This is a genomic window from Streptomyces sp. SID13726, assembly GCF_010548375.1.
Lineage (GTDB): Bacteria > Actinomycetota > Actinomycetes > Streptomycetales > Streptomycetaceae > Streptomyces.
Genome location: NZ_JAAGLY010000010.1, coordinates 1 through 115,343 on the forward strand (window position 1 = coordinate 1; position 115,343 = coordinate 115,343).

Sequence of the window (115,343 nt, forward strand, 5' to 3'; positions counted from 1 at the left end):
TTCGGCCGCCGCGAGGTCGGCGGCCGGGTCCGGGAGCCCGGCGGCGCGCAGCACGGTGAGGCTCGGGCGGGCGGCGGCGCTCGCGGTGAGCAGGGTGCGCAGGGCCGGTTCGGGCAGGGCCCGGGCCGGGTGCAGGAGTTGGGCGCGCAGTCGCGGAGGTATCCCGCCGCCGTGCCGGGCCGCCCGGCCCAACTCCCGCGCGTACAAGGGGTTTCCGGCGGCCGTCTCCTGGACCGTCCGCAGCGCCGCCGGGGGCAGGTCGGTGCCGAGGTCGGCGCGGACGAGGTGGGCCACCTCCTCGTCCGTCAGGGGCGGTACGGGGAGTTCGAGGGTGCCGGGCGGGCAGCAGCGCAGGCGTCGCGGCTGCTCGCCGTCGGGTACGCGCTCGGCGGCCAGCACGCGGATTCCGAGTCCGTCGAGCCGGCGTACCGCGAAGGCGAGCACCTCGGTGGTCGGGTCGTCCAGCCACTGGAGGTCGTCAAGAGCCAGGAGTACAGGGCCTGTTGCCGACAGGGCGCGCAGGGCGTCGAGGACTCCCAGTCGCAGTGCGAGGCGGTCGCGGCCGGCCTCCGGTTCCCGGCCCCGCAGCAGGGCCGCCTCAAGTGCCGCCCGGGGCTCGGGTGTCAGGGACCCCAGGCAGTGCTCCGGCACCCGCGCGAACAGGTCCACCAGCCCGGCGAACGGGAGCCCGGCCTCCTCCTCGGTGGGCGCGCAGCGCAGGACCGTACCGGGCGCGGCGGCGGTGAGGGCGGTGAGGAGCGTGGACCTGCCGATCCCCGCGGGGCCGTGGAGGAGTACTCCGGGCTCCGACCCGACGGCGTCGAGAAGCGCTCGGCGCCCGGTCAGCGGGTGGGTTCCCATGGGGTTCCAGCAGGTCGGAGCATGTGTTCATGACAACTCCGCTGGATCGCGGTTGTCAATGACTCAGGTCACCCCGCCGCGTCGGCCTCCGCCCTGCGCGTCGGCGCCCCCAACGCCCAGAACAGGACGCCGAGAAGCATGAACCCGGCGAGCGGGACGGCCTCGGTCAGCAGGTACTTCCAGCGTTCGGCGTGGGTCCAGCCGTCGGGGGCGTAGTCCGCGCCGAACCAGTGGTCGCCGAGGCCGGGGGCGATCAGCTGGACGCCGGCGAAGAGGACCAGCAGGGTGAGGACCGTGCTGATCGTGCGGGGGAGCGGTGCTCGGTAAGGGCGGGGCGTCTGCGGGGACGGTACGGGTGGGATCCGGCCATGATCTGCACCACCGCGGGAGGCCACAAGCGGTCCTGTACAAGTCTTGACCATCACTTTTCCGCACACTTGTCCGACCGGGCGGGCGCCGGAGGCAGGACCGGGCGCCGGAGGCGGGACCGGGCGCCGGGCCCTATGCGGGACGTCAGGCGCAGGTGCCGGTGAAGACGTCCACCTCGTCGGCGCTGCTGCTCGCCACCACGAGGTCCTGGACGCCGTCGGAGGTCAGGTCGGCGGCGTCGGCCTCGTAGGCGCCCGCGGCGGTGAGTTCGGTGACCTCGGCGCCGTCCTGGTAGACGGTGACCGAGCTGCCGCTCAGGGAGGAGACGAGCAGGTCGTCGGTGCCGTCGCCGTCCAGGTCGGCCGAGTTGACCGAGACCGGCAGGGCGGGGGTGGTGAGGTCGGTGGGGTCGCCGAAGGTGCCGTCGCCGTTCCCGGCGTAGATCTCCAGGGTGTTGGAGCCGTTGCTGACGGCCGCCAGGTCGGTCTCGCCGTCGCCGTCGAAGTCGCCGGAGGTGAGGGAGTAGAGGCGGGAGACGCTGTCGTACTCGGTGACGTTCCCGAAGGTGCCGTCGCCGTCGCCGAGGGCCACGCTGACGCCTCCGGCGCTCGCCACGCTCGCGGTCGCGATGTCCAGGTCGCCGTCGCCGTCGAGGTCGGTCAGGACCAGGCCGTGCGGGCGGGACACGGTCACGGTCTCCAACTCCGTGGTGAACGCGCCCGATCCGTCGCCCAGCAGCAGGCTGACCCCGCCGCCGGACTCCTCGGCCACCGCGATGTCGAGGTCGCCGTCGCCGTCGACGTCACCGGGGACGAGGGAGCGGGCGCCGGCGCCGACGGTGTACTGCGTGGCCGCCGCGAAGGTGCCGTCGCCCGCGCCGAGCAGCACGCTGACCGTGCCGCCGTCGAAGTCCGCGGTGGCCAGGTCGGCGTCGCCGTCGCCGTCGAAGTCGGCGATCACGGTCTGGTACGGCTTGTCCCCGACGGCGTACTGCTTCGCGTCGGCGAAGGTGCCGTCGCCGTTTCCGAGCAGGACGGAGAGGGTGTCGGTGTCGTTGTCCGCCGCTACGACGTCCTCGGCGCCGTCGTTGTCGAGGTCGCCGGTGATCACGTGGCGGGGGTTGTCGCCGACCTGGGGCGCGGTGTCGGAGAGGGCGTAGGAGCAGGTGGCGTCCGCCGTGGACCGGTCGGACTGGGATGCGGAGGCCGCGGCCACCACTCCGGCGGCCAGGGTCAGGGCGCCTGCGGTGGAGAGGGCCAGGACGTGCCGGGTCCGGTGCTTCCTGTGCTTGCTCATGGGCGGGTGGAGGTCCTTCCGTGGACGGTCGGCGGCGGACGGCACCGGGGTGGCACCGGTCGCCGCCGACGGCGGGCGGTTTCCCGTCAGAGCAGGGGAACTTAGGAGCCCGGGCTGTGATTCACGTGTCACGGGACCGTGGTTTCGCACAGGGAATGCGGGTTTCGCGTGGAGAAAGTCGGTCGGGCTCGGTGGGTCATGCCGTGGGGAGTTCGGCGCGCAGGGTGTCGCGCAGGTGGCGCAGGTCGTCCGCGGGGCGGCCCAGGCCGTTGAGGCGCAGTCGGGCCGCCTCCGTGCGGGCGACGGGGTGGACCGTGAAGGCCAGGTTCAGCGAGGTGCGGAGCATCCACAGGTCGTAGGCGAGGAGACAGGCCGCGCGGGTCCGGGCCGCCGCCAGGTCCGGGTCGGGGAGCCGCAGGTCCTGGAGCCGGGTCCGCAGCCGGTGCAGCGCGATGCTCTGCCGCCCGCAGTCCCGGGCGGTGCCGCGCGACACGGGACCGGGTTCACCGCACGCGGCGACCGCCTCGTCGGCGGGGGTCTGCGCGGCTACGGCCTCGTCCAGGACGGCGATCAGGGCTTTCAGCTGGTCGCGGCGGGAGGGGTGGGTGGGGTCGGCGGGGCCGCCGGGGCCGGTGGGGGGTGGTCTGCGGGGTGGACGGAGGCGGCGACGGAGGTGGCGACGGAGGGCGGTCAGCCAGGGGGTGGGGAGGGTGGGCATGGGGGCTCTTCGGGGTCGGCGTTGGAGGGGGCGGGGCGGGGTGCCTGCCGGCGTCCGAGCGGCGCGTTCCTCCAGTGTGCGCCTCGCTCTCCGACCCGGATCCGCCGTGGTGAGGCTTGATCGGGTGTTCCCAGGGGTAGTTCTCCTCCCCCGGGAGTAGCGGGAGAGCGGTCTCTCGTCCTGGGGAGGCAGGGCAGGTGTCTCCGTGGGCACGATGTGCGGCGGACCTGTGCGGGACAGGCTGGTTGGTGTCGGGGAACAGATGTCCAGGCCCGAGGAGGGCGTCATGAACCGTCAGACCCGTGTTCGCGTCATCCGTCGGCCCTCCTCCCGTGACCCGCGGCTGCCGGACATCGACCGCAGGACACCGTCGGGGCGACTCCTGCCGTATTGATGGGGACCGCGACCGGTCAGTGCAGGCACCGGTCGATCGCCGTCCGCAGGGCCGCCCGGAGTTCCGGCGAGGGGCGCGGCCCGCTGTCGCCGACGTCGGCCGTGACCATCGCCGCGACCTTGCGCAGCTTGGTGTTGGAGAGCTGGGAGGCCTCGCGCAGCACGTTCCACGCCTGCTCGGAAGAACAGGTGTGGGTGGCCATCAGAATCCCGCGGGCCTGGTCTATGACCGGCCGGGTGACGATCGCCCGGCGCAGTTGCGCGACCTCCGTGCGCAGCAGGTCCAGCTGCTCCGCGTGCTCCAGGACGGCCACGGAGGGCGCGGGCTCCGGAGGGGAACCGGGAGCCGCGCTGTGCAGCGGGTCGTCCGTGTCGAGGCCCGCCATCTCCAGGACGCGGCGCGGCTGTCCGTTGAAGCGGGTCGCCCGCACCGGCACCCGGTTGCAGTGCCCGTAGCTGTCGAGCAGCTCCAGGAACTGAAGCCCCGCCGTGTCCATGAAGAACACCCCGACCATGTCCACATCGACCCGGCTGGTCCCGTCCGGCAGTTCGGACAGGCTCCTGGCCAGGGTGTCCGCGCAGCCGTGCACCAGCTCCCCGCGCGGGACGAGCACGGCACGGTCCTCGACCGTCCGGCCGTCGATGGTCAGGGTGTTCAGTCGCCCTGCGAGCGATGTGTGTGCCGCTGAGCCCATGTCCGCCTCGCTGCTCCCCACAGTCGTCACGACATCGAGTCACCGGTCCCCCCCGAACCGCGGCGGTGAACGTGACCGCCCGGGATCCGGCGATGCTGGAGTGCGCCTGCCCGCCCCGCCGAGGACTACACCCGGCGCATCGGGGAATGACGCGGGCCCGCCGGGGGTAAACGCGGTCTCGTCGGGACGAGTGCCTGTGTCGGGACGAGTGCCCGCGGCAGGACGGGCGACCGTGTCGGGATGAGTGCCTGTGTCGGCACGGACGACCGCGTCGGGACGAGCGCCCGCGTCGCGCGTCGATCGCACAGTCGGCGCGGGAGACTTTTCGGGAGGGGAGACGTATCGGAACAGAGACCGTCCGAGCAACAGTGGGGAGTCGGTGTGGACCTTCGGCACCAGGCGCCGCGGCGCGGGCCTTCGGCGAACCGCGACGGGGTGAACCCGCCGTGAGCGCCGGACACTTCGCGCACCCCGCCCTGTTCTACCGCGACGAGCGGGAGTACCTCGCCGGCGTCGTGCCCTTCGTGCGCAAGGCGCTCGCCGCCGGGGAACCGGTGACCGTGGCCGTGCCCACCGAGAACCTCCGGCTGCTGCGCGAGGAGATCGGCGCCGACGACGCCGTACGCTTCCTCGACATGCGGGAGGCCGGGCGCAACCCCGGCCGGATCATCCCCGGTGTGCTGCGCGCCTTCGCCGACGTCCAGCCGCCCGGCACCCCGGTGCGGATCGTCGGCGAACCGGTCTGGGCCGGGCGCACCGCCGCCGAGTACCCCGCCTGCGTCCAGCACGAGGCCCTGATCAACGCCGCCTTCCAGGGCCGTACGGCGACGATCCTGTGCCCGTACGACACCCGCCGCCTCGATCCCCGGGCCGTCGCGGACGCCCACGCCACCCATCCCGTGATCGTCGACGCGGGTTCCGGGCGGGAGCGGGACAGCGACGCCTACGACCCCGAGGGCGTGATCGCGCGCTACAACACCCCCTTGCCGCCCGAGACGGACGCCCTTTCCGCCCTCCCCGCCCTCTCCGTCACCTTCGCCGCCGAGGAACTCGGCGAGGTCCGGCACCTCGCCGTCGGCGAGGGCGCGCGGCACGGACTCGGCCGGCCGCGCCTCGACGACCTGGCGCTGGTCGTCGCCGAGCTGACCACCAACAGCGTGGTGCACGGCGGCGGTTCGGGCACGCTGCGGGTGTGGGCGGCGGACGGGCACGTGCTGTGCGAGGTGCGCGACAAGGGGCACCTCACCGACCCGCTGGCCGGGCGCAGACCGCCCGTCCGGGACCGGTGCGGCGGACGCGGCCTGCTGATGGTCAACCTCCTCGCCGACCTCGTCCGCGTCCACACCGGGCCCGAAGGCACCACCGTCCGCTGCTGGTTCGCCCGCTGACCCGGGCGGTGTCAGGGGGGACTCAGGGGCTCCCGGACACCGCCCGGCGCGCCTACGGTCGTGACGTCCCGGCCGCGGCGGAGAACGGGGAGACATGGACGCCGTACGCAACGAGATGGACGCCGTACGCATCGAACAGGCAGCCGCGCGACCCCCCGAGCGGCCGGTCCGGCACCTTGAGCGGCCGGCCGCGGACGCCCCGCACATCACCGGCACCACACGCCTGTACGCCGTGCTCGGCGACCCGGTGCGCCAGGTCCGCGCGCCCGCGCTGCTCAACCCCGTGTTCGCGCGGCTCGGGCAGGACGCGGTTCTGGTGCCCGTCGAGGTGGGGGCGGCCGAACTGCCGTACGTGATGCGCGCCTTGACGGCCGTACGCAATCTGGACGGGCTCCTCGTCACCGTGCCGCACAAGCAGGCGTGCCACCAACTCGCCGACTCCGTCACCGAGTCCGCCGCGCTCAGCGGGTCGGTCAACGCGCTGCGGCGGCGGCCCGACGGCGGCTGGGAGGGCGCCAACTTCGACGGCGAGGGGTTCGTACGGGCCCTGCGCGGCGCCGGACACGAACCGCGCGGCACGACGGTGTGCCTCGCCGGGGCCGGTGGTGCCGGGTCGGCGATCGCGGTGGCCCTGCTGCGGGCCGGCGCGCACCTCACCGTGTGGGACGCCGACGGGCCCCGCGCGAGCGCCCTCGCCGCCCGGCTCGCCCCGCACTTCCCGGACCGGATCACCGCCGCCCCCGGGCACCTCGACGCCCGGCTCGCCGTCAACGCCACCCCGATGGGCCTGCGCCCCGAGGACCCGCTGCCCTTCAACCCGGCCGCGCTCGCGGCGGGTACGACCGTCGCCGACATCATCATGAAACCGCGCGAGACGGCACTGCTGCGGGCCGCCGCCGAGGCCGGCCTTCCGGTGCTGTACGGGGAGCCGATGCTGGCCGAACAGATCGCGCTGTACGAGGAGTTCTTCCAGCTCGGCTGAGGCCCGCCTGCGATGGTGGGCCCCCGGTTACCGTCGAGTGGCCCGGTGCCGGGTCCGCGCTGCCTACCGTCCTGCCCATGCCTCCACTCATACAGACCACCGGACGCACCACCGGCGGCGCCCCGGCCGCCGTACTGCCCGCCGCCGTGGCCGCACGGGTCGACGACGCGCTCGCCAGGCCCGCCGCCCAGCAGCCCGCATACCCGGACCCGGCACGGGTCGACGAGGTGCGCTCCGCCCTGCGGCGGCTGCCCTCGCTGGTCCTGCCCGGCGAGGTCGACCGGCTGCGCCGGCGCCTCGCCGACGTCGCCCACGGACGGGCCTTCCTGCTGCACGGCGGGGACTGCGCCGAGACCTTCGAGAGCAACACCGAGGACCATGTGCGGGCGAACATCCGCACCCTGCTCCAGATGGCCGTCGTCCTGACCTACGGCGCGAGCCTGCCCGTGGTGAAGGTCGCGCGGATCGCCGGGCAGTACGCCAAGCCCCGTTCCAAGCCCGCCGACGAACTCCAACTCCCCGTCTACCGCGGCGACATCGTCAACTCCGCCGAACCGACCCCGGCCGCCCGGGTCGCCGACCCCGGCCGGATGCTGGAGGCGTACGCCCACGCCGGCGCGAGCCTCAACCACGTCCGCGCGATGACCGAGTCCGGCCTCGCCGACCTGAGCCGGGTCCAGGGCTGGAACCAGGACTTCATCCAGGCATCCCCGGCCGGGGAGCGCTACCGCGCGCTGGCCGCCGAGATCGACAGCGGGCTGCGCTTCATGAAGGCCTGCCGCGCCGACCACCGCGCCCTGCACACCACCGAGGTCTACGCCTCCCACGAGGCACTGCTCCTCGACTACGAGCGGGCCCTGCTGCGGGACGTCCCCGACGAGGACGGCGGCTCGGCGCTGTACGGGCTGTCCGGGCACTTCCTGTGGATCGGCGAGCGCACCCGTGACCTCGACGGCGCCCACATCGCGCTCGCCGCGCAGCTCGCCAACCCGGTCGGGCTGAAGATCGGGCCGGGCACCGCGCCCGAACTCGCCGTCGAGTACGTCGAACGCCTCGACCCCGACCGGGTCCCGGGCCGGCTCACGCTGATCTCCCGTATGGGGCGCGAGCGGGTCCGGGACGTCCTGCCGGGGATCGTGGAGAAGGTCACCGCGCTGGGGCACCGGGTGGTGTGGCAGTGCGACCCGATGCACGGCAACACGCATGAGACCGCCAGTGGTTACAAGACCCGGCACTTCGACGACATCGCCGACGAGGTGCGGGGGTTCTTCGAGGTGCACCGGGAGCTGGGGACGCATCCTGGTGGGCTGCACGTGGAGTTGACCGGGGATCCAGTCACCGAGTGCCTCGGCGGGGCGTGCGAGCTGGACGACTCTTCGCTCGTGGCCCGGTACGAGACGTTGTGCGATCCCCGGTTGAATCCTGAGCAGTCCGTGGAACTCGCCTTTCTTGTCGCCGAGTTGATGAGGGGGTGACGTCCCGCCGTGGGGCTAGCGGATCTCTGTCGGCTGAAGCGCCGTCGTGGCTGGTTGCTGCGCAGATCCCCGCGCCTCTGCGGGGCGCTTCTTGCGGCCCCAGTACTTCATTGCCGGCGTCTCCACACAGGCGTACAGGAACCAGCCCGCCAGCAGTGTCGCCGCGAACATGCCCAGCATGACCAGGACCGCCACCGGGGTGCTGTACGTCGCGTTGCCCAGTACCGCCTGGCGGCCCCAGAAGATGACCACTCCCTGGCAGAGGTAGAAGCCGAAGGAGACGTTGCCGAGCCAGACCATGATCTTGCCGGACAGGTGGGTGCGGAGGCCGCGGACGTCCGCGTCGGCGACCGCGGCGATGGTGACGCCGAACGGGACGATGGTCGTGGCGACCATGTTGAAGGGCGCGGGGACATACGTCGCCGCCACATAGCCGGCGACGAGCAGCGCGGCCACCCACACCGCGCGGACCCGCGGCCAGCGGTTCGCGATGACGATCCGGGCGAGCAGCATGCCGAGCACGAACTCGAACATCCGGGTGGGCGGGAACGTGTAGTTGAACCAGTTCTGGGTGGGGGAGAGCGGGATGTAGGCGTTCCGCGGGGTGTCGGGCAGCAGGTACACCGTCACCAGGCCGACGCCGACCGTCGCCGCCACGGTCGCCCCGGCCCACCACCACAGCCGCTCGGCCTTGATGCGCCGTACGCCGAGCAGCAGCAGCGGGAAGGAGAGATAGAACAGCAATTCCGCGCAGAGCGACCAGGACGGCGCGTTCACGCTCATCTGCGTGGTGAAGTCGTTGATCCATGAATTCACCAGGAACAGATTCGGCAGCCAGGTCCGCATCGGCGTATAGGCGGACGCGAAGAGAATCATCGCCGCCGCCCACATCACCACATGGTTGGGGAAGATCTTCACGAGCCGGCGCCGCCAGTAGGCGGTGACCTTCTCCCCGGGCTTCACCGACCAGGTGATGACGAATCCGCTCAGCAGGAAGAAGAAGGAAACCCCGAGATATCCGGCCGGCAGGAAGAACTTCACCAGGCCCTGCGCCAGGTCCTGGTCGGCGAACGGATTGACGGGCCCGCTGGGGTCGACCGGCCCGATGGGCTGGAGCGAGTGGATGAAGAACACGAGGAGCGCGGGGAAGAAGCGCATGCCTGTCAAGGACGGAAGCGGTTTCCGGGTGTGTATGTGCGGGCCGGAATCCACATCCGGCATGGTAGCGGTCACGGTCTTCTCCTGATTCTCCCTGATGGTGAATTCGTCGCTCGGAGCCTAGACCCGGCCGTCGCCGAGGGGCACCCGTACATTCCCGCAGGGGCCGTTGACCCGTGAAATCAGGGGGTGGTTAGGGGAATTCAGTGGAGCCTCGCAGCCCATAGCGTTCTCGCGTATTTAACGCGGAATACCGGAGGAAACATGCTTGATCGAAGGAACCTGCTCCGCGCCGGTGGTGTCCTCGCCGCGTCCGCGGCGACGGGCGCGGCCGCCGCCAAGTCGGCGTCCGCCGCCATCCGTGCCACCGGCTCCGCGCCCGACTGGGCGGGGCTGCGCGCGGCGCTGACCGGTGACGTGGTCCTGCCGGGCGATGCCGCGTACGAGTCCGCGAAGCAGCTGGCGATCGGCGAGTTCGACGCGCTGCTGCCGCAGGGTGTCGTCTACGCCGAGACCGCGCAGGACGTGCAGAAGGCCGTCCGGTTCGCCGCCGACAACGGCGTCCGGCCGCGGGTGCGCAGCGGCGGCCACAACTTCCTCGGCTGGTCCTCCTCCGAGGACGGCTTCATCCTCGACGTGCGCCGGCTCAACCACGTCACCGGCGGCGGCTCGCCGACCGTGCACGTGGGCCCCGGCACCTGGAGCATCGAGGCCACCAACGCCCTCAAGGCCCACAACCAGCAGCTGGTGACCGGGACTTGCCACGACGTGGCGGTCGGCGGCTTCCTCTCCGGCGGCGGACTCGGCTTCCAGAGCCGCGGCTTCGGCATCGGCTCCGACCGGGTCGTCTCCGCCAGGGTGGTGCTCGCCGACGGCCGTCTGGTCACCGCGAGCGACATCTCCAACCCCGACCTGTTCTGGGCGCTGCGCGGCGGTGGCGGCGGCAACTTCGGTGTCGTCGTGGACTTCGAGGTCCGCCCGATCGAGGCCCCGCGCATGGTCTTCTACGAGCAGGTCTGGGACTGGGCCGACGCCGAGAAGTTCCTCACCGCCTGGCAGCAGTGGTACGTGAACACCCCGCGCCGCTCCAACGGCCAGGTCATCGTCATCCAGCCCGACGCCGGCTCCGGCAACCCGCCGATCGTCCTCCAGCAGGGCGCCTACTACGGCACCAGGGACCAGGCCGACACCGGCCTCGCCGAACTCGCCGCGCTCGTGGGGGCGAAGCCGGCCACCAGCCGCGTCCTCGACCTCCCCTTCAGCGACGGCATGCAGTACGTCTACGGCCTCGCCGAGGGCGGCTCCCACCCGCGCACCCAGTGGCAGCGCATGCGGGCCCGCCTGGTCAGCAAGCCGCTCGGCAGCTCCGGAACGGCCGCCGCCCTCAAGGCCTTCGAGGCCGACCCGCGCGCCGGCCAGACCCGCTACCTCAGTTTCATGGGCCTCGGCGGAGCCGTCGGCGACCTCGCCCCCGGCGCCACCGCCTTCGTGCACCGCAGCGCCCTCTTCCACATCGGCTACGGCGTCGCCCTGGCCAGCGCCAAGCCGGCCGCGGAGGACTCCGGTGCCGCCGTCGACTGGGCCACCAAGGGCTTCACCGTCATCGACCCGCTGTCCGACGGCGAGTCGTACATCAACTTCCCCGACAAGTACCTCGGCGGCTGGCAGCACGCCTACTACGGCTCCAACCACGACCGCCTCAAGGCGCTCAAGCGGGCCTACGACCCGTGCCGCCTCTTCGACTTCCCGCGCGCCATCGGCAACTGACGATCCATCAACTCCCCGTCACAGAAAGGGCGACCCTCCCATGACGGTCACCGACGACCACGCGAACACCGAGTCCGGCCAGGCCGCCGTACCCCCGCCCGGCTGCCCCATGCACCAGGTCATGCAGTACCCCTTCGGCGAGCCCGTCGCCACCGACCTGCACGAGCGGTACGCCGAGGTGCGCGAGGAACAGGCCCTCACCCGCGTCGACATGAGCTACGGCGGCGAGGCCTGGCTCGCCACCCGGCACGCCGACATCAAGCTGGTCCTCGCCGACCCGCGCTTCAGCCGGGCCGCCACCGTCGGCAAGGACGTGCCCCGGGTCCGCAAGGCGTTCGAGGAGCAGAACATCGTCTCCATGGACGACCCCGAGCACGCGCGGCTGCGCAAGCTCGTCGCCAAGGCGTTCACCGTGCGCCGGGTCGAGCAGATCCGCCCGCGCGCCCAGGAGATCGCCGACGAACTCCTCGACAAGCTGCTCGCGTCCACGGACAACACCGGTGACCTGGCCGCCCAGTACGCCTGGATGCTGCCCATCACCGTGATCTGCGAGATGCTCGACGTGCCGCTGGAGGACCACTACAAGTTCCGCGGCTGGATCGACACCTGGCTGACCATCGGCGACGAGCACACCCTTGAGGAGATGAACGAGGCACGCTTCGAGAAGCTGCCCGAGTACATGTCCGCGCTGCTCGCCAAGCGCCGCGCCGAGCCCGGCGACGACCTGCTGTCCGCGCTGGTCGCCGCCCGCGACGAGGAGGACCGGCTCAGCGAGGAGGAGCTCATCACGATGTCGATCGCGCTCCTCGCGACCGGCCACCACACCACCGCCAACCAGCTCGCCAACCACCTGTACATCCTGCTCAGCCGCCGCGAGGAGTGGGAGCGCCTGGTCGCCGAGCCGGAGCTGCTGCCGACGGCCATCGAGGAGCTGCTGCGCGTCACCCCGCTCAGCCCCTACTCGGAGAACACCCGCATCGCCCTGGAGGACATCGAGGTCGGCGGGCAGCTGGTCAAGGCCGGCGAGGGCGTCATGGTCTTCCCCGCGGTCGCCAACCGTGACCCGAGGGTCTTCGAGCGCCCCGAGGAGCTCGACCTGACCCGCTCCCACAACCCGCACATCGCCTTCGGCCACGGCATCCACCACTGCCTGGGCGCCCCGCTGGCCCGCCTCGAACTCCAGGTCGCGCTCGGCACGCTGCTGCGCAGGCTGCCCGGTGTGGAGCTCTCGGTGCCGGCCGAGGAGGTGCCGTGGAAGCGGGACCACGTGGTGCGCGGTGTCGCCGCGCTGCCGGTGCGGTGGTGACGCCGTGAGCTGGCTGATCGAGGTCGACCGGCGCGCCTGCATGGGCGCCGGGCTGTGCAACGGCTCGCTGCCCGACCGCTTCACCCTCGTGAGCGGCAAGGCGCAGCCCGTCGAGTCCCGTATCGAGCCCGACGACGACGTGCTCGACGCCGCGGACTACTGCCCCTACCGGGCCATCAACATCATCGACCAGGCGACCGGCCAGTCCCTGGCCGCCACGGACTGACCCGGCCCTCGGGGCTCGGGGCGGACAGGAGTACGGCGTGACGATCACGACGACGGACCGGGGGCGGCCGTCCCCGGGCGGGCCGGGGGAGGACTCGGCCGCCGACGGCCAGGAGGCGGGGCCGCGGTGGTGGCGGCGGCCCTGGGTGGGGCCGTTGGGGCTGGTGGTGGCGGTGTTCCTCGCCATGGGGATTCCGCGCTATCTCACCTTCGATCCGGCGGATTCCAAGATCCCGGCGAACCCGCAGTACCCCTGGCACTACCCGGTGCTGGTGGTGCATGTGCTGTGCGGCACCGTCGCCATCGTGACCTGCTGTCTCCAGGTGTGGCCGGCCCTGCGGCAGCGGTATCCGAAGGTGCACCGGGTGAGCGGGCGGCTGTACGTGGCCGCCGGCGTGCTGCCGGGCGGTGTCGCGGGGCTCGCGGTGGCGTACGCCAGTCCCTCGGGGCTGTCCATGCAGATGAGCACGATGACCACGTCGGTCCTGTGGATCGGTACGGCGGTGGTGGGGCTGCGGATGGCTCGGCAGGGGCGGATCGCGGACCATCGGCGGTGGATGGTGCGGAGCTTCGCGCTGACCATGTCGATCGTGGTGAGCCGGGTGCTGGGGGTGGTGTACGACCACACGATTCTGCCGCCGCCGGGTGCCGGGGCCGATATCCCCTCGTTGATCGCCTGGGGGCAGGAGCGGGCCGGGTTGGCGTCCTGGCCCGGGTGGATTCTGCCGCTGTTGATCGCCGAGTGGTGGCTGGTGGAGCGGGAGGCTTCGGCTCGGCATCGGGCGCGGGTCCGTCGTGGCTTGTCGCGCCCACGCGGCGGAGCCGCACATTAGATACGGCCCCGCGCCCCTGAAAGCCCGAAGAGGCCGTCTCCTCAAGCAGGAGGCGGCCCCTTCGGGTTGCCCGATCAAGGCAGGATCACTCGGCTGCCCGTCTTCGCCGACCTCTTGATCGCGTCCAGCAAGTGATGGGTGCGGGCCGCCGTCGAGAAGTCCGGGCCGGAAGAGGTGCCGGTGCGGATCGACTCGGCCAGGTCCTTGTAGACCTGGGCGACGTTGCTCACCGGGGACGGAGTGCCCAGCAGGGGGCGGTACTCCGCGGGGACCGTCAGCGGGGTCGCCGGTGTGCCGTTCGCCGTCTCGTGGGTCAGGGTGAACCGGGGTCCGACCAGGGAGTCGTCGGAGGAGACCAGGACCAGGCGGCCCTCGCGGCCGTGGACCTCGATGCGGAAGCCGTCGCCGCGGGGGCCGCCCGTCATGAAGTGGGCCGAGCCCGTCGCGCCCGTGTCGAGGAGGCCGTTGAGGGCGATCTGGTCGGGGGAGGTGACGTCGAGCGGGGAGCCGGTCTCCTCCATCGTGATGCGGTCGATCCTCGTCGTCAGGGTCGCCGAGACCTCGGTGAACCGGCCCACCGCGTACTGGAACATGTCCAGGGAGTGGCCGCCCACCACGGCGACGTGGTTGACGCCCTTCGTCTCGTCGAAGAGGGCCGCGTACCGCTGCGACCAGACCTCCGGAGTGGAGAGGGAGTACAGCAGGGTCGCCGACAGGACCTCGCCGATCAGCTGCTGCGCCAACAGGTCGCGCAGCAGCCGTACTTCGGGGTGGTGGCGGCTCTGGAGGCCCACCGCGTGCCGTACGCCCGCCTCCCGCGCCGCGCGGGCGAAGCGCTCGGCGGTCGGTGCGTCCAGGGCCAGCGGCCACTCGCTGTAGACGTGCTTGCCCGCGGCGATCGCCGACTCCACCAGGCCGTCCCGGGAGGGGAGTTGGACGGCGATCGTGACGAGGTCGACGTCCGGGTCTGCCATCAGGGCCGCCGCGTCGTCGTACGCCCGGTCCGCGCCCCAGACCCCGGCCGCCGCCCGCGCCGAGTCCATGGTCCTGCCGGCCACCGCCGTGATCTCGAAGTCGTCCAGCGCCGACAGGGCCGGCAGATGGATGTTGCGGCCCCACCCCCGCTCGGCGTGTGCGCCGACGACTCCCACTCGGATCCTGTCCGCCACGTCAATTCCCCTTGAGTGCTCTGAGTTTGCGTACACAAGTGTCGGAGCGCGACCGGTCGTCCCGGTCACGCTCCGACGGGTTGGTGAGCTGCCGGGTCAGATGTGTCCGACCGTGGGCGCCGCCTCCGGCGCCACCTCGGCCGCCGGTGCCCCGGCCTGCTCCGCCGCCGGCTGCTTGGCGTCCCGCAGCACGAAGAACGTCACCAGCCAGGCCACGAACACGAACCCGGACGCGCACACGAACGCCAGACTGTAGCCGTCGCGCAGCGCCTGGATCTCCGGACGGCCCTCGTCCAGCAGCGAGTTGCTGTGCGAGGTGGCCACCGTGGCGAGGACCGCGAGGCCCACCGCCGCACCGGCCTGCTGGGCGGTGTTGTTGAGACCGGAGGCCAGGCCCGCGTCCTCCGGCTGCGCGCCCGACATGGCCCGCATGATGACGGCCGGGACCGTCAGACCCATGCCGAAGCCCTGGACGACCAGGGTCGGTGCCACATGGACCCAGTAGTCGCCGTCGACCGGGGCCATGCTCAGCCACAGCAGACCGACACCGAGGAACAGCAGACCGGTCAGCAGGACCCGGCGGGTGCCGTAGCGGGCGACCAGCTTCGCCGTGAAGAACAGCGACATCGTGCCGATGACCACCGGAGCCGGCAGGAACGCGAGGCCGGTCTGCATCGAGTCGAAGCCCAGCACCCGCTGGAGGTAGAGGGCGTTGAGGAACTGGAAGCCGAAACCGGCCGAGAACACCAGCACCACCGCGATGTTGGCGCCGACGATCTCCTTGCTGCGGAAGATCCGCAGCGCCAGCAGCGGACGCTCGGCGGTGGCCTGCCGCCACACGAACCCGGCGAGCAGCGCCACCGACACCGCGCCGTACAGCGACAGTTCACCGGCGCTGAACTTGTCCTCGGACACCTGCGAGATGGTGAAGACGCCCAGGGACAGACCGGCCGTCACCAGGACCGCGCCGATCGCGTCCGCGCCCGCCTTCAGACCGAGACCCGGCTGCTCGGCGAGCAGCCTGAGACCGAACAGGAGGGTGACCGCGCCGATCGGCAGGTTGATCAGGAACACCCAGTGCCAGCCGAAGGTGTCGGTGATGACACCGCCCGCGATCAGACCGAGCGCGCCGCCGCCCGCGGACACGAAGCTGTAGATGCCCATGGCCTTGGCCTGCTCGTTCGGCTCCGGGAACAGGCCGACGATCATGCCGAGCACCACCGCGGACGCCAGCGCGGCGCCGACGCCCTGGAGGAAGCGGCCGGCGATCAGCATCTCGGAGCTGCCGGCGACACCGCACACCAGGGAGGCGACGGTGAACACGATCAGACCGGTCAGGAAGACCTTCTTGGTGCCGATCAGGTCGCCGAGCCGGCCGGAGAGCAGCAGCAGTCCGGCGAAGGCGATGAGGTAGGAGTTCACCACCCAGGACAGGCCGCTCTGGGAGAAGCCGAGCCCGTTCTGGATGGTCGGAAGAGCGACCGTGACGATCGTCCCGTCAAGGATGATCATCAGCTGCATCGCGCAGAGGATGGTGAGCGCTAGACCTCGCGGGGTGCGGGCCTGTGCTGTCGGGGGGGTCATCACTCACTTCTTTCGTCGTCACATCGTGTTCGGGTCTCGGACTGTGCGCTCGCTGCCGACGCCAGGTCTTCGCGCCCGCGCGTGGATCAAGTACGCCACGCCGGTGGCCACCGACCGGCAACCGAGCGGTAATCGTGCAGGTGGGAAGGGGTGTGGGGGTGTTCTCGCGGGTCCTCCCCGAGGTCGTTTCACACGGCAGCCAGAGCGGGCCGGAGACAGTCGCGCAGGGCGTCCACCAGGGCGCCGGTCGCGGGGCCGCCGGAGGTCGCGCCGAACACATAGGTGTCGGGCCGCACCAGCACCCCGCGCGCCCCGACGTCCTCCAGATAGCCGCCCAGGGTGCCCTCGGTGTCGACCACCGAACCGGGCGGCACGCTCGCCGGATCGGTGCCCGCCGGCAGCAGCCGTACGAAACGCGTCCCCAGGGAGTCGAGGAACGCCGACTGGCCGGCGTCGAGGTCCTGCCGGGGATCGTCCAGGGAGACGAACACGAACCCGCGGCCCACCGCCTCGTCGAACAGGCCCGACCCGGTCGGTGCCGCGACCCTGGGCTGCGGGGCCTGGTCGCCGGCGCCCGGACGCCTGCGGCCCTTCTCGTCCCGCCACACCAGGCCCTTGGTCAGCGGCTGGAACGGTGACTGCTGCGGGCGGGCCAGCTTCCGCTCGCGGGCCGCGATCATCACCGCGTCCCGGTCGGCGGCGGCCTTCGCGTCGGTCTGGCAGATCACCTTGCCGAGGTTCACCGACATCCCGATGGCGTGCTGCACATGGGCCCGCCGCTCCTCGGCGTAGGAGTCGAGCAGCGCCTCGTCGCACCGCCCGGCCAGCACCAGATCCAGCTTCCAGGCCAGGTTGGCGGCGTCCCGGAACCCCGAGCTCATGCCCTGGCCCGCGAACGGCGGCATCAGATGCGCCGCGTCACCGGCGAGCAGCAGCCGCCCGTCCCGCCAGTGCCGGGCGGTCGCGGCCTGGAAGGTGTACACCGCGTGCCGCTCCATGATCCCGTCGGCCGGCGTGACGCCGTACCACTCGTCGAGCAGCCGCCAGGCGGTCTCCCGGGTGTCCATGTCCGCCTTGCGCTCGCCCGGCAGCAGCATGAACTCCCAGCGCCGGTGCCCTGGCCCGGCCGACACCTGGGTGCGGGGCCGGACCGGGTCGCAGATCTGGAGGTTGTTCGGCACGAACTCGCGCCGGTCGTGCAGCACCAGGTCGCAGATCAGCCACTCGTGGTGGAAGCCCAGGTCGTCGAAGTCCGAGCCGATCGAGCGCCGTACGAAGCTGTTCGCGCCGTCACAGCCCACGACCCACCGGGCCCGCAGCCGCCGCCGTACGCCCTCGCCGTCCTCGACCTCCAGCTCGGCCCCGTCAGCGGTCCGGGTCAGCGCCGTCGCCACGTGGCCGCGCAGCACCGTCAGGTTCGGCAGCCGCTTTCCGTACGCGATCAGCGCCTCCTCCAGGCCCGGCTGGTACATGGAGGTCGACTCCGGCCAGCCGTTGCGCCCGTGCACCTCGGCCGCGTCGATGGAGACCAGGTCCAGGCCCGCGCCGTTGCGCCAGGTGTAGTCGCCGGACGGCTCGCCGAACGACGCCAGATGGTCCGCGACCCCGGCCGCCGCCAGGATCCGGGCCGCCTCGCCGTCGAAGGCCACCGCGCGCGGCATCGTGTACGGCCGCGGGTGCCGCTCCACGACGACCACCCGCCGCCCGCGCCGCGCGAGCAGGTTCGCCAGCACCTGGCCCACCGGCCCGTACCCCACGACCAGCACATCGGCCGTCCCGTCCGGCCACCAGTGCGGCCCGGCCGTCGCCTCGCTCATCGTCCGCCCTCCCTCAGGCGGCCGCGGGCGCCGGGGCCCGCAGCAGGATGTCGTCGAGTACGGCCTCGAAGTCGTCCTTCTTGACCAGCACCCGCACCCGCTCCACGCCGTCCTCGACGATCAGCAGCCGGCGCCCGGTCAGGGTCATCTGGCCGTTCTCCAGGGCCCGTCCGCGGATGAACGTCACATGGGCGGCGAGCATCTCCGCGTACGCGTCCAGCGTCGGGTTGTCCGCCTGGAGCCACTCCGAGAACTCCCGCGGCCGCAGCAGGAACCGGTGGATCACACCCCACTCGCCGCCCCGCGCCCTGCGCTCCAGGTAGTGGAAGCCGTCGTCGCCCGCCAGCACCCGGAACTCGCTCCCGTACTGCTCCTGCGGCTCGGACGACACCCGCACCGGCTCCAGGAGCGAGGGACCCGAGTAGCCGACGTCGGCCAGGTACCAGTCGCCGTCGATCCGCACCCCGTTGAACAGGTGCTCCATCTCCGGCCCGTACGACCCGTCCGGCCCCCGCACCCCGGCCGAGAACACGACGACCTCGAAGCCGAGCCGGGTCAGCAGCGCCCGGAACAGCCCGTTGAGTTCGTAGCAGACGCCACCGCGCCCACCGATCACGACCTCCTTGTAGACGGCGTCCAGGTCGATGTCGACGCCGTCCCAGATCGCCGTACCGCGCGCCTCGTTGAGGAAGTTGTCGAACGGCAGGGCCATCATGTGCCGCTTGTGCAGCACCCTCAGGGTGTCGAGGGTCGGCTCGGGGCGGGGGCCGGTGTGACCGAGCCTCGCCAGGTAGTGGTCGATGTCGAACATCGGTGAAGTCCTGTCTGTGAAAGGGCAGTTGATGGGTGGGCGGCGGCTGGGTCAGGCGGCCACGGTCAGTTCGCCGAGCAGATAGTCGGCGACCATCCCGGCCGTCGGCTGGTCGAACAGGAGCATCACGGGCAGCTCGCGGTCGAGCGCCGCCCCGAGCCGGTTGCGCAGCTCCACCGCCGTCAGCGAGTTGAAGCCGATGTCGAAGAACCCCTCGTCGCTGTCGATCGCGTCCGCCGTGGCGTGCCCGAGCACGGCCGCTGCCTCGGCGAGCACCAGATCGAGCAGCGCCCCGTGCCGCTCACCGGCGTCCAGCGCCGCGAAACGGTCGAGGAACGAGTCCTGGTCCTGGGGGTCGGTCGCCATGTCGCTCTCCTGGTAGAGGGTTTCGAGGTCGTCCCCGTCCGCGGGGCCCGTCGGCCGGAGCTGCTTCAGCCAGTAGTGGCGGTGCTGGAAGGCGTAGGTGGGCAGCCCGGCCACCGGCCGTGCCGGCGCGCCGAGCACCGCGCCCCAGTCGACGCCGACACCGCGGACGTGCAGCTCGGCGAGCGAGGTGAGCAGCCGGGCGGGGGTGTCGTCCCCCCGGCGCAGGGTGCCCACGACGACGGAGGGGGAGCCCGGCCGGGTCTCGGTGGCCTGGGTGAGGGGGGTGGTCAGGACCGGGTGGGCACTGACCTCGACGAAGGCGCGGTAGTCGTCCGCGATGAGCGCTTCGACGGACTCGGCGAAGCGCACCTGGTGGCGGAGGTTGTTGTACCAATAGCCTCCGGTGAGCGGGGTGTTGTCGTCGAGCCAGGCCGCCTGGTACGTGGAGTACATGGGGATGGCGGGAGCCTGCGGGGCCAACCCCTCCAGCAACTCGGCGAGTTGACCCTCGATGCGTTCGACGTGGCTGGTGTGGGAGGCGTAGTCGACGGGGATCTTGCGGGCCCGGACACCGGCTTCGTTGGCCGTCTCGTACAGGTCGTCGAGGGCGTCCGGGTCACCGGCGACGATCGTGGACGCGGGACCGTTCACCGCGGCGATCTCGATACGGCCGTCGTATTCGGAGATACGGTCCTGGGCTTCGGCCAGCGGGATGGGCAGGGACATCATGCCGCCGAGCCCGGCGAGGTGCTGTCCGATGGCCTGGGAGCGGAGGGTGACGATGCGGGCCGCGTCGTCGAGGGTGAGGGCTCCGGCGATGTGGGCTGCGGCGATCTCGCCCTGGGAGTGTCCGATGACGGCGTCGGGGCGGATGCCGTGGTGCTGCCACACCCGGGCGAGGGAGACCATGACGGCGAAGGAGGCGGGCTGTACGACGTCCACGCGGTCCAGGCCGGGGGCGTCTTCGAGTTGTCGTACGACATCGATGAGCGACCAGCCGACGTACTTGCCCAGTGCCTCGGCGCAGGAGCGCATCGACTCGGCGAACACGGGCTCGGTGTCGAGGAGTTGGGCTCCCATCCCGGCCCACTGGTGTCCCTGGCCCGGGAAGACGAACGCCACCTTCCCGTCCACGTCCGCCGTGCCGGTGACGAGGTGGGCCGCCGAGGCGGTCTCCGTCAGGGCCTTGAGACCGGTGGCCAGGTCGCCGGGGTCCGTGCCGATGACGACCGCGCGGCGGTCAAGGTGGGCGCGGTGGAAGGCGAGGTCGCGGGCCACGGGGAGCGGGTTCTCGGTGAACGGGATCAGCTGCTCGGCCTGGGCCCGCAGGGCGGCCTGGTTCTTCGCGGAGAGGAGCCAGGGGACCGTGGTGGGGGTCCGGGCGGGGGTCGGGGTCAAGTCCGGCTGGTCGGGGGCCTGTTCGATGATGACGTGGGCGTTGGTGCCGCTGACGCCGAAGGAGGAGACGGCGGCCCGGCGGGGGCGGTCGGTGGTCGGCCAGTCGCGGGTCTCGGTGAGGAGTTCGACCGCGCCTGCGTTCCAGTCGACCTTGGTGGAGGGCTGGTCGACGTGGAGGGTCTTGGGGAGGATTCCGTGGCGGATGGCTTCGACCATCTTGATGATTCCGGCGACTCCGGCGGCGGACTGGGCGTGGCCGATGTTGGACTTCAACGAGCCGAGCCACAAAGGCTGTTCAGCGGCGCGTCCCTTGCCGTAGGTGGCGAGGAGTGCCTGGGCCTCGATCGGGTCGCCCAGTGTCGTGCCCGTGCCGTGCCCCTCGACCGTGTCGACGTCGGCGGGGGAGAGACCGGCGTTGGTGAGGGCGGCGCGGATCACCCTTTGCTGGGAAGGGCCGTTGGGGGCGGTGAGGCCGTTGGAGGCGCCGTCCTGGTTCACTGCCGAACCGCGGACCACGGCAAGGATCGGGTGGCCCAGGCGTTCGGCGTCCGAGAGGCGTTCCAGGGCGAGGACTCCGACGCCCTCGGCCCAGCCGGTGCCGTCGGCGGCGTCGGCGTACGCCTTGCAGCGGCCGTCCGTCGAGAGGCCGCGCTGGGTGGAGAACTCGACGAAGACACCGGGTGTCCCCATGACGGCCGCTCCGCCCGCGAGGGCCATGTCGATCTCGCCGCCGCGCAGCGCCTGCATGGCCAGATGGACGGCGACCAGGGAGGAGGAGCAGGCCGTGTCGACGGTGACGGCCGGGCCCTCAAGACCGAGGGTGTACGAGACCCGGCCGGAGGCCACGCTGCCCGAGTTGCCCGTGCCGAGGAAGCCCTCCAGGCCCTTCGGGGAGAACTCCAGGCCCGGCGCGTAGTCGTGGTACATCACGCCCGAGTACACGCCGACCCGCTCGCCCTTGAGCCGGGTCGGATCGATGCCGGCCCGCTCGAAGGCCTCCCAGGACGTCTCCAGGAGGAGGCGCTGCTGGGGGTCCATGGCGAGCGCCTCACGGGGCGAGACCCCGAAGAAGGAGGCGTCGAACTCGCCCGCGTCGTGCAGGAATCCACCCTCGCTGACGTACGACGTCCCGGTGCGCTCGGGGTCCGGGTCGAAGAGGCGTTCCAGGTCCCAGCCGCGGTCCTCGGGGAAGCCGGAGACCGCGTCACGGCCCTCGGCGACCAGCCGCCACAGCTGATCAGGGGTGGTGACCCCGCCGGGCAGCCGGCAGGCCATGCCGACGATCGCGATCGGCTCACGGGCGGCCCCCGCGATACGCCGGTTCTCCTGCTTGAGGCGTTCGTTCTCCATGAGCGAGGCGCGCAGCGCCTCGACGAGCTTGTCGCTGGGCGTCGTACCCATCGAATCCTCCACGGTCGCGTGCGGTAGGGGTGGTCAGTTGCCGACGGCGCCGAGGGCGCGGGCGACGAGGTCGTCGGTGTCCATGGCGGCGATGAGGTCCAACGCGCCGTCGTCCGCGGGCTCTTCGGGAACCAGGCCCGCGGGAGCCGTCGCCTCGGACGCCCGCTCGGGCTCGGGAAGCAGCTCGGCCAGCAGATGGCGGGCGAGCACGGCCGGGGACGGGTAGTCGAAGATCAGCGTGGCGGGCAGCCGGACGCCGGTCGCGGTCGCGAGGCGGTTGCGCAGTTCCACCGCGGTGAGCGAGTCGAACCCGACGTCCTTGAAAGGCTGTTCGGGTCGGACCGGCACATCGCCGAGCACGGTCGAGGCGTGCGTGCGCACCAGGTCGAGAACCCGTCGACGACGGTCCTCCTCGGGCAGCGCGGCCAGCCGGTCGGCCAGGGACTCCTGCGACTCGGACACACTGTGCGCGGCCTTTCGGGGCGGGCTGACAAGTCCCTTGAACACCACGGGCAGTTGACCCTCGGCGGCGGCAGCCCGCAGCGCCGGGAAGTTCATCCGGCTGGTCACCAGCGCGGCCTCACCCGACCCGATCCCCGCGTCCAGCAGCGCCATGCCCTCCTCGGCCGACAGCGCCAACGCGCCCTGCCGGCTCATCCGGCTCTGGTCACCGCCGTCCAGGTGCCCGGTCATCCCACTGGCGTCCGCCCACAGTCCCCAGGCGAGGGAGACGGCGGGGACGCCCTGGGCGCGGAGTTGGTGGGCGTAGGCGTCGAGGGCGGCGTTGGCGGCGGCGTAGTTGGCCTGTCCGGGGTTGCCGAAGGTGCCCGCCGCCGACGAGAACAGCACGAAGGCGGCGAGGTCCTGATCCTTCGTCAGCTCGTGCAGGGTGCGGGCGGCGTCCGTCTTCGGGGTGAGGACGGTGTCCAGATGCTCCGGGGTCTGCGCGGTGATCACCGCGTCCTGGAGCACCCCGGCGGTGTGGATCACGGCCGTGAGGGGATGCGCCGGGTCGATCCGGTCCAGTACGGCGGCGAGTTGGGCCGGGTCCGCCACGTCGGCCGCACTCACCGAGACCTGGGCACCGAGCCCGGTCAGCTCCTCGACGAGGCTGTCGGCTCCGGGCGCGGCCGGACCACGGCGGCTGACCAGGTGCAGATGCCGGATGCCGTGGTGGGTGATGAGGTGGTGTGCGGTGAGGGCGCCGAGGGTGCCGGTGCCGCCGGTGATGAGGGCGGTGCCGTGGGGGTTGAGGGGTGTTGTTGTGGTGGTCGGGTTGGCTCGGGTGAGTCGGGGGGTGGTGATGGTGCCGTGGGTGAGGGTGAGTTGGGGTTCGCCGGTGGCGAGGGCGGTGTTGAGGAGGTCGCGGCTTTGGGTGTCGGTGTCGATGAGGATGATGCGGTCGGGGTGTTCGTTCTGGGCCGTACGGATGAGTCCGTGGACGGCTGCGTGGGCGGGGTTGTGCTGGGCGTTGGTGGTGAGGATGACGAGGCGGGTGTTGTCGGGTTCGGTGGTTCCGGCGAGGTGTGTCTGGACGGCGGTGAGTACCTCACCCGTGAGTTCGCGGATGTCGGCGTTGGTGCGGTCGGTGAGGTCGAGGACGGGCCAGTCCTGTGTGGTGACCGTGTCCGGGGTACGGACCGGCTGCCACTCCAGGCGGAAGAGGGCGTCAGCGATACCGCCGCCCGCCAGCGCTGTCGGGTCCACGGCCCGGAAGGAGAGGCTGCCGACCGAGACGACCGGGGCGCCGGTGGTGTCCGCCGCGTGGAGCGAGACGGCGTCGGGGCCGGCCGGGGTGAGACGGACACGCAGGGCGGTGGCGCCGGTGGCGTGGACGGTGACGTCGTTCCAGGCGAAGGGCAGCAGGGTGCGGTCGTCCGGGACCTGCCGCTGCTCTCCGAAGGCGGCCGTGTGCAGGGCCGAGTCGAGCAGTGCTGGGTGCAGGGCGAAGGCCGCCGCGTCCTGAGCCGCCTCCGTGGCGAGGGCCAGCTCGGCGAAGAGCTCCTCGCCCCGGCGCCAGACCTTGCGGAGGCCCTGGAAGACCGGGCCGTACTCGTAGCCCGCCACGTAACGCAGATCGTAGAAGTCCGCGACGGACAGCTCCTCGGCGCCCGGCGGGGGCCAGGCCGTGAGGTCGGCGGTGTCGGGGGCGGCGGGGACGGCCAGGAAGCCGGTGGCGTGACGGGTCCAGCCCTCGGCATCCGTACCGCGCGAGTGCACGGTGACGGACCTGCGGCCCAGCTCGTCCACCGCACCGGCGCTCACCTGGACCCGGACCGTCCCGGCCGACGGCACCACCAGCGGCGCCTCGACGACCAGCTCGTCCACCGCACCCGCGCCCACCCGCTCACCGGCCTGGACCGCCAGCTCGACCAGGGCGGCCCCGGGCACCAGAACCGTGCCGGACACGGCGTGGTCGGCCAGCCACGGGTGCGACTTCAGCGACAGCTGCGCCGTCATCAACACGCCGTCGGAGTCCGGGAGTTCCACGACGGCGCCGAGCAGGGGGTGGTCGGCGGAGTCGAGCCCGGAGGCGCCGAGGTCGCCCCTGGGGGACGGGGTCTCCAGCCAGTAGTGCTTGCGCTGGAAGGGGTAGGTGGGGAGATCGGTGTGGGGCTGCGCGGGGAGGTGCCAGGCGAGCGCGAGGCCACGGGTCTGCACGGTGGCGAGGGAGGTGTGGAGACGGGTGGGGGTGTCGTCACCGCGGCGGAGGGTGCCGGTGGTGACGGTGGGGGTGTCGGCGTGGGTGTCGAGCAGGTCCTGGACGGCGGTGGTCAGCACAGGGTGGGCGCTGATCTCGATGAAGGCGCGGTACTCCTCGCCGATGAGGGCTTCGACGGACTCGGCGAAGCGGACCTGGTGGCGGAGGTTGTTGTACCAGTAGGCGCCGGTGAGGGGGGTGTTCTCGTCCAGCCAGGCGGCCTGGTAGGTGGAGAACATCGGGATCTTCGGAGCCTGAGGACTCAACTCCCAGAGAAGTGTGGCGAGTTGGTCTTCGATGCGTTCGACGTGGCTGGTGTGGGAGGCGTAGTCGACGGGGACCTTGCGGGCGCGGATGCCGGCTGCGTTCGCGTTGTCGTGCAGGTCGTCGAGGGCGTCGGCGTCTCCGGCGACGATGGTGGAGGTGGGTCCGTTGACGGCGGCGATCTCGATACGGCCGTCGTATTCGGAGATACGGTCCTGGGCTTCGGTCAGCGGGATGGGCAGGGACATCATGCCGCCGTGGCCGGCGAGGTGCTGTCCGATGGCCTGGGAGCGGAGGGTGACGATGCGGGCGGCGTCGTCGAGGGTGAGGGCTCCGGCGATGTGGGCTGCGGCGATCTCGCCCTGGGAGTGTCCGATGACGGCGTCGGGGTGGATGCCGTGGTGCTGCCAGACGCGGGCGAGGGAGACCATGACGGCGAAGGAGGCGGGTTGTACGACGTCGACGCGGTCCAGGCCGGGGGCGCCGTCGAGTTGTCGTACGACATCGAGGAGCGACCAGTCGACGTACTTGCCCAGTGCTTCCGCGCAGGAGTGCATCGACTCGGCGAACACGGGCTCGGTGTCGAGGAGTTGGGCTCCCATCCCGGCCCACTGGTGTCCTTGCCCCGGGAAGACGAACGCCACCTTCCCGTCCACGTCCGCCGTCCCCGTCACCAGCTGTGAGGCGGGCTGTCCCGTGGCCAGGGCCCGCAGGCCGCTGTCGTAGCCCTCGGGTGAGTCGGCGATGATCGCGGCCCGTTCGAGGAAGGTGGGGCGGCTGGTGAGGAGGGCGTGGGCGACCTGGCCGGGGTCGGGGGTGGGGTGGGTGAGGAGGCGTTCGGCCTGGTCGCGCAGGGCGCCCGGGGTCTTGGCGGAGAGCAGCCACGGTGCCGTGACCTCGGACGCGGGCGCCGGGTTCTCCTGGTCCGGGGCCTGCTCCAGGATGATGTGGGCGTTGGTGCCGCTGACGCCGAAGGAGGAGACGGCGGCCCGGCGGGGACGTTCGACGGTGGGCCAGTCGCGGGCCTCGGTGAGGAGTTCGACCGCGCCGGCGTTCCAGTCGACCTTGGTGGAGGGCTGGTCGACGTGGAGGGTCTTCGGCAGGACTCCGTGGCGGATGGCCTCGACCATCTTGATGATCCCGGCGACTCCGGCGGCGGACTGGGCGTGGCCGATGTTGGACTTCAACGAGCCCAGCCACAACGGCTGTTCCGCTGAGCGGTTCTTGCCGTAGGTGGCCAGCAGTGCCTGGGCCTCGATCGGGTCGCCCAGTGTCGTCCCCGTGCCGTGACCCTCCACCGCGTCGACATCGGCGGAGGTGAGACCGGAGTTGGCGAGGGCGGCGCGGATCACCCTTTGCTGGGAAGGGCCGTTGGGGGCGGTGAGGCCGTTGGAGGCGCCGTCCTGGTTGATGGCCGAACCCCGTACGACCGCCAGCACCGGGTGGCCCAGGCGCCGTGCGTCCGAGAGGCGCTCGACCAGGATCGTGGCGACGCCCTCGGCCCAGCCGGTGCCGTCGGCCGCGTCGGCGTACGCCTTGCAGCGGCCGTCGGTGGCGAGGGCGCGCTGGCGGGAGAACTCCACGAAGACACCCGGGGTCGCCATGATCGCGGCGCCGCCCGTGAGGGCCATGTCGATCTCGCCGCCGCGCAGGGCCTGTATGGCGAGGTGCAGGGCGACCAGGGAGGAGGAGCAGGCGGTGTCGAGGGTGACGGCCGGGCCCTCCAGGCCGAGGGTGTAGGAGATGCGGCCGGAGGCGACCGCGCCCGCGGTGCCGGTGCTGAGGTAGCCCTCGACCTCGGGCGGGGCGTTCTCCATGTCGGGGGCGTAGTCGTGGTACATCACGCCCGTGTACACGCCGACCCGCTGGCCCTTGAGCCGGGTCGGGTCGATGCCGGCGCGTTCGAAGGACTCCCACGAGGTCTCCAGGAGGAGGCGCTGCTGGGGGTTCATCGAGAGGGCCTCGCGCTGGTTGATGCCGAAGAACCCGGCGTCGAACTCGCCCGCCCCGTGCAGGAATCCGCCCTCCCGGGTGGCGGAGGTACCGGAGCGTTCGGGGTCGGCGTCGAAGAGGCGTTCCAGGTCCCAGCCGCGGTCCTCGGGGAACCCGGAGACCGCGTCACGGCCCTCGGCGACCAGGTTCCACAGTTCGTCGGGGGTGGTGACCCCGCCGGGCAGCCGGCAGGCCATGCCGACGATCGCGATCGGCTCGGCCCGCGCGGCCTCGAACTCGCCGAGCCGTTCCTTGGTCTGCTTCAGGTCGACGAGCGCGCGCTTGAGGTAGTCGCGCAGCTTCTGCTCACCGGCCGAACCGGCGTTGGGTGTCACGTCGTTGGACATGCTGGGTCTGCCCCTTCAAGGCGTCTTCAAGGCGTTGGCGGTGGATGGGCCGGCTGCGGCGGTGGCGTCAGGACAGACCCAGCTCACCGTCCATGAGCTGGAAGATCTCTTCGTCGGTGGCGGCGTCGAGGTCGAGGGAGTCGCCCGTCCCGGTGGTGAGCGTGGTCGTGGCGGCGGGTGCCGCGCCGAGCCGTGCCGCCAGGTCGAGCAGCCGGGCCCCGACCTGGGCGCGGGCGCCCTCGTCGGCCGGGGACAGGGCGGCCAACGCCTGCTCCAGCGAGTCGAGTCCGGCGGTCGCCGCTTCTCGTGCGACCGAATCCTCCTGGCCCGCCTCGCCGGTGATGCCCAGCTCCTCGATCAGCCGGTCCGCCAGTTCGGCGGGGGTCGGGTGGTCGAAGATCAGCGTGGCCGGGAGGCGGACGCCGGTCGCGGTGGCCAGGCGGTTGCGCAGCTCCACGGCGGCGAGCGAGTCGAAGCCGGCGTCCTTGAACGCGGCCTCGGCGCCGATCGCCCGTGCGGTGGCGTGGCCCAGTACGGCCGCTGCCTGGGTGCGCACCAACTCGACGACGGTGTCGAGCCGTTCGGCCGGGCCGAGGGCGGCGAGCCGGTCGGCGAGGGACTGCTCGGCGGTCCCCGAGGCGGCCCGGGTGGCCTTGCGCGGTATCCGCACCAGCGCCCTGAGCAGCGCCGGCACCTCGGCGTCCGAACCGGCCCTGGCGCGCAGTCCGGCCAGGTCGAGACGGGCCGTGACCAGCGCGGCCTCCTCGGAGCGCAGGCCCGCGTCGAGCAGGGTGAGGGCCAGCGCGGTGGGCATGGCGGCGATACCGGTACGGCGGCCACGTTCCAGGTCGGCCGTGCCGAGCTCGCCGGTCATCCCGCTGGCCTCCTCCCACAGCCCCCAGGCCAGCGAGATCGCCGGGGTGCCCTCGGCGCGGTAGCGGTGGGCCAGCGCGTCCAGGGCGGTGTTGGCCGCCGCGTAGTTGGCCTGCCCGGGGTTGCCGAGGGTGCCGGCGGCGGAGGAGAACAGCACGAAGGCCGCCAGGTTCTGATCCTTCGTCAGTTCATGCAGGGTGTGCGCCGCCTCCGTCTTCGGGGCGAGGACCGCGGCCAGGTGTTCGGGGGTCTGGGCGGTGATCACCCCGTCCTTGATGACACCGGCCGTGTGGATGACCGCGGTGAGCGGATGGGCGGAGTCGATCTCACCCAGTACGGCGGCGAGTTGGTCCGGGTCGGCCACGTCCGCCGCGCCGACGGTGACCCGGGCGCCGAGCCCGGTCAGCTCCTCGACGAGGGCGTCCGCTCCGGGCGCGGCCGGGCCGCGGCGGCTGACCAGCAGCAGGTGCCGGATGCCGTGCTCGGTGACCAGGTGCCTCGCGACCAGGGCGCCGAGGGTGCCGGTGCCTCCGGTGACCAGGGCGGTGCCGTCGGCGTCGAGCGGGCCCGGTCCTTCGGGCACCTCGGCACGGACCAGGCGCGGTACCGCGATCGTGCCGTCGGCCAGGGCGAGTTGGGGCTCGCCGGTGGCCAGCGCGGCGCCCAGCAGGGGGCGGCTGACGTCGTCGCAGGCGACCAGGACCAGCCGGTCCGGGTGCTCGTTCTGCGCGGTGCGCACCAGCCCCCACACCGCCGCGTGGGCCGGGTCCAGGCGGGTGTCCCGGGTGAGGACGACCAGCCGGGCGTCCGCGGGGCCGTCCGACAGGTGGGCCTGCACGGCGGCCAGGACCTCGGCCGTGAGGCCGTGCACGTCCGTGTCGCGGGCGAGGAGGGCGCGGCACGAGAGGTCCAGGACCGGCCAGTCGGCGCCGGCCGACTCCTCCGGCGTACGGATCTGCTGCCACTCCGTGCGGAACAGCGAGTCGCGCAGCAGCCCGTCCGCCGTCCCCAACTGCCGTGGGTCCACGGCCCGGAAGGACAGCGAGCCCACCGTCACCACCGGCGCGCCCGTGGCGTCGGCGGCCGTCACGGACACCGCGTCACCGCCGAGCCGGGTGATCCGCACCCGCAGGGCGGCGGCCCCGGTCGCGTGCAGGGTGACCCCGTTCCACGCGAACGGCAGCAGCACCCGGCCGGGTTCGGTCTCGGCGACCGCGCCGAAGCTGGTGGCGTGCAGGGCCGCGTCCAGCAGCGCCGGGTGCAGCCCGTAGGCGCCGGCGTCCGGGGCGGTGCCCTCGGGCAGGGCGACCTCGGCGTACGTCTCCTCGCCGCGCCGCCACACCTCGCGCAGGCCCCGGAAAGCGGGCCCGAAGTCGTGTCCGGCGGCGGCCTGGCGGTCGTAGAAGCCCTCGATGCCGACGCGCTCGGCGTCCCGCGGCGGCCACGCCGTCAGCGGGGCGCCGGTCCCGGTGGCGGGGGAGGGGCTGACGGACCCGGCCGCGTGCCGGACCCAGTCGGCGTCCTCGCCGGTCCGGGAGTGGATGCTCACCGGTCGCCGCCCGGCCGTGCCCTCGGCGGCGCCGACCTGGACGCGCACCTCGACACCACCGCGCGGCGGCAGCACCATCGGCGCCTCCAGGACCAGCTCCTCCAGATGGTCTGCGCCCGCCCGTTCCCCGGCCCGCGCCGCCAGTTCGACCAGCCCGGTCCCCGGCACCAGCACGGTGCCGGACTTGGCGTGGTCGGCGAGCCAGGCGTGCGCGGCCGTCGCGGCGGAGAGCCGGGCGGTGGCCAACACCCCGCCGCCGTCCGGGAGTTCCACCACCGCGCCGAGCAGCGGGTGCCCGGCGTCGGCGAGCCCGAGAGCCGTCACGTCGGAGGCGCCCGCGCTCATCTCGGCCCAGTAGCGCTCCCGTTGGAAGGCGTACGTCGGCAGGTCCACCCGCCGCGCCTCCTCGACCGGGCCGGTCAGACCGTCGGCCGCGCCCCGGACGTACAACCCGGCGACGGCCGCGAGCAGCGTCGCGGGCTCGGGGCGCTGCCGGCGCAGCCCGGGCAGGAAGGCGACGGAGCCGCCCTCGCCGAGCGCGTCCACCGTCTCCCGCGCCATCGCGGTCAGCACGGCGTCCGGCCCGATCTCCAGGAAGTGCCCGGCACCGCGCCCGCGGACATGCCGTACCGCGTCCGCGAAGCGCACCGCCTCGCGCACATGGCGCGACCAGTAGTCGGCGGAGCCCAGCTCGGCCGGGCCCGCGTCCGCGCCGGTCAGCGTCGACACGACGGGGATGCGCGGCTCGTGGAAGTCCAGCGTGGCCGCTACCGCCCGGAACTCCGCCAGCATCGGCTCCATGCGCGCCGAGTGGAACGCGTGGCTCACCCGCAGCCGCTTGGTCTTGCGGCCCTGCGCGGCGAGCGCGTCGACGACCGCGAGGACCGCGTCCTCGTCGCCCGACACCACGACCGCCTCGGGCCCGTTGACCGCCGCGATCCCGGCGCCGCCGTCGGTCGGCAGCAACGGCCGTACGTCCGCCTCGGCGGCCTGTACGGCGACCATCGCGCCGCCCTCCGGCAGGGCCTGCATCAGCCTGCCCCGCGCGGCGACGAGGCGGGCCCCGTCGGCCAGCGAGTACACGCCCGCCACATGAGCGGCGGCCAGCTCGCCGATGGAGTGCCCGGCCACGAAGTCCGGCCGCACGCCCCACGATTCGACCAGCCGGAACAGCGCCACCTGCACGGCGAACAGCGCGGACTGCGTGTACACCGTGCGATGCAGCAGTACGGCCGCCTCGGTGCCGTCGGCCGCGAACACCACCTCCCGCACCGGCAGCGGCACATGGCCCGCCAGCTCCCGGTCCAGCTCCGCGCAGGCGGCGTCGAAGACCTCGGCGTACACCGGGTACGTCTCGTACAACTCACGGCCCATTCCGGCCCGTTGGCTGCCCTGCCCGGTGAACAGGAACGCCGTGCGGCCCGACGCGGGACCGCCCGTGACCACCGCGCCCGGTGTCTCGCCCGCCGCCAACGCGTCGAGTCCGTTGAGGAGTTCGTCCCGGCCGTCCGCGATGACGACGGCCCGCTCGTCGAGCGCCGCCCGCGAGGTCAGCAGGGAGTGCGCGAGGCCGCCGAGGTCCGCCGACCCGTCCCGCACCCACTGGGCGAGCCGTGCCGCCTGTCCGGCCAGCGCCTCGGGGGTCTTCGCCGAGAGGGCGTACGGCAGCACACCGCCCTGCGGCACGGCCTCCGACTCCGGCTGTTCCGGGGCCTGTTCGATGATGACGTGGGCGTTGGTGCCGCTGACGCCGAAGGAGGAGACGGCGGCCCGGCGCGGACGCTCGACGCCCGGCCAGTCACGGGCCTCGGTGAGGAGTTCCACCGCGCCCGAGTCCCAGTCGACCTTGCTGGACGGCCGGTCCACGTGCAGCGTCCTCGGCAGCACCCCGTGCCGGATCGCCTCGACGACCTTGATGATGCTCGCGGCACCGGCCGCACCCTGGGTGTGCCCGATGTTGGACTTCAACGAGCCCAGCCACAAAGGCTGTTCTGCTGAGCGGTCCTTGCCGTAGGTGGCGAGCAGCGCCTGGGCCTCGATCGGGTCGCCCAGCGTCGTCCCCGTGCCGTGCGCCTCCACCAGGTCCACCTCGGACGCGGCGAGACCGGCGTCGGCCAGCGCGGCACGGATCACCCGCTGCTGGGAAGGGCCGTTGGGGGCGGTGAGGCCGTTGGAGGCGCCGTCCTGGTTGACGGCCGAGCCGCGCACCACCGCCAGCACCGGGTGCCCGAGCCGCTCCGCGTCCGACAGCCGCTCGACCAGCAGCAGGGCCACGCCCTCCGCCCAGCCGGTGCCGTCGGCCGCGTCCGCGAACGCCTTGCAGCGCCCGTCCGACGACAGCCCGCGCTGCCGCGAGAACTCCACGAACGCGTCCGGCGTCGTCATCACCGCGACCCCGCCGGCCAGCGCCATCGTCGACTCGCCGCCCCGCACCGACTGCGCGGCCAGATGCAGCGCGACCAGCGAGGACGAGCAGGCCGTGTCGACGGTGAGGGCCGGGCCCTCCAGTCCGAGCGTGTAGGAGATGCGGCCCGAGGCGACGCTGCCGGAGGTGCCGGTCAGCCGGTAGCCCTCCAGTTCGCCCGCGCCGTGCTGCAACCGCAGTGTGTAGTCACGGTCGTTGACCCCGACGAACACCCCGACCCGCTCACCGCGCAGCCCGGTCGGATCGATCCCGGCCCGCTCGAACGTCTCCCACGTCGTCTCCAGCAGCAGCCGCTGCTGCGGGTCCATGGCGACGGCCTCCCGCGGCGAGATCCCGAAGAACCCCGCGTCGAACCGCGTCGCCGTGTCCAGGAAGGCACCGTTGCGGGCGTACGACGTCCCCAGGTGCTCGGGGTCCGGGTCGTAGATCCCCTCCAGGTCCCAGCCGCGGTCCTCGGGGAAGCCGCCGATCACGTCGACACCGTCGGCGACGATCCGCCACAGCTCCTCCGGCCCGTCGGCGCCGCCCGGGAACCGGCAGCCCATCGCGACGATGACGATCGGGTCCTCGTCGTCCCCGGCCGCCCGCGCCACGACAGCCTGCTGTACGGCGCTCTCCTCGCCGCCGACCAGGTCCGCGAGCAGCTTGAGGGCCAGGGCGGACGGCGTCGGGTAGTCGAAGACCAGCGTCGTGGGCAGGGTCAGTCCGGTCCGCTTGCCGATCCGGTTGCGCAGTTCCACGGCCGTCAGCGAGTCGAACCCGGCGTCCTTGAACGCCCGCCGCTCGCCCACCGCGTCCGAGGAGTCGTGCCCCAGGACGGCGGCCGCCTCGCTCCGGACCAGCTCCACGAGGGTCTGCTCCCGCTCGGCGGCCGGCAGCGCGGCCAGCCGCTGGGCGAGGGTGCCGCCCCCGGCCGCCGGCTCGTCGCCGCCGCGCGCCGCGGCCCGCCGCAGCGGACGCACCAGCGACCGCAGCAGCAACGGCACCGGCTCCGTGGCCGACCGGGCCCGCAGCCCCGCGAGATCGAGCCGCGCGGTCACGAACGCCGGCTCGTCCGACCCGATGCCCGCGTCGAGCAGGGCCATACCGGTCTCCGCCGAGAGCCCCAGCATCCCGTCCCGCCGGTGCCGACGCAGCGCCGTCTCGTCCAGGTGCGCGGTCATCCCGCTCACGTCGGACCAGTAACCCCAGGCGAGGGAGACGGCGGGGACGCCTTCGGCGCGGAGTTGGTGGGCGTAGGCGTCGAGGGCGGCGTTGGCGGCGGCGTAGTTGGCCTGTCCGGGGTTGCCGAGGGTGCCTGCCGCCGAGGAGAACAGCACGAAGGCGGCGAGCTCCTGCCCGTTCGTCACCTCCCGCAGATTCCGGGCCGCGTCGATCTTCGCCCGGAACGCGGTGTCCAGGCGCTCGGCGTTCTGCGCGGTGATGATCCCGTCGTCGAGGACACCGGCGGTGTGGATGACCGCGGTGAGCGGGTGCTCGGGGTCGATCTGCCCCACCGCGGCGGTGAGTTGACCGAGATCGGCGGCGTCCGCCGCACTGATCGTCACCTGCGCGCCGAGCCCGGTCAGCTCCTTGCGCAGACTCTCGGCACCCGGCGACTGGAGCCCCCGCCTGCTGAGCAGCAGGAGGTGGCGGATGCCGTGGTGGGTGATGAGGTGGTGTGCGGTGAGGGCGCCGAGGGTGCCGGTGCCGCCGGTGATGAGGGCGGTGCCGTGGGGGTTGAGGGGTGTTGTTGTGGTGGTCGTGTTGGCTCGGGTGAGTCGGGGGGTGGTGATGGTGCCGTGGGTGAGGGTGAGTTGGGGTTCGCCGGTGGCGAGGGCGGTGTTGAGGAGGTCGCGGCTTTGGGTGTCGGTGTCGATGAGGATGATGCGGTCGGGGTGTTCGTTCTGGGCCGTACGGATGAGTCCGTGGACGGCTGCGTGGGCGGGGTTGTGCTGGGCGTTGGTGGTGAGGATGACGAGGCGGGTGTTGTCGGGTTCGGTGGTTCCGGCGAGGTGTGTCTGGACGGCGGTGAGTACCTCACCCGTGAGTTCGCGGATGTCGGCGTCGGTGCGGTCGGTGAGGTCGAGGACGGGCCAGTCCTGTGCGGTGACCGTGTCCGGGGTACGGACCGGCTGCCACTCCACCCGGAACAGCGCGTTGCGCAACTCGTCGGTGTCAGCCCCGAGTTCGGCGGGATCGACCGCCCGGAACGACACCTCGCGGACACACAGCACCGGTGAACCTGAGGGATCGGAGGCCGCCACGGACACGGTCCCGTCGTCCTGCGGCATGATCCGCACCCGCAGGATCCGCGCGCCGGACGCGTAGAGCGAGAAGCGGCGCCAGGTGTGCGGCAGCAGCACCTTGCCGTCCTGCCGGGCCCGGCCCAGCGGCCCGAACGCGGCTGCCTTCAGGACCGTGTCGAGCAGCGTCGGATGCAGCGCGAAGTCCGCCCCGTCGGGCCCGACCTCCGGCAGCACCGCCTCCGCGTACACCTCGTCGCCGTGCCGCCACAGCTTCCGCAGCCCCTCGGGGAGCAGCTCGGCCGCGACCGCGTCGGCGCCGTGCGGCCGCCGTACGGTGAAGTCCCCGACGAAGGCCGGAGGCTGGGCGGAGAAACGGCCCGCAGCGTGCCGCGTCCACTCCTCGGAGCCGTCGGCACACGCGTGCACGCTGACCGCCCGGCCACCGTTGGAGGCCGGCCCGGACTCGGGCGCCCCGACCTGCACGCGGATACGCACCGAGCCGGACACGGGCAGCAGCAACGGCCGCTCCACGACGAACTCGTCCAGCACCCCCGCACCCACCTGGTCCCCGGCGTGCACGGCCATCTCGACCAGCGCCGACCCGGAGACGGCCGACTCCTCCTCGTCCGCCAGCAGCCACGCATGCGTCTTGCGCGAGAGCCGTCCGGTCGCCAACACACCCCCGGTACCAGGGAGTTCGGCCACGGCGGCGAGCAGCGGATGCTCGTCGGCCGCCAGCCCCAGGGCACCGGCGTCGGTACCGCCGGTCGGACCCTCCAGCCAGTAGCGCTTGCGCTGGAAGGGGTAGGTGGGGAGATCGGTGTGGGCCTGTACGGGGAGGTGCCAGGTGGTCGGAACCCCTCGGGTGTGGAGAGTGGCGAGGGAGATCAGCAGACGGGTGGGGGTGTCGTCGCCGCGGCGGAGGGTGCCGGTGGTGACGGTGGGGGTGTCGGCGTGGGTGTCCAGGAGGTCCTGGACGGGGGTGGTCAGGACGGGGTGGGCGCTGACTTCGATGAAGGCGCGGTAGTCGTCCGCGATGAGGGCTTCGACGGATTCCGCGAAGCGGACCTGGTGGCGGAGGTTGTTGTACCAGTAGGCGCCGGTGAGGGGGGTGTTCTCGTTCAGCCAGGCGGCCTGGTAGGTCGAGAACATCGGAATCTGGGGTGTCTGCGGGCTCAACCCGTCGAGCAGTGCGGCGAGTTGGTCCTCGATGCGTTCGACGTGGCTGGTGTGGGAGGCGTAGTCGACGGGGACCTTGCGGGCCCGGATGCCGGCTGAGTTCGCGCTGTCGTGCAGGTCGTCGAGGGCGTCGGCGTCTCCGGCGACGATGGTGGAGGTGGGTCCGTTGACGGCGGCGATCTCGATACGGCCGTCATAGGCGGCGATACGGTCCCGAGCCTCGGCCAGCGGCACAGGCAGGGACATCATCCCGCCGAGCCCGGCGAGGTGCTGTCCGATGGCCTGCGAACGGAGGGTGACGATGCGGGCCGCGTCGTCCAGTGAGAGTGCTCCGGCGATGTGGGCTGCGGCGATCTCGCCCTGGGAGTGGCCGATGACGGCGTCGGGCTGGATGCCGTAGTGCAGCCACACCCGCGCCAGCGACACCATCACGGCGAAGGAGGCGGGCTGTACGACGTCCACGCGGTCCAGGCCGGGGGCGCCGTCGAGTTGTCGTACGACATCGAGGAGCGACCAGTCGACGTACTTGCTCAGTGCCTCCGCGCAGGAGTGCATCGACTCGGCGAACACGGGCTCGGTGTCGAGGAGTTGGGCTCCCATCCCGGCCCACTGGTGTCCCTGCCCCGGGAAGACGAACGCCGTCTTCCCACCGACATCCGCCGTCCCCGTGACGACCTGCGCCGCCGAGGCGCCCTCGGCCAAGGCCTTGAGGCCGGTGGCGAGTTCGTCGTTCGTGGCGCCGATCACGACGGCACGCTCGGTGAAGGAGGCGCGGGTGTGGGCCAGGGCGTGGGCGGCGGGGACCGGGTCGAGGCCGAGGGCGTGGGCGAGGAGGCGTTCGGCCTGGGTGCGCAGGGCGTCGGGGGTCCTGGCGGAGATCAGCCAGGGGACCGTGCGGATGTCCTCCGTGTCGGGGGTCGGGGCCAAGTCCGGCTGGTTGGGGGCCTGTTCGATGATGACGTGGGCGTTGGTGCCGCTGACGCCGAAGGAGGAGACGGCGGCCCGGCGGGGGCGGTCGGTGGTCGGCCAGTCGCGGGCCTCGGTGAGGAGTTCGACGGCTCCCGCGTTCCAGTCGACCTTGGTGGAGGGCTGGTCGACGTGGAGGGTCTTCGGCAGGACTCCGTGGCGGATGGCCTCGACCATCTTGATGATTCCGGCGACTCCGGCGGCGGACTGGGCGTGGCCGATGTTGGACTTCAACGAGCCCAGCCACAACGGCTGTTCCGCTGAGCGGTCCTTGCCGTAGGTGGCCAGCAGTGCCTGGGCCTCGATCGGGTCGCCCAGTGTCGTGCCCGTGCCGTGGCCCTCCACCGCGTCGACGTCGGCCGCCGTCAGGTGGGCGTTGGCCAGCGCCTGGTGTATGACGCGTTGCTGGGAGGGGCCGTTGGGGGCGGTGAGGCCGTTGGAGGCGCCGTCCTGGTTGACGGCGGAGCCGCGGACCACGGCCAGGATCGGGTGGCCCAGGCGTTCGGCGTCCGAGAGGCGTTCCAAGGCGAGGACTCCGACGCCCTCGGCCCAAGCGGTGCCGTCGGCGGCGTCGGCGTACGCCTTGCAGCGGCCGTCGGCGGCCAGGGCGCGCTGGCGGGAGAACTCCACGAAGGAGGTCGGCTGGGCCATCAGGGCGACACCGCCGGCGAGGGCGAGGGTGCACTCGCCGTTCCGCAGGGACTGGGCCGCCAGGTGCAGGGCGACCAGGGAGGAGGAGCAGGCGGTGTCGACGGTGAGGGCGGGGCCCTCCAGGCCGAGGGTGTAGGAGACCCGGCCGGAGGCCACGCTGCCCGCCGTGCCGATACCGCGATAGCCCTCCAACTCCTCGGGGACGCGGGCGATCTGGGCGCCGTAGTCGTGGTACATCACCCCGGAGAACACGCCGACCGGGGCGCCGCGCAGCCCGGAGGGGTTGATGCCGGCGCGCTCCAGGGCCTCCCAGGATGTCTCCAGGAGGAGGCGCTGCTGGGGGTCCATCGCGGTCGCCTCGCGCGGCGAGATCCCGAAGAACTCCGCGTCGAAGTCGGCGAGTTCGTGGACGAAGCCGCCCTCACGGACGTAGGAGCTGCCGGGGCGGGCGCCCTCGGGGTCGTAGAGGTCGTCGAGGTTCCAGCCGCGGTCCTCGGGGAAGCCGGAGACCGCGTCACGGCCCTCGGCGACCAGCCGCCACAGCTCGTCCGGGGTGGTGACCCCGCCGGGCAGCCGGCAGGCCATGCCGACGATCGCGATCGGCTCGTCGGAGCCCGCGACCTCGGGGCGCAGTTCCTCGGCGGGCCGCTCCACGCCGGTGACCAGGGTGTCGAGGAGTTCGGCGACGGCCTGCGGGGTGGGGTGGTCGAAGGCGAGGGTGGCGGGCAGGGACAGGCCGGTGGACTCGGTGAGCCGGTTGCGCAGGGCGACGGCCTCCAGGGAGGTGAAGCCCAGATCCTTGAAGGGCCGGGTGGGGCCGACCCGGGAGACCCCGCCGACGTCACGGACGCGGGCGGTCTCGGTGCGCACGGTCTCCAGCAGGATGCGCAGCCGGTCCGCCTCCGGCAGCGGGGCCAGCCGGTCGCGCAGCGCCTCGGCGACGGACAGGTCGGCGGGGGCGGACGCGGCGGAGACGTCGATCAGGCCGGAGAGCAGCGGGGACAGCGCCGACGGCTTCGAGGAACCCGGCACCCGGGCGGCGCTCGCGGCCAGGGCGGCGGTGTCCAGGGCCAGCGGCAGGCAGTGCACGGCCCCGGTCAGACGGGCCGCGTCGAACATGGCGAGGCCCTCGGCGCGGGTCAGGTCGCGCACACCGGTGACCTGCTCGCCGGTGCCGTCGACGACCGAGGTGGGCTCCCAGGGGCCCCAGCTCAGCGACAGCGCGGGCAGGCCGCGGTCGGCGCGGTGCCGGGCGAGCGCGTCCAGGAAGGCGCCGTAGGCCGCGCGGTCCGGGTCGGTGGGGGAGCCCAGCAGGGCGTCGGCCGGGGAGCAGACGACGAACTCCGTCAACTCCTCGTGTCCGCGCGAGAGTTCGTGCAGGTTCAGCACTGCTGCCACGGCCGCTTCCAGGGCGCGGTCGGGGCGGTGGGCCAGTGCGGTCTGCCAGCCGTGGGCGTGCACGATCGCGGTGAGCGGGTGTTCGGCGCGGTCCAGGGCGGCGGCGAGGGCCTTGCGGTCGGCCGGGTCGCAGGCGGCGGCGGTCACCGTGGCGCCGTGGGCGGCGAGTTCGGCGCGCAGCGCGGCCAGGGGCGCGTCCTCGGTGTCGTAGGCGCCGAGGAGCAGCAGGTGGCGGGCGTGGTGGCCGGTGACCAGGTGCTGGGCGAGGGCGGCGCCCTGCGCGCTGTCGGCACCGGTGACGACGACGGTGTGCTCGGGGTCGATGTCCCGGCCGTCCCGCGCGTCGGTGGTGGCCGCGACCCGGGCGAGCCTGGGCAGCAGCAAGGTGCCCGCGCGCAGGGCGAGTTGGGGCTCACCGGTGGCGAGGGCCGCGGGCAGGGCCTCCCGGGAGGCGGGCGTCTCGTCCAGGTCCACGACGGCGATACGGCCCGGTTGGCGGGCCTGGAGCGAGCGCAGCAGGCCCCACACCGGGGCGTGCGCGATGTTCTGCGCGCTCTCTCCGGCCCGGGCGGTCACGGCCCCGTGGGTCGCCACGGCCACCCGGGTCCCGGCCAGCCGTGCGTCGGCCAGCAGCCCGGCCAGCTCGTCGGCCAGCCCGCGCACGGTCCGCCGTACCCCTGCCGCGAAGTCCGCGGCGGGCGCGGCCCGCGGCACGTCCAGGGCGAGTACGACGGTCCCGGGCGCCGGCTCGCCACGGCTGAGCCGTGTGTCGAGGGCGGCGGTGAGGGCGGCGGGGTCGGGGGCGGTGAGCAGCCAGGTCCCCGCCGGGTCCGGGGCCGTGGGCAGCGTGCCCGGCACCCAGTCCACCCGCAGCAGTGAGTCGAAGTGGGTGCTGTTCGCCGCGCGCAGGCGGAGCGGGCCCTGGAGGAGGCGGTGGCGGACGATCTTCCCGGACGGGGTGCGGGGGATCAGGTCCGTCTCGTACAGCTCTTCGGGGACCTTGTAGTAGGCGAGGCGCTCGCGGCAGGTGTCGTAGACGACTTCGGGGTCCAGGCCCTCGGGGCCGGGGACCAGGAAGGCGACCGGGACCTCGCCGAGGACGTCGTGGGGGCGGGCGACCACGGCGGCGTCGGCGACCCCTGCCACCTGGCGCAGCACCTCCTCGATCTCGCCGGGGTGGATGTTCTCGCCGCCGCGGATGACCAGCTCCTTGAGGCGGCCGGTGACGGTGAAGTGGCCGGACTCGTCGCGGCGGGCCAGGTCCCCGGTGCGGTACCAGCCGTCGCGCAGCGCCTCCTCGGTGGCCTCGGGGTCGTTGTGGTAGCCGGCCATCACGTTCGGCCCGCTGACCCACACCTCGCCGTCCTCGCCGGCCGCCACGTCCGCGCCGGTGTTGGCGTCGACCAGGCGCACCTCGACCCCCGGCACCGGGAGCCCGCACGAACCCTCCACGCGGGGTCCCGACGGGCGGCCCATGGTGATGGAGCCACAGGTCTCGGTGGAGCCGTAGGCGTCCAACAGGTGGGCGCCGTAGGCCTGTTCGAAGGCGGAGTGCAGGGACGCCGTCGTCACCGCGCCGCCGACCAGGCAGACCCGCAGCCGCGGCGCCTCGAAGTCCTCCCGGGCCGCGGCCCGCACCAGCTGGTGGTACATCGTCGGCACGCCCGCCAGGAACGTGGCGTCCTCCGCGCGTACGGCCCGCAGCACGTCGTCCGCGTCGAAGCCGTCGACCAGCCGCACCGAGGCGCCCACGGCGGTGGCCGCGACCACGCACACGATGTGCGACAGGCTGTGGAACAGCGGCAGCGGCCACACCATCCGGTCGTCCTCGGACAGCCCCGGGATCGGTACGTAGCTCGCGGCGACCGACCACAGGGCGTTGCGCTGGGTCGAGCGCACCCCCTTGGGGCGGCCGGTGGTGCCGGAGGTGTAGAGGATCCACGCGACCTCGTCCAGACCGAGGTCGTCCCGGGCCGGGACCGGCGGCTCGGTGGTGGCGAGCTTCTCGAACGACACGGTGCCCGGGGGCTGTTCGGGGCCGGTCACCACGATGCGGACGGGGTCGCCGCCCGTCTGGAGGGTGCCGAGGACGCGCCGCACCTGGTCGAGGTGGACGCGGTCCGTGACGACCAGCCGGGCACCGCTGTCGTCGAGCAGATGGGTCAGTTCCGCGTCCGTGGAACGCGGGTTGAGCGGTACGCCGATCGCCGCCGCCCGGACGATCGCCAGGTAACTCTCCACCGTCTCCACGGAGTTGCCGAGCAGGATCGCCGCCCGGTCGCCCGGCTGGAGTCGCAGCGCCGCCAGATGTCCCGCCAGGTTGGCGGTCCGCCGGGCCAGTTCGGCATGGCTGACCGAGCGCCGCGCGTCGCGGTAGGCCACCTTGTCCCCGAAACGGTACGCGTGGGCTGCGAGCAGCTTCGGCAGCGGTTGGATCAGCTCGGTCCGCAGCATGTCCATACACCTCTCGGTAACACGGCGACAACGAAATGCGGTGGGGCGTCGGTCAATCGGTACCGCCCACATTCCCTCAGCGCACTTCGTTCCGGTAACCCCAGTCAGCCCCCCTAAGAGAGCCCTCATTACGGACGTGGTGCAAATCATTGCGGCTCGGGGCGGGAGTGGGTTATCCGGCGCCTCTAGCATGGGCAGAAGCCCGTTCCGTACGCACCATTCCGTCGTTCACAGAACTGAGGCAATCCACATGAATCTCCAGTTCACCCATGCGCGCGTCGGCGCGCCCGAGATCACCGGGGCGGACGGCGTCACCCGCCCCCGACCTCCTGAAACCCTGCTCGACCTGGTACGCGACCTGCGTGCCGTGGAACCCGCGAGCCGCTGGTTCTTCCACTGGACGGAAGTCGCCGAGCGGCCCGTGATCGACCTGTGGGCCGGTGTTCCGGCAGCGCTTTCCCCTGAGTTCTCCGGGCATTTGGCGAACCTGCTGGAACCGATAGGGGTGCCCCCCGAAAACTCCCCTACGCCCGGCGAATTCCCGTCCATCGAATTCGACGACGACGTCGCCATGGCGTCCAGCGAACTCGCTCTCGCCGTCGCCGGGGAATCAGCCCTGGACTACCGGACCCAGCTCGTTCTCGCCGTCTGGCATCTGCGCCATGTCGTCGCGCTGATCGAGGAGTCCGGGCGGCGCGGATTCCTGTTCCGCTGCTGGCAGCACCACACCGCCCGGCTGACGCCCGCGCAGCGCACCGAGCTGTGCGCCCGCAGCGCCGACGGCGCGGACGTGCTGCGGGAGGGCCTGCCGGCCATGGGGCCCGACACCGAGCGCGGCTGGGACGGCTACCTGCGCACCCTGCGCCGCAACGCCCGCGCCTGGGCGGCGGAGGGCGCACCGGTCAACTACCTGCTCTTCGAGCACGCCCACCTGACCCTGCGCCGGCTGCGTGTCCCGCCGTCCGTCGAGGCCCTCGCGGCTCGCACGGTACGGCTGTCCCTCACCCCGTCCGGCACGGACCCGGGGCCGCTCGCGGTGCCGGGTGCCGTGCTCTCGACGGTATGAGGGGGGAGGCTGTCATGAGCCAGTCCATGGCGGGCCGGTCCACGGCGGGCCGGTCCTTGGAGGGCATGGCCCCCGTGTCCGGCCCTGCGGCGACACACCCCCTGGTGACGGACGCGGCGCAGCACCACCGCGTCGACGTCGACCTCGGTGACCGCACCTACCCCGTGCACATCGGCCCCGGCGTCCGCGCCCTGCTGCCCGAGCTGGTCGCGGCGACCGGTGCCTCGCGTGCCGTCGTCGTGTCGGCGCGGCCGGCCGGGGTGCTGCCCCCGCTCGGGGTGGACACACTGTGGCTGGCGGCGCGGGACGGGGAGGAGGACAAGACGCTCGCCACCGTGGCCGAACTGTGCGAGAGGTTCGCCGAGTTCGGGCTGACCCGCTCCGACGTGGTGATCTCCTGCGGCGGCGGCACCACGACCGACACCGTCGGTCTCGCCGCGGCCCTCTACCACCGGGGCACGCCTGTCATCCATCTGCCGACCTCGCTGCTGGCCCAGGTCGACGCCAGTATCGGCGGCAAGACGGGAGTGAACCTCCCCGAGGGCAAGAACCTCGTCGGCACCTACTGGCAGCCGCGCGCGGTGCTCTGCGACACGGAGTTCCTCGCCACCCTGCCGGAACGCGAACGCATCAACGGATGCGGGGAGTTGGCGCGCTGCCACTTCATCGGCGCACCGGGCCTCGGCAGCCTGCCGCCCGCCGAGCAGATCGCCCGCAGCGTCGGGCTGAAGGCGTCCGTGGTCTCCCGCGACGAACGCGACCAGGGTCTGCGCCACATCCTCAACTACGGCCACACCCTGGGCCATGCCCTGGAACGGGCCACGGCGTACGCGCTGCGGCACGGTGAGGCGGTCGCCGTCGGCACCGTCTTCGCGGGCCGGCTCGCCGGTGCCCTGGGCCGTATCCCGGAGTCCCGGGTCGCCGAACACCAGGAGGTGGTCGCCTCGTTCGGACTACCGACCGCGCTGCCCGCCGACGTGGACCATGACGCCCTGATCGGCTACATGCTCCGCGACAAGAAGGCGGAGGGCCACGGGCTCACGTTCGTCCTGGACGGGCCCGACGGCCCCGAACTGGTCGCGGACGTCCCCGAGGCCGTCGTACGGCGGCAACTGGCGGCCATGGCGCGGTCCGCGGATCCGCTGGGGGCGGAGGCCCCGCGGCCCGCGGCGCCGGTGCCGGGCGCGACCGGCTGAGAAAGGGGCCGTGGGGTGCGAACCCCACGGCCCCGCACGGCCGTTGGGTCCGGCTGCGAACCGCCGCCCCAGCACATGACGGAAGGCCCGGACGGTGAGGCGTCCGGGCCTTCTGGTGTCACCGGGTCCTGCTACGGTGTCGCCGCCACCGGCTCCGCGACCAGTTCGAGCAGCTCGCCGGGGGAGTGGAGCACGACGTCCGGGGACTCGCGCAGGAGAGGGGCCGGGTCGACGCCCGCCCACAGTGCCGCAGCCGCCGCGACCCCCGCCCCGCGGGCGCTGTGCAGGTCGGTGACGGCGTCGCCCACCATCACCGTCTCCCCGGGACGGACCCCGAGCACCGACACCGCCAACTCCACCATGTCCGGCGCCGGTTTGGGCCGGATCACCTCGTCCGAACCGATCACCACCTCGAACAGGTCGAGCAGCCCGAGCCGGCCGAGCAACGCCCGGGCCCGCTCACCGGCCTTGCCCGTGGCGACCGCCAACGGCACCCCGCGCCCGTGCAGTTCACGCAGCAGCTCCGGAATCCCCGGGAACACCTGCACCAGCGGCGCGAGCCGGTAGCTCTCGCGGACGAAGGGGCCTTCCATCTCCAGCGGCAGCCCCATGATCCGCATGATGTCGGGGAAGTACCGGCCCAGATGCCGGTTGTACTCGGCGAAGGGCGCCTCCCCGACGCCCACCACCTCGTCGTAGGCGATGCTGAACGCCTCCCGCATCACCTCGAAACTGTCGACGAGCACCCCGTCGAGATCGAAGACGACAGCCCGCACCCCGTGGTGCGGACGGCCGTAGTCGCCCCCACTGTCAACCATGCCGGAACCTCTCCGAGTCGAGTAGCGTCGATGCCGGCACCACCCGGGCCGCCCTTGTGGAGCGCGCCCCGATCCGTGCCCGCCGGGCCGAGCGGTAGATGCGCTCGATCACCGCGATGGTGCGACGGACCTCGTCCACGGTCCGCCCCTGGGACGCCGGATCCACCAGCAGCCCCGGCAACTCGTCGAGCTGCCGCAGGTATTCGGCGCCGATCTCCTCCTCGGGCAGGGGGATCTCGGTCGTCGTCCCGTCCCGCACCAGCACCAGGGAGGACCCCTTGCGCCGGTTCGGGCTGAAGCCGAACGTGCAGCGCAGCGTCGCGCTGCCCGCGCTGCCGTCCACCCGGATACGGGTCGTGTCGTACGGCTCGTGCGAGGCCCAGCTCGCCCGGATCGCCACCGACACCCCGTCCTCCGTGACCAGGAACCCGCGCGCCGTGTCCTCCACGTCGCCCGCGCTGTCCTCCGGGCGGGGCGCGTCCTTGCGCCAAGCCGCCCCGGAGGACTGGTCGTTGACGAAGTCGTCGGAGACCGTGCCCACCGCCTGGTCGAACCCGACCGGGCCCAGGATCGGCCCGACGGTGTCCAGCAGATGCCAGCCCAGGTCGACCAGCGCGCCACCGCCCGCGAACTGCCGCTGGGTGAACCAGCCGCCCGCGCTCGGCACGCCACGCGCCCGCACCCACGACAACTCCACGTGCCGGATCTCGCCCAGGTCCCGCTCGATGACCTCGCGCAACGCGGTCACGTCGGCGCGGTAGCGGGCCGCGCTGCCCGCGAGCAGCACCGCACCCCCCTCGCGCTCGGCGGCGGAAAGCTGCTCCGCCTCCGCCGAGTTGAGGCAGACCGGCTTCTCCAGGAACACCGGGATGCCCATGCGCAGGATCCGGCAGGCCACCACCGAGTGCAGATGGTTCGGTACGGCGACGACGGCCAGGTCGACCGCGTCCGCGCTCAACTCCGTGACATCCGCGAGGAGTCGGGTACCGGTGCGGTCCTGCGGGATGTCCGCGCGGGCCGCCGGACTGGGGTCCACCACGGACGTCACGGCGAAGGAGGGGTGCTGGCGCAGCCGCGGCAGCCAGATGGACTTCGCCGCCCACCCCAGACCGACCACGCTGGTTCGGACCGGGGGGTCGCCCGATCCCCGTGCGCTCACCCTTGTGTTCATGCCCGCGCGACCTCTTCCGCCACGACCTCGGCCACGGCGTGCATCTGCTCCTCGGTGCCGAGCAGGGTGCGGTGGTGCAGCCAGACGCAGTCCGCGTTGATGGCCTCGGTGACCGGGTTGCGCTCGGCCAGCTCCTCGACGGTGGCGGCGGGCGGCGCGTACTCCCAGAAGCCCTCGGAGCGGTAGATCGCGCGGAACGCGATGAACGCCGGCACGCCCCGCTCCACCAGCCGGTCCACCAGCGCGTTGCGGTCGGCCTCGGCGATGCCCGGGATCCGGAACATCTGCATGTAGTGCGGGTGGTTGGTGATGCGCTCGTCGCGGGCCTGCGGGACCACGCCGGGGATCTTCGCCAGCAGCCCGGCGATCAGCGGGGCGCGCAGCTCGCGGGTGGCGATCTGCTCGTCCAGACGGCCGAGTTGGGCGCGCAGGACGGCCGCCGAGAACTCGTTCATACGGAAGTTGGAGCCCGACGTCTGGTGGTGGTACTTGCGGTCGGTGCGCGGCCGGCCGCAGCTGTGCCGCAGGAAGCCCTCCTGGTACGAGGCCTCGTCCGGGAAGGTCACCAGGCCGCCCTCGCCCGCCGTCATCAGCTTGCCGTTCTGGAAGCTGAAGGCGGCTATGGAGCCCAGCTCACCGGCCTTGCGGCCGAGCCACTCGGCGCCGTGCGCGTGCGCCGCGTCCTGGATCAGCGGCACCCCGCTGTCCGCGGAGACCTTGCCGAGGGCGTCCATGTCGGCGAAGTGGCCCGCCATGTGCACCGGCATGATGGCCGCGGTCCGCGGGGTGAGCGCGGCCCGCACCGCCTCGGGGTCCAGGCAGTAGGTGTCCGGGTCGACGTCGACCGGGATCGCCACGGCGCCGAGCCGCTGGGCGGCCTGCGAGGAGGAGATGAAGGTGAAGGCGGGCACGATGACCTCGCTGCCCTCGCGCACCCCGAGGACCTGGAGGGCGAGTTCCAGGGCGTGGGTGCCGTTCGTCACCGCCAGGGCGTAAGGGGCGCCGTGCCGGTCGGCGAACTCCCGCTCGAACGAGTCGACTTCACTGCCGCCCATGCGCCACCACTGGCCCTGGTCCAGGGCACGGATGAGACCGGTGCGCTCCTCGTCGCCGTAGCGCGGCCACACCGGGAGGTCCGCGAGGAGTTTCTGCGCCTGATCATTCATGACGATCCATTCCTGTTCCACCGAAGATTGAGGGAAGAACCCACCCCGGAAAACCGGCCGGAATACGGAGATCCGGCGACGGGGAATATCACGCTACCGCGCGTATGGCATCTGTTCCCATCCCCTACCGGGACCCCGGAAACCCCCCTATATGAACGGCCTTTCACCCCTCAAGTGGAAACCGATCCCCGGAGCTCCGCCACAACCGTCGAACACGAGAAAGAATGGAATGCGAATGGGCCGCCGAAGAACCGGTCCCCGAACCGCAGTTGTGAGGTGAGTCATGAGCGCGATACTCCTGCTGAACGGCCCCAACCTCGGGATCCTCGGTCAGCGTGAGCCCGAGGTGTACGGCACCGACACGCTGGCCGACATCGAGCGGGCGGTCGGGGAGGAGGTCGCCGGGATGGGCTGGCAGGTCATCTCGTTCCAGAGCGACTCCGAGGGAGACCTGGTCCGTGCCGTGCACGCCAACTACGGCACCGTCGGCGCGATCGTGAACCCCGGCGCGCTCATGGTCGCAGGCTGGAGCCTGCGCGACGCCCTCGCCAACTACCCGCGCCCCTGGATCGAGGTGCACCTCTCCAACGTCTGGGCGCGCGAGCAGTGGCGCCACGAGTCGATCATCGCCCCGCTCGCCTCGGGCGTGGTGGTGGGCCTCGGCTCACTGGGCTACCGACTGGGCGCGCGGGCCCTGTTGGCGACGGCGGCGGGGTCCCGGCCGACGGCGGCGCCGAACGGTGCCGAGACGGCCGTAGGAGCGCAGGCAGCCGTGGCGAACGGTGCCGAGACGGCCAAAGCGAACGGTGTCGAGGCCGCCGTAGGACCGCAGGCGCCCCTGCCGAACGGCGCCGCGCCGGCCGCAGGCCCGCAGCCTGCCGCCCCGACGCTCGCCGCGACCGCCTAGGAGAGCCGATGAACACGACGACCGCGGCCTGCTCCCAGCAGTGGATACGCCGCTACCACCCCAAGCCGGACCGTCGCATCACCCTCGTCGCCCTGCCGCACGCCGGTGGTTCGGCGAGCTACTTCCACCCCCTGTCGGCGGCGCTCGGCGAGGAGGTGGAGGTCCTGTCCGTGCAGTACCCCGGCCGCCAGGACCGCAGGCACGAACCCCTCGTGGCGGACGTGAAGCAGCTCGCCGAGCAGATCACGCGCGCGCTGCTGCCCTGGGCGGGCCCGGTCGCCCTGTTCGGCCACAGCATGGGCGCGACCGTCGCCTACGAGGTGGCCCGGCGCCTTGAGCAGGACGGCTCGCCCGCTGCCGCGCTGATCGTCTCGGCGCGCCGGGCCCCGTCGGTGGTGCGCGCGGACGCCTTCCACCGGCTGACCGACGACCAGCTGCTGTCGGAGGTGCGGGCGCTGGGCGGCAGCGACGCGGCGCTCGCCCTGGACGAGGAGCTGATCCGGCTCACCCTGCCGGTGCTGCGCAACGACTTCGAAGCGGTGGCGAATTACCGCTGCACGCATACGGAACCCCTGCGCAGCCCGATCACCGCGCTGGTCGGATCGAGCGATCCGAGAGTCACGGTGGGGGAGGTGGACGAATGGCGCCGACACACCGAGGACGAATTCTCCCTCCATGTCTTCGAGGGCGGCCATTTCTATCTTGCGGAACACAGTGCGGCCGTGACCGACCTTCTGCGTACGGCGCTCTCCCCGCACCTGGCCAAGGAAATCTAGACGCGAGGAGTGAATTGCCGTGAGCCGTCTGGGAATCGACATCGGCGGCACCAAGGTCGCACTGCGGCTGGAACGCAGCGGTGCGGCGATCGACGCCCGGCCCTGGCAGAAGGTGTTCCCCTGGCCGGAGAGCGGGGGAGTGGCGGCGGACCTGGCGGCGCTGGGCAAGTCCCTTGCGGAGCTGCCCGGTTCGGCGGGCGACCCGGTGACCTCGGTGGGGGTGGCGCTGCCCGCGGCCCTGGACACCGAGGGCCGGGTGCGGGGGTGGCCCAACCGGCCGACCTGGCAAGGCCTGGATCTGTCACGGCAGTTGGAGGCGTTCCTGCCCGGCGCGCGGATCCGGGTGGCGGACGACGGCGACCTGGCCGCGCTCGCGGAGGCGCGGGCGGCCGGCTGCCGTGACCTGGTCCATCTCGGCGTCGGCACGGGCATCGGCGGCGGGGTGGTCCTGGACGGCGTGATGCGCCCGGGCACGGCACGCGGCTCCTGCGAGGTGGGCCACGTCATCGTCGACCACCGCGCGGGCGAACCGTGCGACTGCGGCCGCAGAGGCTGTGTCCAGTCCCTGTCCTCGGGCCGGGCGGTCCTGCGCCGTGCGTCCCGACTCCGCGGCGAACAGGTGGACTTCCCCGCACTCCTGGCCGCCTGTTCGGCGACCACCCCCTGGGCCACGACTCTGATCGACGAGAGCGCCTCCGCCCTGGCGGCAGCCGCGACCTCCCTCGCCGAACTGACCCACCCTGACATCATCACGATCGGCGGCGGCTTCGCGACATCGGTCCCCGGCTACCTCACCCGAGTGACCACCCACTTCACTTCCCTGCACCGCCCCAACGGCCCCACCCCCGAACTCCGCCCCGCAGCCCTGGGCGCCCTGTCCTCACTGGACGGAGCGCTGCTGCTGGCGCGGGGGGTCGGGGTGAGCACACCGGACACAGCAGGGGGCTGACGGCAGGCGTGGGGGTACGGCTACGGGAGGGGGCCGGCGAGACGTCCGACCCACCGGAGCGGGGCGCCGGCTCACCGGCCGTGTCCTGTGCTGTCCCGCCTTGCTGTACGGGCATCCGCTGGTCGGCGCCGGGGACGGGCCGTGGTGATTCCGGGGCCTGCGAGCGCTGGGCGAGGCAGGGTCACGGGCTGGTCCCGAGCCGCCGGAGCGCCCGGCGGCCGACCGGTGCCGAGCCGAGAGGGGCGGGCGATGGAGGACCGAAGACTTCGGAGGGCGCCGGGTACGGCAGGAGCCGTAGGCCGACTCCGAGCCGCCGAAGCCCTCCGGGCAGCACCCTGTACTTGTGCCGCAGCCGGGTCACCACCCGTGCCCCGGCGCCCTCCCGCCCAGCCGCCCGAGCACCCACCAGGCAGGCACTCGCCGGCCGGTGCCGAGGGTGGCGGGTGATGGAGGACCGATGACCCCGGGAGCGCCGGGCACGGCAGGAGCCGTAGGCCGACCCCGAGCCGCCGGAGCCCCCCGGCACCCCCTCCCTGCCTACCCGTGCCGCCGTCGACTCATCGACTGGGCTCCCCTTGCCATCCCACCCCGCCCCGCCGTGATGCGTTCGCAGCGGCGGACTCCCGCCGGGCGGGGGATCGTGCGGCGCCAGCGGGGCTCGGTGTCCTGGGTCAGGGACGGGTCGTGGTTGAGGACGGCCACTTCCAGGGCGCGGAGTTCATGCCCGGGGTCGAGGCCGAAGTTGTCCAGCAGCGCGGCCCGGGTGCGCTGATACGCGGCCAGCGCGTCATGCTGGCGCCCGCAGCGGTACAGCGCCACCATCAGCAGCCCGCACATCCGCTCCCCGGTCGGCTCGGCCGTCGCCATCTGCTCCAGCTCGCCGAGGATCTCCTGGTGCCGCCCCCGGTTGAGGGCCTCCTGCGCGTAGTCCTCGAAGACCGACATCCGCAGCCCCGCCACCGCGCTGAGCTCCGGCCAGGAGATCCCGGCCTCGGTCAGGTCGGCGAGCGCCGGCCCACGCCACAGTCGTAGCGCGGCCCGCAGCTGTTCGAGCCCCGACTCCCGGTCACCCGTGGCGAGTTCGGCCCGGCCGGCCTCCGCCAGCCGGCGGAAGTGCCACAGGTCGACGTTGCCGTCGGTGACGGTCAGCCGGTACCCGGGGGCCGTCGTCGTGAGAGTGACCGTCCCCGCGGGATACGCGTGCCGTTCGATGATCTTGCGCAGCCCGGACACGGCGTTCTGCACCATTTTCCGGGACGTCGCCGGAGTGTCGTATCCCCACAGCGCGTGCATCAATTTGCTGGTGGGCACGACTTCATTGGCGTGCAGCAGAAGAAATCCCGCGGTGGCCCGCTGATTGAATCCCCCGAGGCCCACCGGGTCGTCTTGGGAAAACGCTTCCAACGGGCCGAGCAAATTGAACCGCATGCGGCTCACCCCCAGTCGAAGTCGAGGCGGACAGCCGCCTCCACGAGGTACCCCTACAGTAAACAAACCAATCGACCCGTTTGTCAAACGGTATGGCCATGATCGCCGAAGAAAATTTTCGGAGCTTGGAATCCGCAGGTCAGGAGGGTGTAAGAAGTGATCTTCCGGCGACCCGAGATCTCGCCCCTCATCTCGCTCACTTACGGAACATGCCATTCCGAGCCCGCTTCCCGACCCGCCCACCCCGATGGGCGGACAGTTGCCGTCCGGTGAGCGCGGAGAAACCCGGGTCCCCTGAGGGGTTGCTAGCTTCGGCCCGGTCGAACCCCTCAGGAAATCGTTCGTACGGGAGGTGGCCAGTGAAACTGGTCGAACGTGCCGAGCAGGAAAAAGAACTGGAACGAATACTCACCGAATGCTGCGCGGGAAAGGGCGCCGTCGTACTCCTCGACGGCCCCGGCGGCAGCGGAAAGACGGAACTGCTGCACCGGGCCGCCGAGACGGCCGAGCGACGCGGCGCCCTGGTGCTGCGCGCCAGCTGCTCCCGGGCCGAACGGGCCCTGCCCTTCGGCGTCCTGGGCCAGCTCCTGAACACCGTCCCCACCACCCGGGAACCCGGCGCCCGACTCCACGCCCTCCACCGCCGCCTGACGGAGACGGCCCCCGGAACCACGCCCTCGCCGTCACAGTCGCCCTCACCGTCACCGTCCCCCGCCGGCATAGGCCCCGAACTCGCCCTCCTCCTCAACGAGGTGGCCGCGGCGATCCTCGAACTGGCCGAACCGGCCGAACTCGCCGAACCGGCCGAGACACAGCCGGCCGACGGCAGCCACAGGGCGGCTGCGGGGGCGGCAACGAAGCCGACCGCGGACGCAAGCCAGAACGCCGTCGCAAGCCCGACCGCCGACGCGAGCCAGAACACCGACCCCGCCTCCGCCCCAGCCCCCGAACACGCCCCCCACCCCCCAACCCCCCACCTCCTCCTAGCCATAGACAACCTCCGCCACGCAGACCCCGCCTCCCTCGACTGCCTCCTCTACCTCGCCCGCCGCACCGCCGCCGCCCGCATAGTCCTGCTCCTCGCCGACGACGCCACCGACGACGCCGTCGCCCAGGCAGGCCGCTCGCAGTTCCGGACCGAGTTGCTGGACCAGCCGCACACCCGCCGTATCCCCCTGGCGCCGCTGACCGAGGAACAGGTCGCCGCGCTGCTCGGGATCCATCTGGACGACCCGGCCGCGGCGGAGCGCCTCGCGCCGGAGTTCCACGCGTGCAGCGGCGGCAACCTCCTGCTGCTGCGGGCCCTGCTCGACGACCACGACCTGAGCGGCGGGGTCCGCAAGGAGGGTTACGGCCGTGCCGTGCTGCGGCAGCTCGGGCGGCTGGACGCGCCGGTCGTCGCCGTGGCCCGCGCGCTCACCGTGCTCGGCGGCGCGAGCCACCCGGAGCGGCTGGCCCGGCTCGCCGGTGTCGACACCGGCACGGCCGAGACCGCGCTCGGCATCCTGGAGTCCGTCGGCCTGATGGACGGCCCGGTGCTGCGCCACGACCTCACCCGGCAGGCCGTACTGGACGACCTGGCCCCCGAGGAGCGCGACCGGCTGCGGCGGACCGCGGCCTCGCTGATGTACGAACAGGGCTGCCCCGCACCGGAGATCGCCCTCCAGCTCACCGAACTGGAGCGCCCGGACGGCGACTGGAGCGTGGACGTCCTGCTGGAGGCGGCCGAGCAGGAGCTGTTCGCCGGCCGCACCCACCGTGCCGTCGCCGCCCTGGAGGCCGCGCTGCGCGCCCGGGGCGAGGGGGAGCCCGGGCGGCCCGCCATCGAGGCCCGGCTGGTGCAGGTGCGCCGCCTGTTCGACCCGGCCGCCGCCGAGCACCACCTCGCCGCCCTCACCGCCGCCGCCCACGCCGGTGACCTGGACCCGGCGCACACCATCGACCTCGTACGCCAACTCCTGTGGCAGGGGCGCCCGGTGGAGGCGGCTCCGCTCCTGGAGCGGCTGCGCGAGGCGCGCCCCGAGCCGCACAGCGAGGTCGCCGCGCAGCTGGAGGACACCGAACGCTGGCTGGCGTGGACCCATCCGACCCTGGCCCGCCGCACCCACCGCCCGGCGCCCGGCGACGGACAGCGGCAGCGCCCCGGCACCCCGCCCCGCCCCACCGCCTCCTGGTCCCGGCCCACCGCGCTGCTCGCGGACGCGCTGGTCGGCGGCCGGGCCCACGAGGTCGTCGGCCAGGCCCACCAGGTGCTCAAGGACCGGGGTCCCAGCTACGACCTGACCTGGCCGGAGGAGCCCGCGCTGCTCGCGCTCGGCGTGCTGCTGTGCACCGATTCCCCGGACACCCCGGCCTGGTGCGACCGGCTGCTGCGCGAGGGGCACACGCCGTACTCGCCGACCTGGATGGGCCTGCTGTCGGCCACCCGTGCCGAGGCCGCGCTGCGGCTGGGCGATCTGACCGGCGCCGTCGAACACGCCCACCAGGCCCTCAACCACATCAGCCCGAACGCCTGGGGGGTCGCCGTCGGCGCCCCGCTCGGCAGCCTGGTGCTGGCCACCACCCGCATGGGCCACTACGACGAGGCGGGCGCGTATCTCACCAGGACCGTCCCCAAGCCCGTGTTCGACACCCGCTACGGGCTGCACTACCTGCACGCCCGCGGCCAGTACCACCTGGCCACCGGCCACCACCACGCCGCCCTCGCCGACTTCCTGGCCTGCGGCGACCGGATGCGGGCCTGGGGGATCGACGTCCCCGGTGTCGTGCCGTGGCGTACCAGCGCCGCCGAGGCCTGGCTGGAGCTCGGCAACCGCGAACAGGCCGCGCGCCTGGCCTACGACCAGCTCGGCCGGCCGGGGTCCAACGGCGCCCGCGCCCGGGCCGCCGCGCTGCGGGTGCTCGCCGTCGGCGGTCCCGCGACCAGGCGGCCCCAGATGCTCGCCGAGGCGCTCGACCTGTACGAGCGCTGCGGCGACCGGTACGAGCAGATCCGCGTCCTCGCCGACCTCGGTGCCGCCTACCACGAGCTCGGCGACAACCGCCGGGCCCGCACCCACGTCAGGCGCGCCCGTCATCTGGTCGCGCTCTGCGGGGCGGCCCCGCTCAGCGACGGGCTGCTGTCCTTCCCGGACGACGCGGAGGAGCCGGTCCCGATGCCGGGTGCCCCGGGCGGCGACAACGGTCTGCTGACCGACTCCGAACGCCGGGTGGCCGCGCTGGCCGTCGGCGGCTACACCAACCGGGAGATCGCGGCGAAGCTGTTCATCACGCCGAGCACGGTCGAGCAGCATCTCACCAGGGTCTACCGGAAGTTGGGGGTGCGCTGCCGCAAGGACCTGCCGGTCGAGCTGGCCACGAGCGGCTCCGAGGCGGTCCTGGCGCAGGAAGCGTGACAGGGCGGGGCGGACCCCCTCCGGGTCCGCCCCGCCCTGTGCCCGGCCGTCGCTCAGACCACGCGCGTGTTCGCCAACTGCTTCCGGTACCAAGGCAGTCCGGCCACCAGCCCGGCGCCGAAGCCGGGCCCGGGCTCGATGCCGAGGCGCTCCCAGACCCGACCGCTCTCGTAGTAGTGGTCGTCGGTGAGCAGCGCGTGCTGATGGTGCGTCAGCTCCGGCAGCACACGCGAGCACAGCTCCCAGTGCGCGGACCGCGGCAGATCCGCCGAGGGCGCCGGCAGGCCGAGCCCCCGGCACAGCTGGGTGCTCATCGAACGCGCGGTCACCGGACGCGGATGGTTGACGTGGTAGACGGTGCCCCGGTCGGCGTCCGTCCACCCGGACCGGGTGAACTCCCCGACGATCCGGGCGAGTTCCTGGACGCTGACCAGCGAACTGCGGGACCGCCCGCCCTCCGCCCACACCGGGACCTTGCGCAGCAGCCGCAGCAGCAGCGGAACGAACCAGCGGTCGCCGGGGCCGTAGACCAGGTTGGGCCGCAGCACGATCCCGCCGCGTTCCCGCACCGTCTCCTCGGCCCGCAGCCGGGACGCGCTCGCCGCCGAGGCCGGGGCCGGGGTCAGCCGGCCCTCCGGGACCCCGCGGTGCGGTCCCGTGCCGTAGACCGAGGCGGTCGAGACGTACAGCAGCCGGGAGCCGCGGGCCGCGCGGGCCAGGGCCCGGGTGCCCTCGGCGTTCACGGCCTCGCACAGGGCGGGGTCGCGGCCGACGTAGCTGGCCAGATGGAGCACCGTGTCCGCGCCCTCGGCGCAGTCGCGCAGGCTCTCGGGGTTCATGAGGTCGCCGGGTATCCTCCGCGCACCCGCCGACGTCATCCACCCGGGAAGCTCTCGCCGCGACAGCACCGTCAGGTCGGCGGCCGGGGCTCCCGTCGCGGTCGGTCTCAGCAGCTCCCGTACGACGGCGCCGCCGATGAATCCGGTACCGCCCACGACCAGTACGGCAGGCCGTCCGCTCACCGTGTCAGACAGCAAGGATCTGCACCTCGCAGGTGGCGGCCGTGGCGCCGCCCTGGTTGAAGCTGACGGAGACCGCGCGCGGGCCGGTGCCGGTGGCGGGGCGCGGGGTGGCGGTCACCAGGCAGGCGCTGTCGAACTCGACGTACTTCTGGTAGGCCGAGTCGCAGGCGACGATCAGACCGTCGGCCTCGCCGAGCACGGCGAGCGCGGACTGGCGGGCGGCCTCCATCAGCACCATGCCCGGCACGTGGTCGACCGGGTGGTCGAAGAGGACCGGGTGGTCGTGGTCGTAGCGCAGGGTCCACACGCGGTCCATGTTGGTGACGCCGAGGACCACGTCGAAGGCCGAGGTGCGGCCCACCAGCCGGGGGATGACGGAGTCCGGCACCGGCAGCACGGGCTCGTTGCCGGCCCGCTCGCCGCGCAGTCTGCGGTAGGCGGCCTCGGGCACGCACTGCGCGGAGATCGCGCCGGAGCCCACCAGTTCGCCGTCGCGCACGCAGTCGACCTCAAGGTCCATCGCGCCGATGGTGCGTCCGCGCCGCTTGATGTTGCGGCACCGGATGTCCAGCAGAATGTGCGCGGGACGCTCGGTGAGCCGGGCGCCCCGCGGTTCTATGCGGTAGTCGAGGCTGCTGGAGAGGAACTTGTGCCCCATCGGCACCTCGTACTCCTGGTGGGCGATCACCAGGAGCGCCTGACGGATCGATTCGGCGAGCAGCATCGGGTCGTGCCAGCGGCCGGCGACCCGGCCGTAGTAGGAGTGGCTGCGCGGCCACTGGACGCCGACCTGGAAGTGGTCCTCGCCCACCCGGCGCAGTCCCGTCGCCAGTACTTCGGAGACGGCGGCACGGTGGACGATGGTCCGCGGAACGGACTGGAGAAAGAGCTCGGGAGCGTCGAACGACGCGGAATCCTTCTGGTCAAGGAGCGGGGAAACGCGCATGATTGCCTCCTGAGAACGTGTTTGAGCAGGACAAACGTCGAGCTGGACGAACTAGAGGCCCGGTAGGGCGCCGCGGCAAAACAGTACCAGTTAGTTGGTTTTTTGTGAGGGGGGAAGGCAAACTGGTACGGGTTACGGAGCGAAGGGGTTGAATGCATGGCCAGGCAGGAACGTGCGGAGGTCACTCGGGCGGCCATTCTCGACGGGGCGGCACGCGCCTTCGACGCCGAGGGTTACCACGGGACGACGCTCGGTGACATCGTGAAGGAGGCGGGGGTGACGAAGGGCGCGCTCTACTTCCACTTCGCCTCGAAGGAGGAGCTCGCCCAGGCCCTCATCGACGAGCAGTTCTCGGTCCTCGACCCGTCGTCGGGCGACGAGAAACCCGGGGTGCAGACCGTCATCGACACCCTGCACACCATGGCCAGGCAGCTGGTGGAGGACGTCCGGGTGCGGGCCGGTATCCGGCTGGTCATCGACCAGAGCTCCAAGACGGGCATCGTCAGCGAGCCCTACACCCGCTGGATCGAGCTCTTCCGGGGCTGCCTGGTGCAGGCGCAGGAGCGCGGGGACGTGAAGGCGGACGTCGACCCCGGCCGGGTGGCCCGGCTGATCGTCGGCTCCTGGACCGGGCTCCAGCTCAGCTCCCAGGTGCTCAGCGGACGCGCGGACCTGAGCGAGGAGACCACCCTGATGTGGGAACTGCTCCTGCCCAGCATCGTGCCACCGCGCCGACTGGTCCGCTTCCGCCCGGAGGGCAGCGTGCGCACCGGTACGCGTGAACTGGTGGGTGCGGAGTAGCGGTTGGGGCGGGTGAAGACGGCTTCCGGGACCTTGGGGTTGCCGTCAGGTGTCCCTATGGTGCGGTCGTGGCGCGCCGGTCATCGCGCCGCGCGGGCTGGCGGACTTCCGCCCGGAGGGCGGCGCGCGCACCGGTACGCGTGAACTGGTGGGCGCCGAACAGCAGTCGGGACGGGCGGAGACGGCCCCGGGGGAACCCCGGGGCCGCCGTCACGTGTCACCGCGCTCGGCCATGGCTCGGCGTGCTCGGTCACGTGTCACCGCGCTCGGTCATGGCTCGCTGTGCTTGGTCGCGGCTCAGTCTGCTCGGTTACGGCTCGCCGCGCTCGGTCGCGGCTCACCATGCTCCGTCACCGCTCACCGCTCACCGCTCACCGCTCACCACTCACCGCGCTCTGCCGCAGCTCACCCTGCCCCGTCGCGGCGGGCGGCCCGGTCACCGCACCTCGCAGGGCGCCGGTTCCCGGGTCCGCAGCACCGGCCCCGCCGTCCCCGTGGCGACCGCCGCGAGCAGGACGTCCCACAGGTCGGTGACCTGCTGGGCCGTCTCCGGCCGCCGGATCCCGCGCACGGTCAGCGACTCGACCGAGAACAGGGTCACCATGGCGACCACCCGCTCCGCGCCGCCCGGCACCTCGTCGCTCAGCTCCCCGTGCTTGGCCGCGTCCCCGAGCAACCGCCCGACCGCGCCGTACCAGAGCGCGTAGTGGTCGAACTCCGGCTCCCGGCCCGGCCATTCGCGGTGGAACCGCAGCGCCGTCCGCACCGTCGGCTCGCTGTGCAGCAGCCGGTTGAGCCCGTGCGTGAGGTCGATCAGCCGCTGCAACGCGGGTTCGTCCGGCAGCCCGGACGAGTCGATCAGATCTTCGAGGAGCCCCTGCGAGTGCTCCATGACCGCGTCCGCGACCTGTTTCTTCGACGCGAAGTGGAAATAGAACGCGCCCTTGGAGACGCCCGCGGCGCGCGTGATGTCGTCGAGGCTCGTCCCGCTGTACCCGTTCTCCTCGAACCGGTCGGCGGCGGCCGAGATGATCCGCCGCAGTGTGCGCTCCGCGCGCTCCTGCTTGACCATCCGAGTACTCCCTCGCTCCGTGTCCCCCGTCTGCTTCTGGTCCCACACCGACCATTGTAAAACCGGTCGACTGGTATGAGATCCCCTGGTGGCTCAACTGTATTCACTCCGGGGCGAGTAGGGCCACACGGACGCGCCACGGATTGTCGGGGATCCTGTTCAGGATCCGGCCCCGACAACCGTCCGCACGGCCGACCCGGGTGCCACCGCCGACTTGAGCGCCACCTCCGCGTCCGCCACCAGCGCCGGATCGACCGGGGTCGCCCCGGTGATCAACCGCCTCCCCTGGGCAAGGTCGCGCGGCCGGTCCACCGTCAGTACCGCTGTCACACGATCCCCGCGCAACCAGCACACACTCCACCCGCCGGCCCCGTCCGGCACCCCGCGCCGCACCACCGCGTCCCCCGGCCCGTGCTGCCCGGCGTACTGCACGAAACGGCCGAACTGCTCCGACCAGAAGTAGGGCACGGGATCGTACGGCGCGCCCTCCCCGCCCGCCACGACCTGCGCGGCGACCGCCTGGGCGCCCTGGAGCGCGTTGTCCCAGTGATGCACCATCAGCCGCTGCCCGTAGCGCCCCGACGGGAACGACACACAGTCCCCGACCGCGTACACCCCCGGCACCGACGCCCGCAGGAACGCGTCGGCCAGCACCTCGCCCCGCGCCCCGAGCGCGACCCCGGACCCCGCGAGCCACCCCGTGGCGGGCCGCGCGCCCACCCCCACCACGACCGCGTCCGCCCGCACCAGGCTCCCGTCCGCCAGCGACACCCCGCCGCCCCCGATCCCGGTCACCCGCACCCCGGTCCGCAACTCGGCCCCGGCCTCCGCGTACCACCCGGCCATCGGCGCGGTCACCGCACCGGGCAACGCCCCGGCCAGCGGCCCCTCGCCGGCCTCCACCACGGTCACCCGGCACCCCGCCTCCCGCGCCGCCGTCGCGAACTCGGCCCCGATCCACCCGGCCCCGATCACCACCACGTCCCGCCGCGCCACCAGCACCTCACGCAGCCGCTCGGCGTCGTCCAGGGTCCGCAGCACGTACGCCCCCTCGTCGCCCGGCAGCCGCACCGCGTCGGCGCCCGTCGCGATCACCAGCGTCTCGTACGGCAACTCGCCCGCCGAAGTGACCAGTTGCCGTTCCCCGGTCCGCAGCCCCAGCGCCGTGACCCCGGCCCGCACCTCGATGTCCAGGCCGGCGAAGTCCACGTCGAAGACCACGTCCGCCCGCCGCCCCCGCCCCCGCCGCCGGGCCTTGGACAACGGCGGCCGGTCGTACGGCCGGTGCGGCTCACCCCCGACCAGCGTCAGGCGTCCCGCGTACCCCCGCTCCCGCAGCGCCACCGCGCTCTGCACCCCGGCGGCCCCCGCACCCACGACGACGATTCCCACGGCCCTCGACCTCCCTGCCTCGGCTTCGACTCCCGGGCCATGGTGGGCGATCGACCCCCGCCGAGTCGCGATCGCGGCACGGATTCAAGGGACTGGTAGGGGTTGGTCCGGATCAGGGCCGTTTCTAGCATCGAGGCGCCGGAGCGGCTGGAATGGATCACCGAACCCCGAGGGCGGGCAAGCAGTCATGACACATGACCCTGAGGCCGGGCCGCCCGACGAGCCGACGTGCGCCGGCTTCGGTACGGCGGTGGGGTGGAACGCCCGCTTCAAGCAGCTGATCGCCCACGGCACGACGGCGCTGTCCGTCACCTTCGACCTGCCGACCCGCACGGGCCACGACTCGGACACCCCGGCCGCGCGGGGCGAGGTCGGCAGAGCGGGCGTGGCGGTCGACTCGATCGACGACATGCGGGTGCTGTTCGGCGGGATCCCGCTGGGCGAGGTGTCGACATCGATGACGGCCGACGCCCCGGCCGCGGTCCTGCTGCTCCTGTACCAACTGGTCGCGGAGGAACAGGGAGTTGCCGCCGACCGCCTCACGGGCGCGATCCGCAACGGCGTGCCGTGGGGCCCGTACATCTTCCCGCCCGAACCCTCCCTCCGGCTGAGCGACGACCTCTTCGGCTACTGCCGGGCCGAGATCCCGGGATGGCGCACGATCACGGTCCCGCGGACGGACCCCGGTGGACCGGAGCCGTACGAGCCCTTCCACGTGGACCCCTCCGTCGGGACCCAACAGGCCGAGCGGCTCTGCAAGTTGCGTGCCTGGCGGGAGCAGTCGCAGGTCGACGCGGCGCTCGCGCGGCTGAGGAAGGCGGCGCTGGGCGCGGACAACGTCCTCTACCCGATGAAGGACGCGCTGCTGGCCCGGGCGACGGTCGGTGAGGTGTGCGGCGCGCTGCGCGCGGTGTGGGGGACGTCCGCCCGCAGGTCCGGCCCGACACCGGTCCTCACAGCGGGGACCGCCAGCTGACCGTCGTACCGGAAACGGCCGTGGGGGAGGGGCCGTCGTCGTGCACGGTCAGGCGTACGCCGTCCCGGCCGTCCGGCAGGCGGGCCGTCACGTCGACCGTGACCTCGATGCGGGAGACCCCGGGGCGGCGGGACGCCTCCGCGAGGGCGCGGCGCAGGGCGGTCAGGAGGTGGCCGGCGACCTGGTCGGTGACGAGGGTCTCGACGGCGCCGGTGAAGCGGGCGGACGGCTGGAAGCCGAGGACGGCGGCGGCGCCCGCGGTCTCCTTGAGGACCTTGCCGCGGAAGGTGGTCGGCGCGTCGGCGGGCGGCTGCTGGAGCGTGAAGATCGCTGTGCGGACCTCCTGGATCGTCGACTGGAGCTCGTCCACCGCCCGCCCGAGGGTCCCCTCGACCTCGTCCTCGGCGGCGGGGCAGCGGCGCTGGGTCGACTCCAGCATCATGCCGGTGGCGAAGAGCCGTTGGACGACGAGATCGTGCAGGTCACGGGCGATCCGGTCGCGGTCCTCGTACACCGCGAGCCGCTCCCGGTGGTGCCGGGCGTCGGCGAGGACGAGGGCGAGCGCGGCCTGCGAGGCGAACCGCACCGCCATGTGCCGCTCGACCGAGGTGTACGGCCGGTCGCCGCGCCGCCGGGGGAGCGCGAGGGTGCCGATCAGGGTGCCGTCGGCCTGGAGCGGCAGCATCATGCTGGGCCCGAACCGGTGCCGTACATGCGTGGTCATCCGGGGGTCGGTCGCCGAGTCGTCGATGAACACCGGTTCCCCGCCGAGGAGTTGCTCCAGGACCGCGCTGCCGGGCGCGATGGTCGTGCCGACGATGTCGCCGGGATCGTCGTACGTCGACGCCGTCACGATCTCCATGCCGCCCTCCGGAGTGCGCTGGAGGACGACGCCCGCGGAGGCGTCGGCGAGGATGCGGGCCTGCTCGGCGACCGTCATCAGGGCGTCGGCCGCGCTCTCCCCGGTGAGCAGCGCGGTGGTGACGGCCGCGGCGCCCTCGATCCAGCGCTCGCGCTGCCGGGCGGCCTCGTAGAGCCGGGCGTTGCCGATCGCGATGCCGGCCTGCGCGGCAAGGACGTGCAGCAACTGTTCGTCCGCCGCGGTGAAATCCCGCCCGCCGGAGAGCCGGAGGGTGCCGAAGACGCCGTCGCGCACCGGGATGGGTACGTCGATCCCGCTCGCCGAGCGTGGCGCGGGCCCCGGTGTGCGGATCGCGCTGAGCCCGTCCTGCCCGGGGTCGGTGGTGTCCAGCGCCGCGTACCGGGCGCCGGTCAGCTCGGCGGCGCTGTCCACGATGTGCTGGAGGGTGGTGCGCAGTTCGAGATCGGTGCCGAGGCCGAGGACGGCTTCGAGGAGCGGCGGCAGCGGGGCCTCGGGCATCCCCCGCGGCTTCAGGTGGCCAGCGGGTCGAGCGTGATGGGCTCGATACGGCCCTCCAGCATGTACCCCAGTCCCTGTACGGCGCAGACGTCGGGCCGCTCGGCGATGTGCACCGGCATCCCGGTGGCGTGCCGCAGCATCTGGTCGAGCCCGGGGAGCAGCGCGGAACCGCCGACCATCATGATCCCGCGGTCGGCGAGGTCGGCCACCAGGTCGGGCGGGCAGTTGCGCAGCACCCGGCCGATACCGTCCAGGACGGCGGTCAGCGGGGTCTCGATCGCGTCCCGGACGGCGGCGGTGTCGACCTGCACGGAACGCGCGAGCCCGGTGGCCACGTCCCGGCCGTGGATCTCGGTGGAGGCGGGGCCCTGCGGGGTGAGCCCGTTGCCGGAGAGAGCGAGCTGCAACGGTCGTACGGACTGACTGGGCAGCATCAGCTCGTGCTCGTGGCGCAGGTGCTGCACGATCGCGTGGTCCACGGCCTCGCCGCCCACCGGAATCCGCTCGGCGGTCACGATCGAGCCCAGCGAGAGCACGGCGACCTGGGTCGCGGCGGCCCCGCACACCATGATCATGGTGGCCTCGGGCCGCTCGACCGGCAGTCCGCAGCCGACGGCGGCGGCGATCAGCGTGTCCACCAGCTCCACCCGGCGCGCCCCGAGCCCGACGAGCGTCTCGATGGCCGCGCGCTGGGCCAGCGGGTCGGCGTCGTGCGGGGTGCAGGCGGCGGCCCGCAGCCGCGGCTTGCGCCGCAGTGTCCTGCGGATCTTGTCGCCGAGCAGGTGCCGCAGCATCCGCTGCGCCATCTCGATGTCGACGACGGTCCCACCGGAGACGGGCCGCACGACCCGGATGTAGTCGGGCGTACGCCCCGTCATCTTCTCGGCGAACTCGCCGACCGCGATCAGCGCGCCGGTCTTGGTGTTCACGGCGGCGGCCGACGGCTGGTCGACGACGAGCCCGGCCCCCTTCACGTACACCCGCGTCCTCGCCGCGCCCAGGTCGACGGCGAAGTGGCAGCGGCGCAGCTGCTCCAGACTGGCGGTCATGGCAGGTCCTCCCGAGAGCACAGACCGTGGGCCGCGTCGAGTGACGGGCCTAGTGGCATCGTGCGGGGGTTGGGGGAGGGGGCGCCTTTATTAGGGGGCCGGGTGGGGTGCGGCTGAATGGGGGTTTTTGTCTGTTATGCCCGATATAAGTCTGGCGTAAATGTTCTGACGTGGGGTCACACCTATTCATCGGCCGAGGGACGTGCCACGCTCCGGACCACCCCCAGCTCCACCAGGTCCTGCGGCTGGATCCGCAGCTGGTCCGCCGTCACCTCCACGTCCCGCGGCGGGCGCTTCAGGATCGCGGCGGCGAGTTCCGGTGCGATGACGGAGAAGTAGCTGTCGGGGGTGGCGTACGTGTTCCCGGGGGCCGCCAGGGCGAGCGCCCCGCCGGAACCGCCCTCGCCGATGAGGAGGGTGGTGATCGGAGTGCGGGCGGCGGCCACCGTGACGAAGAGGTCGGCGATCGCGGCACCCGCGCCCTGGCGCTCGGCCTCGGCGTCGTTGGCCGCGCCCGGGGTGTCGACCAGCGTGAGCACCGGGATGCCCAGCCGCTCGGCGAGGCGGATCAGGCGGGTCGCGGTGCGGTAGCCGGCCGGGCGGGTCGCCGTACCGGCCTGCGCCGCGTACGCGACGGTACGACCGTCCCGCTCACCGAAGCCGCAGAGCATGCCCGGGTCGGTGCCGCCGCAACGGTCACCGGAGATCGCGGCGCGGCGGGTGAAACAGGCGTCCAGGTAGGCCTCGGCACGGGGCCGGTCGGGGGAACGGGCGCGGAGGACCGCGTGCCATCCGGTGGTGGGGAGGTCGATGGTGGCCAGGGAGGAGGGGACAGGAGTGGGGACGGGGGCGGGGGCGGTGATGTGCGTAGTCGTATGCGTGGCTCTGGCCGAGCCCGCGCCCGGTGCTTCCCCTCCCGCCGCCCTCGCCCTTTCGCCCACCCCCGAGGACAGCAGCCGCAGCCACAACCCCAGCGTCGTCCGCAGCTCCGCCGCGGGCACCACCGCGTCCGCCGCCCCCGCCGCCACCTGCGCCTCCGCCGTGTACGCCGACGGGTCCGCGTCCGGGGGACGGACCCGGGAGCCGGCGAAGCCCACCTGTGCTCCGGGGAGCGCAAGGATCACGTCCGCGCCGGCGCCCAGCGTGGCCCAGCCGCCGCCCGTGGTCGGGTCGCGGAGCACCGCGATCTGGGGGAGCCCGGCCTCCCGGGTGAGCGCCGACTGGCGGGCCACGCGCTGGAGTTGGGTGAGGGCGAGCATGCCCTCCTGCATCCGGCTGCCGCCGGTGGCGACCAACGGCACGACGGGGAGCCGGTGTTCACGGGCGTACGTGTACGCCGCCTCCAGCCGGTCGCCGGTGCGCTCGCCCAGGGAGCCGCCGAGGTAGCCGAACTCGAAGGCGATCAGGACGGCTTCGGTGCCCTCGACGGTCGCTGTGCCGCAGACGACCGACTCCTCCTCGCCGGTGCGTTCGGCGGCGCGGGCGCGCGAGGCGTCGTAGCCCTGCCAGCCGAGCGGGCCGTCCGGCTTCGACTGCCGTGCCGGGTAGGGGATTTCGGCGAAGTCGTCGGCGACCAGCGCGACCACCTCGCGTGCGGACGGGCGCTCAGGCATGCAGCGCCCGCTTCATGATCTTCCCCATGTCGTTGCGGGGCAGGGCGGTGAGATGGTGGACGACCCGGGGGCGCTTGTGCGGGGCGAGACGCGCGGCCACGTGGTCGGCCAACTCCGCGAGCTGCGGCGGCGATTGGGGGGCCGCCGGGACGATCCACGCCACGATCCGCTCACCCAGGTCCGGGTCCGGCTCCCCGGTCACGGCCGCCTCCCGCACCTCGGGGTGTTCCAGGAGCGCGTTCTCGATCTCGCCCGCCCCGATCTTGTAACCCCCGCTCTTGATCAGGTCGGTGGCCTTCCGGCCGACGATACGGACGTAGCCGTCCGGATCCCGCACGGCCATGTCCCCGGTACGGAACCAGCCGTCCGCCGTGAACGCCGCCTCCGTCGCGTCCGGCCGGTTCAGGTACTCGGTGAACAGGTTGGGTCCGCGCACCTGGATCTCACCCACCGTCTCGCCGTCGTACGACGGGATCGGCGCTCCGTCCTCCTCCACCAGCCGCAGCTCCACCCCCGGCAGCGGCACGCCCACGGTCCCGGCGCGCGGCTCACCGTCCGCGCGCACACTGGTGTTCATCAGGGTCTCCGTCATGCCGTACCGCTCGACGACCCGGCGTCCGGTCGCCGCCGCGATGCGCTCGTGGTCGTGCACCGGAAGCGCCGCCGAACCGGAGACGAGGAGCCGGGCACCGGCCAGCGCCTTCGTCAACTCCGGTTCCTCGGACAGGGATTCGGCGATGCGGTGGTACATCGTCGGCACACCGAAGAGCATGGTCGCGCCGTCGTTCAGCTCCCGGGCCACGCCCTCCGTGCTGAACCGGCCGAGGTGACGGACCGAGCCGCCGCGCCGCAGCGGGCCGAGGATGCCGAGGACCAGGCCGTGCACATGGAACAGGGGAAGGCCGTGCACGAGGACGTCCCGAGAGGTCCACTGCCAGGCGTCGGCGAGGGCGTCCAGCGTGGTGGCGACGGCACGGCGGGGGATCACCGCGCCCTTCGGCGGGCCGGTGGTGCCGGAGGTGTAGACGACGAGGGCGGGGTCGGCGTCCTGCGCCGAGGTCTCGGGCGCGATGCCTCCGGTGCCGTGCACGTCGATGTCGACGCGCTCCAAGTCGGCCACCGCTGCCTGCAGTTCGGCGCCCGGTGCCGCGAGCAGCAGGCCGGGCGCGCTGTCGCCGAGGATGTGCCCGAGCTCCTTCTCCCCGGACTTCGGGTTGAGCGGCACCGCGGCGACACCGGCCTCCAGCGCCGCCACCACGGCCACCGCGGTCTCCAGTTCCGCGGTCGCCCACACGGCCACCCGGTCGTACGGCGCGATACGGGCCGCCAGGGTGCCGGTCGCCGCCGCGAGCTGCGCGTACGTCAGGGAGCGGTCGCCGAACCGCAGGGCGACCCGCCCCGCCGAGTCACCGGTCAGGGCCGGGAAGAGAGAGGACACGCGTCGAACTCCTTAACTGTCGTTGCCGTGCTGCCGCCGAGGGCCACCCGTCGGTCCTACCCGAACCCGGGCACGACCATGACCAGCCACACCACCGCCGGTACCACCGCGACCACGATGCCTCCGTAGATCATCAACTGCCGGAAGAAACGCTCGCGGTCCACGTCCGGTGCCGCGGCCAGCACCAGCGCGCCGTTCGTCGAGAACGGGCTCACGTCCACCACCGTCGCCGACACCGCCAGCGCCGCCACCATCCCGACCGCGCCGATCTCACCCTGCGCCAGGAACGGCACCGCCAGCGGGATCAGCGCGCCCATGATCCCCACGGACGAGGCGAACGCGGAGACGATCGCGCCGATGTAGCACAGCAGCACGGCGGCCAGCAGCGGGACCCCGATGCCGCCGACGCCCTCACCGGCCCACTTGATCGTGCCCATCTCGTCCAGCACGCCCACGTAGGTCAGGACACCGCAGATCAGCAGCACCGTGGACCAGGCGATCTGCCCGACCGCCGTACGGCTGTCCTCCGGCCACGCGGCACTCAGGATCACCGCGAGGGTGATCGAGGTGAGGCCCGCGTCCAGGTCGAAGGCGAGCACGGCGACGACGAGGGCGACCAGGGCGGTGAGGGTGGCGATACGGGCGGGGGTGAGGCGGGGGGGGGCGGGGGAGTCGGGCCGGTCGGCTACGGCGGTGGTTGTGGGGCTGGTGGTGCCGGAGGTGCTGGTGGCCGGGGTGGTTCCGGTGGGCTTGAGGCTCGTACCGGAGGCACTGGAGGCACTGGAGGCACCGGAGGCGCTGGAAGTGCCGGAGTTGCCGGAGCAGCCGGCGTCCTCCGGGCCACCACCGTCCCCATCCACCGGCACCGCCCCCTGAGACCACAGCTTCAGCCCCCCGAACAGCACGAACATCACGCCCGCGATGACCAGGTTGACGATGAGCGAGGCGAGGAACAGGAACACCTCGTTGCCGGGGAGGCCCTCGCGCTCGACGATCCCGTTGACGATCGTGCCGTAGATGCTGATCGGCGAGAAGCCGCCGCCCTGGGCGCCGTGCACCACCATCGCGCCCATCAGCAGCGGGCTGATCCCGTAGCGGACGGCGAAGCTCAGCGCGATCGGCGCGACGATCGCCACCGCCGCCGGGCTGACCGCGCCGATCGCCGTCAGCGCGCCGGTGAGGGCGAACATCACCCACGGGATCAGCGCCACCCGCCCGCGCACCAGCCGGATGGCCGCGTGGACGAGCCAGTCCGTGGTGCCGTTGGCCCGCGCGATGGCGAACAGGTAGGTCACGCCGACCAGGACGACGAACAGGTCGCCGGGGAAGCCGGCGAAGATGCCGTCCGCGTCGAGGTCGGCGACCAGCTCGCCCACGGCGAAGGCGGCGGCGAAGGCGAGGGCGCCCATGTTGACGGAACGGGTGGTGGCGATGACGAACACCACGACGAGGACGAGGATCGAGATGAGTTCGGGGGACATACGGGCTCCCGTCGTTGGGCCCCGGAGCGGTTGAGTGGATGAATGGCTCGGTGGTGAATTGGCTGAGCCACTCAGCCACATGGGGGGATGGCTGGTTAGCGTGCTGGGGACTGTGCGGCGCGTCAAGGGATCGCGCAAAATTGGCTGAGCCACTTAGCCAATTGACCACTCAGCCACTTGTCCACAGGCGCCTCCCCAGCCGCCGCACCGGCCGCCCCACCCGGTGTTACTCTCCCGACGAACGAGAGGGGGACCCGTGACCGACGCCCTGCGTCCCATGACCAAGCCACGCCTCTACGAGCAGGTGCTGGACCGATTGCGCCAGTACGTCGGCGAGGCCGGGCTCCAGGCCGGCGACCGGCTCCCGCCCGAACGCGACCTCGCCACCCGCCTCGGCGTCAGCCGCGCCTCCGTGAAGCAGGCCATCGTCGTGCTGGAGGTGCAGGGACTGGTCGAGGCGCGGCACGGCGGCGGGACGTATCTCGTCCGGGACAGCCTCGACGTCGAACCCGTCGACAGGATGGTCGAGCGGCGCCGGCGCCTGCCCGATGTCCTCGACGCCCGCGAGGCGCTGGAGACCAAGCTCGCCGAACTGGCCGCCGAGCGCCGCACGGACGAGGACCTGACCGAGATGCGGATGGCGCTCGCCCGGATGGCCGGGGAGATCGAGGACGGCGGCCACGGCATCGAGGGCGACCGCCTCTTCCACGCGGCGGTGACGGCCGCCGCGCACAGCGCCCTGCTCGCGGAGTTCATGCGCTCCATCGCCGACCAGATCGCCGAGAGCCGCACGGAGTCGCTGCGCCAGCCGCACCGGCCCGAGCGTTCGCTCGCCCAGCACCGCGCGATCCTCGACGCGATCACCCTGCAACGCCCCGGCCAGGCGGCCTCGGCGATGCGCCGCCATGTCCGCACGGTGGCGAAGGTACGGCTGCTGGACTGGGAGCCGGACGAGGAACAGTAGCGGAGCGGCGCGCGCGGCAAGGAGGCCCAGGCCAGGCCGCTCCAGCCGCCCGCCCCACCCCCGGACCGCCCGCCCCACCCCCGGACCGCCCGCCTCACCCCCGGGTCGCTCGTCTCACCCCCGGGCCGCCGCGAGCACCCCCTCCACCACCGCCCCCACCGACCCCGGGTGCAGGAACAGGAAGAGGTTCGGCTCGACCAGCTCCAGTTCCATCACCCGCGGCTGTCCGTCCTCCCCGTCGACGAGGTCCACGCGCGCGTACAGCAGCTCCGGCGCGTTCGGTACGGCGGCCAGGGCCTGCTCCGCGACGGCGAGTTCGGCCGGGGCCGGGGTCCACTGCTCCAGGCCCGGGTGGGCGACCTTGTCCGCGTCGAAGGCCGTGCCGCGCGCGAGGACGGCCCGCTTGCGGCTGGCGTGCAGCAGTCGGCCGCCGAAGAACTGGAGCGCCCGTTCGCCGCCCGCGTCGATGCCCCGCATGTACGGCTGCACCATCGCGGTCAGCCCCTCGGCGTGCATGCGCTCCAGATGTCGTACGGCACTGTCGTGCTGCTCGGACGTGTAGCGAGCGGCGTACCGCGCGCCCGCGCCCGAGGTGGGCTTCACGACGTACTCCCCGTCCGGCAGCGCGACCGGGTCGCCGGGCGCGAGGTACCGGGTCGGCACCACCGGCACCCCGGCCTCGGCGAGCTCGCCGATGTACCGCTTGTCAGTGTTCCAGCGCACGACGTCCGCGGGGTTTGCGAGCCGGGTGACCTTGCCGCACCGCTCTGCCCACGCCACGAACTCGGCGGCCCGCCAGCTGTAGTCCCAGGTGGAGCGGATGACGGCGAGGTCGTAGCCGGCCCAGTCGACGTCACCGTCGTCCCAGCACACGGCGTCCGCCTCGGCCCCGGCCTCGCGCAGCGCGGCGACCAGCACGGGCAGGTCGGCGTCCTTGCTGGGCTCGGGACGGGGGTCGTAGGTGACGAGGGCGACTCGGGGCACGGCGGTTTCCTTCCGGTACGGCTGCGACCCGCAGGCTAACCGCCGCCGGGGAAACCGTGGCAACCCCCTTTACCTTCCCCCACGGTGAAGCCCCACCATCGGGAACGAGGAACGAAGGAGGCCGCATGGAGTGGCTGACGATCGGCGCCTTCGCGCGCGCGTGCCGCCTGTCACCGAAGGCGCTGCGGCTCTACGACGAGCTGGAGCTGCTGCGTCCGGCACGCGTGGACCCGGAGACCGGCTACCGCTACTACAACCGGGACCAGTTGGAGCGGGCCCGTCTGGTGGCGTGGCTGCGGCGGCTGGGCATGCCGTTGGCCCGTATCCGTACGGTGTCCGCCCTCCCGCCCGCCGGGGCCGCCGCGGAGATCCGCGCGTACTGGGCACAGGTCGAGGCGGAGACGGCCGTACGACGGGATCTGGCCGCGTTCCTCGTCGACGAACTGACGACGGAGCCCAGGAAGGACACCCCCGTGCTCGAACTGCGCCACTTCGCCCACTCGGACCCCGGCCGGGTCCGCCCCGCCAACCAGGACACCGCTTACGCGGGCGCCCGTCTGCTCGCGGTCGCCGACGGCTACGGCCCGGCGGGCGCCCCGGCGAGCCACGCGGCCGTCGCCGCCCTGCGCTTCCTGGACACCGGCGAACTCCCGGCCGGCAACGTCCTCAACCTCCTGGAGGACGCCGTGCGGGACGCGAGCGAGGCGGTACGGGACGTGGCCGCCGGCACCGACGAGAACGGCACGACCCTGACCGCCCTGCTCTGGACGGGCTCCCGCCTCGCCCTGGTCCACATCGGCGACTCACGCGCCTATCTCCTGCGCGACGGCACCCTGTTCCGCATCACCCATGACCACACGGTGGTCCAGTCACTGATCGACGAGGGCAGACTGACAACGACGGAGGCGGCCTCCCACCCGCAACGGACCCTGCTCCTCAAGTCCCTCACGACCGGCACCCCCGACCTGAAACTGCACGACGCGGAACCGGGCGACCGCTACCTCCTGTGCTCCGACGGCCTCAGCACAGTCGTCCCGGACCCCACCATCCACCACCTCCTCACCTCTTCCCCCGCCCCCGCCACAGCCGCCCACCACCTGATCGACACAGCGAACACGGCCGGCGGCCCGGACAACGTCAGCTGCGTGGTGGCGGACGTGGTGGAGACGGCGGCCTGAACCGGGCGCATCCTCCGGCGCCGGTCAGCCGTTGCCGTTGCCGTTGAATGAGCCCAGCCTGCCCATCACGTCGTAGACCTGCTGCTTGGTCGGTGGGGCGGTGGGCAGGGGGCCGTGGGCGGCCTCGGTGCGCAGGCCGTCGAGGAGGAACGCGACGCCGCGGCGCCAGGCGCCCGGGACGGCGTCGGAGGCGGCGCGGACCAGCAGGGCGTTGGCGGCGAGGGTGAACGTCAGGTCCTCGCCGGTGAAGTCGGGGCGCAGCGCGCCGGACTCCCGGGCCCGCTCCAGGATCCGGTGCGAGGCCTCCTGGGCGCGGCCGCACACGGTCATGAGGCGCTCGGTGCCCGGGAAGCGGCCGCTGACGACGTCCGCGAGCGCGGGGTCGGTGGCCTGGAGCTCGCAGAGCTTCTCGATGTAGTACGCGAACCCGTCCCAGGCGTCCTCGCGGGCCAGCGCCTGCTGGGCGACCTCGTCGAGGCGCTCGGCCGCCAGGTCGGTCACCACCTCGTCGATGAGCGCCTCACGGCTGCCGAAGAGGTTGTAGAGCGTGCCGTGGCTCACCCCGGCCCGCCGGGCGATCTCCTTCAGCGGCACATGGAGCCCGCGCTCCTGGAAGAGCTCGGCGGCGGCAGCCCGCAGCTTCTCCGCGTTCCGTTGCGCGTCGGCCCGCATCCGCTCGCTCCTCCCGTTCCTGACGTGGCGTTCCCCATGGTCCCATCCTCCCCGGCGACGCAACTTGACCCATGGGTCAAGTTCCATGTTACGGTCGTCCGTAAGTTGACCCTGCTGTCAAGATAACTGGAGCGCAGCCATGTCCAAAGTCATCGCCGTCTTCGGAGCCGGTACCGGTCTCGGCCTGTCCGTCGCCCGCCGCTTCGCCCGCGAGGGTTTCCGGGTCGCCCTGGTGGCGCGCCGCAAGGAGCGTCTGGACGGGCTCGTCGAGCAGCTCACCGCCGAGGGCGTGGAGGCGGCCGGCTTCACCGCCGACCTGTCCCGGCCCGCCGAGATGCCGGCCCTGGTCGCGGCCGTCCGCGAGCGCTTCGGCCGTATCGACGTGATCGAGTACGGCCCGATCGGCAACGACCAGACCTTCACCCCGGCCGTCGAGGTGGACGCCACCGTCCTGGAGAAGGGCATCCCGCTGTTCCTGCTCACACCGGTGGAGGTCGTCCGCGCCGTACTGCCGGAGTGGACCGAGCGCGGCGACGGCGCCTTCCTGCTGACCACGGGCGCCTCGGCCGCCCACCCCATGCCCCGGCTCAGCGGAGTCGGCCCGGTCATGGCGGCAGCCCGCAACTACCTGTACTCCCTCAACGCCGAACTCGCCGACGCCGGCATCTACGCCGGCAGCCTCTCCATCGCCGCGATGATCTCCCGCAGCGAGATGGCGGACCTGGCCGAGCAGGTCACCGACCCCGAGCTGGCCGCGGCGTTCCCGGTCGTCGACCCCGACGATCTCGCCCAGCTCTACTGGGAGATGTACACAGAGCGGGACCGCGTCGAGCTGGTCCACCCCGGCGTGCCGGCCCTGTAGGGCACGCTCCGGCGGGGTCGTACCCCTGAAAGAGCGGGGGTGCTCAGCGCACCGTCACCCGTTGCAGCAACCCCCAAGTGAACTCCGCCACCACCTCCCGCCCCGCCCCCGTCCCGTCCGGTGCCGTGAACGTCAGGCCCCAGCGGGTCGGGGCCGTGCCCTCCAGGGGGCGGGCCGGGGGGAAGGCCCGGGCCGCTTCGTCCACCGTGCAGGACCACGGGGTGAGGTCTTCCAGGGTGCGTAGTTCGGGGCCCTCGGCGTCCGGGGACCGGACCAGCCATTCGTTCCACACCGTCGAGCCGTTCGGGGCGAGCAGGGCCTCGAAGCGGAGGGTGGGCCAGAGGGGGACCGGCCACAGCCAGGCCTCGCACTCCAGGTCGCCGATCTTGCGGGTGAGGACCGTCTCGGGGGCCCCGAGGATGGAGCGGTAGCGGGATGCGGCGGCCCGGGCTCGCGGGGACCGCACCATCGCCTGCCACCGCTTGTTGGCCTCGCGCATGTCCGCGATCGAGGCACCCAGGGTCTGCCGGGCGTCCGCCACCAGGTCGGGGTTGTGGTCGGCCATGCGGCGCAGCAGGACCAGCTGGAAGTCGTGGACGGTGAAGGGGCTAGCCGGGGGCTTTCCGGAGGACATGCTCCCCATCGTCCCCCACCGCACTGACACCGGGACTGCGCCCGTCGGGCAGGAAGAGCACCGAGTTGATGTACCGGGGACGGCGCAGGAAGGGCAGCACCCGGCGCAACAGCCCCTGCGTGACGACGTACGACGCCCTCTCCTGATGCGCCTCCAACGGGAACGCGGCGAGCGGGACCCAGGTCGTGCGGGGCAGCACCCAGCCCTCGTAGCCGAGGAGGGAGAGATAGGTGACGACCGGGCCGATCGGCTGGATCCGGGACTCCAGTTCGACGAAGAGCGCCGGCCGGTCACGGGCCAGGATGCCGGTCGCCCCGCGCAGCACGGCCAGCTCGCTGCCGTCCACGTCGATCTTGATGAACCCGACGTCCTTCAGGGCGAGTTCGTCCAGCGTGACACAGCGCACGTCCAGCGCCCGGCCGTGGATGTCCCGCCGGACCAGCGAGGACACCCCGCGGTCGCCCTCGTCGCCGGGCGGCAGCCACAGCCGGGCGATGCCGGGGCGGTCCGCGGCGGCGGCCTGCACGACCCGGACGTTCGCCGGGGCCGCCGAGGTCAGCAGCCGCGCCAGATGGGGCACCGGCTCGACGGTCACCACCCGCCGCGCCCGCCCGGCCAGCCGCCGCGTCCACGGCCCGTACCAGCCGCCCACGTCCACCGCCGTCCCGCAGTCCGGCGGACACAGGTCGGCCAGCCGCGCCAACTCCGGTTCGAAGCGCGGATACACGGCCCGCGCCGCCGCCGCGACGAGACGGGTGGGCAGATAGGGGGCCACTCTCGCCGCCCAGGTGCGCGCGGGTCCGGTCATGGAGTCGCCCCGGGAGTGCGGGGAGAACCCCCGGCGCAGCGCTTCAGCAGATCCTCGTGCTCGTCGTCCGTCACCTGCTCACCGGAGGCCGGCAGCAGCTGCGGAATGCCGTCGACGATCGGGTAACGGCGGCGCAGCCGCGGGTTGTAGAGGGCCTCGTCCGGCGGTACGAGGTGCAGGGGGCCCTTGTCGAGCGGACATGCCAGGATCCGCAGCAGCGGGTCGTCGGGGTTCATGGGGGTGTCAACTCCTTGGCACCGAGGGAGGGTTGAGGCGCCGGATCATGCTTGGGCATGCTCAGCAGTACGGCGACGGCGAGCACCGTGCCCGCGAGGCGCAGCGCGAGCCGCAGCGGGTCGTGGGGCAGGGACTCGCCGAACGAGAGCGTGCCGAGCACCGCCGTGTAAAGACAGGTCACCGTCGTGCACACCGGCACGATCAGCGAGGCCCGGCAGCGTTGCAGCGCCGCCTGCGACATCACCAGGCCGAACGCCCCGGTGAACAACAGGAGATACGGATACGGCGACCCCAGCAGCTCAACCACCGCACTGCCCAGGCCACTTGAGGTCAGGTAGCTCGAAACACCCTTGATCGCCAGCGAGCTGACCCCGTACAGCAGACCCACCGCCACGCCGTACTCGACGCCGGTCGTCGGCATGCGGTGCCGGTGCCGGGTGCGCCGCTCGGCGGACCCGTACAGCCACACGCCCGCCACCAGCGACGGCACGCACACCAGCAGGATCAGCGGATACGGGGCGTCCCGGCTGACCCGGTCCGAACCCTCCTTCAGCGACAGCACCACCATCAGCAGCGCGGCGAGGATCGCGCCCAGCGCGTACCGCTCCCGCCCGGTCGTCTCCTCGCCCAGCAGCCGCGCCGACAGCAGCACGAGCAGCACCAGACCGGAGACGAAGATGCCCTGCGCGGCCGCGATCGGCAGCGTCCGGTACACCGCGAGCTGCGCCCCGAACCCGGCCGCCAGCGAGAGCGAACCCCCGATCCAGAGCGGGCTGCGCAGCACCAGCCCCAGCAGCTTCAGGGGTTGACGGATCGTCACCTCCGGCAGGGAGCTCAACGCCCGTTTCTCCAGCACGAATCCGAGGCTGTACAGGGTGTTCGCCAACAGGGCCGCCGCCACTCCCCACCACATGGTCCACGCCCCCTAGGTCTTCCGCGCGTGCAGCAGCAGGATCGACGCGAGCGACGGTCTGGCACACGCCATCCGGTCCAACGCGCGCAGCGGACGCGGCACGCCGTGGAAGGGCGCCCCCTCCAGCCGTACGACCTCGAAGCCGGCCGCCGCGACGAACTCCCGCAGCGCACGCGCCGTGTACAGCCGCAGATGCCCTACGACCTCCCGCCCCGGCCGCCCGTGGACCGCCCGCAGACTCACCTCCGAGAACACCGGCTGGACCCCGGCCAGCAGCAGCCCGCGGTTGTACCAGGCGGCCAGGTTCGGCGTGGACAGCATGAGATGACCTCCGGGACGCAGGACGCGGCGGATCTCGTCCAGCGCCGCATCCGGGTCGACGAGATGCTCGACGACCTCGCTGAACAGCACGGCGTCGACGGAGGCGGCCGCGAACGGCAGCCCGGGGCCGGTGAGTTCACCGCGCACGGTGTACGACAGCCTGGTGCGGGCCCGTCTGAGGGCGTCCTGGGACCAGTCGACGCCGACGATCCGGTGACCGGCCAGCAGCGGGGCGGCGGTGGCGGCCGCGCTGCCGTCGCCGCAGCCGATGTCGAGAACGGTGCACGGGGTGTTCCCGGGGGCGCCGAGCGCTCCGGCCAGCATGCGGGCCTGGCGCAGGGAGCGGGGCGTGCCGGAGGCCACGGGGACCTCGGGGTTCTCGTAGAAGTCTCTGAGGCCGCCGCGGCGCGGGGGCGCGGTCGTGTTCACGGGGCCACCTCCGTGGTGTGCAGATAGTGCTCGAACAGGTCCCTGAGATGGGCGCCGTCGCCATGGCTGAGCAGGGCCCGTGACCAGCGCAGCGCCAGGTGCAGCCGGCCCGCGGTCGAGGCGGTCGTGACCGTGAGGCCGCGGGGCATCCTGGCGGGCGCCGAGAACCACACGGCGTGCGCGCGGCCGGCCTCCTCGCCGAAGTCCAGGGGGTACGGGACGCGGCCGATGTTGCTGAGCAGGGTGGTGGAGGTCCAGGGGGCGGCGGCCCTGCGGAGACCTCGGGTGAGGGCCGCGCGCCAGGCGACCGGGGTGACCGGGGCGGTGAGGAGGCTCGCGCCGTGGCCGAGTTGGGGGCGGGGGAGGGACTTCAGGGCTCGCGTGCGTTGTGCCGTGCGGCGCAGGAGCGGGGGCATGTCGTCCTCGCTGGTGATCAACTCGGCTGGTGTGAAGGGGACTTCCACCAGGCGGGTGCCGTTTCCTATCGGCATCGTGGTGTCCCTGGGGCGGTCGTCCACGGGCATGGTGATGCGGAGGGGGCGGGGGGTCTCTCCGTGTTCCCTGTTCCAGTGGGCGATGGTCAGGGCTGTGGTGACCATGAGTTGGTCGTTGACCGTGTAGGGGGAGCCCTTGGGGCGGTGGGGGAGGGGGAGTTCGGTGACGAGGAGGCCGTTGCCGGGGGAATTCTCCGGGGTGCCGGGCGCTACGCGGGCTGGGCGGGTCCAGTTGGAGGGGGTGTCCTCTGAGAGTGGCGGTGGTTCTGGGGTGCGGGTGGGTGCGGGCGCGGGGGAGTTGTCCCTGCCGCCGTAGATTTCGGCTGCTGTGGCGAGTATGCGTAGGCAGGCTGGGCCGTCCAGGGCTGTGTGGTTGATCGTCAGGAACAGGACGGTCGCATGTCGGGTGCGGGCCGGTGGGGGCTTGTCGCGCAGTTCCCCGCGCCCCTTAAGAGCAGGTGGGTTCAGGCCGACCAGGTCTGTTGCCTCGCTGCCCTCTGCCTTGCCCGCTCCCTCCACCACCTCCAGGCGGATCGGTGGGGACAGCGACAGGGAAGGTGCCTCCGTCAGGGCTCGGGTCCGGGCGGCCCGTAGAGCGTTGCGGCCCGGCTCGGGGAAGCTCACCACCTCCACGTCCGGCTCCGCCGTCAGCTCCCACTCGTAGCGGCGGCGGTACCAGCCGCCCCCGGCCTCCCGCATCAGGATCCGTGGATGGCGGTGCAGGGCCTCCAGGAACGCCTTCCGGAGTCGGGCCTGGTCCAGCCGTCCCGGCAGATGCACCTCGATGTGGACCGTTTCCGGCTCCTCCTCCTGGAGGCAGTGGCGGGAGACCTCGTCCACGACCGGGAACGGGATGCGTTCGGGAACCGTCATGAGGGTTCGCCCCTCCGCTCCGGCAGGCTCACCAATGCCGCGAACAGCCCGATCAGCGCCAGCAGTTGGGCCGCGTGGCCGAAGGCGCCCTCCGACATCCCGACCGGTTCGCCCGCTCCCGTCGCCGCCGCGATTCCCGCTCCGGCCAGTGCCACGAGGGCGATCGGCACCAGCCAGGTGTGGCGGCGGTGGGCGAGCAGGGCCAATGCCGGGACCAGCAAGGCGAACCAGCCCGCGATCACTACGGCCACCAGCGTGAGTGCCACCGCTCCGAGCCACAGTCCCGGTTCCGGCGGTACCCGCTGTGGCTCGTCGGGGTTCGGGGAGCGCCTGCGCCACAGGACCAGGCCCACCAGGACCGCCAGTGCCGCTCCGCTGCCGATCAGTGCGCCGTCGTACGTCGTCGCCGGTCCGTACGACAGCTTCACGGTGCCGCCCGCTCCGGCGGGGACGCGCCAGCCCTGCTGCCAGCCGTCGAGGCGTACCGGGGACAGGGACTTGCCGTCGAGGGTGGCCCGCCAGCCGTCGTTGTAGTTCTCGTAGGTCGTGAGGTAGGAGGCCGCTCCCGAGCCCACGGTCACCGCGCGCTTGTCGCCCAGCCAGTCCTGGACGCGCAACTCGCGGTCGAGCGCGGTGGGTTCGGCGACCGTGCCCCGGGTCAGGGTGAGGTCGGTCAGCGCGAGCGGGCCGGCGTCGCCGCCCTCGACGACGTGCTCGCCGGAGGCGAGGGACAACTCTGGGTCGGGGGAGCCGCCCTGACAGAGTGTCACCTTCAGTTCCCGGCGGTCGGTCAGGTCGCGGATCTGGCCGGAGACGTTCGTCGGGTACAGCTTGCCGTCGACCGCGACCGTCGGGCCCTTCCCGCACGGCAGCGTGAACCTGCGGCTCTCCTTGGGCTGCGGGGTCCGGTACTGGTCGAGGGCCGGGATGTACGCCTCGGTGAGGCCCACCGGGAGTTGGAGGTCCTCGTCGGCGACCGGGTTGTGCAGGGTCAGCGGGGCCGTCCTGGTGATCGTGATGTCGAGGCGGTCGGTGGTGATCGCGGGGAAGCGCACCGCGCCGTTCTCGTCGACCCCGGCGATCGTGGCGCCGTCGGGCGAGCTGATGTCGACCTCGGTGGGGCGGGTGGAGAGGCCGCCGGCGGGCGCCAACACCACTTCCCCGACGGGCTGTTTGCCGTTCCAGCGCAGATGGATGGTCGGGCGGTCGCCCGCGATCCACGCCGTGGTGAGGTCGCCGTCGGTGAGGTTGCGGGCGGACAGGCCGGTGCCGAGGGCCGCGGTGGAGTCGGCGGTCGCCGTGATGCGGTTGCGCTGGTCGGGGGCGACCTCGTACAGCAGCTTGTCCAGTTCCTCGCCGGTCACCGGCACCGCGCTCGCCTGCACCGAGTACGTCCCCGCGCTCGCCGTGTCGAAGCGGCGGTGCAGGCCCGCCTCGGTGCCGGTCGGGGAGATCCCGGCCGGGTCGGGCACCCGGTGCAGGGAGACGATCCCGGCGGGCGCGTCCGAGGCGTCCGCGTCGGTCGGCAGCCGCAGCAGCCGGGTCACCTGGACGTGCGGCAGGCTGATCTCGGAGAACCCGGCCCCGGCGAGCCCGGTCCGCCTGGCCACCGACTCGGTGATCGTCAGCTTCATCCAACCCGTCGCGCCGGGCGGCGACTTGACGCTCTGCGTCGATCCGTCGGCCCGCAGGAAACTGGTCCGCGACCCGCGCTCCGTCTCCACCCGCACCTCGGTCGCCGCCGACCGCACGCTCTCCTGCGGCAACGGCGTCACCTTGAACGACGAGGGCATGTCGTACGCGGGATCCGAGAACCCGATCCGCAGCCACTGGCCGTCCGGCGAGCCCGCCACGCCTTCGGCCCACGCGGTGTCCGGGTTCCCGTCGAAGGCGTTCACCGGGTCGAACTGCGGGAGATGGAACAGCCAGCTCCCGTAGGACGACGCCGTCACCGTGCGGGCGCCGCGCAGTTCGGCGACCGTCTGGTGGTCGAGGCCCTTGGCCGGCAGGATCTGGTGCGGTTTCTCACCGGCGTCCTGGGCGGCCCCGGAGGCGTTGCGCTCGTCGGCGGTGTACGTGTACGAGGTGTTCGCGTTGACGAGCCCGAACCGGGTGTCCGCGCGCCGCAGTCCGTCGCCGACGATCTGGAGCGGCGGGGTGCCGAGCCCGGGATGGTTGTCGCCGGTCAACACCGTGGCCCGGCCCCGCAGTTCGGTCGCCAGCGGCAGCAGGGACTCGGGCCCGCCGGACACCTGGGCGGTGTCGGCGACCGGCATCAGACCGGCCTGTCCGGGCCGGGGCACGTCCTCGTCGGCGGGCCGGAAGATCTCCACTGCCCGCTGCCTCGGGTACAGGCCCTCGATCTGGAGCGGGGTGTCGTGCGCGATCCTCCCGACCGTCATGACCGGCCCGAGCCCGGTGACCCGCTCGTAACCGGACTGCTCCAGGGCCCGCTTGACGACCGAGGACGACACCGTGCCGATCTGGTCCGGGTCGAGGTCGTTGCGGACGACGACGTAGTAGACCCCGGCCCGGCTCAAGTAGTCGGCCAGGCCCGGGATTTCACCGCCGGTCATCAGCGCCTGCTCGACCGCGTCCGTGGCCCGCCGGTTGCCCGGGGTGCCGAAGGGGACGTAGTCCCGTTGCGCCCAGCGGGACTCGGCGAGCACGTCGAGCGGCTGGTCGATGGGGGAGCCCCAGGTGTAGATGCCGTGCGCGGTCGCGGGGACCACGAGGGCGCGTGAGTCGGGGGAGTACTTCTCCAGCCAGTCGGCCGTGGTGTGCCAGTACTTGGGCAGCTCCTGGAAGGAACCGGGGCTGAGGATCGAGCCGTTGAGGTACGGCCACATCAGCCCCGGCAGCACGAGGACCGCCGCGACCAGCGGGGCGTACCGGCGTCCTCTGATCTCCCGTGCCCCGCGCGGCTCGGCGGCCACGCCCACCAGATGGGCGAGGCCAAGGACCAGCGCGAGCGCGAGGCCCGGCTGGAACTTGTAGATGTTGCGGAAGGGGGCGAGACCGCCGTTCAGCCAGTCCTGCACCAGCCCGTGGAAGGGCGCGCCGAACGCGCCGCCGTACCCCGCGAGCAGCACCAGGACGGCTGTCAGCACGGTCAGCACCAGCCAGCGCCGCTCCGGCATGTCCCGCCGGGCGAGGCCCGCGAGGCCGAACCCGGCGGCGAACGCCGAGCAGAGGATCGCGATCACCGAGGAGGCCACGGTCCAGCCGGCCGGCAGCCACGCCTCTCCCAGATGGAGATAGGCCACCCAGTTCCCGGCCCCGCGCAGGGCCTCCGTCGCCGACATCGTCTCGGTCGTGGTGCGTGCGCTCTCGACGTACGGCAGGAAGTTCTCGCCGTAGAACCCGAGCAACAGCAGCGGGATCACCCACCAGGCCGTCGCCAGGATCACCCCCGGCACCCACCAGGCGATCAGCTTGCGCTGCCGTGGTCCGGGCGGCCGGGAGAGCAGATACAGCCCGACGGGCAGCAGACAGGCCAGCGTCGAGGCCGCGTTGACCCCGCCCATGAACGGGATGATCAGCGCCGAGCGCAGGGCGGCGATCCGGGCGCTGTAGCGCTCGTTCGTCAGCGGCAGCAGCACCCAGGGCAGGAACGCGCCGGGCAGCGCGGCGGCCGAGGTCGAGCCGACGACGATCGTGAAGGTCGGCCACAGCGCGTACGCGACGGCGGCGAGCAGCCTTCCCGATCCGTTGCCGACGCGCAGCCGTTCGGCCAGCCTGAGCGCACCCCAGAACGCCACCGACACGACCAGCGACAGCCACAGCCGCTCCACCAGCCACACCGGCAACTGCACGGCGTGGCCCAGCCAGTAGAACGGCAGCATCGGCCACAGATAGCCGACGTACTGGTCCTGGATCCCGCCGAAGGACCCCTGGTCGTGCCACAACTGCCCGAGATCGGCGAGGAATCTGCCCGGATCGACGGTCACGCCGAGCTTGGTGTCGAAGGTCTGCCGGCCCGGGTGCACCGCCAGGATCAGCACGAACACCACGGCCCAGAACCCGAGCAGCCAGCGCCGCGACCGGGGGCCCTCCGGCGGCCCCGACATGATCGCGGTGCCGGCGGCGGCCGCCGGAGGAGGAGCCTGGACCGTGGACGTCGTCATGGTGGACACCGCCGGAGAATGAGGAGGAGGTTCCAGGTGGCCACCTCACGGATGCCGGGAGCCCGTACGACGGTCTCCGCGAGGAAGGGCCAGTAGCGGGAGCGCGCCGAGACGACCGTGACGTCGTCCCGGGCACGCACCTGCCGCAGGGTCGGGCCGATGTGCACGGCGAACAGGTTCTCGCCGAGGGTGTGCTTGGCGGCCTTCCCGGTACGCCGCCGGTACCGGGCCCGCGCCCGCTCGGCCCCCAGGTAGTGCCAGGGCGCCCACTCGTGACCGCCCCACGGGGACAGCCAGTTGGTGAACGACACGTAGATCAGCCCACCGGGCCGGGTCACGCGGATCAGCTCACTGAGAAAGGTCTGCGGATCGGCCACGTGCTCAAGGACGTTGGAGGAGAACGTGACGTCGGCGGACCCGTCCTGGAGGGGCAGCAGATAACCGTCGGCGATCACGGTGGAGTCGGGCGGTTTGTCTCCGAGTTCGGCGGGATCGGGCTCGAAGAGGTACGCGTCCGCCCCTCGCCGCCGGAACTCCTCGGTGAAGTACCCGCTGCCACCACCGACGTCCACGACGGTACGCCCGGCGAGGGGACCGTCGTAGGCCTCGACTTGATTGACGGCATCGCGAGCGAGGAGTGCATAGCAGGACTCCGGATCATCCTGTTCACGGAGAAAGGCCCGGAAGAGCGCAAGGGAACGTCGAAACGAGGGGTCCTTGATTTCTTGGGGGCGCGGGGCAGCGCTGGATATGCGGCTACCGCCGCGCGAGCGCGACAAGCCACGACGCACCCGAGGCCGCCTCACGACCCCCAGCCCCTCACCGCCTCGGAGGCAACCGCCCGAAACTGTCTGACAGTCCGATGCCAGCGATACCGAGCCGCCCGATCCCGAGCAGCCTTGCCCATCAACTCCCGCCGGTGCGAGGACAGAGCCAAGGTGCACCAGGACGCGGCGAAAGAAGACTCCCCCCGCGCCAACACCCCCGTCTCCCCGTCCATGACGGAATCCCGCAGCCCAGGCACGTCGAACGCGATGGTCGGCGTCTGACGGGTCGCGGCTTCGGTCACCACCAGCCCCCACCCCTCCACCGCGGACGGATGCAGCAGCAACCACGCCTCGCAGAGCAGCCGGTGCTTCTCCGCCTCGGACACATGCCCGGCGAACTCCACGCCAGGACCGGCGAGTTGCTCCAGGCGAGCCCTCTCGGGCCCGTCCCCGACGATCACCAGCCGACCTCCGGTCACCGGCCGCACCCGCTCCCAGAGCCTCAGCAGCAGATCGATCCGCTTGTACTCGACGAGCCGGCCCACGGCCACGAACAACGGTTCCGGTGAGCGCCGCGCCAGTGGCCCCGGCTCCTCGACCCCGTTGTGCACGACCCGGATGCGGTCCCGCTCGACACCGATCGCCCGCAGCGCGTGAGCCGTGGACGGAGAGACGGCCACCAGCAGGTTCCGATGCCGGGCGGCGCCCGCCAGTGCCCAGTGTTCGAGTCTTCGGCCGATCCGCGCGGCCGGGGCCAGCGCCCCGCCGAACCGCATCTTCCACAGATCGGTGTGCACATGGTTGACCAGGCACAGGGTGGGCCCGCGGTGCCAGAGGTTCGCGAGGTACGGCATGCCGTTGCACACCTCGACCAGCAGGTCGGTCTCGCCGACCTGGCGGGTGAAGGCCGTACGGGCCCGCAGGTAGTGGCCGAACTCGCCGCCCGCCGACACGACCCGGTAGTCCCGGTAGGCCGCGGGGCCGCCGCACAGCAGGGTCACCTGGTGACCGAGTCCGGTCAGGCCCTCGGCGAGCCGGTCGACGAGCAGCTCGGAGCCGCCGGCGGCCGGGTTGCCCAGGTCACGATGGGCGAGAAAGACGATACGGCGCGGAGGTGGGGGGAGCGCCGGAAGATGGTGCGGTGAACCGTGCTGTGCGGGGTGTCGCTGGGCCGGCTGGGGAAGCCCGGCGTGCAGCGGGTGGTGCACGTGCTGGGGCATGGGTGCTCCAACTCGTCTCAGGGTGCGGAACTCAGCGGTGTCTTTTCGGCTGGTTGTGGGGGGACTGAGCGTTTCCTGGGAGGGGGTTGTGGGCGGGTTGTGCTCGGGTGGGGTGGCACAGTTTTCGCCGACCCGTTCGCCGTGGCTACTCACGCACGTGACAATTTCCGGCGTTATTAGAGCTGACGTCCAGTCACATCGTGAGAACGGGCTGGGGTTTGTCGCCCATATCGGTCGACTCGGGACGCCTGCGCCCCCGCACCACCAAAACGCCCCCTATGACCGCCAGTACGAATCCGGCCACAGCGGTCCCGATCGGCAACGTCTCGCTCACGGCACGCAGTTGTCCGCTGTCCCGCTTCGCCAGCCGTACCGCCTCCTTCTGGGTCGCGGTGGTGAACGCGATCCTCCGGCTGTCCAGGAGGACGACCGCGTCCTTCTTCGCGCCCGGGGCCCGCAGGGTGCGCTTCGGGCCGACCTGCGCGTAGATCACCCGGCCGGTGCGCTGGTCCACGACCAGCTCGATGCCGTGGTTGGAGTACCACTCCTCGGCCAGCACCTGCGGCCGGCCGGGCTCGTCGACGATCGTGCCCGGCACCAGCCGGGTCCCGGTCCTCGCCGGGGGGACCGTGCCGGCGAACCGGTAACCCGTGTACCCCTGAACCTTCTTCGTACCCCGGTAGTGCAGAGTCACCGTCGAACCCAAGGAGTTGTCCCACCACTGGTAGGAGCGTCGCTGCACGTCGAAGGGGAACTTCAGATAGGCCTCGCCCTCGATGTACGGCTTCTCGCCGCAGCAGTGCACCGGCCTGGTGGTCTTCCGGTCCATGACCCAGCGGTGCGGGACGAACTCCAGGGCGTCGTGCGGGTCGGCGGCCGGCAGCGTCTTGTCGGTGTCGACGGTGGTGGTGACGTCCCACACCGCCGCCCGGCCGCTGCGCTCGCTGTCCTCGACGTCACCGCGCACCCGCTGGGTGACGGTGATCCGCTGCCCCGGAACCGTCTCCAGCTCCTCGGTGTCGAAGACGCTGCCCGTGCCGCGGTACACGGCGGTCTGGTCGATGTCGATCGGGTTCACGGCGGCCCGTGGCGTGACGTACCACGCGAGCAGCGGCGCCAGCACCAGCAGAAACGTGCCGAGTCCCAGCAGAATCAGGGAGATTGGAGAGGCTGTACGGCGCATCCGGACACTCCTGTGTCGTGAGGTGACGGAGTTCGGGCCGCTCTATGGGCCGGAGACCGTAGGCGTCTGGGCACGGGGTGTCAATGTCTTGACGGATTGTCAATGTCCTGTCGACACTGGGCCGACAGGCAGGTGGGTACCGGGCCGGGCCCGGGTGGGGACGTACGCCGGATCGAGTCGCTCGAGAGAGGCTGCCCCTGCGATGTCCAGACTGCTCGCCGCCGCACTGACCATGGTCGCCGCCGCTCTGCTCGCCGTCGGTGCCGCGCTCGGCATCGTCGCGCTCCTGGAGGCGACGCCCGAGCAGCCCAACACCCCGTTGATCACGTACGAGCAAGCGGACCAGGGGAGTTGACCGGTGGCCGCCCGTCCGGCAACCGTGAACTCCAGGACCCGCTCGGCCTGGCGCGACGTCCCCCGGGTCCAGGTCCGCCGGTTCGCGGCGATCGCCATGGCCGAGGCACCGGCCCTCGCGGAGGAGATCCTTCAGGAGATCCGCCGCGAGTACCCCCAACTGCCGGTCGTCCTCGACGAGTCGGGCGAGCCGATGGCACTGGTCGGCATCCGCCGGGCGATCGAGGTCTTCGTCCAGCACCTGGAGACCGCGGAGGGCCGGCCGACCGTCCCGCCGGGCGTCTTCCAGGAGTTCGGCCGGGGCGAGGGCCTCAACGGCCGCAGCCTGGACTCCCTCCAGGCGATCTACCGGATGGGCGTACGGCTGGCCTGGCGCCGTTTCGCCGAGATCGGCCAGCGGGTGGAGATCCCGCCGCCGGCGATGTACGAGCTGGTGGACGCGGGGTACGAGTATCTCGACGGCCTGGTCGACCAGTCGGTCCGCGGCTACGCCGAGGCGGCGGCGCGCGAGGCGGGCGAGCGGCTGCGGCTCCAGCGCAGGCTGATGGAGCTGCTGCTCGCCGAACGCCACCACGGCGACCCGGCCGACGCCCTCACCGAACGCGCGGCCCGGATCGGCTGGCCGCTGCCCGGGAAGGTCGCGGTGGGCGTCCTGCTGCGCCCGGCCCGCGAGGCGATGGCCCCGGCGGTCGGCCAGGGCGTCCTCCTCGACATGGACTACGAACAGCCCCGCATGGTCGTACCGGAACCGGACGCGGCCGGCCGCCCCGAACTGCTGCACCGGGCCCTGGCCGGCTGGGCGGGCGCGATCGGACCCCCGGTCCCGCTGCCCGACGCGGCGAAGTCGCTGCGCTGGGCGGAGGCGGCCGTACGCCTGATGGAACGCGACCTGCTCCCCGCCGGCGAGGTCCTGTACTGCACGGAACACACCGAGGCGCTGGTCCTGCTCCAGCCCGAGGAGCTGATCGACGACCTGGCCCTGCGCTGCCTGGCCCCCCTCTCCCACTGCGGCCCCACCCACGCCCGCCGCCTCGCCGAGACCCTCCTGGCCTGGCTGGAGACGAGAGGCGGAGCCCCCGAGGTGGCCACCCGCCTCGGCGTCCACCCCCAGACCGTCCGCTACCGCCTCCGCCAGATCCGGGAACTCTGGGGCACCGGCATCGACGACCCGGACCGCCGGTTCGAGCTGGAGCTGGTGCTGCGGGCACGGCGGTTGCGGGGCGAGCTGGGGGAGCGGTGAGCCGGGTTCAGAGCCGGACGACCACGCCGGTGTAGAAGCGGTGCACCGCGTCGTCGACGCTGCGGATGAAGCTGGTCTCGGCGTTGCCGCGGCTGCTGCCCATGTTCTTGAAGAGGGACAGCCGGAAACCGGTGATCCGGGTGGCGCCGCCCTTCGGCAGCATGTCCGCCGGTTCGGGGCGCAGCCGCTCCAGGGTGCCCCGGGGACCGCCGGTGCCGCCTTCCACCAGGGTCTCCACGTGCAGGTCCGCCGGTGCCTCGGCGAGCTTGCGGACCAGGCGCTTGGCCCAGGTCAGCGGATAGCCCTGCTCGGGCGCGGGGATCTCGATGGAGGTGCGCAGCTTCCCGGTGCGCAGATCGGCGCCGATGGTGAGCAGACCGGGCGCCTGCTCGACGCGGAGTTCCGCCTGGAGCCTGCCTTCCGCGCACAGCCGGTCGGCGAGCCGCACCCGGCGGGTCCCGGGGTCGCTGCCGCGCCGGGCGCGCTGGGCGGGCAGCACCTTCTGCCCGAGTTCGCCGCCGAGCCTGAGGCACACCTGGCGGACGAGGCGCTCCCAGCTCTCCACCACTTCGAGGGCGCGCGGGTCGCCCTGGCACAGGGTCTCGTCGTTGATGCCGTTGCGTACCGGCACCCAGGCCGAGCCCATGTTCTGGAAGCCGTGGCACCCGGAGTTCTCGTGCCGCAGATAGTGCAGCAGTTCCTGGAGCAGCCAGGTGCGCGCCGCGTTGCCGACCCCTTCGTGCTGGATCAGCAGCTGTGCCTGGTGGGCCACCTCCGCCCACGACAGGTGCCAGAGCGCCACCTGGTGCTTGCGCCGCCGGTCGATCTTCACGTCGACCAGGGGGCTGCCCTCCAGCGCCACGTCGTTGGACAGCGTGATCACGGCTTCGTAGCCGCGCCGGGCGGCGATGTCCATATAGGCCTGCACCTGGTCGGCCTTGAGGGCGTTGCCGTTGGTCTTGGTCTCGACGAGCGCCGTCCACAGCTTGCCGGCCCGCTCGATGCGGATCACTCCGTCGGGACGCCGGGGTGTGTCGCCGTGCGGCAGCGAGACCTCGGTGAACGTCTCCATCCGGCCGGACGGCGCCCCGAACGCGGCGGTGAGCCGTCTGCCGAACCGCGGCACCTGGGTCATCACCGACAACAGCACCGAGGTGGCGCGCATCTCCCGGTCCCGGTCGCTCTTGAGCGCGGAGACCGGGAAGAGCCTTGCGGGCTTCCAGGAGTCGTTCTCCGCCAGGGACTTCGGCGGCGCGGCGGGCGGGGCGGCCCGCTTCTTGGCGGTGCGGGGCCGGGCGGCGGGCTTGCGCGGGCCGCCCTCGTCGGCGGACCGGCGGGGCCCCGGCACGGCGTTCAGCGCGGCGTTCAGTGCGGCGGGCGGGGCCGGCTCGGGGGCCGGGTCGAGCGGTGCGCCGGCCGGACCGGCGTCCCCGGCCCGCTCCGGCACGAGGGCGGCCACCGCGCTGTCCACGGCCTCGGCCACGGCTTCCTCGTCGGCCACCGAGCCGTCCACGCTCTCGGCGACGGCTTCCTCGTCGTCGTCGATGTCCACGCCGAAGTCCGTCGCCAGCCCCGCGAGGCCCGAGTCGTACCCCTGGCCCACGGCCCGGAACTTCCAGTCCTCCCCGCGCCGGTACAGCTCGCCGAAGATGATCGCGCTGACGGTGCCGGGGTCGCTGATGGGAAAGCGCAGCAGGTTCTCGCCGACCGCGTCGGAGAGGGTCACCCGGAGGTCGTCCAGTTCCCCGAAGTGCGCCCCGCCGTAGCGGCTCGCGGCGACGACGGCGCGGTCGACCTCGGGCGGGACGGCGGTCAGGTCGAAGCTGATCCGGTCCTCGTCGCCGTCCTCCGTGGGCGTCTTGTCCAGCAGATGCACGCTGCCGTCGGCGGCCACCGGGTTGTTGTAGAAGTAGAAGTCCGCGTCGCTGCGCACCTTGCCGTCCGGGCCCAGCAATAAGACGGACACGTCCGCGTCCCCGTCACCGGCCGTACTGCTCCAGCCCAGGCTCACGATCACGGAGCCGACGTTCTCGCTCAGGGCCGACAGGGCAGAGTTCGACCCCTTGGTCATTTCGTGCACGAGATCCCCCCAGGAACCGCATCCCCCAGGACACGCACGCAGTGTGACGTGTCGCACACGACCACAGTAGTACCGGCGGCGCACACCCGTACCCTTCCTGCGGAAACGGAACGGATACGGAGTTCGTGCCCCGCATGCCCATTGCCCGAGGAAACGGCCTGTCGCTAGCCTGTGTTCGTCATGCCGATCGTCTGTTGAAATTTCGAACGCAGACGCCTTAGACGCAAAGGGAGGGGGCCGGTTGTGGGACGCCTCGTACCTGCCGTGACCCGGGCTCTCGACATTCTCGAGCTCTTCCTCGACGGGGACGGGACGCTCTCCGCCCCCGACATAGTGCGCAGGCTCCAGCTGCCGCGCACCACCGTGCACGAGCTGGTGACCACGCTCGCCGCGCGGTCGTACATCGTGCAGGTGCCCGGCCAGCCGGGACGCTACCGGCTCGGGGTCCGGCCCTACCAGCTCGGGAGCCGGTACGCCGAGCAGCTGGACCTCGCCGCCGAGGGACAGCAGGTGGCCCGGTCCGTCGCGGAGACCTGTGACGAGACCGTGCACGTGGCGATCCTGGAAGGCACCGACGTCATCTACATCGCGAAGGTCGACTCGACGCACGCGGTGCGGATGGTCTCGGCGGCGGGGCGCCGGCTCCCGGCCCACTGCACCTCCGTCGGCAAGATGCTCCTCGCCTCCCTCCCCGAGCCGCAGCTCGCCTCCCGCATCCCGGAGGACGGCCGGCTCGTCGCCATGACCCCCAACAGCATCACCGACCCCGGCGCCCTGCGCGAGGCCCTGGACGAGATCCGCCGGCGCGGTGTCGCCGTCGAGAACCGGGAGTCCAACCCGGACGTCTCCTGCGTGGCCGCCCCGGTCCGCGACCGCACCGGGCAGGTCGTCGCCGCGCTCTCCATCTCCGTGCCGATGATCCGCTGGAGCGACGAGCGCCGCGTCGAGCTGGAGCAGCTGGCCGCCAAGGGCGCCGCCGAACTCTCCGAGCGCCTCGGCCACCGGAGCGTGGCATGACCAGGTTCAGCGGCTACGAGGTCGCCGTACGGGCCGAGGCCACCCTCGGCGAAGGGCCCACCTGGGACGGCGCGGGCCACCGGCTCCTGTGGATCGACATCCTCGGCGCCCGCCTGCACACCTACGACCCCGTCTCGGGCCACCGCACGGTCCGTACCCTCGACCAGCACATCGGTGCCGTCAAGCCGCGCACGGGCGGCGGGCTCGTCCTCAACCTGCGGGACGGCGTGGCCGTACTGGACCCGGACGGCGCCTTCCACTGGCTGCACCACGAGCCGGTCCCCGGCCGCCGCGCCAACGACGCCGCCGTCGCCCCCGACGGCTCGCTGTGGGCCGGCACCATGCGCTACGACGAGGCGCCGGGCGGCGGCACCCTGTCCCGGCTCACCCCCGACGGCACCCACACCACCGTCCTCGACGACGTGGCCGTCAGCAACGGCACCGGCTGGAGCCCGGACGGCCGGCTCATGTACTACGTCGACTCGCCCACCCGCCGGGTCGATGTCTTCGACCACCACGACGGCCACATCGAGAACCGCCGCACCCTCGTGGAGATCGAGGACGGCGCCGGGTTCCCCGACGGGCTCACGGTCGACGCCGACGGCTGTGTCTGGGTCGCGCTGTGGGACGGGGGAGCCGTACGGCGGTACACCCCCGACGGCGAGCTGGACCGGGTGATCACCCTGCCGACCCCGCGCGTCACCGCGTGTGCGTTCGGCGGCCCGGACCTCACCGACCTGTACATCACCACGGCCCGGGTAGGCCTGACCGCACCGCATCCACTGGCAGGCTCCCTGCTGGTGGTACCGGGCGCAGGGAAGGGACCACAGCAGCCGGCATTCACAGGCTGACTGCACCCACCCCCAGGGGCGCGGGGCGGTGCTGAATCTGCGGCTACCGCCGCGTGAGCGCGACCAGCCCCCACCGGCCCGCAGGCGACGTGCTACTGAAGCCCCGCCTTCTTCAACTCCTCGGCAGTCAAAGGAGGTTCGGACAAAGTCGGTTTCAACGGCCCCATCACAGCCGCCAACCCCACCGTCGGCGACAACAGCACCTCCGCCCGCCGCTCCAGCGACGTCACGTCGGTGACGCGGCGGGCGATCCGCCCGTTCCCCGTGGCCGTGTACATCAGCCGGGACACATACGCGGCCACGAGCCGGTCCCGCGAGGTCGGTCCCTCCTGCTCCGACTCCGTGTAGAACACGTCCTGCCCGGTCGCCAGGTCCCACGCCGCCGCGACCGGCCGGGCCACCGCCTTCTGGACCCGCCGGGCCAGCCCGGGCGCACCGAGCCCGTGCCGCCGGGTCAGGTCCCGCAGGATCAGCGCGCTCTGGGCACCCACGGCGAGCCCGTGGCCGTAGACCGGGTTGTAGGCGGCCAGCGCGTCGCCGAGGACCGTGAAGTTCTCGGGCCAGGCCCGCGTCCGCTCGTAGAAGTACCGCCGGTTGACGGTCGTACGGGTGAAGGCGACGTCGGACAGCGGTTCGGCGCGGGCGATCAGGTCGCCGATGAGGGGATGTCTGAGTTCCTTACGGGCGAAGCGGACGAAGTCGTCGCCCGAGGCGTTGGCGGCGGAGGGCTCGCCGCCGCGGGTGCCGTTCAGGGTGACGATCCAGCGGCCGTCCTCGATCGGCAGCAAAAAGCCGGACCGGCCGGGGCCGGGCTCCCGGGCGTCGGGCTGGACGCTGACGACGGGGAAGCCGTCGCGGGCCTGCTCGGGCGCGAGGTACAGGCGGCTCGCGTACGCCAGTCCGGAGTCGACCTCGCGCTGCTCCGGCGCCGGCAGCCCGAGCTCCGCCAGCCAGCGGGGTGCTGCGGAGGCCCGCCCGGTCGCGTCCACGACCGTCCCCGCCTCGATGGTCCTCTCGCGGCCGTCGGCCTCCCGCACCCGGACCCCGGTGACCGTGTCCGCGGTGCCCACCAGCCCTAGTACCTCCGTGCCGCCGAGCACCTCGACCCGTTCGTCCGCGAGGACCCGGGCCCGGACCGTGGCGTCCAGCAGGTCCCGGCCGGCCAGGATCACGTGGTGGGACTCCGGCCAGCGCCGGAACCAGCCGTGGGCCGAGTAGACGACCATGTCGGTGGTGACCGGCGCCCTGCGCGCCCCGGCCGCCAGGAGCGTGCCGGTGATGCCCGGCAGCAGCTCCTCCATCGCCCGTACGCCGCCCGACCAGAGCATGTGGGCGTGCCGGGCCTGGGGCAGCCCCTTGCGCGGTGCGGGACCCTCGGGCAGTGCGTCGCGCTCCACCACGACCACCCGGCCGGCGAGTCCCGTCAGAGCCGCCGCGGCGAGCATGCCGGTGTGGGATCCCCCGAGGACGACGACGGGTCTCGCGGGGGAGGGGCTTTCAGTCATGCGTGGACATGCTCTCTGCCGGGACGGCCGCGCGGGCGCGTACCGCCTTGATCTCGTCGGGGCTGCGCAGGACCTCGGACACGGCCGCGATCTCCTGGAGCAGGTACGTGGTGTCGGGGTCGCCCTCGCCCCCGGTGCCCGGCGCGTGCCGCCCGGCCTCGACGGCGTCCAGGATCGTCACGGCGGCGGCGAGCGCCTGGGCCCGGCCGCGCTCGAAACCGAGGGCGAGCGCGGTGTCGTGGGCGCGGACCCGCAGGTCCTCGTCGATGAACCGGGACAGCTGGAGCAGCGCGTCCCGGATGTACGTCTCGCGGCGGATCAGCCGCATCTCGGCGGTGGCGCGCAGGGCCAGCGGCTCACGGCTGCCCGCGACGGTCCGCAGCAGCCGGGACAGGGCCCTGAGGTCGCGGTGGCGGCGGCGGACCAGCCAGCGCTCGTGGAGGTACTGGCCGGCGTGCGGCACGATGAAGCCGATCGCGACCAGGGTGGCGGCGACACAGGCCGCGGCCGGCGCGATGTTGGTGTTCAGCCAGTCCAGGTCGTGCCCGGTCCAGCGGGCCACCACCGCCGTGAGCTTGGCGGCGCTGAAGAGCAGGTTGGTGGCGAAGCCGACGCCGAGGAAGCGCAGCCCCCAGCGCAGCCAGCCGTCGAGGCCGTCGGTGCGGATCCAGTTCCACACCAGCCCGGACGTGATCAGGCTGGCCACGGTGTGCGCGAGCAGGTAGAGCAGGATCAGCTCACGCATGAACGGGGTGCCGGCGTAGTAGGTGTCCAGGTCCCGGATCCGCTCCACGGGCACGTCGGCGAGCGCGAACAGCACCCACATCGCGACGACCACCCCGGTGTACACGCAGACCACCCACCGGGTCGCCCGCCGGGTCCTGGCGTAGTGTTCGCTGCGGCCGTCGCGCCAGTGCACGACCAGCAGCAGCCAGGACGCGCAGAGCGCGGTGAGCAGGGAGTACACCCAGGGCGCGGCGATGTTGGGGACGCCGGTGACCCGGTTCGTCCAGGCGATGGTGCCCGGGGCCGCGAACAGGAACACCGCGCAGGCGAACAGCAGCAGACCGCCCACGGCACGCAGCAGCGGGTCCCGCCACAGCTTGACGATGCTGGGCAGCTTGATCGCCAGGGCCGCCCCGAGGACCAGGCCAGGGAGCCAGTAGGGGATGTACAGACCGGTGAGGGACCCGACCGTCCCCTCGGCCAGGTGGGGGTGGGTCACCGCGCTCCGCCTCCGCGGTAGCCGAGGGTTCTCTGGACCGCGCCGGGCCGGGCGCCGGGGCCGGGCCCGGCGCCGTGACCCCGGTCCGGCACGTACGGCCGGAACGCCGCCGCGAGCCGGTGCCCGAAGTCGTCGGCCTCGGCCTCGTCCGCCTCCCGGGAGCCGTTGCGGGCGGCCACCGTCAGGGCGACGGAGTCCCAGCCGGGCCGGCCGGCCAGCGCGTTCGCCGCGGCCGCGTGGTGGTGGGCGTGTCCGGCGTGCAGATGCCACAGCTCATGGCCCAGGATGACCAGCTGCTGCATCGCCTCGGCCCGCTCCTCCACGATGACGAGGTCGAAGTCCTGGAACTCCACCCACAGCCCGGTGACGGCGATCTCGTCGGGGAAGCGCTCGAAGCGCAGGTCGACGGGGCGGCCGCCGCGGCGGGCGCTCATCTCCTGGCACAGGGCCCGGCACAGCTCGGGCACGTCGGCCGGGGGACGGGGTCTGGCCCGGACCGCGGTGGTGAGGTGGGAGACCAGATCGCGCATGGCCGAGGTCGCACGGGTGCGCCGCAGCGCCGAGGCGATCCGGGCCGCACTCCTGCGCGCGCCCGCGATGTCCATCCCACCCCCTGAACTCGCCCGTCGCCGTAGGGCGGGCTGTTCGAGGGTACGCGCCCTGAACTGTCCCCGTCACGCGATCGGGTGACCGGTCCCCGCCGGCTGTTCGACCGGTGGACAGAGCGCTCGATTTTGCTGCGTACCCCATTGACTAGAAAGCGCTTCCTGCCTACGGTCCCGTTCGAAGTTACGAGCGCAATTCGAGATCTCGAACAGTAAGGGCAGGCAATGGGACGACCTGACCTGAGTCGCAGGAAACTTCTCACCGCGGCCGGCGGCCTCACCGTCGCCGCGAGCTTCGGCTTCGCGGCCCTCGGTACCGGCGCCGACGCGCTCGCCTCCGGCGCGGACACCCGGGTGCGCTACTGGAACCTCTTCAGCGGCGGCGACGGCGCCAACATGATCGCGATGCTGGACGCCTTCCGGAAGGCCAACCCGGACATCGACGTGAAGGACTCCACCCTCCAGTGGGGCAACCCCTTCTACACCAAGCTCGCCATGGCCGCGGCCGGCAACCGCGCCCCCGACCTCGGCGTCATGCACATGGGCCGGGTCACCGGATTCTCGCCGGGCCGCCTCCTGGACCCCTGGGACGTCGACCTGCTCGCCAAGTACGGCGTGCGCGAGCAGGACTACAACCCCGCCCTGTGGAAGCGCGGTGTCATCGACGGCAAGCTGTACGCCCTCCCGCTCGACATCCACGTCCAGCTCTGCTTCTACCGCAAGGACGTGCTGGGCAAGGCGGGCCTGCTCGGCGACGACGGCCGGATGATCCCGGTCACCTCCACCGACGAGTGGTTCGACGTCCTCAAGAAGGCCAAGGCCGTCCAGAAGAAGGGCCTCCAGACCATCGGCCTGTGGACCAACGACCAGAACTTCCAGTGGTGGTTCTTCGTCGCCTTCTACACCCAGCTCGGCGGGAAGTGGTTCAACGACGCCGACACCGAGGTCCTCTTCGACACCGACAAGGCCACCCAGGTCCTGGAGTTCCTCCGCAAGCACGTCACCGACGGCTACGTCATCCCCGGCGCGCCCACCGGCGAACAGTTCATCAACGGCGCCCCCTTCACCTGGGAGGGCAACTGGTCGGTTCCGGTCTTCTCCGGAGCGAAACTCGACTACGGCGCGACCCCGCTGCCGCCCGTCTTCGGCAGACAGGCCACCCACGCCGAGTCCCACGCCTTCGTCCTGCCCCACCAGGCGGACCGCGGCGGCGCCACCGACGAGGGCGCCCACGAACTCGCCGCGTACGTCGTCACGCACGCCCTCCAGTGGGCGGCCGGCGGACACATCCCCGCGTACACACCGACGCTGTCGACGGCGGCGTACAAGAAGCTCACCCCGCAGAACGAGTACGTCAGCGCCATGGACCACCAGGCCACCGAGCCGAAGGTGTGGTTCGCGGGCTCCACCGGCGTCCTCGCCCAGGATCTCGGCCCGGTCGTCGTCTCCTCGACGATGGGCTCCGCCAAGCCGGACAAGGTGGCGCGGACGATGAAGAGCCATCTCACCAAGCTCCTCGCCTCGAAGAACCCGATGGACGGCAGGACCGCCGCGCAGGGAGGTGCGGTCGTATGACGACCAGCGCTCACATGACGACCGGAGCCGTCGCCGCACCGGCCCGCGCCAGGACCGCGACCGCCGTCGCGACCGTGCGCCGCAAGCAGGGCTTCCAGCACGGGGGCTGGTTCGTCGCGCCGTTCCTGGCGCTCTTCGTGCTGTTCGTGATCTGGCCGCTGCTGCGGGGCGTCTACCTCAGCTTCACCGACGCCAACATCTCCGGCGACAGCGCGCACTTCATCGGCTTCGACAACTACCGCGACGCCCTGAACGACACCGCGATGTGGGACGCGCTCGGCCACAGCGCCTACTTCACGCTCCTGGTCGTCCCCTGCATCACGCTCCTCGCCTTCCTCCTCGCGATGCTGGCCCATCACATCGAGCGCGGGAAGTGGCTGTGGCGGCTGTGCTTCTTCGTGCCGTTCCTGCTGCCCTCGACGGTCGCGGCCAACCTGTTCCAGTGGCTGTTCACCCAGGGCATCGGACTGATCAACCAGACCTTCGGGCTCGACACGCCCTGGCTGACCGACAAGTCGTACGCCATGCTCGCCATCGTCATCGAGACCCTGTGGTGGACCGTCGGCTTCAGCTTCCTGCTCTACCTCGCCGCCCTCCAGGGCATCCCCGGCCACCTCTACGAGGCCGCCAAGCTGGACGGCGCCAACGCCTGGCACCGCATGGTCCACATCACGCTGCCGATGCTGCGCAACATCACCGGGCTGGTGATCGCGCTCCAGATCCTGGCCTCGCTCCAGCTCTTCGACCAGGCCGTCGTGATGATGGACTTCAGCCCCGGGCCCGAGCTCTCCACCCGCTCCTTCGTGCAGTACACCCTCGAACAGGGCTTCACCAGCTACCGGGTGGGCTACGCCTCCGCGATGTCCATCATCTTCTTCGTGATCATCGCAGTCGTCGCGCTGGCCCGCATGTGGCTGCTGCGCAACCGTGAGGAGAGCGCCCGATGACCACCGCCGTACAGCCCCGCAAGGAGCCCCGCAGGCCCTGGACGCCGAGCCAGATCGTCCTCACGGTCCTCGGAGCCGCCGTCTCCGCCGTCTTCGTGGCGCCGATCGTGGCGGCCCTGCTCACCTCGCTGAAGTCCGAGGCGGAGGCGGCCGAGATCCCGCCGCACTGGCTGCCGGAGATCTGGACGGCGCAGGCGTGGAAGGCGCTGTGGGAGACCGGCAACATCACCAACTGGTTCGTCAACTCCCTGGTGGTGTCGGTCTGCGTCACCACCGTCGTCCTCACGGTCAGCGCCCTCGCCGGATACGGCTTCGCCCGCACCGAGTTCCGCGGCAAGAAGGCGCTCATGGGTGTCGTCATGTCGGGCCTGATGGTCTCCCCCGCGGTCCTCGGCGTCCCCCTGTTCACCACCGTCCAGCAGATGGGGATGGTCGACACCTACTGGGGCATGATCCTGCCCCAGTGCGCCCCCGCCGCGATGGTCTACATCCTCTACAAGTTCTTCCAGGGCATCCCGCGCGAGCTGGAGGAGGCCGCCTTCATCGACGGCGCCGGCCGCTGGCGCGTCTTCTTCACCATCGTCCTCCCGCTCTCCCGCCCCTCCCTGGCGGCGGTCGGCATCTTCACCTTCATCGCCTCCTGGAACAACTTCCTGTGGCCCTACATGGTGACCAACAACCCCGACCTCATGACCATGCCGAACGGCATCGCGACCGTCATGAACTCCTACGGCATCCAGTGGGCCCAACTCATGGCCGGCGGCCTCATGGCAGGCCTCCCGCTGATCATCGTGTTCGTCTTCTTCCAGCGCCAGATCGTGGCGGGCGTGGCCCACACCGGGTTGGCGGGGCAGTGAGCGCGCGCAGAGCGATGACGGCCATGGCGGCGGGGCTCCTCCTGGCCGTCCTCCCCCACCCGGCTCTGGCCCAGGGGAGTTACCCCGACCCCCTCCCCATCACCGGCCAGCAGATCATCCACGACCCGACCGTGCTCCGGCTGAAGTCCGGGCAGTACGTGGCCTACTCCACCGGCGGTGTGATCGGGGCGCGGCTCTCGAAGGATCTGCGGAACTGGGCCGACGCGGGGAACGCCTTCGCCGAGCCGCCGGAGTGGTGGTTCGAGTACAACGGCACCGGTGATCCCTGGGCGCCCGACCTCTCCTACCGCGCGGGCCGGTACTGGCTCTACTACGCCGTCTCCTCCTGGGGCACCAACCACTCGGCGATCGGCGTGGCCACCTCCCCGAGCGGGCTGCCGGGCACGTGGACCGACCACGGCAAGGTCTTCGCGTCCGAGACCACCGACACCTGGAACGCCATCGACCCGGCGATCACCCGGGCCGGCGGCAGGCTGTGGATGTCCTTCGGGTCGTACTGGACCGGCATCCGGATGGTCGAACTCGACCCCGGGACCGGCAAGGCCCTCGGGGGCGCGACCGTCCACCACCTGGCCACCCGCCCGGACGCCCCGTACGCCGTCGAAGGCCCCTCCCTCGTGCGGCACGGCCGCTACTACTACCTCTTCGCGTCGTACGACGCCTGTTGTGCGGGAGTGAACTCCACGTACAAGATCAGGGTGGGCAGATCAACGGCGATCACCGGCCCGTACACCGACAGCACGGGCAAGCCCCTGCTGGAGGGCGGCGGCGACCTGCTCCTGGCCGGACACGGCCGCTACGTCGGCACGGGAGGCGAGTCGGTCTTCCGGACCCGTGGCCAGGACTGGCTGGCGTACCACTACTACGACGCAGAGGACAACGGCACACCCAAGCTGGGCCTGAACCGGCTCGGCTGGGTGCGTGACTGGCCGGTTGTCAAGCAATCCCGTTCCTGAAAGGTCCCCATGAGCAAGTCCACCGCCCGCTTCACCCTCGACCCCGCGTTCAGGATCGGTGAGGTCAACCCCCGGCTCTTCGGCTCCTTCGTCGAGCACCTCGGCCGCTGCGTCTACACCGGCATCTTCGAGCCCGGCCACCCCACCGCCGACGACAAGGGCCTGCGCCAGGACGTCCTGGACCTGGTCCGCGAACTCGGCGTCACCGCCCTGCGCTACCCCGGCGGCAACTTCGTCTCCGGCTACAAGTGGGAGGACTCCGTCGGCCCCGTCGAGGACCGCCCCCGCCGCCTCGACCTCGCCTGGCGCTCCACCGAGACCAACCGCTTCGGCCTCTCCGAGTACATCGACTTCCTCCGCAAGGTCGGCCCCCAGGCCGAGCCCATGATGGCCGTCAACCTCGGCACCCGGGGCGTCGCCGAGGCCCTCGAACTCCAGGAGTACGCCAACCACCCGGAGGGCACCGCGCTGTCCGACCTCCGGGTCGCGCACGGCGACAAGGACCCCTTCGGCATCAAGCTGTGGTGCCTGGGCAACGAGATGGACGGCCCCTGGCAGACCGGCCACAAGACCGCTCAGGAGTACGGCCGCGTCGCCGCCGAGACCGCCCGCGCCATGCGCCAGATCGACCCGGGCGTCGAACTCGTCGCCTGCGGCTCCTCCAGCCAGTCCATGCCGACCTTCGCCGCCTGGGAGGCGACGGTCCTGGAGGAGACGTACGACCTCGTCGACCACATCTCCCTGCACGCCTACTACCAGCCCGAGGACGGTGACCTCGACTCCTTCCTGGCCTCCGCCGTCGACATGGAGTCCTTCATCGAGAACGTGGTCGCCACCGCCGACCACATCGGCGCGAAGCTGAAGTCGAAGAAGAAGATCAACCTCTCCTTCGACGAGTGGAACGTCTGGTACATCTCGGAGTGGCACGAGATCGAGAACTCCGGCGCGCGGGACTGGGCCGAGGCCCCCCGTCTCCTGGAGGACAACTACAGCGTCATGGACGCGGTCGTCTTCGGCTCGCTGCTCATCGCGCTGCTGCGGCACGCCGACCGCGTCACCGTCGCCTGTCTCGCCCAGCTGGTCAACGTGATCGCCCCGATCATGACCGAGCCCGGCGGCCCGGCCTGGCGCCAGACGACGTTCTTCCCGTTCGCCCAGGCCTCGCGGTACGGCCGCGGCGAGGTCCTCGACGTCCGGGTCGACTCGCCGAGGCACGACACGAAGAAGTACGGCGAGACCGACCTCCTGCACGCCACCGCGGTACGCGCCGAGGACGGTTCGGTGACCGTGTTCGCCGTCAACCGCAGCCGCACCGACGCGCTGCCGCTCGAAGTCGCCCTGAACGGCCTCGACTTGACGAACGTCGTCGAGCACAGTGTCCTCGCGGACGCCGACCCCGACGCCCGCAACACCCTCGCCGAGCCCGAGCGGGTCGCCCCGCACCCGGCCGAGGGCACCGCGCTGGCGGACGGCACCCTCACCGCCGTACTGGAGCCGCTGTCCTGGAACGTGATCCGGCTGGCGTAGCCGGATCAGCGGCCGGGGGAGTCCACCGGGGTCACCGGTACTCCTCCGGCCGAGGCGCCCATCGGCGTCAGCCGGACGTCCTTCGGGCCCGAGTCCGTCGTACCGTCCGAAAGGACCGCCAGGGCAAGGGTGTTGACGCCCCGGGAGCGCAGGATGCCGTTCGGGAGGGCGAAGGTGTGCTGTGGGCCCACGTCGTTGACGTACTGGCCCAGGTTCCAGCCGTTGAGGAAGATCTGGACGCGGTAGGCGCGCTTCGGGTCGTCGTCGAGGGTGAGGCCGACCGAGGCGTCGATGTCCGCGTCCACGGCGAGCCGGAACGTCGTCCGGTACCAGGTGACGCCCTGGCGCCGGTCGGCGCGCGGGAGTTCGGCCGGCTCCCAGCCGTCGTCGGCGAGGCCCGGCAGGTGCCAGCCCTCACGCTCCCCGTACAGGCCGCCGTTGTTGAGCGGCCCGCGCACCGGGTCGGGAGCCGTCTCGCCCTGGATGCGCCAACTCACCTTCGGCGAACCGCCCTTGAAGGCGGCGCCGGTCAACCCCCGGGCCACCTTGTGGGAGTCGGCGGACCGGCCGTCCATGTCGTGCGCCATCCGCCGTACGAGCACGGACAGCACCCGCGAGTCGGGGATCTCCTCGAAAGGCTCCGCCGAGGGCACCGCGAAGGTGGCCGTCGCCGCCCAACTCCCCTTCCGTGCCGTCCCTTTGTCCGGCACCGGCATCCGGTGCGTGCCCAGCGGCTCCCCGTCCAGCCACGCCATCAGCAGCCCCTGGGTGCCGGTGCTGTAGGCGAGGGACACCGACTCCAGGCCGGCCGCGTCCGTGAGGCGGCCGCGGTACCAGACGTCGCCGTAGTGGAAGCCGTAGTCGTCGGCGAAGAGGACCGGCTGTCCCTTCGGGACCGGGGTGATGCTGAACGAGCCGGTGCGGTCGGCCTCCGTCCAGCGGGAGTCGTCGAAGTCCGGTGCGGACTCCGGGTTCTCGGTACGGCGCCGCCAGCCGCCCAGCGCGGGCAGCCGCACCTCGCGCACCGCGGGCAGGGGGAGCTGTCCGGGAGCGGGCAGCGCGGCCCGCAGACTGCCCGGGGCGGTGATCTCGGTGCGCAGCGGGGTGCCGTTCCAGGTGATCTGGCCGATCCCGCGCGGCCCCCACACCTCCAGGCCGGTCGCCTCGACGGTGTCGCCGGTCAGCTGGACGACCATGCCGTCCAGGGTGGCCTCGCGCACCAGCTTCGGGCCGTACACCAGCACCGGGCCGGTCGGGGTGTCCAGCCGGAACAGCCGCAGCGCGGTCGCGTCGTCGGCGAAGAGCAGCAGCAGCGGGGTGGTGCTGCCGCCGCCCTCGACGCGGACCCGGGCCAGCCCACCGACGCCCGAGGGTACCGTGATCCGCAGGACTCCGAGGTCGTAGTTCCACGCGGGCTCCGCGTCGCCCCGGTAGACCAGCGGCTCCTCCGGGCAGTCGAGGAGCACCTGGGCCATCTCGCCGTGCGGGGCGGTGAACACGGCCACGTCCAGCCGCCCCACCTTGAGGAACATCATGGGCTGCGCGGTGGCGAACTTCAGGGTGCGCTCGCCCAGTTGGAGCCCGGTCGCCAGCAGCCGCGCGTCATGGGCGGCGACGGTGAAGGCCACGTCGATCCCGGCGTCCGGGACCGTGGTCGTGATCGGCGCGTCGGTGTCGTTGCGCGCCACGTACACATGCGAGCCGGTGTCCGGGTTGGTCAGGTGGTACACCTTCAGCCGCTCGTCCTCGGCCCGCACCGCGTCCGCCCGGTCGAGCTTGGCGAAGTCCGGCACGGTCTGGAGGAGATGGCCGAGCTGATGGGTGGGCGCCAGCTTCGGCGTCTGCCTGCGCGCCTCGTCGAGGGCCGCCCCGTAGTCGTACGACGTGTAGACCTGCGGCGCGGGCAGCCAGCCCCACGAGGTGCCGCCGAAGGTCATGTAGACGTTGTGCACGGTGATGCCGTTGGCGAGGTTGGTCAGCTGGAAGCGCCGCTCGTAGGCCGCGTCCCTGCTGTACCGCGCCTCGGCGTACCCCTTGCCGCCGAAGGTGACCCCGCCCCACGGGTCGAACCAGCCGCCGCCGAACTCCGGGACGAACCCGGGAGTGCTGGGGCTCGCGGTCGCCCCGCCCTTCAGCCCGCCCTGCCCGAAGTGCCCCCAGTCCGGCGGTACTTCGGCCGGGTCGGGATAGCCGTCGAAGCCGTAGAGCCAACCGTGCTCCTGGCCACCGGTGTTGAAGGACCCGGGCGTCCAGTAGCCGTTCCTGCCCTTGTCGTTGTGGAACAGCGGTACGTCGATCCCGTCGGCCCGCACCTTCTTGTACAGGTGGGACATGTAGTCCCGGCCGAGGGGCTCGTCGGTGAAGGCGTCGTACTCGTTCTCGATCTGGTAGAGCAGGACCGTGCCGGTGCCCCGGGTGAACAGGTGCCGGGCGACGATGGCGTCGACCTGGGTCAGCCACTCGTCGACGTACGACAGATAGACCGGGTCGGAGGTGCGGGCGCGGCCCTCGGTCGCCGTCAGCCAGCCGGGGAAGCCGCCGCCGTCGACCTCGGCGTTGATGTACGGGCCCGGGCGCACGATGACGTAGAGGCCGGTCTCCGCGGCCGTGCGCAGGAACAGGTCGAGGTCGCGGACGCCGGTGAAGTCGTACTGGCCGGGGCCGGGGGAGTGGTAGTTCCAGGCGACGTACACGCTCACCGCGTTGAAGCCGTGGGCGCGCATCTTCTGGAGCACGTCCCGCCACAGCGAGGGGCTCGGCAGCCGGAAGGGGTGCATCTCGCCCGACCACAGCACCAGGCGCCGGCCGTCGACCAGCAGCGAGTACTTGTCGTAACCGACCTGGTGCCGCGCCCGGTCGGCGGCGGCGGCGCCGGGCGCGGGTCCGGTGGGCACGCTGTGGGAGGCGTACGCCCGCGTCGTCTCGCCACCGCTGCCGCTCAGCGCGAAGCCGAGCGCCGTGGTGCCGGCGAGGGCGCTGAATGTACGTCTGCTCAGCTCCAAGGGAGCGCCTCCTGGTCGCGCCGTTCCGTCCGCGGTGTGCGTGGTGATCGCTGTGGTCGGTGTTCGCTGTGCGTGGTGTTCGCTGTGAGCGGTGTGTTCATTGTGGCGTGGCCATTCTCTACTGCCGGACGCAGCACAATTGTCGTATGAGGATCTCTGCACGAGCGGACTACGCGGTACGGGCGGTGCTTGAGCTTGCCGTGCGGCAGGGCGGCGGGCCGGTGAAGGCCGAGGAGATCGCCTCGGTCCAGGACATTCCGCACAAGTTCCTGGAGGGGATCCTCGGCGATCTCCGGCGGGGCGGGATCGTCGACAGCAGGCGGGGCGGGGGCGGCGGTTACCGCCTCGCGCGCGAGGCCACGGCCATCACCGTCGCCGATGTGATCCGCGCGGTCGACGGCCCGATCGTCTCGGTCCGCGGCGAGCGCCCCACCGGCCTCGAGTACACCGGCTCCGCGCAACCCCTGCTGCCCCTGTGGATCGCCCTGCGCGCCAACGTCCGTAAGATCCTGGAGGGCGTCACCGTCGCCGACATCGCGGCCGACGCCCTGCCCGCCCCGGTACGGCGGCTGGCCGCGGAGCCCGCCGCCTGGGAGAACCCGTGAGCCCGTACCGGGTGCTCAGGCCGCTCTCAGGTTGACGCCCTAGGGTCCGGTCCCGTTGCTCTTTCCTACTCACCCGGTAGGAAACCTCGGAGAGAACGGGACCGACCGCATGCGCACGCTGATCCTGCTCGCCCTCGCGGGCCTGGGCGCCCAGCTCGTGGACGGCAGCCTCGGCATGGCCTACGGCGTGACCTCCACCACCCTGCTGCTGGCCCTGGGCACCGGCCCGGCCGCCGCCTCCGCCACCGTCCACCTCGCCGAGATCGGCACCACCCTGATGTCCGGCGCCTCGCACTGGCGCTTCGGGAACGTCGACTGGAAGGTCGTCGCGAGGATCGGGGTGCCAGGGGCGGTGGGCTCTTTCCTGGGCGCGACCGTCCTGTCCCGCCTGTCGACGGAACTCGCCGAGCCGGTGATGTCCCTGATCCTGCTGGGCCTCGGCTTGTACGTGATGTCCCGCTTCACCTTCAAGGGGCTGCCGAAGGACCGACTGGGTCAGCCACTGAGCCGCCGGTTCCTCGCACCCCTCGGCCTGGTCGCCGGGTTCCTCGACGCGACCGGGGGCGGCGGCTGGGGTCCGGTCGGCACGCCCGCGCTGCTGGCCAGTGGCCGGATGGAGCCGCGCAAGGTGATCGGCTCGATCGACACCAGCGAGTTCCTGGTCGCGGTGGCGGCGAGCCTCGGCTTCCTCTTCTCGCTGGGCTCGCAGGGCCTGAAGTGGGCCTGGGTCCTGGCCTTCCTGCTCGGCGGCCTCGTCGCGGCCCCGGTCGCCGCCTGGCTGGTCCGCCTGCTCCCACCGCGCGTGCTGGGCTCGGCGGTCGGCGGGATCATCGTCGTCACCAACGTCCGCACCCTCCTCAAGAGCGACTGGCTCGGCGTCTCCGGCGGGCCGGGCATCCTCGTCTACGGCGTCCTGTACGCACTGTGGGCCGCGGCTCTCGGGTACGCGATCCGGGCGCATCTCAAGGAGCGGGAGCGGGTGCCGTCGGAGGGTGCCGTCGGAGCGGGCCGGCTCCCGGACGGGGGCCGGGGCGTTGCCGCGGAGGAGCGAGGGTGACTGACTGAACGCGGTGTGGGTGTGGTGCCCCCGCCTGGGCACCACACCCACTCGCACTCAGAACCGGGCCCGGGTCAGGCGGAGTTGACCCCGACCGTGAGGGTGGCCGCGTAGCCGTCGGAGACGCTGGAGCCGAGCGCGGTCAGGGTGAGCAGACCGGAGGAGGCGCCGCCGTCGTCGTAGATGGAGTCGTCCGCGAGCAGGGTCTCCTTGGTGGTGTTCGCGGAGTACGGCGAGGTCGCCTGGACCTCCGTGTTGATGTCCGGGTCGAAGAAGAGCTGCCCGGTGTGGATGATCTCGCCGCCGGTGTACGAGTCGTCGGTGAGCGTCACTTCCGTGTGCACCCGCATATGGACGTGGACGGCCCGTGAGACGTAGTGGCCGGGCCAGATGGACGTGATGCTGCACTCCCCGTTCGCGTCGGTCATCTGACCGCCGCGCAGGAAGGTGCCGTTGTCCTCCTCGGTGTGGCCGTTGCCGCCCACGAAGCCGGAGTACTCGCCGAGGGCGTCGCAGTGCCAGATCTCGACGAGGGCGTCGGCGAGCGGCGCGCAGTCGTTGGCCTGGTCGACGACGGTGAAGGTGTACTGGACCTCGAACCCTTCCTTGTCCTCCCTGATGTCCGTGCGGACCAGGGCGCCTTCGAGCGAGTACGGCCCCTCGGTGACCTCGGCGTTCAGGGTGCAGATGCCCGAGGAGGCGGTGGCGGCGGTGTCGGCCGCCGTGGTGGACCCGCTGGTCGTGGTGGTGGTGTCGGCCGAGGCGATACCGGCGATCGCCAGTCCGCCCACCGCGGCGACGGCGCCGCCGCCGATCAGGACCCGGCGCCGCTTGACGCTGTTGTCCATCCGGTGCCTGCCGGCCTGACCGGGGTTGTCGGTGTTGCTGTCGTGGTGGTGCTCCATGTTTCCCGTCATGTGGAGGAAGTTAGGAGCCGAGCTGAAGAATTCCTTAACTTGCGGCTGTGAACGAGCTGGGGATGCTCCGCCCAACTAACCCCGTTTACACGTGAGTTAGGACATCGTAAGGAATGGCTTGAGTTCGCTCTGGTGGGGTCGCGAGGCGCTACCTACGATTCCCTCGCCGCGGTGCTTCACAGAAACCACACAGGTTCTCCACGCTTCAACATTCAGCGCGTTCAGCGCAGAGGAGAGACCCCCCATGGCAAGTGGACTGCTCCTGGGTGGCGCCATCGCCGCCCTCGTCACCGCGGCGGTGCCCGCGCACAACCCGTCCGGCGGGTTCGTCGACCCGCCCCCGGACAAGATCGTCATCAACGTGGCCACGGTGAACGGCTCCGGCTGTCCCGCGGGTACGGCGGCCGTCGCGGTCTCCGAGGACAACACCGCCTTCACGGTGACCTACAGCGACTACCTCGCCAAGGTCGGCGGCAACTCCGACCCCACGGCGTTCCGCAAGAACTGCCAGCTCAACCTGGTCGTCCACGTCCCGTCCGGCTTCACGTACGCCATCGCCAGCGCGGACTACCGGGGCTTCGCCTCGCTCCAGTCCGGCGCCAGCGCGGTCCAGAGAGCCTCGTACTACTTCCAGGGCTCCTCGCAGACGGCCTTCAAGACCCACAACTTCAGCGGCGCCTACAACGACAACTGGCAGGCGACCGACACCACCGACTGGGCCCAACTGGTCTGGGCGCCCTGCGGAGTTCAGCGCAACTTCAACATCAACACCGAGATCCGCGTCAACGCGGGCAGCTCGTCGCCGTCCAAGGTCAGCTTCATGACGATGGACTCGACCGACGGCGACATCAGCACCGTGTACCACATGGCCTGGCAGCAGTGTCCGGTCAAGTGAGGGTCGGCTAGGCATGCCGACTGGGCGTCACCGGGGCCGCGGTGACGCCCAGTCGGGCTGGTGGGCGGCTGGTCAACAGCCTTCAGCGGCTGGTCAGTTCTCGACGCCGAGGGTGAGGGTGCCGGTGTAGCCGGAGGTGGGGGAGCTGCCCAGCGCGGTCAGGGTCAGGAGGCCGGACGCGGCGCCGCCGTCGTCGTAGATCCCGTCCTGGGCGAGGGTGGTGCGGGTGACCGTGTTGGCCGAGTACGGCGAGAGCGCGCCGACCTTGGCGGTGACCGTCTCGTCGAAGAAGAGCTGGCCGGTGTGGAGTTCGGTGCCGCCGGTGAAGGAGCCGTCGGAGGTGAGCGTGACGCCGACGTGCACCTTGACGTGGATGTGGACGCAGCGGCCCCGGTACCAACCCGGGTAGACCGTGGTGATGTTGGCGACGCCGCTGGAGTTGGTGAGGACTCCGCCGCGCAGGAAGGTGCCGCTGTCGGGTTCGTCGTGGCCGTTGTTGCCGACGTAGCCGGAGTACTCGCCGAGGGCGTCGCAGTGCCAGATCTCGACGAGGGCGTTGCTGATCGTGGCGCAGGTGTCGTCGTCGACGACGGTGAGGGCGAGTTTGAGGGGGAAGCCGGTCTTGCCCTCGGTGATGTCGGCGCGGACGTACTGGCCGTCGAGGTAGTAGGGGCCCTCGGTCATCTCCTTGGTGAGCGTGCAGACGGCCGCGGCGGCGACGGGGACGGTGTCCGAGGCGTCCGCGGTGCCGGCGGTGGGGGTGGTCGCGGCGACGGTCGCGCCGACGGCGAGGGTGGCGGCGGTGGCCGCGGTGGCGACGAGGACGGTGCGTCGGGTGACGGTGTCGTTCATGGGGGTTTCTGTCATGGACACGGCACCGTAAGGAGGGTTGCTGTTGGGGGGCTGTCAGTTCGGCAAAGTGAGGGACCGTCAAGTTTCTTGCGAGACAGGTTGCGAGGCAGGTTGCGAGACGGGTTGCGCGATGGTTCGGGGTGCGCGCGGTAGCGTATCGGGGCGTATGCCAACAAGGAGGGTGAATGGGGCTTACCGTGCGGGTCGAGCGGCGTATCGCCGAGGACTTCCCCGGCCGGGAGGGCGAGGTGGTCGGCGATCTCCTCACCGAACTGGTCAACCACCTGACCGACCGGGGTGACCAGGAGGACAAGGAACGCATCGCGGCCGCCACGCTGGTCTGCGGCCGGGGCCGGGTGGACCGCCTCCTCGACGCCGTCCAGCTGGCCAAGGAGGACTGGCGGGACGTGCTGGTGGGGGCGGGGTTGGCGGATGCGGGGTGGAAGGAGCGGCTGGAGGCGGATTTCGGCCCGGAGGGATGACGGCACCCTGACCGGCCCTCGCCACCGGATTCCGTCCGCCGCGCTGTGACGCCGGTCCGTACCGTCTGTGAGGGTGACAGGTCGGGACGGGCCGGCCTCGGCCCGCTTCTAAGCCTTGGTCGGTGTGGCTGGTCCCGCGGCCTGTTCGATCTTTGCGCGGTGGGCCGCGCGGGCTTTCTCGTCGATCGGTGTTTCGTGTTCGGCGCGGAGTCCGGTTCGGCCGTCGAGGCCTTCGCGGAGGATGTCGGCGTGGCCGGTGTGGCGGGTGGTTTCGCCGAGGACGTGGATGAGGATGGCGAACAGGTTGGTGTTCGGGTGGGGCTCCGGCCACCACGGGACGTGGCCGGGGATGTCGAGGGGGAGGGCGTCGATCGTCGCGTCCGCGTGGTCCCACGTGCGCCGGTAGAGGGCGATGATCTGGTCGCGGGTCTCGCCCTCGGTCGCCCACAGATCGCTGCCGTCGGAGTCCTGCCAGCGGGGCAGCGGTTCCGGGGAGGGGCGGTCGAAGACCTCGCCGAAGTATCTGGCCTCGACCATGGCCACGTGTTTGACCAGGCCGAGGAGGTTGGTCCCGGTCGCCGTCAGGGGGCGGCGGGTGTCGTACTCCGACAAGCCGTCCAGTTTCCAGAGCAGCGCCTGGCGGTCTCGTCGCAGTCTTCCGTGCAGGGTGTTCTTCGCGAATTCGTCGATCATGCGGCGAGCCTCCCCTACCAGTATGTCGCCGGGCCCGTGAGGACCCAGCCGGCGTCCGTGGGTCTGACCCGGAAGCCCAAGGACACCTCGATCACTTGCGCCCGGTAGGTGATCTCCACGTAGAAGCTGCTGCCGGTGCCCCAGTGGAACTCCGCGAGGTCCAGTTCACCGAGCCAGGACAGGTCCTGCTCCCAGTCGGCGGTGACGGGGTCGCCGTCCGCTTCCACGGAGCCCCTCCACAGCGACTTGAGCACGTGGCGGACCTGGCTGTGGTCGATGAACTCCTCGGCCTCGGGGATCCGCCCGGCCCGGAGCAGGTCGAAGTAGCCGCGGACGACCGCTTCCACGTCGGTCCTGGTGGGGCGCTCCGTCCAGATCTTCACCTGGTGAGGTGGGTGAGGAAGGTGGTCCAGGGGGTGGGGGCGGTGGTGAGGCAAGGGCCTTCGGGGGTCTTGGAGTCTCGGATGTGGATGGTGGTGGGGGTGAGGGCGATCTCTACGCAGTCGCCGTCACCGCTGCTGCTGTAGCTCGACTTGTGCCAGGAGAGGGCGACCTCGACGCAGTCGTCGCCGGAAGCGCTGCTGTAGCTGCTCTTGAACCAGGCCAGTTCAGAGGTGCTCATAGGTCTCCTTGCATCTGCTTCAGCAGGCTCAAGGAGTCCTTCATGCTGAGAGCCTGCGAACGCATCCTCGCATATCGACTCTGGAGCACGCTGACCACTTTCGGGTCAGTGATCAACTGACCGCTCTCCTGGCCTTCGTTGTAGGCGAACCACTTGTTTTCCGGCGTCTCCAGCAAGCGGATTGGGCCCTGTAGCCCGGCGTGCGACTCCTGTACCAGGGGCATGATCTGGATCTCGACGTTCCGTAGCTTGGAGATCTCCAACACGTGGTCGATGAGTCCGCCTGTGACCTCCACCCCGCCCGTGCGCCGTAGAAGCAGGTGCTCTTCGAGGATGAAGCTGAACGCGGTGTTCGGGCGATCCCGCAGCATCTGCTGTCGTTCCGCTCGGGCGGCCCACCGTTCTTCGATCTGGGCGTCAGCCAGTGGCGGCAGTTGATCGGCGGCCAGCGCCCCTGCATAGGCCTCGGTCTGCAACAACCCAGGAATCATGCGGCACTCGTAGGTGTACAGAGTGATCGCGATCTCCTCCAGCTGTGCCCACCGCCGAAACCACGCCGCCAACCCCGGCTGCCGAGCCAGCTTCGGGAACGCCTTCCGCAACACCCCCGTGTTGCCCAGCACCTCCTCCGCTCGCTCCACGAACACCAGGTCCGGCATCCTGCGGCCCAACTCCACCGACGCCACCGTGTGCTTGGAGAACCGCACGCGGTCGCCGAACTCCTCCCGGCTCAGTGCCGCATGCTCGCGCAACGCTTGCAGCACCGCCCCGAACGTCCGCATGCTGTCCGACGACTCCGGCTCACCGCCACCTTCGACCACAGTCGGTCACCTCCCTCGCTCATGGTCACGGTCCGTCACTCGTACTGTCCAGGCCGTGACCGCGTACGCTGCCGGAGCGTACGTGGCTTCGGCCTGGTGAAGTGGCTGGAGGGGGAGCCAGATTAGGGGCGTGACGACACCTCCCACTCCCCAATCTCCGGTGACCGTACGTACGTTCACCCAGCGGCTCAGTGCGACCCCGCGTGGCGCCCGGCTCGCCCGGCATCTCGCTCTGGACCAGCTGCGTGAGTGGGGTCTGCCGTACGACTGCCCGGTCTCCGAGGCCGTCGCCGTGATCGTGGCCGAGCTGGCCGCCAACGCGGTGACCCATGGCCGTATCCCCGGAAGGGACTTCGAGCTGAGGCTCTCTCTCGTCACCGGCAGTGTTCGTGTGGAGGTGAGCGATACGCGGGCCGAGCCCGTCGCGGTCGTACGGTCGGCAGGGCGGCTGGACGACGGTGGGCGCGGGCTTCTTCTCGTCGAGGCCCTTGCCGATCGGTGGGAGGTGGTGGAGCGGGAGTCGGGGCCCGGGAAGACCGTGCGGGCCGAGGTGGACGTGCCGGGGTGGCTGCGGCTGGCCAGACGGGCCGGTGTGATCCGGGCCGCGCTGTGATGAGTTGGGCGACCGGACGCCTGCCGGCCGGTGCGTGGTCTTGCTCTTCGACTCCCTTGGCCCACACGGCTGTTGGATACTGGGCCGCCGATCGACGTACGGGAGGGGGAGGTTCGCGTGCCGGACGGGCGTGAGGTGGGGGCGGGGGAGTTGCTGGGCGTCGCCAAGGACGAGGAGCGGGCCCGGAGTCTGCTGCGGGCGTTGCGCACGCTGAGCAAGGGGGACGATCCCAGGCTGCGGGCGATGGCCGGCGGGGTGCTGCGCGGAGACCTCACCGCCGAACAGGCCTTCACCGACCCGGAGTACACCGCCGCGCTGTTCTCCGGTGCGGACAAGGTCCGGCGGGCGGGGGAGGGGCGTTCCGAGGCCGAGGCGCGGGAGGCCGGTGAGCGGTTCGGGGCCTGGCAGGACGCGCGTCGCGAAGGGGAGGGGGACGCCGGTGGCCGGGATGAGACACCTTCCGGCGCCGACCGTCGTGCGTCCTCCCGGCCGTCGGACGGACCCTGGCGCAACAGCGGCCTGGGCGGCTCCCGGCCGTAGCGGTCGGGCTTCTCCGACCACTTCCGTATCCCCTGCAAATCCCTTCCCCCGTAGTACAGTTCGGGCCGTCGTACGCCTGACCAGAAATGGTCCTGCCAAGACAAAGGGGGAACGCGCATGGGGGTCGTGCTGCCCGACGAGGCGGCCTGGGTACTGGATCTCATCGGCGTCGAGTGGCCCAATGTCGACGAGGACGACTACCGCGACATGGCCGACAACCTGCGCTCCTTCGCCTCCCAGATGCGCAGCGGGAAGGACGCCACGGCAGGTGTCGTCCGGGAGTTCCTTGAGGGGAACGAGGGGATCGCGACCGCCGCCTTCCAGCAGCACTGGGGCAAGGTCAGCGACGTACACCTGGAGCGTCTCGGGGAGGCGGCCGATCTCGGGGCCATGGCTCTCGACGGCGCGGCCGTGGTCGTGGCCGGGGCCAAGGTGGCCGCCATCGTCCAACTCGGCATCCTCGCCGCCGAGATCATCGCAGCCCAGGCCGCCGCGCCCTTCACGCTCGGGCTCTCCGAGGTCGGCGCGCTCGGTGCCACCCAGGCCACCCGGCTCATCGTCCGGCGGCTGCTCAAGGAGGCCGAGCAGATGCTCCTGGAGGAGCTCATGTCCGTCGCCATGGGCCCCGTCTACTCCGCGCTCGGCGACATGGCCGCCGACCTCGTCATCCAGGTCGGCGCCAACGCCGTAGGACTGCAAGACGGTTACAGCCCCGGCAAGACCCTGCACGCGGGCGGCGAGGGATTCCAGGAAGGGCTCGACGGCACCACGGGGACCTTCACCCAGAAGGGCGGCGCTGCGTGAGCGACACCGTACGCAGCGACAAGGACCTCCACGACCGGCTCGCCGACCGGATCACCTCCCAGGCCGACGAGCACGAGTCCGGCGCCCGTCCCCATCTGCGCAGCAGCCGGGCCGGGTTGAACCGCACCCGCGGCAAGGGCGCGCTCGCCGCGGCCGTCGAGACCGGCGCGGAGAAGATCCTCAAGGCCATCGAGGAGGCCGAGGACCAGCTCCACAAACACCTCCAGGACGTGTCCAAGGGCGTACGCGCCATGGGCGACAACCACGCGCGCAACGACAAGAACATCGAGACGATGCTCCAGAGCATCGTCAAGCGCTCCCGAGACCAGGACACGGTCCGGGACGGCGGCGGGATCGGCAAGGACCGGCCGGACACCGCCAAGGACCCGCACACCGTCACCCTGGAGTGGAAGCCCGGCATGCCCAAGCAGGCCTTCGAGCGGAAGGCGCGGGCGCTCCAGCGGCTCGGCGAGGAGGGCAAGCTCTTCAAGTTCAAGGGCAGGACCGAGGACTACCGCGACAAGAAGATCACCGCGGACTACAAGGGCGCGCTGGAGGCCCTGATCCGCCGGAACCACAAGGACGACCCCGACTTCGCCGAAGAGGCCGCGGGGGCCGCCCGTAAAATGCAGCCCGACCACGTCAACGAGCTCCAGACCGGCGGTCCGGACGCGTGGCGTAACCTGCGGATGCTCGACCGGACGACGAACTACGACATCGGAACGCAGCAGATCCGCCCGCAGATCAAGGATCTTCCGGACGGCAATCCGATCAACATCGACATCAAGTGGTGGCCAGATGACTAGCGCGAGCCCGACGCCGTCCCGTCTGATCGCGACCGTGGATGACCTGCGGACGGCGTTGGCGGAGAGCCCGGACGTCCTGTCGTTCACGCTCGGCGGGACCGTCGACGAGGAGACCGCGGCCGACGCGGAGGCCGACGGGGTGCCGCGGGAGTACCTGGACTTCTGCCGGGTGCTGGACGGCGCGAGCTGCGGCCCGTCCGTGCAGATCTTCGGCCTGGACGAAGCCGACGAGCACCAGTTCTACTGCGAGCCGGTGCCCGACTCCCCGCTGCCGCTGTCCCCCGAGAAGCTCTACTGCGTCGGGATGATCCAAGAGGCCCCGCTCTTCGTCGACCGGGCGAGCGGCGACCTCCTCGGAGCCGTCGAGGAAGGGCCTGACTGGCCCGACGCGGAACGCTTCGAACGGCTGGCGCCCGGGGTGGCGACGTTCTTCCTGGAGCGGCTGGTGACCCCCGCTGAATACGCCCGACTCGCGCTGATCGACGACGAGTCGCTGGAGCACGACGACTGGCTGAAGCTGCTGCGGCGGGCCGGCCTCGCCGGCTGAACACACCGAGCACGAGGGGAAGCAGAGGACGCATGGCCACCCATGACGAGATGACGGAACTGTTCGGCGCCGACCGCGTGGTCACGCTGGACCGTGCCGTCGCCGAGGAGCGCGGACTGTCCGAGGCCGACGCCGAGGTGCTGTGCGAGGTCGGCGTGCCCGTCTTCGTCGACGTGCTGTTCACCCTCGACACCGCCGACGACGGGCCCGATCCCTTCACCGTGGTGCCGGTCGCCGCGGGCGGCGAGGAGACCCGCATCCTCGTGCTGGGCGGCCCCACCGACGACCCCGAGATGCGGTACTGCCTCGACCTGGACCGCGGCTACGTCATCCTGCTGTCCTTCGGCGACGACCCCCGCGCCGAGATCGTCAACCGCACCCTCGCCGACCTCGTCGAGTTCCTGTACCGCTTCGCGCTGCGCACCCGGCACCTGGAGCGGGCCGCCGACCAGGACCGCGCCCCGTACACCGACAAGCTCGTCGAGTACCTCAAGTCCCGCGACCCGTACGCCTTCGCCCAGCCGGACAGCTGGTGGTCGATGGTCTTCGAGCAGGTCGGCTGAGGTCTGCGGCACTCAGGTCCGGGTGTCCCAGAAGTCCCGCAGGGCCGCGTTGACGTCGGCGGGCCGCTGGGTGTGCGGGTAGTACCCGGGCAGGCGTACGAGGCTGCCCCCGAGGGAGTCCGTGAGCGACTCGGCCACGGCGACGAGGGGGAGCCCCACGTGCTCGCGATAGGCCGCGGGCGCGTCCTCCCAGGTCCCGCAGATCACCAGCACCGGCACGGCGGCGTCCCGGACCGGCTCCAGCGGGATCTCCGCCTCCCAGACCGGTCGCTCCCGCATCGACGTGTCGACCGCGCGCAGCCGGCGTGGCGTCGGTTCCGGCATCCTCATCCCCAGCCCCTCCGTGGACGCCCGCAGATACTGCTCCGGCGTGACGTCGCCGCCCCGGACACCGGAACGCACCCGGGCCAGGAGATCCGCGACCACCGGACGGTCCGCCGCCGCGGTGAACGCCGAGGGCTGGATCAGCGCGAGGGAGCGCACGAGGTCCGGCCGGCGCGCGGTGGCCAGCAGCGCGGCGACGGCGCCGTTCCCGTGTCCCACCAGGTGCGCGCCCTCGCCGAGCACCTCCACCACGTCCCCGGCGTCGACCTCGAAGTCGCTGCGCGCGGTGTCCGGGCTGTCGCCGTACCCCCGCCGGTCCATCAGCAGCAGTCGCCGGCCGGCGGCCAGGGGACGCTGCCAGGCGAAGCCGAACTCGGGGTCGTCGCCCCACGTCATGATGTTGTGGACGAAGACGGCCGGGGGCGCCTCGGCGGTCCCCTCACGGTCGTCCCACTCGGTCACGTGTACGGCGGTCATCGATCCCCTCACAGATGTCGCTCAGGAACGCTTCGGCACGGAGTCTGCTGCCCGTGCACGCACACCGACCCCGTACCCCCGAAGGGGTGAGGCTGCGCGGACCATTGACGCGCAAGGTGTTCGATTCTACGGTCCCGTCCGAAGCTCTGATCGATGATCGACCTGTCGAACATCCCCCCACTCAAGGAGCGTCAGCATGCGTCGCATCTCGTTTCTTGCGATTCCCGCAGCCTTCCTCCTGGCCCTGATACCGGGCACGGCGTCGGCGTACCCCAACCCGGGGACGGTCACCGGCGCCACCACCATCCACGACCCCACCATGATCCGTACGTCGGCGGGCCGTTACCTCCTCTACGGCACCGGCGGCGGCCTCGGCTACCGCACCTCCACCGACCGGATCGCCTTCAGCGCGGGCGCCGACGCCTTCAGCACCAAGCCGGGCTGGTGGTCGTCGTACGCCACCGAGGCCTGGGCGCCGGACATCTCGTACCAGGGCGGCAAGTACCTGCTCTACTACGCCGTCTCGACCTTCGGCTCCAACAAGTCCGCGATCGGCCTGGCCACTTCGAGCACCGGCCTGCCGGGTTCCTGGGCCGACCAGGGCACGGTGTACACCTCCACCACGTCCAGCGACTACAACGCCATCGACCCGAACCTCTTCGTCGACGGCGACGGCAAGTGGTGGCTGTCCTTCGGGAGTTGGTGGACCGGCCTGAAGATGATCCAGCTCAACCCGAGCACCGGAAAACAGCTCTCCACCAATACCACCCGCTACTCGATCGCCGCCCGCCCCACCGGGACCAAGGCCGTCGAGGCGCCGTACATCGTGAAGCGCAACGGCTACTACTACCTCTTCGCGTCCTACGACACCTGCTGCGCCGGCACCAGTTCGACCTACAAGGTCAAGGTCGGGCGTGCCACCAGCATCACCGGCCCCTACGTCGACAAGAACGGCGTCGCGATGACCAACAACGGCGGCACACCGGTCCTGGAGTCCCACGGCCGGTACATCGGCCCGGGCGGCCAGTCCATCATGAACGACTCCGACGGCGACCTGATCGTCTACCACTACTACGACGGCAACGACAACGGCACCCCGAAGCTGGGCATCAACTTGCTGAACTGGTCATCAGGTTGGCCTGTCGCAACTTAGGGCCGCCGGCATCACCCAGGCCCGCCTCGCGACCGCGTTGAAGACGACGACTCAGTCGGTGAAGAACTGGGAGAACGGCCGCGCGGAGCCGAAGTCGCCGCGCCTGGTGCCTACCAGCGGCTGCTGAACGGGTGGGCGGCAAAGCATCCCGCACCGGGTGCGGCCTCGGCTGCCGCGACGCCACAGGCGGCTTCCAGTACACCGTCCGTGTCCGAGGTGGAGGCGGCAGACTGACGTTTGCCCGCGACCTTGGACACTCGTCGGTTGTGCCGCGAGGGCGTGTTGATGCCGCTGCCGGGTCTCGGCCGGGGTGAGGTAGCCGAAGGTCTTGTATTTGCGCGGGGGGCGACGGTTGTAGAAGGTCTCGTGTAGAAGGTCTCGATGAAGGTGAAGAGCTCGGCGCGGGCGGTATCCCGGTCGGGCCAGATGCGGGTGCCGATCTCTTCCTTGAGCAGGGCCCAGAACTCTCGGCGGCCGCGTTGTCGAAGCATGATCCGGTGCGTCCGCAGCTGCCCGTAGCCCCAACTCGCTTATTTGGGTGGTGAAATGGGCCGAGGTGTATGCGCTGCCGCGATCCGAGTAGAGCACGCAGCCCGGCTGAAGATCTCCTCGGCCGTGGACCATGTCGAGGGCGTCCAAGACGAGTTCTGCGCGGTGGTGATCGGCCATGGCATAGCCGACGACCTCGCGGGTGGCCAGGTCCAGCCGGCAGGCGAGGTAGAGCCAGCCCTCCGTGGTCGGCAGGTAGGTGATGCCGCCACCAGTTTGGTCCCGGGCCGCTCGGCATGGAAGTCGCGGCCGATGAGGTCGGGGGCCGGCTTCGCCTTCTTGTCCGGCCGGGTCAACGAGCGACGCTTGCGCCGGGTGACGCCCCGGGTGGCGCGCTCACGCATCACGGGCGACGCGCTTGCGGTTCACCCGCCGCCCCAGACGGCGCAGTTCGGTGTGGATGCGCGGGACGCCATAAGTGCGGCGGGAGGCGATGTGCAGCACCGTGATCTTGTGCGCAAGCGCGTCGTCGGCGGCCTGCCGGGCATCACGGGCGGCTTCGCCCTCGCGCCA

The 115,343-nt window shown here is 72.0% G+C and carries 89 protein-coding genes and 1 pseudogene (1 of these 90 running past the window's edge); 39 read left to right on the plus strand and 51 right to left on the minus strand.

Translation table 11 applies throughout. The features are described 5' to 3' along the window. From G3I78_RS25490 to G3I78_RS25510, 5 genes are all read right to left on the minus strand, one after another. Nucleotides 1–861, minus strand: an 861-nt coding sequence (locus G3I78_RS25490) for an ATP-binding protein (protein WP_164428521.1), incomplete at its 3' end; no start/stop codon positions are given. Between the two features lie 68 nt (nucleotides 862–929). Then, nucleotides 930–1,256, minus strand: coding sequence for a hypothetical protein (locus G3I78_RS25495; protein ID WP_239158041.1), 327 nt, complete (start codon nucleotides 1,254–1,256; stop codon nucleotides 930–932). Nucleotides 1,257–1,374: 118 nt separating this feature from the next. After that, complete coding sequence (locus G3I78_RS25500; RefSeq protein WP_164428523.1) at nucleotides 1,375–2,526, minus strand: VCBS repeat-containing protein; 1,152 nt, start codon at nucleotides 2,524–2,526, stop codon at nucleotides 1,375–1,377. Between the two features lie 196 nt (nucleotides 2,527–2,722). Next, a complete protein-coding gene (locus G3I78_RS25505) occupies nucleotides 2,723–3,244 on the minus strand; it encodes a hypothetical protein (RefSeq protein ID WP_275424844.1) in 522 nt (173 codons plus the stop codon). A gap of 410 nt (nucleotides 3,245–3,654) precedes the next feature. Next, the gene (locus G3I78_RS25510; protein WP_203615544.1) at nucleotides 3,655–4,332 is read right to left on the minus strand and encodes an ANTAR domain-containing protein; all 678 of its coding nucleotides are present in this window, start codon (nucleotides 4,330–4,332) and stop codon (nucleotides 3,655–3,657) included. A 446-nt stretch (nucleotides 4,333–4,778) separates the two neighbouring features. On the opposite strand from G3I78_RS25510, the gene G3I78_RS25515 reads away from it, so the two are divergent. The 3 genes from G3I78_RS25515 to G3I78_RS25525 all read left to right on the plus strand — a co-directional run bounded on the left by G3I78_RS25515 (nucleotide 4,779) and on the right by G3I78_RS25525 (nucleotide 8,177). After that, a complete protein-coding gene (locus tag G3I78_RS25515) occupies nucleotides 4,779–5,720 on the plus strand; it encodes an anti-sigma factor RsbA family regulatory protein (protein WP_164428525.1) in 942 nt (313 codons plus the stop codon). A gap of 94 nt (nucleotides 5,721–5,814) precedes the next feature. Continuing rightward, nucleotides 5,815–6,702 carry a shikimate dehydrogenase gene (locus G3I78_RS25520; protein ID WP_239158042.1) on the plus strand — a complete coding sequence of 296 codons (888 nt, stop codon included), beginning with the start codon at nucleotides 5,815–5,817 and terminating at the stop codon, nucleotides 6,700–6,702. 77 nt (nucleotides 6,703–6,779) lie between these two features. Then, the gene (locus G3I78_RS25525) at nucleotides 6,780–8,177 is read left to right on the plus strand and encodes a 3-deoxy-7-phosphoheptulonate synthase class II (protein WP_164428527.1); all 1,398 of its coding nucleotides are present in this window, start codon (nucleotides 6,780–6,782) and stop codon (nucleotides 8,175–8,177) included. Between the two features lie 15 nt (nucleotides 8,178–8,192). On the opposite strand, the gene G3I78_RS25530 is transcribed toward G3I78_RS25525, so the two are convergent. Then, nucleotides 8,193–9,335 (minus strand): acyltransferase, encoded by a 1,143-nt coding sequence (locus G3I78_RS25530; protein WP_164428529.1) that lies wholly within the window; start codon nucleotides 9,333–9,335, stop codon nucleotides 8,193–8,195. 264 nt (nucleotides 9,336–9,599) lie between these two features. Here G3I78_RS25530 and G3I78_RS25535 point away from each other — a divergent pair, with 264 nt between their 5' ends. From G3I78_RS25535 to G3I78_RS25550, 4 genes are read left to right on the plus strand one after another with little or no spacing between them, the layout of a single operon-like run. Beyond that, nucleotides 9,600–11,102 carry an FAD-dependent oxidoreductase gene (locus G3I78_RS25535; protein ID WP_164428532.1) on the plus strand — a complete coding sequence of 501 codons (1,503 nt, stop codon included), beginning with the start codon at nucleotides 9,600–9,602 and terminating at the stop codon, nucleotides 11,100–11,102. A 40-nt stretch (nucleotides 11,103–11,142) separates the two neighbouring features. Then, complete coding sequence (locus tag G3I78_RS25540; protein WP_239158043.1) at nucleotides 11,143–12,408, plus strand: cytochrome P450; 1,266 nt, start codon at nucleotides 11,143–11,145, stop codon at nucleotides 12,406–12,408. 4 nt (nucleotides 12,409–12,412) lie between these two features. After that, nucleotides 12,413–12,634 carry a ferredoxin gene (locus tag G3I78_RS25545; RefSeq protein WP_164428534.1) on the plus strand — a complete coding sequence of 74 codons (222 nt, stop codon included), beginning with the start codon at nucleotides 12,413–12,415 and terminating at the stop codon, nucleotides 12,632–12,634. A 37-nt stretch (nucleotides 12,635–12,671) separates the two neighbouring features. Then, nucleotides 12,672–13,466: a DUF2306 domain-containing protein gene (locus G3I78_RS25550; RefSeq protein WP_203615527.1), complete on the plus strand. Its 795-nt coding sequence runs from the start codon at nucleotides 12,672–12,674 to the stop codon at nucleotides 13,464–13,466. 74 nt (nucleotides 13,467–13,540) lie between these two features. Here the strand turns inward: G3I78_RS25550 and G3I78_RS53230 are convergent, their stop codons facing one another. From G3I78_RS53230 to G3I78_RS25585, 7 genes are all read right to left on the minus strand, one after another. Then, nucleotides 13,541–14,635: a Gfo/Idh/MocA family oxidoreductase gene (locus G3I78_RS53230; protein WP_343243842.1), complete on the minus strand. Its 1,095-nt coding sequence runs from the start codon at nucleotides 14,633–14,635 to the stop codon at nucleotides 13,541–13,543. Between the two features lie 96 nt (nucleotides 14,636–14,731). Next, complete coding sequence (locus G3I78_RS25560; RefSeq protein ID WP_164428536.1) at nucleotides 14,732–16,219, minus strand: MFS transporter; 1,488 nt, start codon at nucleotides 16,217–16,219, stop codon at nucleotides 14,732–14,734. Between the two features lie 188 nt (nucleotides 16,220–16,407). After that, nucleotides 16,408–18,036, minus strand: coding sequence for a bifunctional 3-(3-hydroxy-phenyl)propionate/3-hydroxycinnamic acid hydroxylase (locus G3I78_RS25565; protein WP_164428537.1), 1,629 nt, complete (start codon nucleotides 18,034–18,036; stop codon nucleotides 16,408–16,410). A gap of 13 nt (nucleotides 18,037–18,049) precedes the next feature. Further along, nucleotides 18,050–18,847 carry an arylamine N-acetyltransferase gene (locus G3I78_RS25570; protein WP_164428539.1) on the minus strand — a complete coding sequence of 266 codons (798 nt, stop codon included), beginning with the start codon at nucleotides 18,845–18,847 and terminating at the stop codon, nucleotides 18,050–18,052. Nucleotides 18,848–18,898: 51 nt separating this feature from the next. Beyond that, the gene (locus G3I78_RS25575) at nucleotides 18,899–22,012 is read right to left on the minus strand and encodes a type I polyketide synthase (protein ID WP_164428541.1); all 3,114 of its coding nucleotides are present in this window, start codon (nucleotides 22,010–22,012) and stop codon (nucleotides 18,899–18,901) included. A 33-nt stretch (nucleotides 22,013–22,045) separates the two neighbouring features. Continuing rightward, complete coding sequence (locus tag G3I78_RS25580; protein ID WP_164428543.1) at nucleotides 22,046–27,316, minus strand: type I polyketide synthase; 5,271 nt, start codon at nucleotides 27,314–27,316, stop codon at nucleotides 22,046–22,048. A 67-nt stretch (nucleotides 27,317–27,383) separates the two neighbouring features. Beyond that, nucleotides 27,384–41,039 carry a type I polyketide synthase gene (locus G3I78_RS25585; protein ID WP_239158044.1) on the minus strand — a complete coding sequence of 4,552 codons (13,656 nt, stop codon included), beginning with the start codon at nucleotides 41,037–41,039 and terminating at the stop codon, nucleotides 27,384–27,386. A gap of 250 nt (nucleotides 41,040–41,289) precedes the next feature. On the opposite strand from G3I78_RS25585, the gene G3I78_RS25590 reads away from it, so the two are divergent. Further along, complete coding sequence (locus G3I78_RS25590; protein ID WP_164428545.1) at nucleotides 41,290–42,105, plus strand: hypothetical protein; 816 nt, start codon at nucleotides 41,290–41,292, stop codon at nucleotides 42,103–42,105. Between the two features lie 14 nt (nucleotides 42,106–42,119). Next, nucleotides 42,120–43,301: a 3-dehydroquinate synthase family protein gene (locus G3I78_RS25595; RefSeq protein WP_239158045.1), complete on the plus strand. Its 1,182-nt coding sequence runs from the start codon at nucleotides 42,120–42,122 to the stop codon at nucleotides 43,299–43,301. A gap of 131 nt (nucleotides 43,302–43,432) precedes the next feature. On the opposite strand, the gene G3I78_RS25600 is transcribed toward G3I78_RS25595, so the two are convergent. Genes G3I78_RS25600 through G3I78_RS25610 form a run of 3 tightly spaced genes read right to left on the minus strand, consistent with a single transcriptional unit; the run spans nucleotide 43,433 to nucleotide 46,456 of the window. Then, a complete protein-coding gene (locus tag G3I78_RS25600; protein ID WP_164428547.1) occupies nucleotides 43,433–44,119 on the minus strand; it encodes an HAD-IA family hydrolase in 687 nt (228 codons plus the stop codon). After that, a complete protein-coding gene (locus tag G3I78_RS25605; RefSeq protein ID WP_343243843.1) occupies nucleotides 44,112–45,278 on the minus strand; it encodes a Gfo/Idh/MocA family oxidoreductase in 1,167 nt (388 codons plus the stop codon). Before G3I78_RS25605 ends, G3I78_RS25600 begins: the two co-directional genes overlap by 8 nt. A gap of 8 nt (nucleotides 45,279–45,286) precedes the next feature. Then, a complete protein-coding gene (locus G3I78_RS25610) occupies nucleotides 45,287–46,456 on the minus strand; it encodes a DegT/DnrJ/EryC1/StrS family aminotransferase (protein WP_164428552.1) in 1,170 nt (389 codons plus the stop codon). 283 nt (nucleotides 46,457–46,739) lie between these two features. Between G3I78_RS25610 and G3I78_RS25615 the strand changes: the two genes are divergently transcribed. From G3I78_RS25615 to G3I78_RS25625, 3 genes are read left to right on the plus strand one after another with little or no spacing between them, the layout of a single operon-like run. After that, the gene (locus tag G3I78_RS25615; protein ID WP_343243844.1) at nucleotides 46,740–47,363 is read left to right on the plus strand and encodes a type II 3-dehydroquinate dehydratase; all 624 of its coding nucleotides are present in this window, start codon (nucleotides 46,740–46,742) and stop codon (nucleotides 47,361–47,363) included. 8 nt (nucleotides 47,364–47,371) lie between these two features. Continuing rightward, nucleotides 47,372–48,139, plus strand: a complete 768-nt coding sequence (locus tag G3I78_RS25620) for an alpha/beta fold hydrolase (protein WP_164428554.1) — start codon at nucleotides 47,372–47,374, stop codon at nucleotides 48,137–48,139. Nucleotides 48,140–48,158: 19 nt separating this feature from the next. Continuing rightward, a complete protein-coding gene (locus G3I78_RS25625; RefSeq protein ID WP_164428557.1) occupies nucleotides 48,159–49,088 on the plus strand; it encodes an ROK family protein in 930 nt (309 codons plus the stop codon). Between the two features lie 537 nt (nucleotides 49,089–49,625). Here the strand turns inward: G3I78_RS25625 and G3I78_RS25630 are convergent. Beyond that, the gene (locus G3I78_RS25630) at nucleotides 49,626–50,732 is read right to left on the minus strand and encodes an AfsR/SARP family transcriptional regulator (RefSeq protein ID WP_343243845.1); all 1,107 of its coding nucleotides are present in this window, start codon (nucleotides 50,730–50,732) and stop codon (nucleotides 49,626–49,628) included. A gap of 143 nt (nucleotides 50,733–50,875) precedes the next feature. On the opposite strand from G3I78_RS25630, the gene G3I78_RS25635 reads away from it, so the two are divergent. Beyond that, nucleotides 50,876–53,911: a LuxR C-terminal-related transcriptional regulator gene (locus G3I78_RS25635; RefSeq protein ID WP_343243846.1), complete on the plus strand. Its 3,036-nt coding sequence runs from the start codon at nucleotides 50,876–50,878 to the stop codon at nucleotides 53,909–53,911. Nucleotides 53,912–53,964: 53 nt separating this feature from the next. Here the strand turns inward: G3I78_RS25635 and G3I78_RS25640 are convergent, their stop codons facing one another. Together G3I78_RS25640 and G3I78_RS25645 are read right to left on the minus strand one after the other, a co-directional pair. Continuing rightward, nucleotides 53,965–54,948 (minus strand): NAD-dependent epimerase/dehydratase family protein, encoded by a 984-nt coding sequence (locus G3I78_RS25640; RefSeq protein ID WP_164428563.1) that lies wholly within the window; start codon nucleotides 54,946–54,948, stop codon nucleotides 53,965–53,967. Then, nucleotides 54,938–55,879 carry a ScbA/BarX family gamma-butyrolactone biosynthesis protein gene (locus G3I78_RS25645; protein WP_164428565.1) on the minus strand — a complete coding sequence of 314 codons (942 nt, stop codon included), beginning with the start codon at nucleotides 55,877–55,879 and terminating at the stop codon, nucleotides 54,938–54,940. Before G3I78_RS25645 ends, G3I78_RS25640 begins: the two co-directional genes overlap by 11 nt. Before the next feature lie 156 nt (nucleotides 55,880–56,035). Here G3I78_RS25645 and G3I78_RS25650 point away from each other — a divergent pair, with 156 nt between their 5' ends. Beyond that, on the plus strand, nucleotides 56,036–56,680 hold the full coding sequence (locus G3I78_RS25650; RefSeq protein ID WP_164428567.1) for a ScbR family autoregulator-binding transcription factor: 645 nt from the start codon (nucleotides 56,036–56,038) through the stop codon (nucleotides 56,678–56,680). Between the two features lie 436 nt (nucleotides 56,681–57,116). Here G3I78_RS25650 and G3I78_RS25655 read toward each other — a convergent pair whose 3' ends face one another. Both G3I78_RS25655 and G3I78_RS25660 read right to left on the minus strand, forming a co-directional pair. After that, nucleotides 57,117–57,752 carry a ScbR family autoregulator-binding transcription factor gene (locus G3I78_RS25655; protein WP_164428569.1) on the minus strand — a complete coding sequence of 212 codons (636 nt, stop codon included), beginning with the start codon at nucleotides 57,750–57,752 and terminating at the stop codon, nucleotides 57,117–57,119. Between the two features lie 159 nt (nucleotides 57,753–57,911). Next, entirely contained in the window at nucleotides 57,912–59,144 is a 1,233-nt protein-coding gene (locus tag G3I78_RS25660; protein WP_164428571.1) for an FAD-dependent oxidoreductase, read from the minus strand. A 187-nt stretch (nucleotides 59,145–59,331) separates the two neighbouring features. Between G3I78_RS25660 and G3I78_RS25665 the strand changes: the two genes are divergently transcribed. Continuing rightward, nucleotides 59,332–60,120: a methylmalonyl-CoA mutase family protein gene (locus G3I78_RS25665; RefSeq protein WP_164428574.1), complete on the plus strand. Its 789-nt coding sequence runs from the start codon at nucleotides 59,332–59,334 to the stop codon at nucleotides 60,118–60,120. Here G3I78_RS25665 and G3I78_RS25670 read toward each other — a convergent pair. From G3I78_RS25670 to G3I78_RS25690, 5 genes are all read right to left on the minus strand, one after another. Next, complete coding sequence (locus tag G3I78_RS25670; protein WP_164428576.1) at nucleotides 60,098–61,501, minus strand: GAF domain-containing protein; 1,404 nt, start codon at nucleotides 61,499–61,501, stop codon at nucleotides 60,098–60,100. The two genes, G3I78_RS25665 and G3I78_RS25670, sit on opposite strands and share 23 nt — an antisense overlap. 11 nt (nucleotides 61,502–61,512) lie before the next feature. Continuing rightward, on the minus strand, nucleotides 61,513–62,550 hold the full coding sequence (locus G3I78_RS25675; RefSeq protein ID WP_164428578.1) for a rod shape-determining protein: 1,038 nt from the start codon (nucleotides 62,548–62,550) through the stop codon (nucleotides 61,513–61,515). A 182-nt stretch (nucleotides 62,551–62,732) separates the two neighbouring features. After that, a complete protein-coding gene (locus tag G3I78_RS25680) occupies nucleotides 62,733–64,163 on the minus strand; it encodes a carboxyl transferase domain-containing protein (RefSeq protein ID WP_164428580.1) in 1,431 nt (476 codons plus the stop codon). Next, the gene (locus G3I78_RS25685) at nucleotides 64,156–65,601 is read right to left on the minus strand and encodes an acyl-CoA synthetase (RefSeq protein ID WP_164428582.1); all 1,446 of its coding nucleotides are present in this window, start codon (nucleotides 65,599–65,601) and stop codon (nucleotides 64,156–64,158) included. The genes G3I78_RS25680 and G3I78_RS25685 overlap by 8 nt, the downstream gene beginning before the upstream one ends. A gap of 56 nt (nucleotides 65,602–65,657) precedes the next feature. Next, nucleotides 65,658–67,082, minus strand: coding sequence for an SLC13 family permease (locus tag G3I78_RS25690; RefSeq protein WP_164428584.1), 1,425 nt, complete (start codon nucleotides 67,080–67,082; stop codon nucleotides 65,658–65,660). Between the two features lie 256 nt (nucleotides 67,083–67,338). Between G3I78_RS25690 and G3I78_RS25695 the strand changes: the two genes are divergently transcribed. Then, nucleotides 67,339–68,046 (plus strand): FadR/GntR family transcriptional regulator, encoded by a 708-nt coding sequence (locus G3I78_RS25695; protein WP_164428586.1) that lies wholly within the window; start codon nucleotides 67,339–67,341, stop codon nucleotides 68,044–68,046. A 114-nt stretch (nucleotides 68,047–68,160) separates the two neighbouring features. On the opposite strand, the gene G3I78_RS25700 is transcribed toward G3I78_RS25695, so the two are convergent. Further along, nucleotides 68,161–69,030 carry a hypothetical protein gene (locus G3I78_RS25700; protein ID WP_164428588.1) on the minus strand — a complete coding sequence of 290 codons (870 nt, stop codon included), beginning with the start codon at nucleotides 69,028–69,030 and terminating at the stop codon, nucleotides 68,161–68,163. A gap of 125 nt (nucleotides 69,031–69,155) precedes the next feature. Here G3I78_RS25700 and G3I78_RS25705 point away from each other — a divergent pair, with 125 nt between their 5' ends. Next, nucleotides 69,156–70,208: a MerR family transcriptional regulator gene (locus tag G3I78_RS25705; RefSeq protein WP_164428590.1), complete on the plus strand. Its 1,053-nt coding sequence runs from the start codon at nucleotides 69,156–69,158 to the stop codon at nucleotides 70,206–70,208. 24 nt (nucleotides 70,209–70,232) lie between these two features. Here G3I78_RS25705 and G3I78_RS25710 read toward each other — a convergent pair whose 3' ends face one another. Continuing rightward, on the minus strand, nucleotides 70,233–70,880 hold the full coding sequence (locus G3I78_RS25710; RefSeq protein WP_164428592.1) for a TetR/AcrR family transcriptional regulator: 648 nt from the start codon (nucleotides 70,878–70,880) through the stop codon (nucleotides 70,233–70,235). Between the two features lie 139 nt (nucleotides 70,881–71,019). On the opposite strand from G3I78_RS25710, the gene G3I78_RS25715 reads away from it, so the two are divergent. Beyond that, nucleotides 71,020–71,742 carry an SDR family NAD(P)-dependent oxidoreductase gene (locus G3I78_RS25715; RefSeq protein ID WP_164428594.1) on the plus strand — a complete coding sequence of 241 codons (723 nt, stop codon included), beginning with the start codon at nucleotides 71,020–71,022 and terminating at the stop codon, nucleotides 71,740–71,742. Between the two features lie 43 nt (nucleotides 71,743–71,785). Here the strand turns inward: G3I78_RS25715 and G3I78_RS25720 are convergent, their stop codons facing one another. The 10 genes from G3I78_RS25720 to G3I78_RS25765 all read right to left on the minus strand — a co-directional run bounded on the left by G3I78_RS25720 (nucleotide 71,786) and on the right by G3I78_RS25765 (nucleotide 83,748). Further along, nucleotides 71,786–72,385, minus strand: coding sequence for a hypothetical protein (locus G3I78_RS25720; protein ID WP_164428596.1), 600 nt, complete (start codon nucleotides 72,383–72,385; stop codon nucleotides 71,786–71,788). Beyond that, on the minus strand, nucleotides 72,351–73,184 hold the full coding sequence (locus G3I78_RS25725; RefSeq protein WP_164428598.1) for an FkbM family methyltransferase: 834 nt from the start codon (nucleotides 73,182–73,184) through the stop codon (nucleotides 72,351–72,353). Before G3I78_RS25725 ends, G3I78_RS25720 begins: the two co-directional genes overlap by 35 nt. After that, a complete protein-coding gene (locus tag G3I78_RS25730) occupies nucleotides 73,181–73,363 on the minus strand; it encodes a Trm112 family protein (RefSeq protein WP_343243853.1) in 183 nt (60 codons plus the stop codon). The genes G3I78_RS25725 and G3I78_RS25730 overlap by 4 nt, the downstream gene beginning before the upstream one ends. Before the next feature lie 53 nt (nucleotides 73,364–73,416). Continuing rightward, entirely contained in the window at nucleotides 73,417–74,322 is a 906-nt protein-coding gene (locus G3I78_RS25735) for a hypothetical protein (RefSeq protein ID WP_164428972.1), read from the minus strand. Between the two features lie 24 nt (nucleotides 74,323–74,346). After that, a complete protein-coding gene (locus G3I78_RS25740) occupies nucleotides 74,347–75,084 on the minus strand; it encodes a class I SAM-dependent methyltransferase (protein WP_164428602.1) in 738 nt (245 codons plus the stop codon). Beyond that, nucleotides 75,081–76,451: a condensation protein gene (locus tag G3I78_RS25745; protein ID WP_164428604.1), complete on the minus strand. Its 1,371-nt coding sequence runs from the start codon at nucleotides 76,449–76,451 to the stop codon at nucleotides 75,081–75,083. The genes G3I78_RS25740 and G3I78_RS25745 overlap by 4 nt, the downstream gene beginning before the upstream one ends. Further along, entirely contained in the window at nucleotides 76,448–80,578 is a 4,131-nt protein-coding gene (locus tag G3I78_RS25750; RefSeq protein WP_164428606.1) for a DUF3367 domain-containing protein, read from the minus strand. Before G3I78_RS25750 ends, G3I78_RS25745 begins: the two co-directional genes overlap by 4 nt. Then, a complete protein-coding gene (locus G3I78_RS25755; protein ID WP_164428974.1) occupies nucleotides 80,575–81,300 on the minus strand; it encodes a class I SAM-dependent methyltransferase in 726 nt (241 codons plus the stop codon). The genes G3I78_RS25750 and G3I78_RS25755 overlap by 4 nt, the downstream gene beginning before the upstream one ends. Nucleotides 81,301–81,380: 80 nt before the next feature. Then, on the minus strand, nucleotides 81,381–82,565 hold the full coding sequence (locus tag G3I78_RS25760; protein ID WP_164428608.1) for a glycosyltransferase family 4 protein: 1,185 nt from the start codon (nucleotides 82,563–82,565) through the stop codon (nucleotides 81,381–81,383). A gap of 193 nt (nucleotides 82,566–82,758) precedes the next feature. Beyond that, nucleotides 82,759–83,748 carry a DUF3068 domain-containing protein gene (locus tag G3I78_RS25765; RefSeq protein ID WP_164428610.1) on the minus strand — a complete coding sequence of 330 codons (990 nt, stop codon included), beginning with the start codon at nucleotides 83,746–83,748 and terminating at the stop codon, nucleotides 82,759–82,761. Nucleotides 83,749–83,950: 202 nt separating this feature from the next. On the opposite strand from G3I78_RS25765, the gene G3I78_RS51260 reads away from it, so the two are divergent. Next, complete coding sequence (locus tag G3I78_RS51260) at nucleotides 83,951–84,103, plus strand: hypothetical protein (protein ID WP_203615531.1); 153 nt, start codon at nucleotides 83,951–83,953, stop codon at nucleotides 84,101–84,103. A gap of 3 nt (nucleotides 84,104–84,106) precedes the next feature. Beyond that, nucleotides 84,107–85,342 (plus strand): helix-turn-helix domain-containing protein, encoded by a 1,236-nt coding sequence (locus tag G3I78_RS25770; protein ID WP_343243847.1) that lies wholly within the window; start codon nucleotides 84,107–84,109, stop codon nucleotides 85,340–85,342. Between the two features lie 7 nt (nucleotides 85,343–85,349). Here G3I78_RS25770 and G3I78_RS25775 read toward each other — a convergent pair whose 3' ends face one another. Further along, entirely contained in the window at nucleotides 85,350–87,413 is a 2,064-nt protein-coding gene (locus tag G3I78_RS25775; RefSeq protein WP_203615532.1) for a TerD family protein, read from the minus strand. 252 nt (nucleotides 87,414–87,665) lie between these two features. Here G3I78_RS25775 and G3I78_RS25780 point away from each other — a divergent pair, with 252 nt between their 5' ends. Continuing rightward, nucleotides 87,666–88,439, plus strand: coding sequence for an IclR family transcriptional regulator (locus G3I78_RS25780; protein WP_164428614.1), 774 nt, complete (start codon nucleotides 87,666–87,668; stop codon nucleotides 88,437–88,439). Further along, nucleotides 88,436–89,290: an SMP-30/gluconolactonase/LRE family protein gene (locus G3I78_RS25785; RefSeq protein ID WP_164428616.1), complete on the plus strand. Its 855-nt coding sequence runs from the start codon at nucleotides 88,436–88,438 to the stop codon at nucleotides 89,288–89,290. The genes G3I78_RS25780 and G3I78_RS25785 overlap by 4 nt, the downstream gene beginning before the upstream one ends. Before the next feature lie 92 nt (nucleotides 89,291–89,382). On the opposite strand, the gene G3I78_RS25790 is transcribed toward G3I78_RS25785, so the two are convergent. Genes G3I78_RS25790 through G3I78_RS25800 form a run of 3 tightly spaced genes read right to left on the minus strand, consistent with a single transcriptional unit; the run spans nucleotide 89,383 to nucleotide 92,625 of the window. After that, nucleotides 89,383–90,795: an FAD-dependent oxidoreductase gene (locus G3I78_RS25790; RefSeq protein ID WP_164428618.1), complete on the minus strand. Its 1,413-nt coding sequence runs from the start codon at nucleotides 90,793–90,795 to the stop codon at nucleotides 89,383–89,385. Further along, a complete protein-coding gene (locus G3I78_RS25795; protein WP_164428620.1) occupies nucleotides 90,788–92,020 on the minus strand; it encodes an MAB_1171c family putative transporter in 1,233 nt (410 codons plus the stop codon). Before G3I78_RS25795 ends, G3I78_RS25790 begins: the two co-directional genes overlap by 8 nt. Next, nucleotides 92,017–92,625 carry a toxin-antitoxin system, toxin component family protein gene (locus tag G3I78_RS25800; protein ID WP_164428622.1) on the minus strand — a complete coding sequence of 203 codons (609 nt, stop codon included), beginning with the start codon at nucleotides 92,623–92,625 and terminating at the stop codon, nucleotides 92,017–92,019. Before G3I78_RS25800 ends, G3I78_RS25795 begins: the two co-directional genes overlap by 4 nt. A gap of 225 nt (nucleotides 92,626–92,850) precedes the next feature. On the opposite strand from G3I78_RS25800, the gene G3I78_RS25805 reads away from it, so the two are divergent. From G3I78_RS25805 to G3I78_RS25825, 5 genes are read left to right on the plus strand one after another with little or no spacing between them, the layout of a single operon-like run. After that, entirely contained in the window at nucleotides 92,851–94,200 is a 1,350-nt protein-coding gene (locus G3I78_RS25805) for an extracellular solute-binding protein (protein WP_164428623.1), read from the plus strand. Continuing rightward, nucleotides 94,197–95,147, plus strand: a complete 951-nt coding sequence (locus tag G3I78_RS25810) for a sugar ABC transporter permease (RefSeq protein ID WP_164428625.1) — start codon at nucleotides 94,197–94,199, stop codon at nucleotides 95,145–95,147. The genes G3I78_RS25805 and G3I78_RS25810 overlap by 4 nt, the downstream gene beginning before the upstream one ends. Continuing rightward, nucleotides 95,144–96,004, plus strand: a complete 861-nt coding sequence (locus G3I78_RS25815) for a carbohydrate ABC transporter permease (protein ID WP_164428627.1) — start codon at nucleotides 95,144–95,146, stop codon at nucleotides 96,002–96,004. Before G3I78_RS25810 ends, G3I78_RS25815 begins: the two co-directional genes overlap by 4 nt. Before the next feature lie 14 nt (nucleotides 96,005–96,018). Then, nucleotides 96,019–96,981: an arabinan endo-1,5-alpha-L-arabinosidase gene (locus tag G3I78_RS25820; RefSeq protein WP_164428978.1), complete on the plus strand. Its 963-nt coding sequence runs from the start codon at nucleotides 96,019–96,021 to the stop codon at nucleotides 96,979–96,981. A 9-nt stretch (nucleotides 96,982–96,990) separates the two neighbouring features. Further along, nucleotides 96,991–98,508 (plus strand): alpha-N-arabinofuranosidase, encoded by a 1,518-nt coding sequence (locus G3I78_RS25825; RefSeq protein ID WP_164428629.1) that lies wholly within the window; start codon nucleotides 96,991–96,993, stop codon nucleotides 98,506–98,508. Between the two features lie 5 nt (nucleotides 98,509–98,513). Here G3I78_RS25825 and G3I78_RS25830 read toward each other — a convergent pair whose 3' ends face one another. Then, on the minus strand, nucleotides 98,514–101,510 hold the full coding sequence (locus tag G3I78_RS25830) for a beta-galactosidase (RefSeq protein ID WP_164428631.1): 2,997 nt from the start codon (nucleotides 101,508–101,510) through the stop codon (nucleotides 98,514–98,516). A gap of 146 nt (nucleotides 101,511–101,656) precedes the next feature. Between G3I78_RS25830 and G3I78_RS25835 the strand changes: the two genes are divergently transcribed. Together G3I78_RS25835 and G3I78_RS25840 are read left to right on the plus strand one after the other, a co-directional pair. Further along, nucleotides 101,657–102,115, plus strand: a complete 459-nt coding sequence (locus tag G3I78_RS25835) for an Rrf2 family transcriptional regulator (protein WP_164428633.1) — start codon at nucleotides 101,657–101,659, stop codon at nucleotides 102,113–102,115. Between the two features lie 109 nt (nucleotides 102,116–102,224). Then, entirely contained in the window at nucleotides 102,225–103,172 is a 948-nt protein-coding gene (locus G3I78_RS25840) for a sulfite exporter TauE/SafE family protein (protein ID WP_164428635.1), read from the plus strand. Nucleotides 103,173–103,246: 74 nt separating this feature from the next. Here the strand turns inward: G3I78_RS25840 and G3I78_RS25845 are convergent, their stop codons facing one another. Next, on the minus strand, nucleotides 103,247–104,089 hold the full coding sequence (locus tag G3I78_RS25845; RefSeq protein ID WP_164428636.1) for an intradiol ring-cleavage dioxygenase: 843 nt from the start codon (nucleotides 104,087–104,089) through the stop codon (nucleotides 103,247–103,249). A 244-nt stretch (nucleotides 104,090–104,333) separates the two neighbouring features. Here G3I78_RS25845 and G3I78_RS25850 point away from each other — a divergent pair, with 244 nt between their 5' ends. Next, nucleotides 104,334–104,984 carry a DUF4360 domain-containing protein gene (locus G3I78_RS25850; RefSeq protein WP_164428638.1) on the plus strand — a complete coding sequence of 217 codons (651 nt, stop codon included), beginning with the start codon at nucleotides 104,334–104,336 and terminating at the stop codon, nucleotides 104,982–104,984. Nucleotides 104,985–105,077: 93 nt separating this feature from the next. Here G3I78_RS25850 and G3I78_RS25855 read toward each other — a convergent pair whose 3' ends face one another. After that, nucleotides 105,078–105,851, minus strand: coding sequence for an intradiol ring-cleavage dioxygenase (locus G3I78_RS25855; protein WP_164428640.1), 774 nt, complete (start codon nucleotides 105,849–105,851; stop codon nucleotides 105,078–105,080). 170 nt (nucleotides 105,852–106,021) lie between these two features. Between G3I78_RS25855 and G3I78_RS25860 the strand changes: the two genes are divergently transcribed. Beyond that, nucleotides 106,022–106,318 carry a hypothetical protein gene (locus G3I78_RS25860; protein WP_164428642.1) on the plus strand — a complete coding sequence of 99 codons (297 nt, stop codon included), beginning with the start codon at nucleotides 106,022–106,024 and terminating at the stop codon, nucleotides 106,316–106,318. Between the two features lie 108 nt (nucleotides 106,319–106,426). Here the strand turns inward: G3I78_RS25860 and G3I78_RS25865 are convergent, their stop codons facing one another. The 4 genes from G3I78_RS25865 to G3I78_RS25880 are packed head-to-tail and all read right to left on the minus strand — an operon-like array spanning nucleotide 106,427 to nucleotide 108,415. Next, a complete protein-coding gene (locus G3I78_RS25865) occupies nucleotides 106,427–107,011 on the minus strand; it encodes a DinB family protein (protein ID WP_164428644.1) in 585 nt (194 codons plus the stop codon). 14 nt (nucleotides 107,012–107,025) lie between these two features. Then, nucleotides 107,026–107,394, minus strand: coding sequence for a hypothetical protein (locus G3I78_RS25870; RefSeq protein WP_164428646.1), 369 nt, complete (start codon nucleotides 107,392–107,394; stop codon nucleotides 107,026–107,028). Next, nucleotides 107,391–107,633 carry a DUF397 domain-containing protein gene (locus tag G3I78_RS25875; protein WP_164428648.1) on the minus strand — a complete coding sequence of 81 codons (243 nt, stop codon included), beginning with the start codon at nucleotides 107,631–107,633 and terminating at the stop codon, nucleotides 107,391–107,393. Before G3I78_RS25875 ends, G3I78_RS25870 begins: the two co-directional genes overlap by 4 nt. After that, nucleotides 107,630–108,415 (minus strand): helix-turn-helix transcriptional regulator, encoded by a 786-nt coding sequence (locus G3I78_RS25880; protein WP_164428980.1) that lies wholly within the window; start codon nucleotides 108,413–108,415, stop codon nucleotides 107,630–107,632. Before G3I78_RS25880 ends, G3I78_RS25875 begins: the two co-directional genes overlap by 4 nt. 169 nt (nucleotides 108,416–108,584) lie before the next feature. On the opposite strand from G3I78_RS25880, the gene G3I78_RS25885 reads away from it, so the two are divergent. The 6 genes from G3I78_RS25885 to G3I78_RS25910 all read left to right on the plus strand — a co-directional run bounded on the left by G3I78_RS25885 (nucleotide 108,585) and on the right by G3I78_RS25910 (nucleotide 112,327). Next, nucleotides 108,585–109,067, plus strand: a complete 483-nt coding sequence (locus G3I78_RS25885) for an ATP-binding protein (RefSeq protein WP_164428650.1) — start codon at nucleotides 108,585–108,587, stop codon at nucleotides 109,065–109,067. 117 nt (nucleotides 109,068–109,184) lie between these two features. Continuing rightward, entirely contained in the window at nucleotides 109,185–109,607 is a 423-nt protein-coding gene (locus G3I78_RS25890; RefSeq protein ID WP_203615533.1) for a hypothetical protein, read from the plus strand. A gap of 117 nt (nucleotides 109,608–109,724) precedes the next feature. Next, nucleotides 109,725–110,411 carry a hypothetical protein gene (locus tag G3I78_RS25895; RefSeq protein ID WP_164428651.1) on the plus strand — a complete coding sequence of 229 codons (687 nt, stop codon included), beginning with the start codon at nucleotides 109,725–109,727 and terminating at the stop codon, nucleotides 110,409–110,411. Beyond that, nucleotides 110,408–111,217: a hypothetical protein gene (locus G3I78_RS25900; protein WP_164428653.1), complete on the plus strand. Its 810-nt coding sequence runs from the start codon at nucleotides 110,408–110,410 to the stop codon at nucleotides 111,215–111,217. Before G3I78_RS25895 ends, G3I78_RS25900 begins: the two co-directional genes overlap by 4 nt. Further along, complete coding sequence (locus tag G3I78_RS25905) at nucleotides 111,210–111,764, plus strand: hypothetical protein (protein ID WP_203615534.1); 555 nt, start codon at nucleotides 111,210–111,212, stop codon at nucleotides 111,762–111,764. The genes G3I78_RS25900 and G3I78_RS25905 overlap by 8 nt, the downstream gene beginning before the upstream one ends. Nucleotides 111,765–111,796: 32 nt before the next feature. Then, entirely contained in the window at nucleotides 111,797–112,327 is a 531-nt protein-coding gene (locus tag G3I78_RS25910; protein WP_164428656.1) for an SUKH-4 family immunity protein, read from the plus strand. A gap of 12 nt (nucleotides 112,328–112,339) precedes the next feature. Here G3I78_RS25910 and G3I78_RS25915 read toward each other — a convergent pair whose 3' ends face one another. Beyond that, entirely contained in the window at nucleotides 112,340–113,128 is a 789-nt protein-coding gene (locus G3I78_RS25915) for an alpha/beta fold hydrolase (RefSeq protein ID WP_164428658.1), read from the minus strand. Between the two features lie 196 nt (nucleotides 113,129–113,324). Here G3I78_RS25915 and G3I78_RS25920 point away from each other — a divergent pair, with 196 nt between their 5' ends. Together G3I78_RS25920 and G3I78_RS25925 are read left to right on the plus strand one after the other, a co-directional pair. Then, on the plus strand, nucleotides 113,325–114,281 hold the full coding sequence (locus G3I78_RS25920) for an arabinan endo-1,5-alpha-L-arabinosidase (RefSeq protein ID WP_164428660.1): 957 nt from the start codon (nucleotides 113,325–113,327) through the stop codon (nucleotides 114,279–114,281). Continuing rightward, nucleotides 114,268–114,509, plus strand: a pseudogene (locus G3I78_RS25925) (helix-turn-helix transcriptional regulator); the annotation flags it as partial. The gene G3I78_RS25920 and the pseudogene G3I78_RS25925, both read left to right, overlap by 14 nt. Nucleotides 114,510–115,166: 657 nt before the next feature. Here G3I78_RS25925 and G3I78_RS52890 read toward each other — a convergent pair. After that, nucleotides 115,167–115,343: the 3' portion of an IS3 family transposase gene (locus G3I78_RS52890; protein ID WP_343243848.1), read on the minus strand. The gene runs 24 nt beyond the window's last position; the window shows 177 of its 201 coding nt (coding positions 25–201); the start codon falls outside the window, past its right edge; its stop codon occupies nucleotides 115,167–115,169.

Excerpts from the sequence above, each read along its gene's own strand:
- G3I78_RS25630 (WP_343243845.1), bottom strand. The coding sequence starts at position 50,732 with ATGGCATGTTCCGTAAGTGAGCGAGATGAGGGGCGAGATCTCGGGTCG.
- G3I78_RS25680 (WP_164428580.1), bottom strand. The coding sequence starts at position 64,163 with ATGCCTGAGCGCCCGTCCGCACGCGAGGTGGTCGCGCTGGTCGCCGAC.
- G3I78_RS25860 (WP_164428642.1), top strand. The coding sequence starts at position 106,022 with ATGGGGCTTACCGTGCGGGTCGAGCGGCGTATCGCCGAGGACTTCCCC.
- G3I78_RS25915 (WP_164428658.1), bottom strand. The coding sequence starts at position 113,128 with ATGACCGCCGTACACGTGACCGAGTGGGACGACCGTGAGGGGACCGCC.
- G3I78_RS25590 (WP_164428545.1), top strand. The coding sequence starts at position 41,290 with ATGAATCTCCAGTTCACCCATGCGCGCGTCGGCGCGCCCGAGATCACC.
- G3I78_RS25525 (WP_164428527.1), top strand. The coding sequence starts at position 6,780 with ATGCCTCCACTCATACAGACCACCGGACGCACCACCGGCGGCGCCCCG.
- G3I78_RS25775 (WP_203615532.1), bottom strand. The coding sequence starts at position 87,413 with ATGACCAAGGGGTCGAACTCTGCCCTGTCGGCCCTGAGCGAGAACGTC.
- G3I78_RS25530 (WP_164428529.1), bottom strand. The coding sequence starts at position 9,335 with ATGCGCTTCTTCCCCGCGCTCCTCGTGTTCTTCATCCACTCGCTCCAG.
- G3I78_RS25855 (WP_164428640.1), bottom strand. The coding sequence starts at position 105,851 with ATGACAGAAACCCCCATGAACGACACCGTCACCCGACGCACCGTCCTC.
- G3I78_RS25615 (WP_343243844.1), top strand. The coding sequence starts at position 46,740 with ATGAGCGCGATACTCCTGCTGAACGGCCCCAACCTCGGGATCCTCGGT.
- G3I78_RS25665 (WP_164428574.1), top strand. The coding sequence starts at position 59,332 with ATGACACATGACCCTGAGGCCGGGCCGCCCGACGAGCCGACGTGCGCC.
- G3I78_RS25845 (WP_164428636.1), bottom strand. The coding sequence starts at position 104,089 with ATGACGGGAAACATGGAGCACCACCACGACAGCAACACCGACAACCCC.
- G3I78_RS25595 (WP_239158045.1), top strand. The coding sequence starts at position 42,120 with ATGAGCCAGTCCATGGCGGGCCGGTCCACGGCGGGCCGGTCCTTGGAG.
- G3I78_RS25620 (WP_164428554.1), top strand. The coding sequence starts at position 47,372 with ATGAACACGACGACCGCGGCCTGCTCCCAGCAGTGGATACGCCGCTAC.
- G3I78_RS25580 (WP_164428543.1), bottom strand. The coding sequence starts at position 27,316 with ATGTCCAACGACGTGACACCCAACGCCGGTTCGGCCGGTGAGCAGAAG.
- G3I78_RS25655 (WP_164428569.1), bottom strand. The coding sequence starts at position 57,752 with ATGGTCAAGCAGGAGCGCGCGGAGCGCACACTGCGGCGGATCATCTCG.
- G3I78_RS25810 (WP_164428625.1), top strand. The coding sequence starts at position 94,197 with ATGACGACCAGCGCTCACATGACGACCGGAGCCGTCGCCGCACCGGCC.
- G3I78_RS25835 (WP_164428633.1), top strand. The coding sequence starts at position 101,657 with ATGAGGATCTCTGCACGAGCGGACTACGCGGTACGGGCGGTGCTTGAG.
- G3I78_RS25820 (WP_164428978.1), top strand. The coding sequence starts at position 96,019 with ATGACGGCCATGGCGGCGGGGCTCCTCCTGGCCGTCCTCCCCCACCCG.
- G3I78_RS25510 (WP_203615544.1), bottom strand. The coding sequence starts at position 4,332 with ATGGGCTCAGCGGCACACACATCGCTCGCAGGGCGACTGAACACCCTG.
- G3I78_RS25565 (WP_164428537.1), bottom strand. The coding sequence starts at position 18,036 with ATGAGCGAGGCGACGGCCGGGCCGCACTGGTGGCCGGACGGGACGGCC.
- G3I78_RS25805 (WP_164428623.1), top strand. The coding sequence starts at position 92,851 with ATGGGACGACCTGACCTGAGTCGCAGGAAACTTCTCACCGCGGCCGGC.
- G3I78_RS25815 (WP_164428627.1), top strand. The coding sequence starts at position 95,144 with ATGACCACCGCCGTACAGCCCCGCAAGGAGCCCCGCAGGCCCTGGACG.
- G3I78_RS25825 (WP_164428629.1), top strand. The coding sequence starts at position 96,991 with ATGAGCAAGTCCACCGCCCGCTTCACCCTCGACCCCGCGTTCAGGATC.
- G3I78_RS25670 (WP_164428576.1), bottom strand. The coding sequence starts at position 61,501 with ATGCCCGAGGCCCCGCTGCCGCCGCTCCTCGAAGCCGTCCTCGGCCTC.
- G3I78_RS25610 (WP_164428552.1), bottom strand. The coding sequence starts at position 46,456 with ATGAATGATCAGGCGCAGAAACTCCTCGCGGACCTCCCGGTGTGGCCG.
- G3I78_RS25500 (WP_164428523.1), bottom strand. The coding sequence starts at position 2,526 with ATGAGCAAGCACAGGAAGCACCGGACCCGGCACGTCCTGGCCCTCTCC.
- G3I78_RS25725 (WP_164428598.1), bottom strand. The coding sequence starts at position 73,184 with ATGACCGGACCCGCGCGCACCTGGGCGGCGAGAGTGGCCCCCTATCTG.
- G3I78_RS25750 (WP_164428606.1), bottom strand. The coding sequence starts at position 80,578 with ATGACGACGTCCACGGTCCAGGCTCCTCCTCCGGCGGCCGCCGCCGGC.
- G3I78_RS25675 (WP_164428578.1), bottom strand. The coding sequence starts at position 62,550 with ATGACCGCCAGTCTGGAGCAGCTGCGCCGCTGCCACTTCGCCGTCGAC.
- G3I78_RS25875 (WP_164428648.1), bottom strand. The coding sequence starts at position 107,633 with ATGAGCACCTCTGAACTGGCCTGGTTCAAGAGCAGCTACAGCAGCGCT.
- G3I78_RS25715 (WP_164428594.1), top strand. The coding sequence starts at position 71,020 with ATGTCCAAAGTCATCGCCGTCTTCGGAGCCGGTACCGGTCTCGGCCTG.
- G3I78_RS25880 (WP_164428980.1), bottom strand. The coding sequence starts at position 108,415 with ATGCGGACGTTCGGGGCGGTGCTGCAAGCGTTGCGCGAGCATGCGGCA.
- G3I78_RS25785 (WP_164428616.1), top strand. The coding sequence starts at position 88,436 with ATGACCAGGTTCAGCGGCTACGAGGTCGCCGTACGGGCCGAGGCCACC.
- G3I78_RS25600 (WP_164428547.1), bottom strand. The coding sequence starts at position 44,119 with ATGGTTGACAGTGGGGGCGACTACGGCCGTCCGCACCACGGGGTGCGG.
- G3I78_RS51260 (WP_203615531.1), top strand. The coding sequence starts at position 83,951 with ATGTCCAGACTGCTCGCCGCCGCACTGACCATGGTCGCCGCCGCTCTG.
- G3I78_RS25895 (WP_164428651.1), top strand. The coding sequence starts at position 109,725 with ATGGGGGTCGTGCTGCCCGACGAGGCGGCCTGGGTACTGGATCTCATC.
- G3I78_RS25850 (WP_164428638.1), top strand. The coding sequence starts at position 104,334 with ATGGCAAGTGGACTGCTCCTGGGTGGCGCCATCGCCGCCCTCGTCACC.
- G3I78_RS25710 (WP_164428592.1), bottom strand. The coding sequence starts at position 70,880 with ATGCGGGCCGACGCGCAACGGAACGCGGAGAAGCTGCGGGCTGCCGCC.
- G3I78_RS25905 (WP_203615534.1), top strand. The coding sequence starts at position 111,210 with ATGACTAGCGCGAGCCCGACGCCGTCCCGTCTGATCGCGACCGTGGAT.
- G3I78_RS25790 (WP_164428618.1), bottom strand. The coding sequence starts at position 90,795 with ATGACTGAAAGCCCCTCCCCCGCGAGACCCGTCGTCGTCCTCGGGGGA.
- G3I78_RS25760 (WP_164428608.1), bottom strand. The coding sequence starts at position 82,565 with ATGCCCCAGCACGTGCACCACCCGCTGCACGCCGGGCTTCCCCAGCCG.
- G3I78_RS25745 (WP_164428604.1), bottom strand. The coding sequence starts at position 76,451 with ATGACGGTTCCCGAACGCATCCCGTTCCCGGTCGTGGACGAGGTCTCC.
- G3I78_RS25920 (WP_164428660.1), top strand. The coding sequence starts at position 113,325 with ATGCGTCGCATCTCGTTTCTTGCGATTCCCGCAGCCTTCCTCCTGGCC.
- G3I78_RS25645 (WP_164428565.1), bottom strand. The coding sequence starts at position 55,879 with ATGCGCGTTTCCCCGCTCCTTGACCAGAAGGATTCCGCGTCGTTCGAC.
- G3I78_RS25705 (WP_164428590.1), top strand. The coding sequence starts at position 69,156 with ATGGAGTGGCTGACGATCGGCGCCTTCGCGCGCGCGTGCCGCCTGTCA.
- G3I78_RS25560 (WP_164428536.1), bottom strand. The coding sequence starts at position 16,219 with ATGACCCCCCCGACAGCACAGGCCCGCACCCCGCGAGGTCTAGCGCTC.
- G3I78_RS25840 (WP_164428635.1), top strand. The coding sequence starts at position 102,225 with ATGCGCACGCTGATCCTGCTCGCCCTCGCGGGCCTGGGCGCCCAGCTC.
- G3I78_RS25570 (WP_164428539.1), bottom strand. The coding sequence starts at position 18,847 with ATGTTCGACATCGACCACTACCTGGCGAGGCTCGGTCACACCGGCCCC.
- G3I78_RS25800 (WP_164428622.1), bottom strand. The coding sequence starts at position 92,625 with ATGGACATCGCGGGCGCGCGCAGGAGTGCGGCCCGGATCGCCTCGGCG.
- G3I78_RS25585 (WP_239158044.1), bottom strand. The coding sequence starts at position 41,039 with ATGCTGCGGACCGAGCTGATCCAACCGCTGCCGAAGCTGCTCGCAGCC.
- G3I78_RS25765 (WP_164428610.1), bottom strand. The coding sequence starts at position 83,748 with ATGCGCCGTACAGCCTCTCCAATCTCCCTGATTCTGCTGGGACTCGGC.
- G3I78_RS25910 (WP_164428656.1), top strand. The coding sequence starts at position 111,797 with ATGGCCACCCATGACGAGATGACGGAACTGTTCGGCGCCGACCGCGTG.
- G3I78_RS25540 (WP_239158043.1), top strand. The coding sequence starts at position 11,143 with ATGACGGTCACCGACGACCACGCGAACACCGAGTCCGGCCAGGCCGCC.
- G3I78_RS25865 (WP_164428644.1), bottom strand. The coding sequence starts at position 107,011 with ATGATCGACGAATTCGCGAAGAACACCCTGCACGGAAGACTGCGACGA.
- G3I78_RS25505 (WP_275424844.1), bottom strand. The coding sequence starts at position 3,244 with ATGCCCACCCTCCCCACCCCCTGGCTGACCGCCCTCCGTCGCCACCTC.
- G3I78_RS25650 (WP_164428567.1), top strand. The coding sequence starts at position 56,036 with ATGGCCAGGCAGGAACGTGCGGAGGTCACTCGGGCGGCCATTCTCGAC.
- G3I78_RS25535 (WP_164428532.1), top strand. The coding sequence starts at position 9,600 with ATGCTTGATCGAAGGAACCTGCTCCGCGCCGGTGGTGTCCTCGCCGCG.
- G3I78_RS25520 (WP_239158042.1), top strand. The coding sequence starts at position 5,815 with ATGGACGCCGTACGCAACGAGATGGACGCCGTACGCATCGAACAGGCA.
- G3I78_RS25690 (WP_164428584.1), bottom strand. The coding sequence starts at position 67,082 with ATGTCCCCCGAACTCATCTCGATCCTCGTCCTCGTCGTGGTGTTCGTC.
- G3I78_RS25575 (WP_164428541.1), bottom strand. The coding sequence starts at position 22,012 with ATGGGTACGACGCCCAGCGACAAGCTCGTCGAGGCGCTGCGCGCCTCG.
- G3I78_RS25720 (WP_164428596.1), bottom strand. The coding sequence starts at position 72,385 with ATGGGGAGCATGTCCTCCGGAAAGCCCCCGGCTAGCCCCTTCACCGTC.